The 113606-nt window shown below is 74.9% G+C and carries 106 protein-coding genes, 1 tRNA gene, 2 pseudogenes and 1 riboswitch (1 of these 110 running past the window's edge); of the genes and pseudogenes, 54 read left to right on the forward strand and 55 right to left on the reverse strand.

What is annotated here, in order from left to right; genetic code table 11:
* Nucleotides 1-601: 601 nt before the first annotated feature.
* Complete coding sequence (locus tag MY520_RS05560; RefSeq protein WP_436690912.1) at nucleotides 602-1408, forward strand: endonuclease/exonuclease/phosphatase family protein; 807 nt, start codon at nucleotides 602-604, stop codon at nucleotides 1406-1408.
* Nucleotides 1409-1444: 36 nt separating this feature from the next.
* Here the strand turns inward: MY520_RS05560 and MY520_RS05565 are convergent, their stop codons facing one another.
* A complete protein-coding gene (locus MY520_RS05565; protein WP_436690914.1) occupies nucleotides 1445-1909 on the reverse strand; it encodes an NUDIX domain-containing protein in 465 nt (154 codons plus the stop codon).
* A gap of 54 nt (nucleotides 1910-1963) precedes the next feature.
* Here MY520_RS05565 and MY520_RS05570 point away from each other — a divergent pair, with 54 nt between their 5' ends.
* Genes MY520_RS05570 through MY520_RS05580 form a run of 3 tightly spaced genes read left to right on the forward strand, consistent with a single transcriptional unit; the run spans nucleotide 1964 to nucleotide 4688 of the window.
* On the forward strand, nucleotides 1964-2533 hold the full coding sequence (locus MY520_RS05570; protein ID WP_436690916.1) for a TIGR00730 family Rossman fold protein: 570 nt from the start codon (nucleotides 1964-1966) through the stop codon (nucleotides 2531-2533).
* Between the two features lie 48 nt (nucleotides 2534-2581).
* On the forward strand, nucleotides 2582-3556 hold the full coding sequence (locus MY520_RS05575; protein ID WP_436690918.1) for an alpha/beta fold hydrolase: 975 nt from the start codon (nucleotides 2582-2584) through the stop codon (nucleotides 3554-3556).
* A 10-nt stretch (nucleotides 3557-3566) separates the two neighbouring features.
* On the forward strand, nucleotides 3567-4688 hold the full coding sequence (locus MY520_RS05580; RefSeq protein WP_436690920.1) for an NAD(P)/FAD-dependent oxidoreductase: 1122 nt from the start codon (nucleotides 3567-3569) through the stop codon (nucleotides 4686-4688).
* 4 nt (nucleotides 4689-4692) lie between these two features.
* Here the strand turns inward: MY520_RS05580 and MY520_RS05585 are convergent, their stop codons facing one another.
* The 3 genes from MY520_RS05585 to MY520_RS05595 form a co-directional block, all read right to left on the reverse strand.
* Nucleotides 4693-5307: a GerMN domain-containing protein gene (locus MY520_RS05585; RefSeq protein WP_436690922.1), complete on the reverse strand. Its 615-nt coding sequence runs from the start codon at nucleotides 5305-5307 to the stop codon at nucleotides 4693-4695.
* Nucleotides 5304-6677 carry a sensor histidine kinase gene (locus MY520_RS05590; protein WP_436690924.1) on the reverse strand — a complete coding sequence of 458 codons (1374 nt, stop codon included), beginning with the start codon at nucleotides 6675-6677 and terminating at the stop codon, nucleotides 5304-5306. Before MY520_RS05590 ends, MY520_RS05585 begins: the two co-directional genes overlap by 4 nt.
* A gap of 79 nt (nucleotides 6678-6756) precedes the next feature.
* A complete protein-coding gene (locus MY520_RS05595; protein WP_436690926.1) occupies nucleotides 6757-7488 on the reverse strand; it encodes a response regulator in 732 nt (243 codons plus the stop codon).
* 141 nt (nucleotides 7489-7629) lie between these two features.
* Here MY520_RS05595 and MY520_RS05600 point away from each other — a divergent pair, with 141 nt between their 5' ends.
* The 5 genes and pseudogenes from MY520_RS05600 to MY520_RS05620 form a co-directional block, all read left to right on the forward strand.
* Nucleotides 7630-7974 (forward strand): STAS domain-containing protein, encoded by a 345-nt coding sequence (locus MY520_RS05600; RefSeq protein WP_436690928.1) that lies wholly within the window; start codon nucleotides 7630-7632, stop codon nucleotides 7972-7974.
* Complete coding sequence (locus MY520_RS05605) at nucleotides 7971-8216, forward strand: STAS domain-containing protein (protein WP_436690930.1); 246 nt, start codon at nucleotides 7971-7973, stop codon at nucleotides 8214-8216. Before MY520_RS05600 ends, MY520_RS05605 begins: the two co-directional genes overlap by 4 nt.
* 143 nt (nucleotides 8217-8359) lie before the next feature.
* Entirely contained in the window at nucleotides 8360-8854 is a 495-nt protein-coding gene (locus MY520_RS05610) for a DUF2975 domain-containing protein (protein ID WP_436690932.1), read from the forward strand.
* Nucleotides 8854-9090, forward strand: a complete 237-nt coding sequence (locus tag MY520_RS05615) for a helix-turn-helix domain-containing protein (protein WP_436690934.1) — start codon at nucleotides 8854-8856, stop codon at nucleotides 9088-9090. The genes MY520_RS05610 and MY520_RS05615 overlap by 1 nt, the downstream gene beginning before the upstream one ends.
* Nucleotides 9087-9239, forward strand: a pseudogene (locus tag MY520_RS05620) (ATP-binding cassette domain-containing protein); the annotation flags it as partial. The gene MY520_RS05615 and the pseudogene MY520_RS05620, both read left to right, overlap by 4 nt.
* A gap of 317 nt (nucleotides 9240-9556) precedes the next feature.
* Here MY520_RS05620 and MY520_RS05625 read toward each other — a convergent pair.
* The gene (locus MY520_RS05625) at nucleotides 9557-10273 is read right to left on the reverse strand and encodes a Crp/Fnr family transcriptional regulator (RefSeq protein ID WP_436690936.1); all 717 of its coding nucleotides are present in this window, start codon (nucleotides 10271-10273) and stop codon (nucleotides 9557-9559) included.
* 296 nt (nucleotides 10274-10569) lie between these two features.
* Here MY520_RS05625 and MY520_RS05630 point away from each other — a divergent pair, with 296 nt between their 5' ends.
* The 3 genes from MY520_RS05630 to MY520_RS05640 are packed head-to-tail and all read left to right on the forward strand — an operon-like array spanning nucleotide 10570 to nucleotide 12489.
* Entirely contained in the window at nucleotides 10570-11355 is a 786-nt protein-coding gene (locus MY520_RS05630) for an ANTAR domain-containing protein (RefSeq protein WP_436690938.1), read from the forward strand.
* Entirely contained in the window at nucleotides 11352-12125 is a 774-nt protein-coding gene (locus tag MY520_RS05635; RefSeq protein ID WP_436690939.1) for a GAF domain-containing protein, read from the forward strand. Before MY520_RS05630 ends, MY520_RS05635 begins: the two co-directional genes overlap by 4 nt.
* Before the next feature lie 40 nt (nucleotides 12126-12165).
* Complete coding sequence (locus MY520_RS05640; RefSeq protein ID WP_436690941.1) at nucleotides 12166-12489, forward strand: hypothetical protein; 324 nt, start codon at nucleotides 12166-12168, stop codon at nucleotides 12487-12489.
* A gap of 508 nt (nucleotides 12490-12997) precedes the next feature.
* Here MY520_RS05640 and MY520_RS05645 read toward each other — a convergent pair.
* From MY520_RS05645 to MY520_RS05660, 4 genes and pseudogenes are all read right to left on the reverse strand, one after another.
* Entirely contained in the window at nucleotides 12998-14071 is a 1074-nt protein-coding gene (locus MY520_RS05645) for a nitrilase-related carbon-nitrogen hydrolase (protein ID WP_436690943.1), read from the reverse strand.
* Between the two features lie 64 nt (nucleotides 14072-14135).
* The gene (locus tag MY520_RS05650) at nucleotides 14136-15341 is read right to left on the reverse strand and encodes an MFS transporter (RefSeq protein ID WP_436690945.1); all 1206 of its coding nucleotides are present in this window, start codon (nucleotides 15339-15341) and stop codon (nucleotides 14136-14138) included.
* Nucleotides 15342-15440: 99 nt separating this feature from the next.
* Nucleotides 15441-15959 (reverse strand): annotated as a pseudogene (locus MY520_RS05655) (UGSC family (seleno)protein).
* Nucleotides 15956-17353 carry a thioredoxin family protein gene (locus MY520_RS05660; RefSeq protein WP_436690947.1) on the reverse strand — a complete coding sequence of 466 codons (1398 nt, stop codon included), beginning with the start codon at nucleotides 17351-17353 and terminating at the stop codon, nucleotides 15956-15958. The pseudogene MY520_RS05655 and the gene MY520_RS05660 overlap by 4 nt, the downstream one beginning before the upstream one ends.
* Before the next feature lie 241 nt (nucleotides 17354-17594).
* On the opposite strand from MY520_RS05660, the gene MY520_RS05665 reads away from it, so the two are divergent.
* From MY520_RS05665 to MY520_RS05675, 3 genes are read left to right on the forward strand one after another with little or no spacing between them, the layout of a single operon-like run.
* Nucleotides 17595-17972: an amidase family protein gene (locus tag MY520_RS05665; RefSeq protein ID WP_436690949.1), complete on the forward strand. Its 378-nt coding sequence runs from the start codon at nucleotides 17595-17597 to the stop codon at nucleotides 17970-17972.
* Nucleotides 17969-18613: an amidase family protein gene (locus MY520_RS05670; protein WP_436690951.1), complete on the forward strand. Its 645-nt coding sequence runs from the start codon at nucleotides 17969-17971 to the stop codon at nucleotides 18611-18613. The genes MY520_RS05665 and MY520_RS05670 overlap by 4 nt, the downstream gene beginning before the upstream one ends.
* An 8-nt stretch (nucleotides 18614-18621) precedes the next feature.
* Complete coding sequence (locus tag MY520_RS05675; protein ID WP_436690953.1) at nucleotides 18622-18915, forward strand: antibiotic biosynthesis monooxygenase family protein; 294 nt, start codon at nucleotides 18622-18624, stop codon at nucleotides 18913-18915.
* 103 nt (nucleotides 18916-19018) lie between these two features.
* Here the strand turns inward: MY520_RS05675 and MY520_RS05680 are convergent, their stop codons facing one another.
* The 11 genes from MY520_RS05680 to MY520_RS05730 form a co-directional block, all read right to left on the reverse strand.
* A complete protein-coding gene (locus MY520_RS05680) occupies nucleotides 19019-19849 on the reverse strand; it encodes an FAD binding domain-containing protein (protein ID WP_436690955.1) in 831 nt (276 codons plus the stop codon).
* Nucleotides 19846-20367, reverse strand: coding sequence for a (2Fe-2S)-binding protein (locus MY520_RS05685; protein ID WP_436690957.1), 522 nt, complete (start codon nucleotides 20365-20367; stop codon nucleotides 19846-19848). Before MY520_RS05685 ends, MY520_RS05680 begins: the two co-directional genes overlap by 4 nt.
* Nucleotides 20364-22799 (reverse strand): xanthine dehydrogenase family protein molybdopterin-binding subunit, encoded by a 2436-nt coding sequence (locus tag MY520_RS05690; RefSeq protein ID WP_436690959.1) that lies wholly within the window; start codon nucleotides 22797-22799, stop codon nucleotides 20364-20366. Before MY520_RS05690 ends, MY520_RS05685 begins: the two co-directional genes overlap by 4 nt.
* Before the next feature lie 410 nt (nucleotides 22800-23209).
* Nucleotides 23210-23296, reverse strand: a tRNA-Ser gene (locus tag MY520_RS05695).
* A gap of 41 nt (nucleotides 23297-23337) precedes the next feature.
* A complete protein-coding gene (locus MY520_RS05700) occupies nucleotides 23338-24210 on the reverse strand; it encodes a hypothetical protein (protein ID WP_436690961.1) in 873 nt (290 codons plus the stop codon).
* A 390-nt stretch (nucleotides 24211-24600) separates the two neighbouring features.
* Nucleotides 24601-25308, reverse strand: coding sequence for a class I SAM-dependent methyltransferase (locus MY520_RS05705; protein WP_436690963.1), 708 nt, complete (start codon nucleotides 25306-25308; stop codon nucleotides 24601-24603).
* Between the two features lie 39 nt (nucleotides 25309-25347).
* Nucleotides 25348-26385: an ABC transporter ATP-binding protein gene (locus tag MY520_RS05710; protein WP_436690965.1), complete on the reverse strand. Its 1038-nt coding sequence runs from the start codon at nucleotides 26383-26385 to the stop codon at nucleotides 25348-25350.
* Nucleotides 26382-27425, reverse strand: coding sequence for an ABC transporter ATP-binding protein (locus tag MY520_RS05715; protein ID WP_436690967.1), 1044 nt, complete (start codon nucleotides 27423-27425; stop codon nucleotides 26382-26384). The genes MY520_RS05710 and MY520_RS05715 overlap by 4 nt, the downstream gene beginning before the upstream one ends.
* Nucleotides 27422-28327, reverse strand: coding sequence for an ABC transporter permease (locus MY520_RS05720; protein ID WP_436690969.1), 906 nt, complete (start codon nucleotides 28325-28327; stop codon nucleotides 27422-27424). The genes MY520_RS05715 and MY520_RS05720 overlap by 4 nt, the downstream gene beginning before the upstream one ends.
* Nucleotides 28324-29265: an ABC transporter permease gene (locus tag MY520_RS05725; protein WP_436691197.1), complete on the reverse strand. Its 942-nt coding sequence runs from the start codon at nucleotides 29263-29265 to the stop codon at nucleotides 28324-28326. The genes MY520_RS05720 and MY520_RS05725 overlap by 4 nt, the downstream gene beginning before the upstream one ends.
* On the reverse strand, nucleotides 29262-30794 hold the full coding sequence (locus MY520_RS05730) for an ABC transporter substrate-binding protein (RefSeq protein ID WP_436690971.1): 1533 nt from the start codon (nucleotides 30792-30794) through the stop codon (nucleotides 29262-29264). The genes MY520_RS05725 and MY520_RS05730 overlap by 4 nt, the downstream gene beginning before the upstream one ends.
* Before the next feature lie 230 nt (nucleotides 30795-31024).
* Here MY520_RS05730 and MY520_RS05735 point away from each other — a divergent pair, with 230 nt between their 5' ends.
* Entirely contained in the window at nucleotides 31025-31978 is a 954-nt protein-coding gene (locus MY520_RS05735) for a UDP-glucuronic acid decarboxylase family protein (protein WP_436690973.1), read from the forward strand.
* Between the two features lie 48 nt (nucleotides 31979-32026).
* Here the strand turns inward: MY520_RS05735 and MY520_RS05740 are convergent, their stop codons facing one another.
* Together MY520_RS05740 and MY520_RS05745 are read right to left on the reverse strand one after the other, a co-directional pair.
* Nucleotides 32027-32950, reverse strand: a complete 924-nt coding sequence (locus MY520_RS05740) for a hypothetical protein (RefSeq protein WP_436690975.1) — start codon at nucleotides 32948-32950, stop codon at nucleotides 32027-32029.
* Nucleotides 32951-32996: 46 nt separating this feature from the next.
* A complete protein-coding gene (locus MY520_RS05745; RefSeq protein WP_436690977.1) occupies nucleotides 32997-33875 on the reverse strand; it encodes a sulfotransferase domain-containing protein in 879 nt (292 codons plus the stop codon).
* 121 nt (nucleotides 33876-33996) lie between these two features.
* Here MY520_RS05745 and MY520_RS05750 point away from each other — a divergent pair, with 121 nt between their 5' ends.
* Genes MY520_RS05750 through MY520_RS05765 form a run of 4 tightly spaced genes read left to right on the forward strand, consistent with a single transcriptional unit; the run spans nucleotide 33997 to nucleotide 38841 of the window.
* Nucleotides 33997-35403, forward strand: a complete 1407-nt coding sequence (locus MY520_RS05750) for a hypothetical protein (RefSeq protein WP_436690979.1) — start codon at nucleotides 33997-33999, stop codon at nucleotides 35401-35403.
* 5 nt (nucleotides 35404-35408) lie between these two features.
* On the forward strand, nucleotides 35409-36734 hold the full coding sequence (locus tag MY520_RS05755) for a lipopolysaccharide biosynthesis protein (protein WP_436690981.1): 1326 nt from the start codon (nucleotides 35409-35411) through the stop codon (nucleotides 36732-36734).
* Nucleotides 36731-37654 (forward strand): sulfotransferase family protein, encoded by a 924-nt coding sequence (locus tag MY520_RS05760; RefSeq protein WP_436690983.1) that lies wholly within the window; start codon nucleotides 36731-36733, stop codon nucleotides 37652-37654. Before MY520_RS05755 ends, MY520_RS05760 begins: the two co-directional genes overlap by 4 nt.
* Nucleotides 37651-38841 carry a glycosyltransferase family 4 protein gene (locus MY520_RS05765; protein ID WP_436690985.1) on the forward strand — a complete coding sequence of 397 codons (1191 nt, stop codon included), beginning with the start codon at nucleotides 37651-37653 and terminating at the stop codon, nucleotides 38839-38841. The genes MY520_RS05760 and MY520_RS05765 overlap by 4 nt, the downstream gene beginning before the upstream one ends.
* Here MY520_RS05765 and MY520_RS05770 read toward each other — a convergent pair.
* Both MY520_RS05770 and MY520_RS05775 read right to left on the reverse strand, forming a co-directional pair.
* On the reverse strand, nucleotides 38804-40000 hold the full coding sequence (locus MY520_RS05770) for a glycosyltransferase (RefSeq protein WP_436690987.1): 1197 nt from the start codon (nucleotides 39998-40000) through the stop codon (nucleotides 38804-38806). The two genes, MY520_RS05765 and MY520_RS05770, sit on opposite strands and share 38 nt — an antisense overlap.
* Nucleotides 39997-40917, reverse strand: a complete 921-nt coding sequence (locus tag MY520_RS05775) for a sulfotransferase family protein (RefSeq protein WP_436690989.1) — start codon at nucleotides 40915-40917, stop codon at nucleotides 39997-39999. The genes MY520_RS05770 and MY520_RS05775 overlap by 4 nt, the downstream gene beginning before the upstream one ends.
* A 142-nt stretch (nucleotides 40918-41059) precedes the next feature.
* Between MY520_RS05775 and MY520_RS05780 the strand changes: the two genes are divergently transcribed.
* The 4 genes from MY520_RS05780 (at nucleotide 41060) to MY520_RS05795 (ending at nucleotide 47615) form a co-directional block, all read left to right on the forward strand.
* On the forward strand, nucleotides 41060-42559 hold the full coding sequence (locus MY520_RS05780; protein WP_436690991.1) for an exopolysaccharide biosynthesis polyprenyl glycosylphosphotransferase: 1500 nt from the start codon (nucleotides 41060-41062) through the stop codon (nucleotides 42557-42559).
* A gap of 91 nt (nucleotides 42560-42650) precedes the next feature.
* Nucleotides 42651-44246, forward strand: a complete 1596-nt coding sequence (locus tag MY520_RS05785) for a glycosyl hydrolase family 28-related protein (protein ID WP_436690993.1) — start codon at nucleotides 42651-42653, stop codon at nucleotides 44244-44246.
* A 27-nt stretch (nucleotides 44247-44273) separates the two neighbouring features.
* On the forward strand, nucleotides 44274-45905 hold the full coding sequence (locus tag MY520_RS05790; protein WP_436690995.1) for a glycosyl hydrolase family 28-related protein: 1632 nt from the start codon (nucleotides 44274-44276) through the stop codon (nucleotides 45903-45905).
* 171 nt (nucleotides 45906-46076) lie between these two features.
* Nucleotides 46077-47615 (forward strand): glycosyl hydrolase family 28-related protein, encoded by a 1539-nt coding sequence (locus MY520_RS05795; RefSeq protein WP_436690997.1) that lies wholly within the window; start codon nucleotides 46077-46079, stop codon nucleotides 47613-47615.
* A gap of 5 nt (nucleotides 47616-47620) precedes the next feature.
* Here MY520_RS05795 and MY520_RS05800 read toward each other — a convergent pair whose 3' ends face one another.
* Nucleotides 47621-49156: an amidase gene (locus MY520_RS05800; protein WP_436690999.1), complete on the reverse strand. Its 1536-nt coding sequence runs from the start codon at nucleotides 49154-49156 to the stop codon at nucleotides 47621-47623.
* A gap of 113 nt (nucleotides 49157-49269) precedes the next feature.
* On the opposite strand from MY520_RS05800, the gene MY520_RS05805 reads away from it, so the two are divergent.
* Entirely contained in the window at nucleotides 49270-50019 is a 750-nt protein-coding gene (locus tag MY520_RS05805; RefSeq protein WP_436691001.1) for a trimeric intracellular cation channel family protein, read from the forward strand.
* Nucleotides 50020-50021: 2 nt separating this feature from the next.
* Here the strand turns inward: MY520_RS05805 and MY520_RS05810 are convergent, their stop codons facing one another.
* Complete coding sequence (locus MY520_RS05810) at nucleotides 50022-52856, reverse strand: SpoIIE family protein phosphatase (RefSeq protein ID WP_436691003.1); 2835 nt, start codon at nucleotides 52854-52856, stop codon at nucleotides 50022-50024.
* A 192-nt stretch (nucleotides 52857-53048) separates the two neighbouring features.
* On the opposite strand from MY520_RS05810, the gene MY520_RS05815 reads away from it, so the two are divergent.
* Nucleotides 53049-54143, forward strand: a complete 1095-nt coding sequence (locus MY520_RS05815) for an EAL domain-containing protein (protein ID WP_436691005.1) — start codon at nucleotides 53049-53051, stop codon at nucleotides 54141-54143.
* A gap of 73 nt (nucleotides 54144-54216) precedes the next feature.
* Nucleotides 54217-54390, forward strand: coding sequence for a DUF1059 domain-containing protein (locus MY520_RS05820; RefSeq protein ID WP_436691007.1), 174 nt, complete (start codon nucleotides 54217-54219; stop codon nucleotides 54388-54390).
* Between the two features lie 52 nt (nucleotides 54391-54442).
* Here MY520_RS05820 and MY520_RS05825 read toward each other — a convergent pair whose 3' ends face one another.
* Nucleotides 54443-55366: an aldo/keto reductase gene (locus tag MY520_RS05825; RefSeq protein ID WP_436691009.1), complete on the reverse strand. Its 924-nt coding sequence runs from the start codon at nucleotides 55364-55366 to the stop codon at nucleotides 54443-54445.
* 156 nt (nucleotides 55367-55522) lie between these two features.
* Between MY520_RS05825 and MY520_RS05830 the strand changes: the two genes are divergently transcribed.
* The 6 genes from MY520_RS05830 (at nucleotide 55523) to MY520_RS05855 (ending at nucleotide 60857) form a co-directional block, all read left to right on the forward strand.
* Nucleotides 55523-55885 (forward strand): HU family DNA-binding protein, encoded by a 363-nt coding sequence (locus MY520_RS05830; protein WP_436691011.1) that lies wholly within the window; start codon nucleotides 55523-55525, stop codon nucleotides 55883-55885.
* A gap of 145 nt (nucleotides 55886-56030) precedes the next feature.
* Entirely contained in the window at nucleotides 56031-57287 is a 1257-nt protein-coding gene (locus tag MY520_RS05835) for a serine hydrolase domain-containing protein (protein ID WP_436691013.1), read from the forward strand.
* 109 nt (nucleotides 57288-57396) lie between these two features.
* Nucleotides 57397-58257, forward strand: a complete 861-nt coding sequence (gene folP / locus MY520_RS05840) for a dihydropteroate synthase (protein ID WP_436691015.1) — start codon at nucleotides 57397-57399, stop codon at nucleotides 58255-58257.
* Nucleotides 58258-58322: 65 nt separating this feature from the next.
* Nucleotides 58323-58703 carry a VOC family protein gene (locus MY520_RS05845; protein WP_436691017.1) on the forward strand — a complete coding sequence of 127 codons (381 nt, stop codon included), beginning with the start codon at nucleotides 58323-58325 and terminating at the stop codon, nucleotides 58701-58703.
* Between the two features lie 43 nt (nucleotides 58704-58746).
* Nucleotides 58747-59172 carry a PaaI family thioesterase gene (locus tag MY520_RS05850; protein ID WP_436691019.1) on the forward strand — a complete coding sequence of 142 codons (426 nt, stop codon included), beginning with the start codon at nucleotides 58747-58749 and terminating at the stop codon, nucleotides 59170-59172.
* An 86-nt stretch (nucleotides 59173-59258) separates the two neighbouring features.
* Nucleotides 59259-60857 carry an AMP-binding protein gene (locus tag MY520_RS05855; protein WP_436691021.1) on the forward strand — a complete coding sequence of 533 codons (1599 nt, stop codon included), beginning with the start codon at nucleotides 59259-59261 and terminating at the stop codon, nucleotides 60855-60857.
* Nucleotides 60858-60933: 76 nt separating this feature from the next.
* Here the strand turns inward: MY520_RS05855 and MY520_RS05860 are convergent, their stop codons facing one another.
* On the reverse strand, nucleotides 60934-61569 hold the full coding sequence (locus tag MY520_RS05860; protein ID WP_436691023.1) for a hypothetical protein: 636 nt from the start codon (nucleotides 61567-61569) through the stop codon (nucleotides 60934-60936).
* Nucleotides 61570-61669: 100 nt separating this feature from the next.
* On the opposite strand from MY520_RS05860, the gene MY520_RS05865 reads away from it, so the two are divergent.
* Complete coding sequence (locus MY520_RS05865; RefSeq protein WP_436691025.1) at nucleotides 61670-62662, forward strand: NAD(P)H-quinone oxidoreductase; 993 nt, start codon at nucleotides 61670-61672, stop codon at nucleotides 62660-62662.
* A gap of 57 nt (nucleotides 62663-62719) precedes the next feature.
* Nucleotides 62720-62784: riboswitch (guanidine-III (ykkC-III) riboswitch) on the forward strand.
* A 10-nt stretch (nucleotides 62785-62794) separates the two neighbouring features.
* Nucleotides 62795-63109 carry a DMT family transporter gene (locus MY520_RS05870; RefSeq protein ID WP_436691027.1) on the forward strand — a complete coding sequence of 105 codons (315 nt, stop codon included), beginning with the start codon at nucleotides 62795-62797 and terminating at the stop codon, nucleotides 63107-63109.
* Here MY520_RS05870 and MY520_RS05875 read toward each other — a convergent pair.
* The 5 genes from MY520_RS05875 to MY520_RS05895 form a co-directional block, all read right to left on the reverse strand.
* Nucleotides 63106-63741 (reverse strand): anti-sigma factor family protein, encoded by a 636-nt coding sequence (locus tag MY520_RS05875; RefSeq protein ID WP_436691029.1) that lies wholly within the window; start codon nucleotides 63739-63741, stop codon nucleotides 63106-63108. The genes MY520_RS05870 and MY520_RS05875 overlap by 4 nt on opposite strands.
* Nucleotides 63738-64262, reverse strand: coding sequence for a sigma-70 family RNA polymerase sigma factor (locus tag MY520_RS05880; protein WP_436691031.1), 525 nt, complete (start codon nucleotides 64260-64262; stop codon nucleotides 63738-63740). The genes MY520_RS05875 and MY520_RS05880 overlap by 4 nt, the downstream gene beginning before the upstream one ends.
* Nucleotides 64262-64705: a hypothetical protein gene (locus MY520_RS05885; RefSeq protein ID WP_436691033.1), complete on the reverse strand. Its 444-nt coding sequence runs from the start codon at nucleotides 64703-64705 to the stop codon at nucleotides 64262-64264. Before MY520_RS05885 ends, MY520_RS05880 begins: the two co-directional genes overlap by 1 nt.
* A gap of 26 nt (nucleotides 64706-64731) precedes the next feature.
* The gene (locus tag MY520_RS05890) at nucleotides 64732-64899 is read right to left on the reverse strand and encodes a hypothetical protein (protein ID WP_436691035.1); all 168 of its coding nucleotides are present in this window, start codon (nucleotides 64897-64899) and stop codon (nucleotides 64732-64734) included.
* A 100-nt stretch (nucleotides 64900-64999) separates the two neighbouring features.
* The gene (locus tag MY520_RS05895; protein WP_436691037.1) at nucleotides 65000-66223 is read right to left on the reverse strand and encodes a cysteine desulfurase-like protein; all 1224 of its coding nucleotides are present in this window, start codon (nucleotides 66221-66223) and stop codon (nucleotides 65000-65002) included.
* Between the two features lie 88 nt (nucleotides 66224-66311).
* On the opposite strand from MY520_RS05895, the gene MY520_RS05900 reads away from it, so the two are divergent.
* Together MY520_RS05900 and MY520_RS05905 are read left to right on the forward strand one after the other, a co-directional pair.
* Nucleotides 66312-66869 carry a bacterial proteasome activator family protein gene (locus MY520_RS05900; RefSeq protein ID WP_436691039.1) on the forward strand — a complete coding sequence of 186 codons (558 nt, stop codon included), beginning with the start codon at nucleotides 66312-66314 and terminating at the stop codon, nucleotides 66867-66869.
* Between the two features lie 122 nt (nucleotides 66870-66991).
* The gene (locus MY520_RS05905) at nucleotides 66992-67285 is read left to right on the forward strand and encodes a hypothetical protein (RefSeq protein ID WP_436691041.1); all 294 of its coding nucleotides are present in this window, start codon (nucleotides 66992-66994) and stop codon (nucleotides 67283-67285) included.
* A gap of 90 nt (nucleotides 67286-67375) precedes the next feature.
* Here the strand turns inward: MY520_RS05905 and MY520_RS05910 are convergent, their stop codons facing one another.
* Genes MY520_RS05910 through serS form a run of 3 tightly spaced genes read right to left on the reverse strand, consistent with a single transcriptional unit; the run spans nucleotide 67376 to nucleotide 70405 of the window.
* The gene (locus tag MY520_RS05910) at nucleotides 67376-68179 is read right to left on the reverse strand and encodes an HAD family hydrolase (RefSeq protein ID WP_436691043.1); all 804 of its coding nucleotides are present in this window, start codon (nucleotides 68177-68179) and stop codon (nucleotides 67376-67378) included.
* A complete protein-coding gene (locus MY520_RS05915; RefSeq protein ID WP_436691045.1) occupies nucleotides 68172-69113 on the reverse strand; it encodes an HAD family hydrolase in 942 nt (313 codons plus the stop codon). The genes MY520_RS05910 and MY520_RS05915 overlap by 8 nt, the downstream gene beginning before the upstream one ends.
* Nucleotides 69110-70405 (reverse strand): serine--tRNA ligase, encoded by a 1296-nt coding sequence (serS, locus tag MY520_RS05920; protein ID WP_436691047.1) that lies wholly within the window; start codon nucleotides 70403-70405, stop codon nucleotides 69110-69112. The genes MY520_RS05915 and serS overlap by 4 nt, the downstream gene beginning before the upstream one ends.
* 114 nt (nucleotides 70406-70519) lie before the next feature.
* Here serS and MY520_RS05925 point away from each other — a divergent pair, with 114 nt between their 5' ends.
* From MY520_RS05925 to MY520_RS05935, 3 genes are all read left to right on the forward strand, one after another.
* Nucleotides 70520-71950 (forward strand): GuaB1 family IMP dehydrogenase-related protein, encoded by a 1431-nt coding sequence (locus MY520_RS05925; RefSeq protein ID WP_436691049.1) that lies wholly within the window; start codon nucleotides 70520-70522, stop codon nucleotides 71948-71950.
* The gene (locus MY520_RS05930) at nucleotides 71947-72294 is read left to right on the forward strand and encodes a metallopeptidase family protein (protein ID WP_436691051.1); all 348 of its coding nucleotides are present in this window, start codon (nucleotides 71947-71949) and stop codon (nucleotides 72292-72294) included. The genes MY520_RS05925 and MY520_RS05930 overlap by 4 nt, the downstream gene beginning before the upstream one ends.
* 89 nt (nucleotides 72295-72383) lie before the next feature.
* The gene (locus MY520_RS05935; protein WP_436691053.1) at nucleotides 72384-72713 is read left to right on the forward strand and encodes a GroES family chaperonin; all 330 of its coding nucleotides are present in this window, start codon (nucleotides 72384-72386) and stop codon (nucleotides 72711-72713) included.
* Nucleotides 72714-72719: 6 nt separating this feature from the next.
* Here the strand turns inward: MY520_RS05935 and MY520_RS05940 are convergent, their stop codons facing one another.
* The gene (locus MY520_RS05940) at nucleotides 72720-73187 is read right to left on the reverse strand and encodes a MarR family winged helix-turn-helix transcriptional regulator (RefSeq protein WP_436691055.1); all 468 of its coding nucleotides are present in this window, start codon (nucleotides 73185-73187) and stop codon (nucleotides 72720-72722) included.
* Nucleotides 73188-73268: 81 nt separating this feature from the next.
* Here MY520_RS05940 and MY520_RS05945 point away from each other — a divergent pair, with 81 nt between their 5' ends.
* Both MY520_RS05945 and MY520_RS05950 read left to right on the forward strand, forming a co-directional pair.
* On the forward strand, nucleotides 73269-75413 hold the full coding sequence (locus MY520_RS05945) for an MMPL family transporter (RefSeq protein ID WP_436691057.1): 2145 nt from the start codon (nucleotides 73269-73271) through the stop codon (nucleotides 75411-75413).
* A 15-nt stretch (nucleotides 75414-75428) separates the two neighbouring features.
* Entirely contained in the window at nucleotides 75429-76319 is an 891-nt protein-coding gene (locus MY520_RS05950) for a ketopantoate reductase family protein (protein ID WP_436691059.1), read from the forward strand.
* Between the two features lie 96 nt (nucleotides 76320-76415).
* On the opposite strand, the gene pheA is transcribed toward MY520_RS05950, so the two are convergent.
* Nucleotides 76416-77351, reverse strand: coding sequence for a prephenate dehydratase (gene pheA / locus MY520_RS05955; protein ID WP_436691061.1), 936 nt, complete (start codon nucleotides 77349-77351; stop codon nucleotides 76416-76418).
* Between the two features lie 99 nt (nucleotides 77352-77450).
* Between pheA and MY520_RS05960 the strand changes: the two genes are divergently transcribed.
* From MY520_RS05960 to larC, 3 genes are all read left to right on the forward strand, one after another.
* Nucleotides 77451-79118 (forward strand): diguanylate cyclase, encoded by a 1668-nt coding sequence (locus tag MY520_RS05960; RefSeq protein ID WP_436691063.1) that lies wholly within the window; start codon nucleotides 77451-77453, stop codon nucleotides 79116-79118.
* A 113-nt stretch (nucleotides 79119-79231) separates the two neighbouring features.
* Nucleotides 79232-81988, forward strand: coding sequence for a diguanylate cyclase domain-containing protein (locus tag MY520_RS05965; RefSeq protein WP_436691065.1), 2757 nt, complete (start codon nucleotides 79232-79234; stop codon nucleotides 81986-81988).
* Between the two features lie 104 nt (nucleotides 81989-82092).
* A complete protein-coding gene (gene larC / locus MY520_RS05970; protein ID WP_436691067.1) occupies nucleotides 82093-83271 on the forward strand; it encodes a nickel pincer cofactor biosynthesis protein LarC in 1179 nt (392 codons plus the stop codon).
* Here larC and MY520_RS05975 read toward each other — a convergent pair.
* Nucleotides 83256-84347 carry an MFS transporter gene (locus MY520_RS05975; RefSeq protein ID WP_436691069.1) on the reverse strand — a complete coding sequence of 364 codons (1092 nt, stop codon included), beginning with the start codon at nucleotides 84345-84347 and terminating at the stop codon, nucleotides 83256-83258. The genes larC and MY520_RS05975 overlap by 16 nt on opposite strands.
* A 206-nt stretch (nucleotides 84348-84553) precedes the next feature.
* Here MY520_RS05975 and MY520_RS05980 point away from each other — a divergent pair, with 206 nt between their 5' ends.
* Together MY520_RS05980 and MY520_RS05985 are read left to right on the forward strand one after the other, a co-directional pair.
* On the forward strand, nucleotides 84554-85156 hold the full coding sequence (locus MY520_RS05980; protein ID WP_436691071.1) for a TMEM165/GDT1 family protein: 603 nt from the start codon (nucleotides 84554-84556) through the stop codon (nucleotides 85154-85156).
* A gap of 106 nt (nucleotides 85157-85262) precedes the next feature.
* Entirely contained in the window at nucleotides 85263-86744 is a 1482-nt protein-coding gene (locus tag MY520_RS05985) for a diguanylate cyclase domain-containing protein (protein ID WP_436691073.1), read from the forward strand.
* Here the strand turns inward: MY520_RS05985 and MY520_RS05990 are convergent.
* Complete coding sequence (locus tag MY520_RS05990; RefSeq protein ID WP_436691075.1) at nucleotides 86674-87270, reverse strand: TetR/AcrR family transcriptional regulator; 597 nt, start codon at nucleotides 87268-87270, stop codon at nucleotides 86674-86676. The genes MY520_RS05985 and MY520_RS05990 overlap by 71 nt on opposite strands.
* Before the next feature lie 73 nt (nucleotides 87271-87343).
* Between MY520_RS05990 and MY520_RS05995 the strand changes: the two genes are divergently transcribed.
* Nucleotides 87344-87724 (forward strand): hypothetical protein, encoded by a 381-nt coding sequence (locus tag MY520_RS05995; protein ID WP_436691077.1) that lies wholly within the window; start codon nucleotides 87344-87346, stop codon nucleotides 87722-87724.
* Between the two features lie 6 nt (nucleotides 87725-87730).
* On the opposite strand, the gene MY520_RS06000 is transcribed toward MY520_RS05995, so the two are convergent.
* Together MY520_RS06000 and MY520_RS06005 are read right to left on the reverse strand one after the other, a co-directional pair.
* The gene (locus MY520_RS06000; protein ID WP_436691079.1) at nucleotides 87731-88633 is read right to left on the reverse strand and encodes a haloalkane dehalogenase; all 903 of its coding nucleotides are present in this window, start codon (nucleotides 88631-88633) and stop codon (nucleotides 87731-87733) included.
* Between the two features lie 11 nt (nucleotides 88634-88644).
* Nucleotides 88645-89241 (reverse strand): DinB family protein, encoded by a 597-nt coding sequence (locus MY520_RS06005; RefSeq protein ID WP_436691081.1) that lies wholly within the window; start codon nucleotides 89239-89241, stop codon nucleotides 88645-88647.
* Nucleotides 89242-89333: 92 nt separating this feature from the next.
* On the opposite strand from MY520_RS06005, the gene MY520_RS06010 reads away from it, so the two are divergent.
* Complete coding sequence (locus MY520_RS06010) at nucleotides 89334-90089, forward strand: MerR family transcriptional regulator (protein ID WP_436691083.1); 756 nt, start codon at nucleotides 89334-89336, stop codon at nucleotides 90087-90089.
* Between the two features lie 47 nt (nucleotides 90090-90136).
* Here the strand turns inward: MY520_RS06010 and MY520_RS06015 are convergent, their stop codons facing one another.
* Together MY520_RS06015 and MY520_RS06020 are read right to left on the reverse strand one after the other, a co-directional pair.
* Nucleotides 90137-90934, reverse strand: a complete 798-nt coding sequence (locus tag MY520_RS06015; protein WP_436691085.1) for a methyltransferase domain-containing protein — start codon at nucleotides 90932-90934, stop codon at nucleotides 90137-90139.
* A gap of 62 nt (nucleotides 90935-90996) precedes the next feature.
* Nucleotides 90997-92535, reverse strand: a complete 1539-nt coding sequence (locus tag MY520_RS06020) for a glycerol-3-phosphate dehydrogenase/oxidase (protein WP_436691087.1) — start codon at nucleotides 92533-92535, stop codon at nucleotides 90997-90999.
* Between the two features lie 16 nt (nucleotides 92536-92551).
* Here MY520_RS06020 and MY520_RS06025 point away from each other — a divergent pair, with 16 nt between their 5' ends.
* Nucleotides 92552-94258 carry an FAD-binding oxidoreductase gene (locus MY520_RS06025; RefSeq protein ID WP_436691089.1) on the forward strand — a complete coding sequence of 569 codons (1707 nt, stop codon included), beginning with the start codon at nucleotides 92552-92554 and terminating at the stop codon, nucleotides 94256-94258.
* 97 nt (nucleotides 94259-94355) lie between these two features.
* On the opposite strand, the gene MY520_RS06030 is transcribed toward MY520_RS06025, so the two are convergent.
* Complete coding sequence (locus MY520_RS06030; protein ID WP_436691091.1) at nucleotides 94356-94526, reverse strand: hypothetical protein; 171 nt, start codon at nucleotides 94524-94526, stop codon at nucleotides 94356-94358.
* Nucleotides 94519-95973 carry an FAD-binding oxidoreductase gene (locus tag MY520_RS06035; RefSeq protein WP_436691093.1) on the reverse strand — a complete coding sequence of 485 codons (1455 nt, stop codon included), beginning with the start codon at nucleotides 95971-95973 and terminating at the stop codon, nucleotides 94519-94521. Before MY520_RS06035 ends, MY520_RS06030 begins: the two co-directional genes overlap by 8 nt.
* 178 nt (nucleotides 95974-96151) lie before the next feature.
* Here MY520_RS06035 and MY520_RS06040 point away from each other — a divergent pair, with 178 nt between their 5' ends.
* From MY520_RS06040 to MY520_RS06050, 3 genes are all read left to right on the forward strand, one after another.
* Nucleotides 96152-99562 (forward strand): BTAD domain-containing putative transcriptional regulator, encoded by a 3411-nt coding sequence (locus MY520_RS06040; RefSeq protein WP_436691095.1) that lies wholly within the window; start codon nucleotides 96152-96154, stop codon nucleotides 99560-99562.
* A gap of 122 nt (nucleotides 99563-99684) precedes the next feature.
* Complete coding sequence (locus MY520_RS06045; RefSeq protein WP_436691096.1) at nucleotides 99685-100155, forward strand: DUF7144 family membrane protein; 471 nt, start codon at nucleotides 99685-99687, stop codon at nucleotides 100153-100155.
* 37 nt (nucleotides 100156-100192) lie between these two features.
* The gene (locus MY520_RS06050) at nucleotides 100193-101419 is read left to right on the forward strand and encodes an arginine deiminase (protein ID WP_436691098.1); all 1227 of its coding nucleotides are present in this window, start codon (nucleotides 100193-100195) and stop codon (nucleotides 101417-101419) included.
* A 63-nt stretch (nucleotides 101420-101482) separates the two neighbouring features.
* Here the strand turns inward: MY520_RS06050 and araA are convergent, their stop codons facing one another.
* From araA to MY520_RS06090, 8 genes are all read right to left on the reverse strand, one after another.
* On the reverse strand, nucleotides 101483-102994 hold the full coding sequence (gene araA / locus MY520_RS06055) for an L-arabinose isomerase (RefSeq protein ID WP_436691100.1): 1512 nt from the start codon (nucleotides 102992-102994) through the stop codon (nucleotides 101483-101485).
* Between the two features lie 10 nt (nucleotides 102995-103004).
* Nucleotides 103005-103685, reverse strand: a complete 681-nt coding sequence (locus MY520_RS06060) for an L-ribulose-5-phosphate 4-epimerase (protein WP_436691102.1) — start codon at nucleotides 103683-103685, stop codon at nucleotides 103005-103007.
* Between the two features lie 99 nt (nucleotides 103686-103784).
* Nucleotides 103785-105380 (reverse strand): xylulokinase, encoded by a 1596-nt coding sequence (locus tag MY520_RS06065; protein ID WP_436691104.1) that lies wholly within the window; start codon nucleotides 105378-105380, stop codon nucleotides 103785-103787.
* A 139-nt stretch (nucleotides 105381-105519) separates the two neighbouring features.
* Nucleotides 105520-106554 carry a LacI family DNA-binding transcriptional regulator gene (locus tag MY520_RS06070; protein ID WP_436691106.1) on the reverse strand — a complete coding sequence of 345 codons (1035 nt, stop codon included), beginning with the start codon at nucleotides 106552-106554 and terminating at the stop codon, nucleotides 105520-105522.
* 83 nt (nucleotides 106555-106637) lie between these two features.
* Complete coding sequence (gene mmsB, locus MY520_RS06075; protein WP_436691108.1) at nucleotides 106638-107903, reverse strand: multiple monosaccharide ABC transporter permease; 1266 nt, start codon at nucleotides 107901-107903, stop codon at nucleotides 106638-106640.
* Nucleotides 107900-109438 carry a multiple monosaccharide ABC transporter ATP-binding protein gene (mmsA, locus tag MY520_RS06080; protein WP_436691110.1) on the reverse strand — a complete coding sequence of 513 codons (1539 nt, stop codon included), beginning with the start codon at nucleotides 109436-109438 and terminating at the stop codon, nucleotides 107900-107902. Before mmsA ends, mmsB begins: the two co-directional genes overlap by 4 nt.
* 158 nt (nucleotides 109439-109596) lie before the next feature.
* Nucleotides 109597-110745, reverse strand: a complete 1149-nt coding sequence (gene chvE / locus MY520_RS06085) for a multiple monosaccharide ABC transporter substrate-binding protein (RefSeq protein WP_436691112.1) — start codon at nucleotides 110743-110745, stop codon at nucleotides 109597-109599.
* Nucleotides 110746-111067: 322 nt separating this feature from the next.
* Complete coding sequence (locus MY520_RS06090) at nucleotides 111068-112003, reverse strand: DUF5926 family protein (RefSeq protein WP_436691114.1); 936 nt, start codon at nucleotides 112001-112003, stop codon at nucleotides 111068-111070.
* A gap of 214 nt (nucleotides 112004-112217) precedes the next feature.
* Here MY520_RS06090 and MY520_RS06095 point away from each other — a divergent pair, with 214 nt between their 5' ends.
* Entirely contained in the window at nucleotides 112218-113426 is a 1209-nt protein-coding gene (locus MY520_RS06095; RefSeq protein ID WP_436691115.1) for a cytochrome P450, read from the forward strand.
* On the opposite strand, the gene MY520_RS06100 is transcribed toward MY520_RS06095, so the two are convergent.
* Nucleotides 113416-113606 carry the 3' end of a PIN-like domain-containing protein gene (locus MY520_RS06100; RefSeq protein WP_436691117.1) on the reverse strand. Its footprint extends 1102 nt past the window's final position, so 191 of the gene's 1293 nt are visible here — the last part of the coding sequence; the start codon falls outside the window, past its right edge; the stop codon is at nucleotides 113416-113418. The genes MY520_RS06095 and MY520_RS06100 overlap by 11 nt on opposite strands.

Genomic DNA, 113606 nt, shown 5'->3' on the forward strand with positions numbered 1-113606 from the left:
CCCGGTGCCGACCCGGCCCCGGGTGCGCCCGCCGCCGAGCCGGGCGGGAGTGCGCCCGTGGCGGAGCCGGGCGCGGGTGCGCCCGCAGGGGAGCCGCCCGGAACGGACCCGTCCGCCGGCAGCCCTGCACCCGGTGCAGCCGGGGGCGGCGCCCCTGCCTCGGCACCGCGGTCAGCGGTCCCCGGCACCGGAACGCCCGCCGGCCCCTCAGCCCGAGGCGGAGGGGCCGGCGACCACCGGACCGCGCCGCCGATGCCCCCGGCGTCCTCCCCGGACCGCGCCGACCCGCCGATGCCGGTGGCGTCCTGCTGGGCGACCGGGCCGGGAGGTCCCGCCCCGCGCACCGCGAGGACGACGACAGCGGCGCCGGCACCGAGCAGGACGGCGAGGAGCAGCAGCGCGAGCGGCCACCGTCGGCGGGCTGCCGACGGCAGGCGACGGGGGCGGACCGAGCCGGGCCGGGCCGGGCCGGCGGCGAGATGGCGAGCTCGGGGCGACAGGGCCGGACCTCCGACGAAGCGACGCGGTGTGCTCACCGTAGGTGCTCGGATACGCACGGGCACCTCGAGGCGGAGGCGCAGCCGCCGGTAGCGTCCGCGGCGTGGCCGAGCCGCGCGCCGTGCGGATCGGCACCCTCAACATCGCCTCGGGCCGCAGCCCGGCCGGTCGCGTCCTGGCGCCGGCCGAGCTCGCCGCGGCGGTCGCGGGCCTCGACGTCGACGTGCTCGCCGTCCAGGAGGTCGACGCCGGGCAACCGCGTTCGCGGGGCGCCGACCAGGCCGCCGTCCTCGCCGCGGGGCTCGCCGCCGGCGACTGGCGCGGCGCGGCCACCGTCGCCGGCACCCCCGACCCCTTCCGCAGCTGGACGCCGGCCGCACCGGCGCTGCGGGGGCCGGGCGAGGCGCCGGGCGGACCGCTCTACGGCATCGCGCTGATCAGCCGGCTGCCCGTGCTCGAGTGGTCGGTGCTGGGGCTGGGTGCCGGGCGGGCGCGGTTGCCGGTGAAGGGTCCCGACCCGCGCACCGGCGGGCTGCGGTGGTGGTGGGTGCCCGACGAGCCGCGGATCGCCGTCGCCGCGCGGCTGGCCCACGTGACCGTCGTCGGCACGCACCTGTCCTTCGCGCCGCACACCTCGGTGGGCCAGCTGCGGCGGCTGCGCCGGTGGCTGGCCGGGATGGAGGGGCCGGTCGTCGTCGCCGGCGACCTCAACCTGCCCGGCCGACTGCCGGCCCGGCTGCTGGGCGCCACCCCGCTGGTGCGGGAGCGCAGCTTCCCCGCTCCCGAGCCGAGGGTGCAGCTGGACCACGTGCTCGCCGTCGGCGGCGGCCTGCGCGCGAGCGACCCCGCGGCGACGGTGCTGCCCGTCGGCGACCACCGGGCGCTCGCTGTCACGGTCGTCCCCGGCTGAGGTGCCCGTCGATCTCCGCGGGAACCGACGGAGGGGTCAGGTGAGCAGGGGGTGCAGGCGGTCCAGGGAGGCCGCGAAGCCGGGGTGCAGCGGCACCGAGGCCAGGTCTGCCAGCGGGATCCAGGCCACGCCCTCGCTCTCACCGTCCAGCCGCAGGTCACCCGGCTCGATGCCGCGGATCGGCCGGGCCAGCACGGTCGTGTACGACCAGCCGCCGTGGTCGTCGACCGAGCGGGGACCGAGGACGACGGCGTCCGGCAGCAGCCCCAGCTCCTCCCGCACCTCCCGCAGCGCACCGTGCTCCGGGGACTCCCCCGCGTGCAGCGCACCGCCCGGCGTGCCCCAGGTGCCGCCGTGGTGGGACCACGTCGCCCGGTGCTGGAGCAGCAGCTCGACGCCGTCGGCCCCGTCGCGGTGCACGAGCAGCCCGGCCGCACCGAGCAGTCCCCAGTGCCGGTGGCCGAACGAGCACGTCACCCAGCCGTCGGTGGAGGAGAACACACCCCCAGTCAACCCCGTGCCGGCGCGATCCCGCCGCGTGCCAGGCTCGGGGGCGTGCGCGTCGCCGTCTTCACCGGGTCCCAGAGCGGGCCGCCGTCCCACCAGGAGGCCGCCGCCGGCCTCGCCGCCGACCTGGCCCGGGCCGGGGTGGGCATCGTCTACGGCGGCGGGCACGTCGGGCTGATGGGGATCGTGGCCGACGCCGCGCTGGCCGCCGGCGGCGAGGTGGTCGGCGTCATCCCCCAGCACCTGGTGGACGACGAGCTGGCCCACCCCCGGCTGCCGCAGCTGGAGGTGGTCGGCTCGATGCACGAGCGCAAGGCGCGGATGGCCGAGCTCGCCGACGCCTTCGTGGCCCTCCCCGGCGCGGCGGGGACCCTGGAGGAGCTGTTCGAGGCGTGGACGTGGGGGATGCTCGGCCTGCACGCCAAGCCCACGGTGCTGGTCGACGTCGACGGTTTCTGGCAGCCGCTGCTCGCCCAGCTGCGCCGCATGGTGGACGACGGGTACCTCGACGCCCGCCGGTTCGACGCGCTGGGCGTGGTCACCGGCGCCGCCGACCTGCTGGCGTTCGTCGACCGGTACGAGCACCCCGAGCGGAAGTGGACGCCGACGCCACCGTGACACCCGCGCCGTAACCCGGAGGCAACGGCGCGGTGCTGCACTGGGGCGATGGCCTGCACGCCCGTCCGCCAGTCCCGCGTCGTCCACGGCTACCTGCGGGCCTTCCTGCGGGCGGGGTCGGGGCCGCCGCTGCTGCTCGTGCACGGCATCGGCAACAGCTCGCAGACGTGGGCCGGCGTCCTGCAGCGGCTGGCGCGGCAGCACACGGTCATCGCCCCCGACCTGCTCGGTCACGGCGACTCGGACAAGCCGCGGGGCGACTACTCGATCGCCGCCTACGCCAACGGCATGCGCGACCTGCTCAGCGTGCTCGACGTGGAGCGGGTCACCGTGGTCGGCCACTCCCTCGGCGGCGGCATCGCGCTGCAGTTCGCCTACCAGTTCCCCGAGCGCTGCGAGCGGCTGGTGCTGGTGGGCAGCGGCGGGCTGGGGCCGGAGCTGTCCGCGGGGCTGCGCCTGGCCACGCTGCCCGGCGCCGAGGTGGCCCTCACCGCGCTGACCGGGGCGTCCCCACCACTGCGGATCGGGTTGTGGGGGCTCGGGCTCGCCGGCCGGATCGCCGGCTGGCAGCGGGTGCGCGACCTCGCCGAGGCCGGCGACGCGCTGCTCGCGCTCAGGGACGTCGAGGCGCGCCGGGCCTTCCTGCGCACGCTGCGCGGCGTCGTCGACACCCGCGGCCAGGCGGTGACCGCCGTCGACCGCCTGTACCTGGCCAACGCCATCCCGATGCTCGTCGTCTGGGGCAGCCGCGACCCGATCGTGCCGGCCGCGCACGCCGAGACGGTGCGCCGGCTGGTGCCGACCGCGCGCGTCGAGGTCTTCCCGGGTGCGGGGCACTGGCCGCACCTGGACGAGCCCGAGCGCTTCTGTGCCGTCCTCGGCGACTTCCTCGACACCACCGAGCCCGCCGTCCACGACCGGGACGGCTGGCGGGCGCTGCTCGCGCAGGGCCGCGACGGCGTCCCGGCACCCCGCGCGCTGCGGCCCCCGGACCGGCCTGCCGACCCGACGGCGACCGCCTAGCGTCGGCACGGTGGAGCGCTGGGACGTCGTCGTGGTCGGAGGCGGCCCGGCCGGGTCGGCCGCGGCGCTGGCCGCCCTGCGCACCGGCGCCACCGTGCTGGTCGTCGACCGTGCGGAGTTCCCCCGCGACAAGGTCTGCGGCGACGGCGTCGCCCCCGAGGCGCTCGACGTGCTCGCCGCCCTCGCCGTCGACCCCGCGGAGCTCACCGCGGGATACCCGGCCGTGCCCCGGCTCTCGCTGCGCTCACCCGGGGGCGCCACCGTGCAGCGGGCGACCGCCCGGCCCTCCCACGTCGTCCCGCGCGAGGTCCTCGACGGCCGGCTGCTGGCCGCGGCGCTGGCCCGCGGGGCCCGGTTCCGCCGGCACGCCGTCCGCGAGCTGCGCCCGGACGCCGACGGCGTGACCGTCGACGGCGCGCTGCGGGCGGGCGTCGTGGTGGGCGCGGACGGCGCCGAGTCCGTCGTCCGCCGGGCGCTGGGGCTGCCCACCAACCGGACCGACCGGCTGGCCGTGGCGATCCGCGGCTACGCCCCCGAGCTGCCCGGGCAGGCCGGCACGCAGGTGCTGGTCACCACCGAGCAGCGCTGGCCGGCCTACGCCTGGTCGTTCCCGCTGGGCGACGGCCGGGCCAACGTCGGCTACGGCGAGCTCGTGTCGGGCGGGGCGACCCGCGCCGCCCTGGTCGAGGGGCTGCACCGGCTGCTGCCCGGCGTCGCACCGGGCCGGCTGCGCGCCCACCGGCTGCCGCTGTCCACCGGCCGGCCGCGGCAGCCCGACGGCCGGGTGCTGCTGGCGGGGGACGCCGCGTCGCTGGTCAACCCGCTGACCGGCGAGGGCATCTTCTACGCGGTGGTCTCCGGTGCGCTGGCCGGTGCGGCCGCGGCGGCGGGTCCCGACGCCGGGGTCCGCTACCGGGCGGCGCTGCACCGGCGGCTGGACGCGCACCTGCGCTCGTCGTCGGCCGCCGCCCGGCTGAGCCGCTGGCCCGCGCTCATGGACGCCGCCTTCCGCGCCGCCGCGGCCGACCAGCGGGTGTTCGACGACGTGGTCGCGCTGGGGCTGGCCGACGGCCGGCTGACCCCGCGCGCCCTGACCGGCGCGGTCCGCGAGCTGGCCGTCGGGCGGGCCTGACCGCTCAGGACGGCGGGGCGGGCGCCGCCGTCGGTGCCGGCGTCAGGAACACCGTGTAGTCCTCGGCCGACAGCGGCTCCGCGGTCAGCTCGCCGGAGGGCAGCGGCGCGTCGATCCGCTGGCCGTCGAGGGTCAGGACGACGGCCGCCACGCCCGGCACGCTGGTCGCCGAGAGCACCAGCTGGGCCGCCGCGCGCCGGCTGGCCTGGCCGGTCGGGACCTCGGCCGGGCCGCTCAGGTCCACCGTCACCGTCCCGTCGGAGACGTCGGCGACCGCGAGCTCGACGTCCGGCGGCAGCGCGGTGGACAGCTGCTCGTCGCGCTCGGCCGCGGTCGGCCCGGCCGCCAGCTCGTCGAGCAGCGCGCCGACCCGGTCGGCCAGCGACGCCCCGGTCACCTCGCGCGGCCGCGGGACCAGCCGGTCGTCCTGCGCCACCAGGTAGACCTGCCCCGAGGCCGCCGACGGCTCCGGCGTCGGCGGAGCGGTGGGCTGCGGACTGGGCGAGGTCAGGCCGAACGGCACCTCGGACGGCGGGATCTCCTCCGCCGGGCCGCCCGTGGGCACCGCGCAGCCGGCCAGCAGGCAGCAGAGGACGACGGTCAGCCGGCGGCGGCTCACGAGCCGGCCCCCGGCACCGAGAGGACGAACCGGGCCCCGCCGCCGGGCGCCGCGGAACACCACGCCGCCCCGCCGTGCCGGGCGGCGGTCTCCGCCACGATCGCCAGCCCCAGGCCGGCCCCGGGCAGCGAGCGCCGGGCCGCGCGCGGGCCGCGGGCGAACCGCTCGAAGACCCGCTCGCGGTCCTGCACCGGGACCCCCGGGCCCTCGTCGTCCACGCACACCAGGACGGCGCCGTCCCGCCGCCGCACGTGCACCGCGCACGGTCCGCCGGCGTGCCGGTCGGCGTTGTCGAGCAGGTTGCGCACCGCCCGCTCCAGCCCGGTCTTGTCGCCGGTCACCACCGTCTCCTCGTCCGGGTCGCCGTGCAGCAGCGCGGGGTCCTTCCCGCCGGCGGCGAGCACCTCGCGGGCGAGGGCGGTCATCGACACCGGGGCGGCGCGGTCCGACGGCGGGGCGCCGTCCAGGCGGGCCAGCTCGAGCAGGTCGTCGAGCATCCGGCGGAACCGGTCGAGCTCCCGCTCGACCAGCGCGAGGGCCTGGTCGGCCCGGGGGGAGAGCTCCGACCGGCGCGCGGCCAGCACCTCCACGCTGGTGACCACGCCGGTCAGCGGGCTGCGCAGCTCGTGGCTGACGTCGCCGACGAAGCGGGCGTCGCGGTCGATGCGGGCGGCCAGGGCGTCGACCATGCTGTTGAAGCCGGCGACGATGGCCAGCAGGTCGGGGTCGTCGGTGGGGGGCAGCCGGGTGGTCAGCTCGCCGCCGGCGATCCGGGTGGCCGCCGCAGCCACCTGCTCCAGCGGCTGGACGGCGCGCCGGCTGGCCCACGCACCGAAAGCCGCGCCCGCCGCGGTCGCGGCCAGCGCGCCCGCCCCGAGGACCACGGCCAGCGTGCGCAGCACGATCTGCAGCTCGGTCAGCGGCGACAGCTCGTAGAACTCGATCCCCGCGGCCGCCACCGGCACCCCGACCAGCAGCGCGGGACCGCCGGAGGTGTCGACCCGCACGCTGCCGGCCGAGCCGCCGGCGACCAGCTGCCGCAGGTCGCCGGGGACGTCGCGGGCGTCGACGTCCAGGCTGGAGGAGAACCAGGAGTCCCCGCTGCGGACGACGACGTCGGCGCCGCCCGAGGGCACCAGCTCCCCCACGACGTCGCCCACCTCGGTGCCCGCGGTCGCCAGCCGGCTGCTCAGCACGTTGGCGTCGGCGAAGGCCTGCCGGGTCAGCGACCGCTCCCGCTGGTCGAGCAGGTAGTTGCTGGCCAGCAGCCAGGTGGTGCCGACCAGCACGGCCGAGACGAGGAGCGCCCCGACGGCGAAGCCCAGCACGATCCGCGCCCGGAGCCCCCGCGACGCGAGGGCCCACCTCACCGTGCCCTCTGGTTCGCTCCGCGGGGCGCACCGCTCCTCGCTCGCCGGCGCTCGCTGCGACGCTTCCGCCCCTGCCGGCTCACTGCGGATCCAGCCGGTAGCCCAGCCCCCGGACGGTGACCACGATCCGCGGCGCTCCCGGGTCCAGCTCGACCTTGGTCCGCAGCCGCCGGATGTGGACGTCGACGATGCGCTCGTCGCCGAAGAAGCCGTGCTCCCAGACCCGCTCCAGCAGGGCCTGCCGGCTGAAGACCCGGCCGGGCGCCGAGGCCAGCTCGCACAGCAGCCGGAACTCGGTCAGCGTGAGCGGCAGCTGCTGCTCGCCGCGGTGGACCGTGCCGCGCATCTCCCGCAGCACCAGCGGCGCGGCCGGGTGCCGGTCGAGGACCACCTCGGCCGGGGCGCCGGCGTCCGCCGTCCCCGTCGCGCCGGCTCCGGCGCCGGCCCGGCGGCGCAGCGCGCGCAGCCGTGCGGTGATCTCCTTGACCTGGAACGGCTTGGTCACGTAGTCGTCGGCGCCGGCCTCCAGCGCGGCGACGATGTCGTGGGTGTCGGCGCGGGCGCTCACCACGATGATCGGCAGGTCGTGCTCCCGGCGGACCTCCCGGATCACGGCGAACCCGTCCATCGACCCGAGCATCAGGTCGACGACCATGAGGTCCGGCGTCGCCGTCGCGACCAGCGCGACCGCCTCCTCGCCGCTCGCCGCCTCGGCGACGTCGTAGCCCTCGTCCTCCAGCGCCCACCGCAGGGCGGTGCGGATCGGGTCGTCGTCCTCGACGACCAGCAGACGCGGAGCCACTCCCGCCATGCTGCCATCGGCCACCGGGCGTTCGGCCGGTCGTCACAGGATCGCAAAGCAACTCCCGGCCGGTTCTCAATCTCCTCGCGGGAGCCTGTCAGTGGCCGCCTGCAGAGTGGCGGCCATGCGACGGTCCCGAGGAGGACAGCGATGACGTTGGCTCCCGCACGGCCCCGGTTCGACACTCCGACCCGGGTCGACGTGGTGACCATCCACCTCGACGACGACCTGCTCGCCGGCGGCCTGGCGGACGTGCGCTGGCTGCTGCACGACGCGCTGCTGGCCGGCGCCCGCCGGCTGGTGGTCGACATCTCCGGCGTGCAGCACCTGTCCAGCTCCGCCGTCGCGAGCTTCCTGTCGGCGCACCGCACCTGCCGGGCGCGGGGCGGGGCGGTGGTGCTGCGCGGGGCGAACCGGCGGACCGAGGACCTGCTGCACCGGACCGGTCTGTGGCGCGTGATCGAAGTCGAGCCGCCGACCGGGGCGGCGGCGTGACCGCCGACCTCACCGAGGTGGTCGACCGGCGTGCAGGGCTGATCCGGGCCAGCGGCCGCCTGACCTCGCTCGGGGCCGACCTGCTGCGCGGCACCGCGGACGGGCTGCGCGGCAGCGGGCACGCCCGCGTGGTGCTGGACCTGCGCGGGGTCAGGGCCGCCGACGCCGCGGGGCTCGACATCCTCCGCGAGCTGCGCCGGGAGTTCGCCGCCGACGGCGGGGAGCTGCTGATCCGCGCCTGAGACCGGCCGGCCGTCGACGGTGCTGCTGCCTGCGGCCGGCCTGCTCTTCCTGGCACTGTGCGGCAACGCCGGCCAACCTCGGGGGCCGACCCTGTCGAGTGTTGCCTATTGACTTTCGATAGATAGAAACTGACGCTCGATGCATGCACACGGTGCGTCGGGCAGTGGGCCCCCTCAGGATCCTGCTCGTGGTGGTGTTCGCGGCCCTGGTGGCTGCGCAGATCTGGGCGCTGCCCGCGCTGGTGCCGGACCTGGCCGAGCCCTCGCTGGAGCAGTCGTTCATGACGTGGACGATGCTCACGGTCCTCGTGCTGGGGCTGCTGTGCGTCCAGGTCGTGATCGTGTGCACCTGGAAGCTGCTGACCCTGGTCACCCACGACCGCATCTTCAGCGCGGGTGCCCTGCCCTGGGTGAACGCGATCGTGTGGGCGATCGCCGTCGGCTGGGGGATGTTGCTGGGCGCCTTCGTCTGCGCCTACTACTTCATCGTCGACGAGGTCAGCGACGACCCGGTGCTGCCCGCGCTGCTGCTGGTCCTGCTGCTCGTCGGCGCCGTGGTGGGGCTGCTCATGGTGGTCATGCGCGCGTTGCTGCGGCAGGCGACGACGCTGCGGACGGACATGGAAGCGGTCATCTGATGCCCATCGTCGTGCGCATCGACGTCGAGCTGGCCAAGCGCAAGATGAGCGTGGGCGAGTTCGCCGAGCGGGTCGGTCTCACGCCGGCGAACGTCGCCGTGCTGAAGAACGGCCGCGCCAAGGCGGTCCGCTTCAGCACCCTGGAAGCCATGTGCCGGGTCCTCGAGTGCCAGCCCGGCGACCTGCTCGAGTGGGTCCCGGAGGACCACCACGCCCCGCACGAGGCCCACCGGTGATCGAGGTCCGCGGCCTGACCAAGCGGTACGGCGACGTCCTGGCCGTCGACGACCTGAGCTTCGACGTCGAGCCGGGCAGGGTCACCGCGTTCCTCGGCCCGAACGGGGCGGAGAAGTCCACGACGATGCGGATGGTCCTCGGTCCGGACCGGCCCACCTCGGGAGAGGCGCTCGTGAGCGGACGGCCGTCGCGACGCTCGCCGAGCCGCTGCGCGAGGTCGGTGCGCTGCTCGACCCGGGCTCGGTCCACCCCGGCTGCAGCCACCTCCGTGGCTGTCGGCCATCGCCGAGGTCCTGCCGGGATCCGGGGCGGCGTCCCTGCTGCTCGGGGAGGTGCCGGGGATGACGCGGGCGTCGTCGGTGGCGGCGCTGCTGGGCTGGGCCGGCGGCGCGCTCCTGCTCGGGTGGCTGCGACTCGCCCGGGACGACGCGAACCGGTGACCACGGGCCGTCCGCGGCCGCGGGCTCACCGGGCCGTGAGCACCGCGTCCGTCGCCCGGCGGATCACGTCGTAGCAGCCGCACGCGTGCGCCTGGAGGCGCGGCCGGTCGGTGATGGTGATGGCGCCGCGGGTGTAGGTGATGCAGCCGTCCTCGGCGAGTGACTGGGCGACCTCGCTGACCGAGGTCCGTCGCACGGCGAGCATCTGCGCGAGGAAGTGCTGGGTGAGCTCGAAGCTGGGGCTGTCCATGCGGTCGGCGGTCATGAGCAGCCACCGGGAGGCGCGCTGGCGCACCGTGTGGACCCGGTTGCAGGCGGCGTTGCGCGACACCTGCGTGAACAGCGCCTGGGCGGAGCGGCGGAGCATGTCGGTCAGCGGACCGTCGACCTCGGTGATGTGCTCGCGCAGGTCCTCGGCGGCCAGCGTCAGCGCGTGGCCGGGGACCTGCACCAGCGAGCGCTCGGTCGGGGTTCCCGCGCCGAGGAACAGCGCCATCCCGACCATGCCCTCCCTCCCGACGGTGGCGGTCTCCACCACCTGGTCGACACCGAGGTCGACGACGACGGAGACCACGCCGACCAGCGGGAAGTGCACCGCCTGGATCGGCTGCCCGGGCTCGTGCAGGACCTGCCCCAAGGGCAGCGGCATCGGCTGCAGATCGGGGAGCAGCGCGGCCAGGGCGTCCTCGCCCAGGCCGGCGAGGACGGTGTTGCGCCGTGCTGTGCGCGGGTCGACCGCCACGATGGACTCCTCCGGTGCCGGGCTGCCGGCGTACCGCGACGCTCTCGGCGGGATCGTGATCCCTCGTCCGCGGTCGGTGTGGTCGGGCGGAGGCTGCCCTTGGTGACAGGGCACACCCATCCTGCCGGACGACGTCAAGCGAGCGGTCCCACGCCCGCCTCCGGCGGCTCAATGTCGGGTAGCGTGCACAGCACGTCGTTCCTCGGCAGAGCGGAGGGCCGGGCGGAGCGAGCCGGTCCGCCTGATCGCCCTCCCGCGGACTCCCGGGCGGCGTGCGATCGAGAGGACCACCTGCGATGACCGGTCCTGCGGACAACGAGAACCCGGCGCACGCACCGGCGGCCTACGACGGACTCAGCCACCTGCTGCTGGCGGAGGAGGACCCCCAGTCGGTGCTCCAGCGGGTGGTCGACCAGGTCAAGCGGGCGATGCCGGACGGCGCCGAGGCGTCGATCACGGTGCTGCGCGACGACCGGCCCACGACGGCGGCCTTCACCGGGGACCTGGCCCTGGACCTCGACGAGACGCAGTACGGGCGTGGCCACGGCCCGTGCCTGGACGCCGCCTTCGGGAGCCACATCGTGGAGATCGTCGACGGCCGCGCCGAGAGCCGGTGGCCGGACTACATCCCGACCTTCCTCGATCGGGGCGCGGTGAGCTCGATCGCCGTCCCGGTCCCTGCGGCCGGCCTGGTCGCGGGGTTGAACGTCTACGCGCCCTCCGCGCAGACCTTCAGCGAACAGGACCGGCAGACCGTCGTGGAGCTCGCCAGCTACGCCGCGGTCGTGCTGACCAACATGGACACCCTGCAGGACGCGCGCGAGCTGGCCGAGAACCTGCAGAAGGCGCTGGAGTTCCGTTCGGTCATCGAGCAGGCCAAGGGCATCCTGATCGAGCGGTTCAAGCTGACGCCCGACGAGGCGTTCCGGCTGCTGGCCGAGGCCTCCATGCACAACAACCGGAAGGTGCGCGACATCGCCGAGACCCTCGTGCTCACCGGCAGTCTGGAGGTCCGGTTCCCGCTTCCCGACGGTGCGACGAGCACCACTCCCCACGACTCGCAGGAGGGAGGACGCCGATGAGCGACCCCACCCGTCCCGTCGACGACCTGCCGCCGGACGAGCCGGGTCTCGCGGCGCCGGACGCCCTGGCATCGGCGCTGACCCAGATGGCCGGGCTGGTGCTGTCCCGGGAGAGCGTCGACACCGCACTGGAGCTGGTCACCACGCTGGCCGTCACCGTGACCTCCGGCACGCTCGGCGCCGCCGTGACCGTCGTCGACGAGCGCGGCAAGCGTTCCCGAGCGGCCTCCGGCCAGGCGGTCGAGCAGGCCGACGCCCTGCAGTACGAGCTCGACGAGGGGCCGTGCCTGACCGCCTGGCGCACCCAGCAGGTCGTGCGCATCGACGACACGACCACCGACGGGCGCTGGCCGCGGTGGAACGAGGCGGCCGGCCGGCTGGGCGTGCGCTCGGTGCTCAGCGCGCCCCTGCTCGCGGCAGGCGAGTCGATCGGCGCGATGAAGGTCTACGGCACCCGCCCCCTGGCCTACGGTCCGCACGACGAGCAGGTCATGCGTCTGTTCGCCGCCCAGGCGGCGATCCTGCTGGCCAACGCCCGGAGCCTGGGAGAGGCCCGCCGGCTGAGCCGGCAACTGGCCGAGGCGCTCATCAGCCGGGACGCCATCGCCCAGGCCACCGGCGTGCTGCTGGCACGGGGGGCCGCCACCCAGCAGGACGCCTTCGCGTCGCTCGCCGCAGCCGCTCGGCACAGCCACGGCCGGGTCGAGGACGTGGCACGGAGCCTCGTGTCCTCCGTGATCGCGGACAACGCCCGCCCCGGCGCCCCCTGATCCGCCCTCGACCATGACCAACGAGGAGCGCCACCGTCGCATGGACGCCGCCCGCGTCCGCGCCGAGCTGACGGTGCAGGACCTGTGGCTGCAGTACGTGGCGCTCGGCGGCAGCAGTGACGCCTTCGACCTCGACGCCTACCTGCAGGGCCTGGCGCCGCTGGAGACCTTCCAGCAGGACATCCTGGCCCAGGCCCTCAACGAGCGTCTCGAGGACCTGTACCAGGCCGCCCGGATCCCGCTGTCGGAACCGACGCCGGGGACGGGGGACGCGATCCCGCTCCAGGACGCCGTGGACCACCTCCTCCGCAGGCGGTCGCCGGCGGCCGAGGCCCCCGAGGCCTCCGGCGGCGAGCCCGCCTGAGAGCGCCTCCGGTGCTGCCCGGGTCTCAGGTCGACCCGGAGGCCACAGTCCAGCGCGCGACCGCTGACAGGGACCTGCCGTTCGCGCGCGCTCCTCGCAGCGACGTCTCATCGGTCAACTGGCAGCCCCGAGGGCAGTCGAACTCGACGGGGATCCCGTTGAGCCATCCGACGGCCGCGGAGTGCCCGCAGCCGGGACAGGTCTCCCAGGTGACTCGCTCGCTCGCGCTCATGCGCCTGTCCCCCAGGTCGCCGACGTCTTCCCGGCAACCGGTGACGAGGAGGGGTGGGCCCACTCTATGAGCCCGCCCACTCCGTGGATTGCGTTTCTCGTACCCCTGCCGCACGCCGGGCAACCACACGGCAGTCGTCGGAGCCGTCACCGTCGGACAGCGGAGGGGCAGGTCGACACCACGCCGCGGCTGCCTCGTGGTCAACGCCGGATGGCAGCCAGCGCCCCCGGCAGTCCCATGAGGCCCAGAGATCCCCGTGAGGGCCAGGGCCTCCCCCTAGACCCGCCGATCCGGGGGCACCCACACGCCACGCTCCACCATCAGCTGGATCTGCTTCTCGATCACCTGCTCGCGGAACTCCGCGTGGGTGAACGGCGCCCGGTCGGCGTAGAGGTTCGGCGGATAGACCGAGTCGCGGTAGACCAGCTGGTAGAGCTCGGTGCGGAGGTCCTTGGCCCAGTTGTCCCACTGCGCGTGGGTGCGGAAGTGCCGGAGAGCGTCGATGTCGATGGTCCCGGCGACATAGGAGGACCCGGCCCCGTACAGGTGCTGACCGACGACCCGGCCCTTGTAGTCGATCACCATCGACCGCCCGCCGAAGGTGTCGATCGGGTCCTGCGCCTCGGGATACAGGTAGTAGGTGGCCAGGTTGGGGGCCACGACGTAGAAGTTGTTGTCCAGGGCGCGCGCCCGGCTCTGGATCTCGAAGAACTCGTTGCCCGTGTGCGGGTGGGGGTAGGACGCCCGGTAGACGACCTCGGCACCGTTCATCGCCAGCCCGCGTGCGTTCTCGGGGTAGGAGCCCTCGTTCGCCATGAGGACGCCGAGCCGGCCGATCTCGGTGTCGGCCACCGGGAAGAAGGCATCGAGGGTCAGTCCGTGGAGCTCCACCCAGCGGTCCCACACGTCGTGCGGGGTCATCGAGTGCTCGACCGGGTACAGGGTCGTCAGCTTGTAGTGCTTGAGGACGAGTTCGCCCCGCCGGTCGAGGGCGAACCCGACGTTGAAGAACCGGTCGGGGAAGGACTCGTGGCGGGCCTTGGCCTGTGCCATCACGAAGGTGTCGTAGGTGCGGGCCAGCTCGCCGAGGAACTCTGTCTCCGGACCCGGGATGTCGATGGCACAGTCCCGGGCGAACGTCGCGTGGTCGAGGTCGAGCACCTCGTCGTTGAACGCTTGCAGACCGCCCTCGGGGATCGCGACGAGCCGCACCGGCAGGTCGAGGCTGGACAGCCAGGACGCGGCCTTGAACAGCTGCGCGATGTGCTCGAGGTTGCGGCCGATGTCGGCGCGGGTGCGGATGCCGCGCACCGCAGGGACGAGGCCCACGGCGGTGTAGGGCTCGGGCATGCGGGGAGTGTTCCACCGAATCGCCGCCGCGGAACGGGGACGACCTCCCGTCTCGAGCCACCGGTCAGGGACGTCCGTCCCGACCGGACGGCGAGGGCGGTCCCGCGCCCGGGGCGAGGTCGGCGCCCGGGATGCGCCGCCCGGCGCCTCGCCGGGGCAGTGTCGCGGACCCGCAGGCGGCAGCGAGTGCGGCTCCGGCGGCGACCAGGAACGCCGTCGAGAAGCTGCCCGACCGGTCGGCGATCCACCCGCCGAGCTGGGGACCCACCAACTGTGCGGACCCGAAGACGAGGGTGACCGCGCCGAAGGCGGCGGCGAACCGCCGGGGGTCGAGCCAGTCAGCGAGGTGAGCGGCGAGCACGGCCGGGGCTCCGGACAGCGCCAGGCCGAACACGAGTGCGGAGAGGGCAGCCCAGGGCTCGTCGCCGACCGGGACCAGCAGGATCGCGGCGGTCATCCCCACGTAGGCCCACGTCATGGCCGCTCGCCGTCCCACCCTGTCCGACCAGCGGCCGAGCAACACCCCGCCGAACATGATGCACACCCCCGCGAGCGCGAAGACGGCAGAGGCGTGGCCGGCGCCGAAGCCGGCGTCGTCCTGATACGCGGCGACCAGGAAGGTCATGTAGATGGAGATCGCCAGGCCGTATCCGCCGTAGGAGAGGGTCGAGCCGATCCACCCGGGGACCGCGCGCAGCGCCCAGATGCGGACCGGACCGGTGACCGGGGCGACCGGGGGACGCAGCCACCGCAGCGCCGCGGCCGCGACGAGCGCCGACAGCACCGCCTCGATGCCCCACACGGGGCGCCACACACCAGGGTCGCCGACGGCGTGCACCACGGCGGTGAGACCGCTGCTCGCCACCACCCCGAGACCGACCCCGCTGCCGGTCAGCCCGATGGCCAGGCCCCGGCGGGACACCCGGACAGCGGATCCGGCGATGCCCGGAGCCGGCACCCAGATCATCGCTCCGCCGAACCCCGCCAGGACCATGCCCGTCACCAGGACCGGCACCGACGGCGCGAGCGAGAGGACCGACAGCCCGGCCGTGGTGAGCAGCAGGCCCGTGCGCACCGAGGTCGCCGGTGCCATGCGGTCGGCAGTGAGGCTGACCAGGAGCGTCCCCGCGAGGTACGCGGTGAGGTTCAGCGTGCCGAGCAGTCCGGCGACGACGTAGGAGTGCACGAGATCGGCGTTGACGGCGGGCAGCAGGAGCGCGTACCCGAAGCGCCCGAAGCCCTGGGCCACGGCGGCGGCCAGCACCAGCACCGGGAGGAGGACCCGTGGCCCGGGAGCGGAGCCGCTGTGTCCCGCAGCGCGAGCACGGAGAGGTCGCACCGGAGCCGCCAGCAGTCGGTCGGGACGGGGCTACGCCGTCGTGGTCACCGAGGCCAGCACGGCCGGATAGGCCGCCTCGGCGACTCGGCGCAGCTCGGCGTCCGTGCGGTCCTGGACCGGATGCGGAACCAGCACGTACGGCGCCGGGAAGCCGAGCGCCGCGCCCTGCAGCCGCGCTGCCTCATCGAACGCCCGACTGGCGAGGAAGACCCCGACCACGCCCCGGCGCTCGAGGTCGGCGATGTCGTGCACACTGCACGACGTGCACGAGCCCTAGTCGGCCAGCGCCTCGATCACCACCTCGCACTGCTCGGTGATCTCGTGCCGCAGGTCGACCGGGGCGATCCGCGCGAACGTCGGCTTGCGGTAGCGGCGCACCGTCGCGCCGTCCTCGCGGAGCAGCTCCTCGAGCCGGTCCAGGACGACGTCCCCACGGGCCTTGCTGATGTCGAGCAGCCCCACGGTGCGGCCCTGCAGCGAGGACGGGCGCGGGAGCGGCGCCCGGACCGGTGCCTGCCGCTCACTGGTGGGATCGAGAACCGTCTTCACGCCCGTACCTCCTGTGTCACCGGGACGCTTCCCGTCCGACCGGCCACCCAACCACCGACGATCGCACTGAACAGGCCGGCGTCGCCGCCGGCGGAGACGATCAGCAGCCCGCCCGGCCGGAACTTCGGCAGCTCGTCGGCGGCGGCCCCGGACGGCAGGCCCTCGGCCATGCCGCCGGCCCCCCGCACCAACTCACCGGCGGGCAGTCTCAGCAAGCCGTCCAGCTCGGCCAGCAGCCGGGTCCGGTCCCACCCGGCTTCGCGGAAGACCCGCCCGTGTTCCGGGGAGACGACGAGCATCGCGTCGAAGGCCATCGGCAGCTTGGGGTGGGCGTTGACGCGCAGGCACGCCGCGAACGTGCGGGCCAGCGACTCCGGATCACGGCTCAGCTGGTCGACCACCGGCTGCACGCCTGATCCGGCGAAGACGGTCACGGCGTCGCCGGGTACTCCTCGCTCGGCCGCCAGCGGAGGGAACGGGCTGTCCTGCTCGCGCTCGGCGAAGCAGAAGGTGAACTTGCCCGGGTTGCCCAGGGTCGCCCGGTCGACCTCACCGGGACGGCCGCCCCCGACGTTGCGCACCACCAGCTGGAGTGCCCGACCGATCGTGGCGTTGGCACGGTTGCCCTGTCCGAGGGCGTTGACCCCGCTGTTCATCCCGATCCGGGCGGCGACCGGCCCGTTGACGATGACGACCGGTCCCGCGAAGTAGGTGGTGGCGAGCAGGCCGTGCAACGCGAACTCCTCGGCGGACGCCGCCTCGAGCGCCGCGAGGACGACCGGCAGGTACTCGGGCAGGCAGCCGGCCATCACCGCGTTGACCGCGACCTTCTCGACGGTGCACTCCACGAGGTCCGGCGGGACGACGGCCACCACCTCACCGGGATCGCGGGCCGTCCCGCGCAGCATCCGCAGCACCCGCTCGGGAGTCGGCGGCACGACCGGCAGTCCGTCGGTCCAGCCGCGGTCGAACAACGCCTCGTGCTCGTCCTCGAGGTCGGCCAGCTCCACCCGGCGGCTGGTCAACCCGGTGCTCCCGTACCTCGCCTCCAGGGCGTCGACCCGGGTCGGGTCCACCGACAGGGACCCGCAGCCCGGCCGGTGCTCGGGCAGGCCCGCACCCAGCCCGGCGACGCCGGTCAGCGTCTCCCACTGCTCGCGGCTCCAACCCACCACCCGGGCGGTCTCCACACCGTTGTCGACCCGCAGCAGGGTGGGGACGGTCTCGACGTCCAGCCGGTAGGACAGCTCGAGGGCGGTGTCGTCGTGGTCGAACCAGTCCGGGTCGTCCTGGCACCACACCGCGGCGCCCAGTTGCCGCAGCACCGGCTCGACCAGCACGCAGGTCGGGCAGTCCCGCTTCACGACCGCGACCAGCCCGTCCGGCACGTGCACGGAGTCGACCCTAGCCGCGCCCGCGGTCCGATCCCAGGGCGCGACCCCAGCCGGAGCGGGGCCCGGTCCCGCCGGCCTTGTCGCAGCCACCCGGCCTCGGCAGACTCCGGTCGTCAGCGTGCCCGGAGGACGAAGGGCGGACGACGATGTCCGACGACGACCTGGCCTACGCCACCGCGACCGAGCTGGCCGGCCGCATCCGATACGTCGTGACCTCTCCCCCGTCGAGGTCATCGACGCCGTGGTCGCCCGCATCGAGGCGCGGAACCCCACCCTCGACGCACTGGTCTTCACCGCGTTCGACGAGGGCCGGGACCGAGCGCGCCAGGCCGAACGGGCCCTCACGTCGGGCGCGCCGCTCGGCACGCTGCACGGCGTCCCGACCGCGATCAAGGACCTGTTCGACTTCACGCCCGGATGGCCGGCCACGTTCGGCGGAATCCGCGCACTCCAGGACTCCAGCGTCCCTGCCCACTGCACGTACGCGGAGAGGATGGAGGCCGCCGGAGCCGTTCTCGTCGGCAAGACCAACAGCCCCGTGATGGGCTTTCGCGGAACCTGCACCGGGCGACCGGACGCCTTCGGCTCGCTCAACCGGATCCTGTTCGAGGGGCGTTGACCCGTACCGTGGACAACGCCGCCCTCGCCCTCGACGTCCTCGCCGGATACGACGACCGAGACCCCTTCGCCCTCGACGATCCCGCCACCTTCGCCGGGGCCACGCGCCGGTCGATCCGTGGCCGGCGGATCGCCCGCAGCCCCGACTTCGGCGTCTACCCGGTCGACCGCCGGGTCGCCGGCGTCGTCCAGCGGGCGGTGCCCGCCTTCGAGGACGCGGGCGCCGCCGTCGATCAGGTCGACCTCGCGTTCGACCACGACCAGCGCGAGCTGAGCGACCTGTGGTGCCGCCTGATCATGCCGCTCAACATCGAGGGCCTCGAGGGACCGAAGGCGCAGGGCCTCGACCTGCTCGGCGACCACCGCGACGACTCCCCGCAGGAGTACCTGCGCTGGATCGTCAACTTCACCGGCCATCCGGCCGCCTCGATACCCGCCGGGGACGTCGACGGGCTGCCGGTCGGCATGCAGATGATCGGCCGTCGCTACTGCGACGCCGACGTCCTCGCCGCGAGCGCGGCATACGGGCGCCTCCGGCCCTGGCAGGACGCCTACGCCCGATGCGCCGCCCGTTCCCTCGCGTCATCTGCTGGGCGCGACCTCGACCTCGACCGATCCTCCGGCCCCGGGAGCCAGCGATGATGACAGTGGTGACCACGACCAGGGTCCGGCCCGGTGGCGAGGCGGAGTGGGACGCCGCGGTGCGGGCCCGGTTCGACTCCGCCCGTGAGCGGCCGGGCTGGATCTCCGGACAGCTCCTCACCTCGGACGACGAGAGCTCCATCCGCGTGATCGTCGGGACCTGGGAGAGCCGCGAGGCCTGGGAGGCCTGGCACGCAGACCCGGCCTTCCTCGATCAACGAGCCACGTTGCAACGCCTGGAGGAGGAGGGCAGCCGGGTGGCGTGGTTCCGGGTGGTCGCCGACGCCCGTGCCCGCGACTGAGGAGCGAGCCGCGCGTGACCCGACCGTGAACGTGTGATCGGCCGGTTTCGTCGACCGCGAGCACCATCGGCCTCCGGGGGACGCAGCGGGAGGCACGTTCTCGTCATCCGCGGGCACCTGCTTGGTTCAGCGCCTCGGCGGTGAGTACCTGCGCCAGGTGAGAGCGGTAGGCCGCGTCGGCGCGCAGGTCCGACGGCGGGCCGGCCCCGTCGGCCGCGCGGACGGCCGCGACTGCGACTCCGGCACCGCCGGCCAGGGCCTCCTCCACGGCGCGCGCCCGCAGCGGCACCGGGCCCATGTTGACCAGCCCGACGGCGTGCCCGCCGGCGGTCTCCTGGACGGCGACGCCGACGATGGCCCAGTCCTGACTCCGCTGCCGGAACTTCCGGAAGCCCCACCCGCGTCCGGGCAGCACCGGCACGCGGATCTCGAGGAGGATGTCGTCCGGCTCGGCCGCGGTCTCCCAGAAGTCCAGGAAGAAGCCGTCCGCGGAGACCTCGCGTTGACCGCTCCGGCCGCGCAGGACGAGCGTCGCATCGAGCGCGAGGAGCACCGCCGGTACGTCGGCCGCGGGGTCGCCGTGCATGACGGCGCCGCCGATCGTCCCGCGGGCACGCACCTGCCGGTCCCCCACGGTGGCCGCCGCCGCGGCCAACAGCGGTACCTGCTCGCGGACCAGGGACGAGAGTTCGAGGTCGCGGTAGCGCAGGCCGGCACCGAGGCGCAGCACCCCGTCGGACTCTTCCAGTGTCCGCAGTTCCGGCAGCCTGCTGATGTCGATCAGCACCTCGGGCGCCGCCAGGCGGAACTTCATCAGGGGGATGAGCGAGTGTCCGCCGGCGAGCCACTTGGCGTCGTCCCCGTGCTCGGCCATGAGCGAGGCGGCGTGCTCGAGGGACGACGCCTGCAGGTAGTCGAAGCCGGCGGGGATCACCGCTGGCCTGCCTGCTCGGCGCGGTCGGCGTGCGCACGGGCCGCCGGGCCAGGGCCGCCGTGTTCGGCGGCCCAGGTCACCGACTCCACGATCATCTGATAGCCGGTGCAGCGACACAGGTTGCCCTCCAGGCCCTCGCGGATCTCCGCCCGGGTCGGCTGAGGGCTGTCCAGCAGCAGACCGGTGGCCGAGACGACCATGCCGGGCGTGCAGTAGCCGCACTGCAGGCCGTGGCACTGCCGGAAGCCCTCCTGCACCGGGGACATCTCCCCGTCGGATGCCAGCCCCTCCACGGTGAGCACCTCGCTGCCGTCGACGGCGGCGGTGAAGACCGTGCAGGACTTCACCGCCACGCCGTCGAGCAGGACCGTGCAGGCACCGCAGTTGCTCGAGTCGCAGCCCACGTGCGTCCCCGTCAGGCCGAGGGTGTCGCGCAGGTAGTGCACGAGCAGCTGGCGGGACTCGACCGGGTGCCGCGTCGTCAGCCCGTTGACGTGCAGCTCGACGTCGTGCCTCATGGGGTCACCTTCCAGTCCTCGTCGCGGCCACCCTCCGGCGGTTCGGGCATCCCCTCGGGCGGTGACGCTCCGGCGTCGGCTTGCGGCGCCGCCACGCCGGGGCTCACCCCGTCGGCGGCCCGGCCGTCGTTCATCGCGGTCCAGACCTTGAACGGGGTCAAGGGCATGTCGATCGTCCGGACCCCGAGGTGGGACAGCGCGTCCACGACGGCGTTGACCACCGCCTGCGGCGCCGCGGTGGCGCCGGACTCACCGAGGCCCTTGGCGCCGAGCGGGTTGAAGCTGGTCTTCACCTCGACGTGGTGGGTCTCCATGTCCGGCAGGTCGGGCGCGCCCGGCACCGCGTAGTCGATCAGCGACGAGGTGACCGGCTGGCCCTCCGGGTCGTACCCGACCTCCTCCAGCAGCGCCTGGGCGATGCCCTGGGCCACGCCGCCCTCCACCTGGCCGCGCGCGGTGAGCGGGTTGATCACCGTGCCGCAGTCGTCCACCGCGACGTAGCGCAGGATGTCGACCTTGCCGGTCGCGCGGTCGACCTCGACCACGCAGGCGTGCGCGCCGCTGGGATAGCTGAGGTTGGTCGGCTCGTAGCAGTCCATCGCCTGCAGCCCGATCTCCATGCCGTCGGGGCACTTGTGCGGCTTGTAGGCGGTCAGGGCGACGTCGGCGAGGGTGACCTCGGTGCCTGGGGTGCCGCGGACGGCGAAGGACTCGCCGTCCTGGACGATGTCGTCCTCGTTCGCCTCGAGCATGTGCGCGGCGATCTGCAGGAGCTTGCGGCGCACCTTGTCGCTGGAGCGCATCACCGCCGGCCCGCACACCGGGATGGCCCGGCTGCCCATCGTGCCGATGCCCTCCTGCACGGTGTGGGTGTCGCCGTGCCGGACGGTGATCCGCTCCATCGGGATGCCGCCGAGGGCGTCGGCGGCGATCTGCGCGAAGGCCGTCTCGTGGCCCTGGCCGTGCGGGCTGGTGCCGACCGAGACGACCACGGTGCCGTCGGAGTTCATGCGCACCGTGGAGGACTCCCAGCCGCCGAGATAGCCGAACTGCTCGAACAGCGGCGTCGGCCCGAACCCGCCCATCTCCACGAACGTCGAGAAGCCGATGCCCAGCAGCGGCCGGCTCAGGTCGGCCCGGCGCTCCTCGGCCTCGCGGCGCAGCACCTCGTAGTCGAGGTTCTCCAGCAGCGTGTCCAGCAGCCGCGGGAAGTCGCTCTCGTCGTAGACGATGCCCGGCCACTGGGTGGCGAAGGGCATCTCGTCGGGCTGGATGAAGTTGGCCCGCCGCACCTCCAGCGGGTCCCTGCCCAGCTCGTCGGCGACCACGTCCATCACCCGTTCGATGAGGAAGGCTGCCTCGGGCCGGCCCGCGCCACGGTAGGCGCCGATCGGTGTGGTGTTGGTGGCCACGCTCTTGAAGGACGCTGCGATCTTGGCGATCTTGTAGCAGCCGCCAGACATGAAGACCGTGAGCGTGGGCAGTCCCGCTCCTGTCGCGTCCGGCCAGGCGCCGCAGTCCTGGACGATCGCCAGGCGCATGGCCAGCACGCGGCCGTCGTCGTCGAAGCCGACCTCGACGTCCTGCAGCTGCGCCCGGCCGTGGGTCATCGAGACGAGGTTCTCGCTGCGGGTTTCCACGTACTTGACCGGCCGGCACAGCCGCCGCGACAGCTCGGCGGTGAGGATGAACTCCGGGTAGAAGCTGGCCTTGGCGCCGAAGCCCCCGCCGACGTCCGGCGCGACGACGCGGGTCTCGTGCTGAGGCAGCCCGAACATCGTGGCCAGCTCGTTGCGGATCGGGTGCGGCGCCTGCACGGTCGCGTACAGGGTGAGCCCGGTGGTGTCCCAGTTGGCCAGGCAGCCGTTCGGCTCGATCGGTACCGCGGCCAGCCGCTGGTTGCGGATCCGCAGGCTCGTGCGGTGCGGCGCCGCGGCAAGCTCGGCCTCGGCGTCGTCCTCGGTCATGGGCTGGTCCATGACGACGTTGCTGCGCTGCCCCGGCACGATCGGCGCCGCGCCGTCGGCCATGGCCTGCTCGATGGTGGCCAGCACGGGGAGGGCGTCGTGGTCGACGACCACGGCCGCGGCCGCGTCGGCCGCGACGTACCGATCGACGGCGACGACGACGGCGAGCGGCTCACCGACGAAGCGGACGGTGTCCGAGGCCAGGCAGGGCCGCTCCATGCCCGGGATGGACCGGGTGTGCGGCAATCCCGGCAGGTCGGCCGCCGTCCAGACGCCCAGGACGCCGGGCATGTCCCGGGCCGCGGAGGTGTCGATGCCGGTGATCCGCGCGTGCGCCTGGACGCTGCGCACGTACGCCATGTGCACGGTGCCCGGCAGCTGGATGTCGTCGACGAAGCGGCCCCGACCGGTGAGCAGCGCCGGGTCCTCCTTGCGGACCACAGCGGCCCCGACCATGGAGGCCATCAGCGGGTCACCTGCCCGGGGCCCCCGTCCCGCACCCGGGCGGTCTCCTTGTCGAATCGGTCGAATCGGTCGAATCGGTCGATGAGCTCGTGAACTCGGCACTGGCTCCGGACGCCGGCTTCCGTGGGCATCACGCCCCCCTTGGTGTGCAGTGCAGCCCGTGAGGAGGCCGTTCACGATAGGGAGAACACGTCGGGATCAACTGCCCACCGGACATGACGAGAACAGAGTCGGCGCGGCATCACTGCGACGGGACCTGCGATGGCAGTCCGCATGCGCCCCGCCGTCGTCACCACAGGCTTCGACCAGGTGACCACGAGCCGAGATGCCCAACGAGACCTCGAAGAGCAGTAGCCCGGACCCACGAATCGTGGGTCCGGGCCATGCCGATGTCGTACGACGTCACACGGCGGAGGGCGTGGGATTCGAACCCACGATGGGTTTGACCCCATAGCGGTTTTCAAGACCGCCGCCATCGGCCACTAGGCGAGCCCTCCTGACCGGTCGAGGCTAACCCGCGCGCCCGGCACAGGTCCCCTCAGTCGGTCGAGACGTCCGTGGCGGCGGTGACGCGGAGGCCGCCGCTCCAGCCGATCGACTCGACCTGGAAGCCCAGCTGGGTCAGGACGGTGGCGATCGCGGTGGTCATCGTCTGCTGCACGGCCGCCACCACGTCCGCGCCGCGGACCTGCTGCAGGCTCATGCGGTCGTGCTGGTGCCAGCTGACCAGGATGCCGAGGGAGTCCAGGTCGGGGGACAGGCACACCCCGCCGGCCGGACCGCCGTCGTCCGCGGCGGATCCCGCGCAGTCGTGCAGCGGCAGGCCCGCCTCCGTCAGCGCGGCGCCCACCTCCACGACCAGCGTCGTCCGGGGGTCGGTGTCCGACGGCAGCAGGTCCCAGTCCTCGGACAGCCGCGCGAGGTGGCTCCCGAGCTCGGCCAGCCACGCCCGCTCCTGCGGCGTCTGCCGGAGCACCACCGCGCCGTCGGCCCGCTGCACGCCGTGGACCGGGCGGGTCGAGGGGGACAGCCCCGAGGCCAGCGCGGCCCATTCCGCATCGATCCGGTCGGTGAACGGGCCGGCCACGAGGTGCGTGCCCGGCTCGTCGTCCGACTCGTCGACCAGCCACCACGCCGGCGCCGACTCCGCGGCACGCCGGCCCGCCGGGTGGGCGGCGACGCCGACCGCCGTCCGCTGCGCGACCTGCGGAGCGGCCGCCTCGCCACGGGAGGAGCGGGCTGCGGTCGCCCCCTGTCCGCCCCGGCCGGCGGCCGGGCCGGGAACGGCCGCGGCGGGAACGGCGGCCGGCTGGGCGGCCACCGAGTTGCGCTCGTACTCGTAGCGGGCCGTCGACCCCCTGCCCAGCGCGACGACCAGGCCGGCCAGCACGACGAAGCCCAGCACGGCCACAGCCGGCCACACCAGCATCACAGCGCCGCCCCGTCGTGCGGGTCGGCCGCCGGGCCGACGGCGGAACGGAGGGCCGTCGGGCCCGACTCGGGTACAGCAAGCACCTTCACGCAGGGCTCCTCGAGGACGTCCATCGCGGCGGGGGAAGTGCCGCGGACAGCCGGAAAGCTAGCTCCCGCGGCGCTCCGTCCGGCCCCCTCCGCCACCACCGGACCGGCGCCCGTCACCGGATCGTTGCCGCGGGCCGGCAGGGCCGTCGGTGACCCGTCCTCGGCTGCACAGCCTTGTCGACAAGCCCCCCGAGCCTGAGCGTGGCGGCGCCGCGGGAGGCCTCCGGTCATCCCGGCCGGACCCCGACACGCCGGTGTGTCGGGCCGGCGGACGACGGGGTCAGACGGCCCGTGCGGTGACGAACGTGCAGATCCCCTGGCCGTAGTGGGCCTTCTGGCGCACCCCGATGACCTTGAGGAGGGCGATCTCGACCCGGTACGCCAGCCGCACGATCCCCCGGTAGAACGTGTCCCCGCCGTTGGTGACCTCGATCTGGTCGAACCCGGCCAGCCGGATGTGCTCGGTGAGCATCCAGTCCGGGAGGATCGTGATGTGGCCGGGCTGGTGGTAGTGCCGGGGCCCGAAGATGTACGGCGCGCCCCGCAGGAACATCTTCAGCCGTGAGTGCGGGTGGGTGATGTTCGGCGTGCTCACCAGCAGCTGGTCGCCCGCCCGGAGCAGGGACCGGATCTGGCGCAGCACCTGCCGGGGGTTCTCGACGTGCTCCAGCGTCTCGACGCAGACGACCATGTCGAAGGGGCCGCGGGCCTCGTCGGTCCACTCCGGGTGGTCGAGATCCAGGCGGGCGATCCACTCGTGCGGCGGGTCGAGATCGGTCGGCACGACGTCGAAGCCGGCGTCGCGGAGCCGCAGCGCCAGCGCGCCGCACCCCGAGCCGACCTCGAGGATCCGCCCACCGTCCGGGAGCGCCCCCCGCACCAGCTCCACCGCGTACTCGTGCACCCCTGGGGCGGCGTGGATGCCGTGGCCCTTGTAGGACTGGACGGCCTCCGTCCGCCGGCCACTCCTGCGCTCAGCCACTGCCACCGGCCCAGACTCCCACAGCGGCCCGCCGCTCACCTGCGGTCAGGTGCCACCTCCGACGTCGGCGGTCTGCGCCTCGCCCTCCACCGGCGTCCCGGCGACGCCGTGCAGGTGGCAGGCGGCCAGCTGCCCGGGCGCACCCACCGGCTGCAGCGCGGGGTCGACGTCCGGGCAGGGCTCGAACACCGACGGGCACCGCGTGCGGAACCGGCAGCCGCTGGGCACGTTCGCCGGCGACGGGACGTCGCCGCGCAGCACGATCCGCTGCCGCGCGCGCTCCAGCGCCGGGTGCGGCACCGGGACGGCGGACAGCAGCGCCTGCGTGTAGGGCATCTGCGGGTGGGCGGCGACCGCCGACGCCGGACCGATCTCGACGATCCGGCCCAGGTACATGACCGCGATCCGGTCGGAGATGTGCCGGACGGCGGACAGGTCGTGGGAGATGAACAGCAGGGTCAGCCCGAGCTGCCGCTGCAGCCGGCGCAGCAGGTTGAGAACCTGGGCCTGCACGCTGACGTCGAGGGAGGCGAGGGCCTCGTCGCAGACCAGGAAGTCCGGTTCCCCGGCGAGCGCCCGGGCGATGCCGACCCGCTGCCGCTGCCCGCCGGAGAACTCGTGCGGGTAGCGCGCGGCCACGGCGGGGTCGAGGCCGACCAGCTCGAGCAGCTCGCCGACGCGGGCGGCCCGCTCGCGCCGGCCGGGCCGCAGTCCGTGCACCTCCAGCGGCTCGGCGACCGTCTGCGCCACGGTGCACCGCGGGTCGAGGGAGGCGAACGGGTCCTGGAAGACCATGCCCGCCCGGCGGCGCAGCTGCCGCAGCCCGCGACGGTCCAGCGCGGTGACGTCGACGTCGCCGAAGCGCACCGTCCCGCCGGTCGGGGACACCAGCCGCAGCAGCGCGTTGCCCAGCGTGGACTTCCCGCAGCCGGACTCCCCCACCAGGCCCAGCGTCTCGCCGCGGACGATGTCGAGGTCCACCCCGTCGACGGCGCGCAGCACCCCGGCCGCCCGGCGGAGGACCCCGCCGCGGATCGGGAAGTGCACCTCCAGCCCGCGCGCGGAGACCAGGACGTCGCTCACGACCGCCCCTCCTCCGGACTCCCCGTCTCGGTGCACCACGTCGCGGCCCGGTGCGGCAGCCCCGAGGGGCCGACGTGGCCACTTCGGCCCTGCCCGACGACGGCGAGCGGCGGCTGCTCGGTCTCGCACCGCGGGTCGGCGCGCACCGGGCAGCGCGGCCAGAAGACGCAGCCGGGCGGCAGGTCGGTCGGCGCGGGCGGCGTGCCGGGGACGGTGGCCAGGTCGGGCGGCGCGCCGTCCACCGCCGGCTGGGTGAGGTCCGGCAGCGCGCCGAGCAGTCCCCGCGTGTAGGGGTGGGCCGGCCGCTCCAAGACGTCGTCCACCGTGCCGTCCTCCACGCACCGCCCGCCGTACACGACCAGCACCCGGTCGGCGATGCCGGCGACGACGCCGAGGTCGTGGGTGATCCAGACGACGCCGGTGCCGTGGTCGGCCTGCAACCGCTCCACCAGGTCGATGATCTGCGCCTGCACGGTGACGTCGAGCGCGGTCGTCGCCTCGTCGGCGATGAGCAGGGACGGCGAGTTGCCCAGCGCGATCGCGATGACCACCCGCTGCCGCATGCCGCCGGAGAGCTCGTGCGGGTACCGGTCCAGCGCCCCCTGCGGGTCGGGCAGCCCCACCTCGCCGAGCAGCTCGGCGGCCCGGCGCCGCGCGTCGGCCTTCGACACCTCCCCGTGCGCGCGGATGCCCTCGACCAGCTGCCGCCCGATCGTCAGCACCGGGTTCAGCGAGGTCATCGGGTCCTGGAACACCATGCCGACGCCGCGGCCGCGCACCCGGCGCAGCCGCTCCGGCGGCATGGTGAGCAGGTCCTCGCCCCGCAGCAGCGCCCGCCCGGTGACCGTGGCCACCCCTTCCGGCAGCAGGCCGAGCAGGGCCAGGACGGAGACGCTCTTGCCGCTGCCGGACTCGCCGACGACGGCCACCGTCTCGCCCTCCCCGACCGAGTAGCTCAGCCCGTTGACCACCGCCGCCGTCCCGCGCGGCGTGCGCAGCCGCACCTGCAGGTCCTCGACCTCGAGCAGCGGCTGGCTCACCGCCCGCCTCCCGACATCAGCGTGCGCTGGCGCGGGTCGAGGACGTCGCGGAGCCCGTCGCCGAGCAGGTTGAAGCAGAGCACGGTCAGGAAGATCGCCATCCCGGGGAAGAAGGCCAGCCACCAGGCCAGGTCGATGAAGCCGCGCCCCTCGGCCAGCATCAGCCCCCACGACGGGTTGGGCGGCTGCGTGCCCAGGCCGAGGAAGGACAGCGCCGCCTCGGCCAGGACGGCGAAGGCCAGGCTGATCGAGGTCTGCACGATGATCGGCGGTGCGGCGTTGGGCAGCACGTGCCGGGTGAGCAGCCGGAAGTCCGAGGCTCCGACCGACCGCGACGCCCGCACGTACACCTCCTCGCGCACGCCGAGCACGCTGGCCCGGGTGACGCGGGCGAAGACCGGGACGTAGACGACGCCGATGGCCAGGGCGGTGTTGCCGGGCCCGGGGCCGCGGACGGCGAGCACCGCGATCGCCAGCAGCACGGCCGGGAAGGCGAACAGGACGTCCATCATCCGCATGAGGACGTCGTCCGCCCAGCGGCCGTAGTACCCGGCCAGCAACCCGACGAGGCCGCCGACGGCCAGCGCGAACGCCACCGCGAGGAACCCGACCCGCAACGAGACGGCGGCGCCGAGGATGACCCGGCTGAGGATGTCGCGGCCGAGGTCGTCGGTGCCGAACGGGTGCTCGCGGCTGGGCGACTGCAGCCGGTCCTCGATCGAGATCTCGTTGGGGCCGCTGGGCGCGAGCGCCTCGTCGAACAGCGCGACCAGCACGATGCCGGCGAGCACCAGCGCCGCGGTCGCCGCCGTCGGGTTGCGGGCGAGCAGCCGCAGCGTCTCCCACCGGCGCCCGTGGAGCGGGGCCTCCTGCGCGGGTTCCGGCACCCGCTGGACACTCATCGGCGGATCCGCGGGTCGATGGCGGTGTAGAGCATGTCCACCACGAGGTTGATGAGCACGAAGATCACCGCGAACAGCAGGATCGCCCCCTGGAGCACGGGGTAGTCGCGGGCCTGCACCGCCTGCAGCGCGAGCTGGCCGAGGCCGGGCCAGGAGAACACGATCTCCACGACCACGACCCCGGACAGCAGGTAGGCCAGCTGCACGCCGGTCACCGTGACCAGCGGCAGCAGCGCGTTGCGCAGCACGTGCCAGGTGAAGACGTGCCGCCCCCGCAGCCCCTTGGCCTGCGCCGTCCGGACGTGGTCGGCGCCCAGGGCCTCCAGCACGCTGGACCGGACGAAGCGGGTGATCACCGAGCCGGACACCACGCCGGTGACGACCGCCGGCATGACCAGCCGCTCCAGCCAGCCGAGCGGGTCCTCGGCCAGCGGCACGTACCCGCCCGACGGCAGCCAGCCCAGCGTGCCGGCGAAGACCAGGATGAGCACGATCGCCATCCAGAACTCCGGCACCGAGATGCCGATCTGGCTGAGCACCGTGGCCACCCGGTCGACCAGCGACCGCGGGTGCAGGGCCGACAGGGTGCCCAGGGGGACGGCGATGGCCAGCGCCACGACGATGGAGGCGAACGCCAGGGTCAGCGTCGCCGGCAGCCGCTCGGCGATCAGCGAGGTCACCGTCTCACCGCTGCGGAAGCTCACCCCGAGGTCACCGCTGAGCGCCCGCCCCGCCCAGCCGAGGAACTGCTCGACCAGTGGCTCGTCGAGCCCCGAGCGCGCCTGCAGCGCGTCGTAGGTCTCCTGGTCGAACCGGGTGCCCAGGGCCAGCCGGATCGGGTCGCCCGGAACGAGGTGGACCAGAGCGAAGACGAGCACGCTCACCCCCGCCAGTACCACCGCCGACTGGCCGGCGCGGCGGAGGAGGAAGGCGGTCAGGGCAGCTCCACCGACTCGAAGTTGATCGCCTTGTCCGGCCGGATCTGGTAGCCGGTCAGCCCGGGCGCCCACGCCTGCACCACCGGGGGGTTGTACAGGTACAGGTAGGAGACGTCGTCGACGATCAGCTGCGCCGCCTGGTCGTAGATCTGCTTGCGGGCGGCCTCGTCGGGCTCCACCGCGCCGGCCTGCAGCAGCTGGTCGACCTGCGGGTTGCTGTAGCCCTGGTAGTTGTTCGCGCCGCCGGTGAGGTGCTGGTCCTGGTAGAAGGCCGCCGGGTCGAGGTTGCCGAGCCACCCGAGGTAGAACGCGTCGTAGTCGCCCTGCCCCTGACGGTCCAGCCAGGTGGCGAAGTCCAGCGTCTCGATGGTGACCTCGACGCCGATCGGCTCCAGCTGGCTGGCGATCACCTGGGCGGCGGTGACCGTCTCCGGGAACTCGTCGGTGACCATCAGCCCCATCGTCAGGGGCGTCTCGACGCCGGCCTGCGCGAGCAGCTGCCGGGCCTGCTCGGGATCGGGCTGGAACGGCGCGTAGTCGAAGTAGAAGGAGCTGTCCTCGGGGATCGCCGTCTGGTTGGGCCGGGCGGCGCCGAACCACGCGGCCTCGGCCACCGCCGCGCGGTCGATGGCGAAGGAGATCGCCCGCCGCACGTCGCGGTTGTCGAACGGCGGACGGTCGTAGTTCATGGACATGTACCAGTAGTCGACGCTGGGGACCGTCTGCAGCTCGATCGAGTCGTCGCCCTGCAGGGTCTCGATCTGCTGCGGGGGGACGTTGTCGGTCCACTGGACCTCGCCGTTCTGCAGCGCGGTCAGCGCGGCGGCCGGCTCGGTGATGTAGCGGAACTCGACGGTTCCGACGCCCGGCGCGCCGCCCCAGAAGTCCTCGTAGGCGGTGAGCACCGTGCTGCTGGCGTCGGAGCTCTCCAGCCGGAACGGCCCGGTGCCGACCGCCTCCGTGGTGAGGTCGAGGGAGTCCGCGGCGCCCTCGGGGATGATCGCCATGCCCTTGAAGGCGCCGATCCGCTCCAGCAGGTTCGGGGTCGGCTGGTTCAGCGTGAGGACGACGGTCTGCGGACCGTCGGCCTCGACCGACGCCACGTTGGCGAAGCGGTCGGCGTTGCTCAGGTCCTCGTCGATGATCCGGTTGAAGGAGTACACGACGTCGGCGGAGTCGAACTCGCTGCCGTCGTGGAAGGTGACGCCCTCCCGGAGCGTGAACGTCCAGGTGAGCTGGTCCGCGCTGGTCTCCCACTCCGTGGCCAGGCTCGATTCCATCGTGAGGTCCTCGGCGTTCGGGACGACGAGGGTGTCGTACACGTTCTCCAGGACCTGGAAGCTCGGGTAGGCGGTGGTCACGTGCGGGTCGAACTGGTCGGGCTGGGCCGACACCGCGGCGACGAGCGTGTCTCCCCCGCCGCCGTCGCCTCCGCCGCCACCGGTGTCGACGCTCTCGCCCCCGCTCCCGCAGGCGGCGAGCGCCAGGGTGGTGACCGCGGCCAGGGTCAGGGAACGGCTGCTGCGCACGAGGGACCTCCGGGCGGCTCGGCGGGTGCGTCCTGCACCCGACCCTGGCCCCGTCCGGTCGACCGCGCAGGTCGGAGCGGCCATCGTTGCCCCTTCGAGACCTCGCGGTACCGCAGACGGCGCTCTCCCCCGATGAGGGGAGGCCGGTCGCGCACCGGCGCGCTACCGTCGGCGGTCCGACCCGCCGGGGGGACGACCGTCCTGCCCGCCCGCGACGAGAGGACCTCTCCATGACCCGTGCTGTGGTGACCGGCGGGGCGGGCTTCCTGGGGTCACACCTGTGCGAGGCGCTGCTCGACCGGGACATCGAGGTGCTCTGCCTGGACAACTTCCTGACCGGGACGCCGGCCAACGTCGCGCACCTGATGGAACGCCTCGGCTTCCGGCTGGTGCGCGCCGACGTGACCGACTACGTCCACGTCCCGGGGCCGGTGGACCACGTCCTGCACTTCGCCTCGCCCGCCTCCCCGATCGACTACGCCGAGCTGCCGATCCAGACGATGAAGGTCGGCTCCATCGGCACCCTGCACTCGCTGGGGCTGGCCAAGGAGAAGCAGGCGCGGTTCCTGCTCGCCTCCACGTCCGAGGCCTACGGCGACCCGCTGGTGCACCCGCAGCCGGAGTCGTACTGGGGCAACGTGAACCCGGTCGGCCCGCGCGGCGTCTACGACGAGGCCAAGCGCTTCGCCGAGGCGCTCACCTCCGCCTACCGGCGCACGAACGGGGTGGACACCGCGATCGTGCGCATCTTCAACACCTACGGCCCGCGCATGCGGCCCTTCGACGGCCGGGCGATCCCGACGTTCATCCGCCAGGCGCTGGCCGGGGAGCCGCTGACCGTCGCCGGTGACGGCAGCCAGACCCGGTCGGTCTGCTACGTCAGCGACCTGGTCGAGGGCCTGATCCGGTTCCTGCTGTCCGACGAACCGGGGCCGATGAACATCGGCAACCCGCACGAGATCCCCGTCCTGGAGCTCGCCGAGCGGGTCAAGGCACTGACCGGGTCGGACTCGCCGATCGAGTTCATCCCCCGCCCCGAGGACGACCCGACGGTCCGCCAGCCCGACATCACGCTGGCGCGCCGGGCGCTGGGCTGGGAACCCCAGGTCTCCCTGGACGACGGCCTCAAGCGGACGATCGACTGGTTCGCCCGGCACCCCGAGGTGGTCAGCGCCCGCTCCTGAGGGCGCCGCTCCTGACGGCGCCGCTCCCGACGGCGGACGCCCGCGCCGTCAGCGGCGGCGCGGCCAGAGCGCCTGGGCGGCGGCCACCGCCGCCGCGGCGAGCACCAGCCCGCCGAGGACGCCGACGGCGACGCTCTGGGTCAGCGACCCGTTGGCCCGCTCCTCGGCCGGCTCGGCCGCGCTGCTGACCCGCGCGACGGCCTGGGGGTCCTCGAGCACGCGCAGGTCGATGTCGAGCCCGGTGATCTGGCTGTTGAGCTGGCGGATCTGGGCCTCGAGCGGGTCGAGCTCGCCGGCGAGGCTGCGCTGGACGGCCAGCCGCTGGTTGAGCAGCCGGGACAGCTCGATCGGGTCGGTCTCGTTGGCCACCGCCTCGTCGAGCGCGGCGACCGGACCGAGGATCTCGCCGCGCCGGTTGTTCAGCGCGTCCCGGTCGCCGACCAGCAGGTCGCGCAGCCGCTGGGTCTGGGCGCGGTCGTCCTCGTGCCGGGCCGTCACGTAGGTCTCGGCCCAGGTCTGCGCCGCCTCCCGCGCCGCCTCCCGGTCGTTGGCCTCGGCGGCGAAGACCAGCGCGCTGGACTCCGGCGTCGCCCGCACCTCCACCTCGACGTCCTCCCCGGCGGCCTCCCGGGCCCGGTCCTGGAACGTGTCGCTCTGGGCGTAGAGGAGCTCGGCGCCGGGCGTCCGGACGACGGCGGCGCCGGCGGTGCGCGGGAACAGCTGCCGGCTGTCCTCGGTGCGCAGGAGGACCGTGGCCTCCGAGCGGTAGACCGGGTCGATCACCGACAGCGAGCCGATGGCCGCGCCGAGGACCAGCAGGAAGACCAGCAGAGCCAGCCACCACCACCGGCCCACGGCCGACAGGTACTCCCGGAGGCCGGGGTCGGCGTCGGCCGGCCGCTGCGCCCGGTGGGTGACGGCGCCCCGCTCGGGCATCGGGCGCGCGGTGTCGTCAGGGGTGGTGTCCAGCACGGCGTCAAGGTACCGGCGGCCACGCGGAAAGTTGTGTCCTGACGGGTCACGATTCCCATGCGGCGAGTGACCGGCCGAGCAACTCGGCGAGCTCGGCGTTGGGCCCACGGAACCGCTCGCGCAGCCGGGCGGCGGTCGCCGGGTCCATCGGCGCCGACGGCGCCGGCCCCTCGTTCAGCCGGTTCACCAGGTAGCGGGCGCGGTAGAGGGTGCGGCTCGGCACCCGCGCGGCCAGCCGGCGCAGCGGGCTCCCGGGCTGCTGGGCGGCGAGGAAGACGCGGGCGAAGCGGGCCGACCGCGGTGCCCGGGCCTCGTTGTGCCCGCGCGCCACGTCGGGCTCGTACGGCGGGAGGCCGGCCAGCTCGAACAGCTCGGCGCACACGCGGGCCGCACCGGTCCGCAGGTCGTCGGACAGGTAGACCCGCCGGCGCTCGGCGGGCACGGCCGCGAACAGTTCCCGGACGTGCGGCGCGTACACACCGTCGCCCGTGTAGTGCATGTCGCGGGCCGCCGGCGGGGTGCCGGCGGGGCGGCCGGCCTCGCGCGCCAGGCCCTCCTCGAAGGTGGCGGCGTCCTCCCAGCCGCGCAGCCGCGCGTACTGGTAGTGCGAGTACGCCCGCGACACCGGGTTCCGCAGGACGGCGACCACCACCGCGTCCGTCGTCTCCGCGATCCGCCGCAGCGCGACCGGGTCGTACAGGGCCATCGTGTGCTTGCCGACCAGCGGCGCGTCGCCGACGCCGGGGTCGTAGTACTTCTCGACCGCCCGGGGCCAGCCGCCGGCGAACTCCTCGTCCCGGCCGAAGAAGGGCATCTCGCGGTGCACGTGCGCGCGGACGTCGGGGTGCCCGGCGAGGTACTGGAACAGTGCGGTCGACCCGCTCTTGGGGGCGCCGACGATCATCAACCTGGGGCCTGGACGCACCGTCGGGATGTTAGGGCAGGTGCGCCGGGAAACCCGGGTGGCTGCGCTACCCTCGCGCCGCCGTACCACGCGGCGTCCGCCGGTGGCCGCGGCGGGGACCCACGCCGCTGGAGGTGCGCTCGTGATCGTGCCCCTGCTCGCGGTCCTCACCTCGATCGTGGTCTGGATCTGGGTCTACCACCGCCTGGTGCACCACCCGCTGGACCTGATGGCCCTCACCCTCTACTACCTGGCGCTGCAGCTGCTGTGGCGCCCGCTGGTGCTGGCCACGGGGCTCGACACGCCGTTCCCGACCGAGCTGTTCTCCGCCCGGGAGACCGAGAAGCTGATCGTCCTGGGCCAGGCGGTCGTCGTCCTGTTCCTGCTCGGGATCTGGGCGGGCGCCCGCTGGCTGTCCCCGCTGGTCGGCCCGGCCCGGCTGCTCTACCCGATGAGCCGCGGCTCCCTGCCGCCGCGGACGCTGCTGCTGCTCGCCGCCGCGCTGACCACGGTGGCGTTCGCCGCCACGGTGCTGCTGTGGATCCGGTACGGCGGGCCGGCCGGCCTGATCCAGGCGGCCAAGGTCGACCGCGACATCGCCGAGAGCCGCGCGCTGCGCTCGATCCCGATGCTCGCCGCGCTGTTCGGCGTCGCCGCCTTCTTCTCGGTGCGGAAGGCACCGCTGCTGCGGCTGGTCGCCCTTGGCCTGGTCGCGCTCAACGGCTACCTGAGCTGGACGTGGGGCGCCCGGGACGTGCCGGTCATCTCGGTGATCGCGCTGGTGGCCGGCTCGCTGATCTTCGGCTCGATCGGACGCCGGGCCGCCCTGCGCACCGGCTGGGACTGGCTGCGCGACCCGCGCTGGCGGCGGCGGTTCCTGCTCGTGCCGGTGCTCGCGCTGCTGCTGGCCTTCTCGCTGCGGACGGCGCGCGACACCGTGCTGTGGGGCGACCTCGCGCCCACCATCCAGGGCCAGAGCACGGTGCGGATGATGGCCGTGGCCACCAACAACACCTTCTACGACTCGCTGCTGCTGCTGCTCGACGACTGGCCCGAGGAGTTCGACTTCCGGAACGGCCAGGACTTCGTGGACGGCACCGTGGCCGCGGTGCCCTCGGCGATCGCCGGCCGGCAGGACCCGTTCGTCTCCCCGGCCGTCCAGCTGGCGCAGACCTACATCGACCGCAACAACGGCTTCCCGGCCACCGCCGCGGGCGACTGGTACGTGAACTTCGGGGTGCTCGGCGTCCTCCTGGGCGGCCTGGTCAGCGGGCTGCTCGCCCGCGCCGGCCAGCTCGCTCTGCGCCGCTTCCTGCGCGACCCGCTGGTCTGGGGCTTCAGCCTGGTCTTCGCGGTGCGCATCTTCCCCGGCGGCTTCTGGGTGACCTCGCTGCCCAAGTGGGTCGGGATCGGCCTGCCGATCATCGCCGTGGCCCTCCTGGTCAACCTGTTCGCCCGCCGCGACAGCGACGTGGGGACCAGCCCGGAGTCCGCCTCCGCGCCGGCGCTGCCGGAGGGCGCACCCGGGCCGGCGGCGTCCGCCTCTTGACCGCTGTGGCACACCGTCCCGGTGGCGTCGGGCAGCACGGCGCCCTGCGGCGCGACGCGGCCCTCGTCGCCGCGGGCCAGCTCGCCGCGATCGCCAGCGCGTTCCTGTTGACCGTGGTCGGGGCGCGACTGCTGCCGCCGGAGGAGTTCGGCGCGCTGTCGTGGGGGCTGAGCTGGCTGACCTTCCTCTCGGTGCTCGCCCAGTACGGGCTGACCCAGGTCGCGACGATCGCCCTGGCCCGCGGGGACACCCGCACGCACGCGAGCCTGCTGCGCCGGCTGCTCGCCGCGCAGGCCGTCGGCGTGGTCGTGGTCGGGGCGCTCTGGTGGGGCGGCGTCGGCCCCCTCGCCGCCGCGTCGGGCACCCCTCCGGAGGCCTACCGCCCCCTGGTCCTCCTCGTCGCCGCCTGGCTGCCGGTCGCCGCCGTCGGGCCGGTTCTGGTCAACGCCTTCCGCGCCCGCGGCCGCTTCGGCCTGTCGCTGGTGTTCGGCGAGCACGTCCGCCGGGTCCTGCTGATCGGCCTGGTCGTGCTGCTGGCCACCACGGCGAGCGTCCTCCCGTCCCTGGAGACGGCGCTGTGGTGGGCCGTCGGGCTGGAGACGGCGTGCTACCTCGTCGGCGTGCTGTGGCTGTTCCAGGAGGTGCGCAGCCGGCAGGCCACGGAGGCCGACTCCTCGCCGTGGCAGCTGCTGCGCTCGGGCGGGCCGTTCACGCTGGCGACCCTGGCGTCGGTCACCGTGCCCCAGGCCGGCACGTGGCTGCTCGCCGCGCTCGCGCCGGTCGCCGAGGTCGCCGTGTTCGCCGTCGCGGTGCGCATCGCGGTGCTGTTCGCGGTCCCGGTGGCGATCGGCATGCGGACGCTGGCCCCGCGGATCGCCGCCGCCTCCGCCGACGGCCGGCTCGCCGACCTCGCCGAGCCGGTCCGGCGGTCCGCCGTCTGGTCGACCGCCGTCACCGCGGCGGCCGTCCTGGCCCTCGCCGTCGCCGGCCCCGTCCTCGTGCCCGCCGTGTTCGGGGACGAGTACGCCGACGCCGTGGTCCCCGCCCTCGTCATGGCCGTCGGTGTCCTGGTCAACGCCTGGACCGGGCCCTGCTCGGTGGTGCTCTCGCACGCCGGGCAGCAGCGCCTGGTCGCCGTCAGCGCGCTGGCGTCGTCGGTGGCGTTCGTCGCGCTGTCGACCTGGTGGGGGTCGACGTGGGGCGCGACCGGTGTGGCCGCCGCCGCGGCGGTGGCGATGAGTGCCCGCAACCTGCACCTCGCGTGGGCGGCGGCCCGCACGCTGGGCATCCGTACGATCGCGCTACCGGCGCGGAAGGGACCCCGATCGTGACCCCCCAGTTCCTGATCATCGGTGCCGCGCGGTCGGGGACGACGGCGCTCTACCAGTACCTGGTCGAGCACCCCCGGCTGTTCCTCACCGAGCCCAAGGAGCCGCACTACTACGCCCTTGCCGGGACGACGCCGTCGTTCACCGGTCCGGGCGACCGGCAGACGATCAACCGGCTGGCGGTGACCGATCCGGAGGCCTACCGGGCGCTCTACCGCGGGGCGCGGCCGGACCAGGTGCGCGGCGAGGCGTCGGTCTCGACCATGTACTACCCGGAGGCGATCGAGCGGATCCGGGCCGACGTCCCGGACGCGCGGCTGGTCTGCATGCTCCGCGACCCGGTGGACCGCGCGTTCTCCGCGTACGGCTTCATGCGCACCCGCGGGTTCGAGCCGTGCGACACCTTCGAGGAGGCGCTGGCCGACGAGGCCCGCCGGATCGAGGCCGGCTGGCACCACATCTGGCACTACACCGCCATGGGCCGGTACGGGGAGCAGTTGGCGCACGTGCTCGAGGTGTTCCCCCGCGAGCAGCTGCTGGTGCTGCGGCACGAGGACATGTCCGCCGACCCCGACGCCGTCCTGGCCCGGGTGCACGAGTTCCTCGGCGTGCCGGTGCTGCCGCACACCGTGGACCCCGATCCGCACCGGTCCGGTGAGCCGCGCAGCACGCTGCTCAGCCGGCTGGTCAGCACCCCGCACCCGGCCAAGCGGTTCGTCGCGCCCCTGGTGCCGAAGGCGCTGCGCCGCCGGCTGCGCCGGGAGATCGTGCGGCGCAACGTCGTCCGGACCAGCTACCGGCCCGAGACCCGGCGGCAGCTGGTGGAGACCTTCCGCCCCGACCTCGACCTGCTCGAGCGGGGAACCGGGCTGGACGTCTCCGCCTGGCGGTCCCCGGAGCGCGCGGCGACGGGCCGGTCGTGACCCGCGCCGGGGGGCGGCTGGTCATGACCGTCCGGCTCCCCGACCGCACCGGCGCGGCCAAGATGGCGCTGGGCTTCGCGCAGGCGCTGCGCGGGGCGGGCCACGAGCTCACGCTCGTGCACGGCGCCGTCCCGCCGGGGGTGCCGAGCATCCTCCCCGACTTCGCCGCCATCGGTGCCCGGACCGTCCTCGAGCCGCGGCTGGAGCGGCCCTGGGACCCCCGGCTCGTCCCGGCGCTGGCCGCCCTGGTGCGCCGCGACGGCGGCCGCTGCGTGATCGGCGTCAACCAGCGCGACCGGGCACCGGCCCTGCTCGCCGCCGCCCGCGCCGGCGTCCCCGGCGTGCTGATGGTGCAGAACCAGCACCACTTCTGGGGCCCGCGGCCGCTGGCCGCGCTCAAGCGCCGCGGGTACCGGACGGTGGTGGCCCGGGCGACCACGCTGGCCGTCTGCACCTCCACCGTCGTGCAGGACGAGATGACCGCCTTCGGCGTCCCGGCCGAGCGCACCGTCGTCCTGCCCAACGGCATCGCCGTGCGCCCGCCGGTCGAGCTGGCCGCCGCAGAGCGGGCGCGGCTGCGCGCCGAGCTGGGCGCCGCCGAGGGCGACGTGCTGCTGCTCAACGTCGGCCGGCTGGACCCGCAGAAGGGCCAGGACCTGCTGCTGGAGGCCCTGGCCGGCCTCGACGCGCCGGTGCACGTCGCGCTGGTCGGCTCGGCCGGGGACTCGGTCGGCGCGCGCCGGACGGCGGAGTACGAGGCGTCGCTGCACCGCCGGGTGCGCGAGCTGGACCTGGCGTGCACCGTCACCTTCCTCGGCTGGCGCGACGACGTCCCCCGGCTGCTGGCCGCGGTGGACGGCTACGTGCACACCGCCCGCTGGGAGGGCCCGGCGCTGCCGCTGGCCGTCATGGAGGCCATGGCCGCCGGCTGCCCGACGGTCTTCACCGACTGCTCCGGCCGCCCGCCGGTGTTCGAGGAGCCGCGGCACGGCCTGCTGGCCCGCAGCGGGGACCCGGCGTCGATCCGGCAGCGCATCGCCGACCTGGTCGCCCTGCCGCCGGCCGAGCGCGCGGCCATGGGCGCCGGGGGCGCGGCGCTGATCCGCGCGCACTACCGGGTGGAGGACCTCGGCCGCACCTTCGCCGGGCTCATCGACGACGTGCTGCAGCGCGCCGGCCGCGGGTGACCAGCTGCTCGTAGAGCTCGACGTGCGCCCGCACCATCGCCTCGGGGGTGAACCGCTCGAGCAGGCGGCGCCGGCCGGCCGCTCCGAGACGCGCCGCCAGCCCCGGGTCGGTGAGCACGCGGACCAGGTCCCGGGCGAGCTCGTCCTCCGCGCCGGGGGGCGACAGCAGCCCCGTCTCCCCGTGGACGACGACCTCCGGGACCCCGCCGACGGCGAAGCCGACCACCGGCTTGGCCGCCGCCATCGCCTCCAGGTTGACGATGCCGAACGCCTCCCAGCGCGACGGCAGGGCCAGGACGTCGATCGCCCGGACGACGTCGGCCAGGTCGTGCCGCCACCCGGTGACGTGCACCCGCCCGGCGAGGCCCAGCTCGGCGGCCAGCCGCTCCACCCGGGCCCGGTGGGTGCCGTCGCCGACCACCACGACGGAGGCCCGCGGCACCGCGGCGGTCACCGCCACCGCGGCGCGGACCAGGGTGTCCGCGCCCTTCTGCTCCTCGACCCGCCCGATCAGCGCGACGAGCAGGGCGTCCGGCGGCAGCCCGAGCTCCGAGCGCAGCCGGGCACGGTCGGCGTCCGTGCCGTCGCGGACCGGCATGCGGCTGGCGTTGGGGATGACGGTGACCCGCCCCGGCCGCAGCACCCGCGAGCGGAGACCGACGTCGCGCATGAACACCGAGCCCACGACGGTGTGCGTGGTGATCCGGTCCAGCGCCCGCTCGGCCAGCCGGAAGAGGGTGCGCCGCGGCTGCGGAACGGCGTCGTGGCCGGCGAAGGCGTGCACCATGTGCACCCGCACCGGCGTCCGGCAGCTCCAGGCCGCGACCCGGCCCATCGCGCCGGCCACCGACGTGTGCGTGTGGACGACGTCGTACCGGTTGCGGCGGATGTCGGCGCGCAGCCGCCCGAACTGGCGGAGCAGCTCCAGCGGGCTGTCCGGGGAGGCCTGCTTGAAGTGGCCCACCCCGTGGGAGGGCGCGTAGTCGACGACCCGCAGGCCGGTGGCCCGGATCTCGTCGTCCAGCGGCCCGCCGCCGGAGAGGGCGACGGTGACGTCGAACCGGTCGGGCGGGAGCAGGGCCGACAGCTGGAGCACGTGCTCGGCCGCTCCCCCGACGGTGATGCCGATGACCTGCAGCACGCGCAGCCGGTCGCTCACCGGCCCCCTCCCCCGGCGCTGACGCTGGGCCAGCAGGACAGGTCGCGGCCGACGATCCGCCGGAGGTCGCGCAGGTCGTCGGCGAAGGACTCCGCCAGCCGCTGCCGGGTCGCGGGGGCGACGGTCGCCTGCCGCAGGTTGGCCGACCGGATGCGCTCCCGGGACCGCTCGGGCACCAGCTGCTTGACCAGCCGGCGGGCGGTGGGCGAGCGCCGCAGCAGGTCCATGGCGCCGGCGACCGACCGGCTGCGCGGGACGCCCCCCTCGTTCACCGGGCGGGCCGCGTCGATCGGCACGTCCGGGTCGACGTCCAGGAACCCCAGGACCCGCCGCAGCTGACCGGCGGGGTCGGCGGCGAACTCCTCCTGGACGACCACCAGCAGCCGGTCCCCGAACGTCTCGGCGAACGGCGCGAGCTGCTCGCCGTAGCGGCTGAGCCGGGCGAACTGCCACATGTGGCTCCAGCCCGCCCGGGTGCGCTCCTCCTCCGCGGCCAGGCACTCCTCGAACGACCCCGCGTCGTGCCCCCGCGAGCGCAGGTACTGCCAGCTGGAGAAGGCCCGGTCCACCGGGTCCCGGAGCAGGACGACCAGCCGGCAGCCGGGGGCGCACAGCTGCTGGATCGCCGGGACGGACGCCTCCGGGTAGCACAGCGTGCTCACCGACCCCTCGCCGCGGCGGCGCTCCGGCCGGCCGGCGAACAGCCCCCGCCAGCTCTCCTCGTCGCGCACCGCGGTGCGGTTGATGAGGTCCGCCCCGGGCCCGGCGAAGCGCGGGCCGCCGCCGGGGAACGCGAGGAAGTGCGGCTCCTTGGGGTCGGACACGAAGACGTCCGGGTGCTCCCCCAGGAAAGACGCCAGCGCGGTCGTCCCGCTCCTGGCCGCCCCGATGACCAGGAAGTCCGGGGCGTCGTCCACCGGCCGGATGCTACCGGCGTCGGCTCCCGGCCCCGGCGCAACGACGCCCCCGGATTGGGGGGAGGACGGACCCACGCGCGGGAGTGTGGCGATCACCGCCCGCCGACGAACCTCTCCCTACGACGACAGGCAGGGGTTCGACATGATCGACGTCGGGGGACGGCAGATCCGGGAGACACTCGATCCCGAGGCCGTGCGACACGTGCTCGACGGGTCGGTGCGCACCGCGCCGCGCCCGGACTCCGCCGCGCTGCACCTGCCCGACGCGGAGTCCCGGGAGCACCGCGGCCTGTTCCGGGCCCTGCTGCTCGTGCTGGACGCCGTCGCCCTGGCGCTGCCCACCCTGTGGCTGGGCACGCCCGTGTCCCAGGTGGCGGTCCTCCTCGTGGGCACCCTCGCCGTGCTCGCCTCCTTCGGCTCGCACCGGCCGCGGATCTCCCTGTCGGCCCTCGACGAGGCGCCGCGTCACCTCACCCGACTCGGCCTCGGTCTGCTGCTGGTCGCCCCCGTCGCGCACGCCACGGGTGCCGACCTGGCCCTGGCCGTGCACCTGCTCTGGGCCGTCCCCTGTTTCGTGGCCGGCCGCAGCCTGGGCTACGCCCTGGTCCGCGGCGCGCGCCGGCGTCGCCTCGTCGGCTCCCCCACCCTCGTCCTCGGCGGCGGCCGGCTCGGGATGGACCTGCTGACCACCCTGGACGAGCACCCCGAGTACGGCCTGCGCGGGGTCGGGTTCCTCAGCAGCGGGTCCCCGCTCGACGAGCGCGAGCCGCTGGGCCTCATGGAGGACCTCGACCTGGTCCTCGACACCTACGGCGTCCGCAAGGTCGTCGTCGCCTACGGGCCGACCCGCGAGGCCGAGCTGGTCGGCCTGGTGCGCAGTGCCGCCGAGCGCGACATCGAGGTCTACATCGTCCCCCGCTTCTTCGACGTCGGACTGTCCCCCAACGGCCCCGACGTCGAGGACCTCTGGGGCATCCCGCTGCACCGGGTGCGCCGGGCCGCCCTGCGCCGCGGCGTGTGGCGGGTCAAGCGGGTCATCGACGTCACCGTCTCCGGGGTCTCGCTGACCCTGCTCGCGCCGCTCATGGCGCTGCTCGCCCTGGCCGTGCGGATCAGCAGCCCCGGCCCGATCCTCTTCCGGCAGCCGCGCACCGGGCACGACGGCGCGGAGATCTCGATCCTCAAGTTCCGGACGCTGCGCCCGGCCGCCCCGGTGTCCGCCGCCGCGACGACGGGCTCGCCGCGCAGCACCATGCACGCCCGCCAGATCGACGTCGAGCAGCGCCAGACCCGGATCGGCAACGTCCTGCGCCGGACCAGCCTGGACGAGCTGCCGCAGCTGTGGAACATCCTGCGCGGCGACATGTCCCTGGTCGGGCCGCGGCCGGAGGAGCGCACGTACGCCGCGCAGTTCGCCGACTCGGTCTACGGCTACCGCGACCGGCACCGGCTGGCCGTCGGCCTCACCGGCTGGGCCCAGATCCACGGCCTGCGCGGCGACACCTCCATCGAGGAGCGCGCCCGCTTCGACAACTCCTACATCGAGCACTGGTCGCTCTGGCGCGACCTCGTGATCCTCGTCCGCACCGTGGCCGCGGTGAACCGGCAGGCCTTCACGGCCGTGCGGTCCGCCGCCCGCTGAGCTCCCGGCTCCACCCGCTGCACCGCTCCCCGTCCCCCGCACGAGCCCGCTCCGGCCCGGCCGGCGCCTCCCCCGAAACGAGAGCCCCCCGATGTCCGACCGCACCCGCAGAGCCCGCCGCACGCCCAGCGGCCCCGAGCTGAGCCGCCGCGGCCTGCTGTTCCTGGGCGCGTCCGGCCTGGCCGCCGTGCCGTTCCTCGGCGGCCCGACGCCGGCGGCCCCGGGAGGCGGGCTGCGCACGGTGGGCGACGAGGAGAACGTCCTGGACCTCAAGGACTTCGGCGCGAGGGGGGACGGCGTCCGGGACGACACCCGCGCGGTCCAGCGGCTGATCGAGAGCTCGGCGCGCCGCAAGCAGATCGGGATGATCCCCAAGGGCACCTACCGGATCACCGCCAGCCTCCTCGTGCCGTCCGGGACGCAGCTGTACCTCGCCCGCGGCGCCCGGCTGCTCAAGGACTGGGTCGCGCCGGTCGGCCTGCAGGACGCCCTGCTGCGCAACGCCGACCTGTCGCAGCCGCTCACCGGCGTGCAGATCACCGGGCCCGGGACGATGGGCGCCCGCGACCACACCAAGACCGGTGTGGTGATCGGCCTCTACGGGCACGACGTGCTGCTGCGCGACCTCACCATCGACACCTACTCCGGCGGCCAGGCGATCATGTACGCCGGCGACCGGGGCCGGATCGACAAGGTCACCATCCGCAACAGCGCGGAGGAGACCGGCACCGGCGGCATCCGGGTGTTCGGGGGCAGCGACTTCCTGGGCACGAACTGTCACGTCGAGTCCGGCGACGACTGCTACCAGTTCGTGCCGATCGGCAATCCGCTGGCCGAGCCCGCCCTCTACAACCAGAGCATCGCGCGGGGCCGGTTCGTCGACTGCACCGGGCTCAGCACCGTGAGCCGGTTCATGGTCGCGCTGCTCGAGTTCACCGGTGGCGAGCCCGGCACGACGGACATGAACGCCTCGGTGACCGACTGCGCCTTCGAGCGGTGCAGTGGCGCGGCGACCAACCGGGGCATCGTGGTCAAGAACAGCCACAGCACGGGCAGCATCGAGCGGATCGCCTTCACCGACTGCACGGTCGACATGGCCGGCGCCGCGGACGCGTCGACGCAGGAGATCCGCATCCAGACCGACGCCGGCACGGGCGGCGCCATCACGGGGGTCACCTTCACCCGGACCAGCATCACCAACCCGGTGAACAGCATCCTGCGGGTCGGCGGCCCCAACATCAGCGGCCTGACCTTCGACACCTGCGACTTCGCCGCGCCGTCCGGCGCCGCTCCGCTCGTCGCCGTGGTGGACGGCGCCTCCGGCGTCACGTTCCGGGGGTGCTCGTTCAGCGGCACCGCGAAGAACGCCACCGGCGTGGCGACGAGCAAGCGGCTGCTGGTGGCCGGTCCGACCGCCCCGGTGACCAACCTGGTCGTCGACGGCAGCCGCTTCACCGACATCGGGAACACGTTCTTCGGCGTCGACGTCATGTCCGCCACCGGCGCCACGATCACCGGGTCGACCTTCACCGCTCTCGCCGGGGCGGCGACCGCCCGCGCCGTCCGGGTGCTGCCGGAGGCCGCCAACGTGGTCGTGGAGAGGAACGACGTCTCCGGCATCAGCCACGCCGCGCCGGTCCTGGACCGCGGCGTCGGCACGGTGGTGGCGGCCAACACCGGCGCCTGACCGGTCCGGTCGTAGTCTGCCGGCCTGATGGACCACGGCGTCCCGGACCGGCCGCGTCCGGCGGGCACCCCCGAGCCGTCCTCCGCGGGCGGCCGGCTGGTGACCCGCCGGAACGCGCTGCTGCTCGGGGTGGCCGGGGTGGTCGCGGTGCCCGTGGTGTCCGCGCTCCGCACCCCGGCGCCGTCCCCGTCGGGCGCGCCCGCGGCGCCGTCCCCGTCGAGCACCCCGCCCGCGGCGTCGGCGTCGCCCGCCCCGGGCGGTGCGCTCGACCCGCGGGACTTCGGCGCCGTGGGCGACGGCCGCGCCGACGACACCCGGGCCCTGCAGGACCTGGTGGACGCCTCCACCGCGCAGGGGGCGGTCGCGGTCGTCCCGGCCGGCACCTACCGCTGCACCGCCGGCCTGCTCCTGACCACCGGCGCGCGGCTGCAACTGGCCCGCGGCGCGCACCTGCTCAAGGACTGGGCGGCCGAGACCGGGCTGGTCAACGCGTTCCTGCGCAACCGCGACCTCGCGGTGAAGGCGGACGGCGTGCAGATCACCGGGCCGGGCACGATCGGCGCCCGGGACCACAGCAGCACCGGCGTGGTCCTGGCGCTGTACGGCGACGACGTGCAGCTGCGCGAGTTCACCATCGACACCTACGCCGGCGGGCAGGCCGTGATGTTCGCCGGCGACCGGGGTCGCATGGACGGCGTCACCATCCGCAACAGCGCGGTGTCCACCGGCACCGGCGGGATCCGGGTGGTCGGCGGTGCGGACTTCCTCGCGACCGGCTGCCACGTGGAGTCCGGCGACGACTGCCTGCAGTTCGTGCCGATCGGCAACCCCGACGCCGTCCTCTACGACATGGACATCACCGGCGGCAGCTTCGTCGGGTGCACCGGCACCAGCACCACCAGCCGGTTCATGGTGGCGCTGCTGGAGTTCACCGGCGGGGAGCCCGGCACGACCGACATGTCCGCCTCGGTCGTCGACTGCTCCTTCCGCGACTGCCGCGGGGCGGGCACCAACCGCGGCATCGTCGTCAAGAACACGCACAGCCAGGGCCGCATCGCCGGCGTCTCGTTCACCGACTGCTCGGTGGACATGTCGGGCGCCGCCGACGCGGAGACTCAGGAGATCCGCATCCAGACCGACCCGGCCTCGCGCGGGTCGATCTCCGGGATCACCTTCACCCGGACCGACGTCACCCGCCCGGTCAACAGCACGGTGCGCATCGGCGGGCCGGGCATCAGCGCCGTCACCTTCGACGGCTGCGTCTTCACCGCGCCGTCGGGCGCGTCCCCGCTGACCCTCGTCGCCGACCAGGTCGACCAGCTCGTGGTGCGGGGCTGCACGTTCACCGGCGCAGCCGGCAAGCGCCAGCTCGTGGCCGGACCGGGGCAGGGCGTGACGGCGCTGTCGGTGGAGGACAGCCGGTTCACCGACGTCCCCGACGGCGTCTGGGCCGTCGACCTGCTCGGCGCCCCCGGCGCGCGCGTCGCCGGCTCGACCTTCCAGGCCGCCCCCGGCGCGACGGACGCCCGGGCGATCCGGGTGTCGCCGGCGTCCACCGGGGTCGTGATCGAGCACAACGACGTCACCGGGATCGGCCACCCGGCGCCGATCACCGACCGTGCCGACGGCACGACGATCCGGGGCAACCGCGGCGCCTGACCCCCTCGGGCGCTCACCGTCGGTAGTCCCCTCGGGCGCGGTCCGGCACGGATCACGGAGCGCCGTCCGCACCGCGCGACCCGACTGGCGGACGGGTCGGTTCCGCTGCATCCTTCCCGCACCATGCACCGGGGCGCCGGGAGACGCTCCTCGAGTGACGGGCCTTTCCCCATGGACGTCGACACCGCCAGCCCCCCGCCCCGCTCCCCGATCCTGGCCGCCTACCCGGTGCTCAGCCGGCGCGACGTCCTGGTCGTCGGGGGCCTCGCCGCCCTGCCGCTGCTCGTGCCGTGGGGGCACCCCCGGGCGTCGGGGGCGGTGGTCCTCAACCTCCGGGACTACGGCGCCGTGGGCGACGGCGTCGCCGACGACACCGCCGCCGTGCAGAAGCTCATGGACGCGACGGCGACGCAGGCGGCCGTCGGCGTGGTCCCGGCCGGCACCTACCGCTGCACGAGCAGCCTGCACCTGCGCACCGGGGTGCAACTGCAGCTGGAGAGCGGCTCCAAGCTGCTCAAGGACTGGGCCGTGGCCCCCGGCCTCGCCGGCGCGTTCCTCCGCAACGCCGACTTCGCGGCACGGGCGAACGCGGTCCGGATCACCGGGCCGGGCACGATCGGCGCCCGGGACCACAGCCGGACCGGCGTGATCCTGGCCGTGTACGGCGACGACGTGCTGCTGCGCGACTTCACCATCGACACGTACGCCGGCGGGCAGGCGGTCATGTTCGCCGGCGACCGGGGCCGCATGGAGCGGGTGCGCATCGTCAACAGCGCGCGGACCACCGGCACCGGGGGCATCCGGGTGATCGGTGGCACCGGCTTCCTCGCGACCGCGTGCCACGTGGAGTCCGGCGACGACGCCCTCCAGTTCGTGCCCATCGGCGACCCGAGTGCCCTGCTCTACGACCTGCCGATCAGCGGGGGCAGCTTCGTCGGGTGCACCGGCGCCAGCACCACCTGCCGGTTCATGGTCGCCCTGCTGGAGTGGACCGGCGGCGACACGGCCATGAGGAACGCCGCGATCACCGACTGCTCCTTCCGCGACTGCCGGGGGAAGGGCGCCAACCGCGGCATCGTGGTCAAGAACTCACACGGCACCAAGGCCATCGCGCGGCTGTCGTTCACCGACTGCGCGGTCGACATGGCCGGCGCCGCGGACGCCCAGGCGCAGGAGATCCGCATCCAGACCGAGCCGGGGCGGGGAGCGATCACCGACCTCACCTTCACCCGGACCAGCATCACCAACCCGGTGAACAGCGTGCTGCGGACCAGCGGCCCCGGCACCAGGGGCGTCACCTTCGACCAGTGCACCTTCGCGGCCCCGTCGGGCGGCACGGACGTCGTCGCGGTGGTCGACGGGGGCGCGAACGTGCGGATGCGGCGGTCCTCGTTCGCCGGCACCCGGGGGAAGCGGGTGCTCGTCGCCGGGCCCATCGCGCCGGTGGGCAGCCTGACGGTCGAGGAGTGCCGGTTCACCGACATCGGCAACGACCGGTGGGGGGTCGACCTGGTCGCCGCTCCCGGGGCGCGCGTGGCGACCTCGACCTTCACGCGGGCCGCAGGGACCACGACCGCCCGTGCGGTCCGGGTCTCGGCGGCGTGCAGCGGAGTGGTCATCGAGGGCAACGACCTCACCGGGCTCACCAGCACGACCAAGATCACCGACAACGGGACCGGCACGATCCTCCGCAACAACCGCGGCGCCTGACCTCCTCAGCGGGACGGCGGGCGCGGAAAGCCGCCGACCAGCTGCTCGAAGGCGTGCGCCACCTTCAGGCAGGTGGTGTCCTCGAACCGGCGGCCGACCAGCATCATGCCGACCGGGAGCCCCTGCGAGAGCCCGGCCGGGACGCTGGTGGCCGGGTGCCCGCTCACGTCGAACGGCGCGCAGTTGACGATCATCTCCAGCGCCCGGGCGACCCGGACCTCGATCGGGTCGTCCGCCGCCGGGATCTCGGGGGCGACCATCGGCACGGTGGGCATGACCAGCAGGTCGACGTCGGCCAGCGCGGCGTCGTACTGCCGGCGCACCTCGACGGCCAGGTTCTGCGCCATCGCGTAGTGCCGGGTCTGCTCCCGCTCCATCGACCAGCGGCCGGCCAGCGCCACCGCGGTCACCGTCGGCGACCACCGGTCGACCACCTCGCGGCGCTGGCGGCCGTAGTGGGCGACCAGCTCCGGGTCGTAGCGGCCCTCGTAGTTCCACCCGTAGCCGTTGCCCTCGATCATCTGCACCGTGCCGCCGTCGGTGGCGATGACGTTCCAGACGTGCAGGGCGTGCCGGTGCCAGGGCAGGTCGACGTCGACCACCTCGATGCCCAGCTCGCGCAGCCGGCCCGCGGCCGCGCGCACCGTGTCGTCCACGCCCGGCTCGGAGAGCTCCTCCCAGCCGAAGCCCTGGGCGACGACGCCGACCCGCAGGCCGGACACGTCCCCGCCGAGGGCATCCGCGTACTGCTCGGGGGCCAGGTCGGCGGGCTGGCGCGGGTCGTTCCCGTCGCGGCCGGCCAGGACGTCCAGCACGGCCGCGGCATCGGCGACCGTGCGGGTCATCGGGCCGAGGTGGTCGAGCGTCAGCTCGATGGGGAACGCCCCGGTGTAGGGCACCAGGCCGTGCGTGGGCTTGTGGCCGACGATGCCCGAGAACGCGGCGGGCATGCGGATCGACCCGCCCTGGTCCCCGCCGAGGGCGAGGTCGACCTCGCCGGCGGCGACCAGGGCGGCGCTGCCGCTGGAGCTGCCGCCGGTCGTGCGGGACGGGTCCCAGGGGTTGCGCACGGGGCCGGTGACCGACGTGTGGCTGCCGCCGGAGAAGCAGAGGTCCTCGCAGACGGCCTTGCCCGCGACCGTCGCACCCGCCTCGAGCAGGCGGGTCACCACCGTCGCGTCCTCGGCCGGCACGTAGCCCTCGACGGTGTGCGAGCCGTTCATCATCGGGACGCCGGCGACGGCGATGTTGTCCTTGACCGCCACGGTCCGCCCGGCCAGGGGACCGTCGGCGGCACCGTGGATGTCGGTGGTCACGTACCAGGCACCGAGCGGGTTGTCGGTCTCGGCGGGGCGGGTGCTCGGCCGGTCGCCCGGCGCCTGCGGGGCGATGCCGGCGTAGAGCTCCTCGACCGCGTCGTAGGACGTGAGGAAGGCGGCGACGATCGGCGTGTAGGCGGCCACCTCCTCCGGGGTGGGCTTCATGCCGTAGCTGGCCGCCAGCGCGGCGACCTCGTTCTCGTCCGGCGGGCGTACGGGCACGGCTGCCTCCTCGGGTGCGGCGGGGTGCACTGGTGCTGCGCAAGCTTGCGACGCCGCGGCCGTCCTGTCACCAGCAGCGGGAGCCGTCCGGCGGCCAGGGAGAATGCCCGGCCGTGGAGATCCTCGCGGCCGCGACCGAGACCCTGCGGGTGCCGGCCCTGGTCGACCTCGCGGCGATCGTCGTGGGCGCGCTCACCGGCGGCCTGCTGGCGGCGCGCGAGGGGTTCGCGGTGTCCGGCGTCCTGCTGCTGGCGGTCAGCGGCGGGCTCGGGGGCGGGCTGATCCGCGACGTCCTGCTCGCGGAGGGCCCGCCGGTGGCGCTGACCAACCGGGCCTACCTGCCCACGGTCGCGGTCACGGCGATGGTCACGTTCTACTTCTCCGGCTGGCTGTCCCGGCTGACCGGCCTGCTCGTGGTGCTGGACGCCGTCACACTCGGGTTCTTCACCGTCATCGGCGCGCAGAAGGCCCAGCTGGCCGGCCTGCCCAGTGCCTCGGTGGTCTTCATCGGGACGCTGACGGCGGTCGGCGGCGCGCTCATCCGCGACGTCCTGCTCGCCCAGCGGGCCGACATCGTGCAACCGGGCCCCTACAACGCCGTCGCCGCCCTGCTCGGCGCGACCGCGCTGACACTGCTCGCCGGGCCCGCCGGCCTGGACCCCATCCCGGTCGCGGCGCTGGTCATCGTCCTGGTCGCGACGCTGCGCGTGCTGTCGGTGTGGCGCGGGTGGACCGCACCGGTCGCCGTGGACCTGCCCGGGCAGGCGCGCCGCCGGCTCCGGCGGAGCCGCACCGGGGACGGCACCCGCCGGCGCCGCCGCGCCGAGCGCGGCACCCGCTGGCGCCGCCGCGACCGGACCTGACGTCAGGTCGCGGTGCCGGCCCGCGGTTGGACGTCGGGCGCCGGCTCGATCCCCGGCGGGACCTGCTGCGGGCCCGCCTCGGCCGGGCGCGGCTCGGTCTGGCTGAACAGGCGGACGGCGAGGAGCGCGACGTCGTCCTCCGCATCGGGGAGGAAGAGCCGCTCCAGCACCTCGTCGCACAGCTCGTCGAGGGTCAGCCCGGCGGACTCGCGGAGCACCGTGACCAGCTGCTCGGTCCCGGTGTCGAGGTCACGGTCGCGGCGCTCGACCAGCCCGTCGGTGTACAGGAACACCGTGCTGCCGGCCGGGAGTACGGCGACCCGATCGCTGCGCGACGTCCCGGGCAGCACGCCGAGCAGCAGGTCGGCCGGCAGCGGGTCCAGCACGGTCACCTCGCCGTCGGGGGACACCACCACCGGCGGCGGGTGCCCGGCGCTCGACCAGCGCAGCCGGGTCCGGTCCCGCCGCAGGTCGGCGTCGTCCTGCTCGAGACGGGCCACCAGCGCGGTGGCCATCGTGTCGAGCGCCAACCCGCGGATCGCGGCGTCCAGCCGGCTGAGCACCTGGGCGGGCGGCGCGCCGCTGGAGTAGCTGATGCCGCGCAGCAGCCCGCGGACCTGCCCCATCGCCGCCGCGGCGCGGCTGTCGTGGCCGACGACGTCGCCGATGGCCAGCACGGTCGCGCCACCGGCCTCGAGGAACGCGTCGTACCAGTCGCCGCCGATCTCGGCGCCGGCCGCGGCCGGCACGTAGCGGACCACGATCTCGCAGTGGTCGGGCTCCGGCGGCGCGGTGAGCATGCTGTGCTGCAGCGCGTCGGCCAGCACCCGCTGCTGGCCGTAGAGCCGCGCGTGGTGCAGGGCCAGCCCGGCCCGGCGGCCCACCTCGACCGCGGTGTCGATCTCGGCCTGGGTGTGCGGTCCGCGATCGGTGCCGTTGAACAGCCCCAGGGCACCCAGCGTCTGGCCGCGGGCGACCAGCGGCACGACGGTGCCCGAGCGCAGGCCGAGCCGGGACAGCAGCTCCCGGGTCGCGGCCTCCGGGATGGCCCGCGCGATCCGGTCGCCGTCGATGTCGGGGAGCACCAGCGGCCGGCCGGTGCGGGTGACCACCGTGGCCGCGGCGTGGTCGGTCATCACCGCGACCATCGAGTGGACGTACAGCTCCAGCTCGGCGCGCAGCGTGGGGTCGTGGTGCGCCGAGGCCAGCTCGTGCAGCCGGCCCTGTTCGTCGGTGACCACCAGCCAGCACCAGTCGCCGAGGGTGGGGACGACGAGGTCGACGAGCTGGCCGATCTGCTGGCCGATGTCCAGGCTCCCGGAGAGCACCCGGCCGGTGTCGGCCAGCAGCTGCAGCCGCCCGTTGGCCTCCGCCATCGCGGCGACCGCGTCGGCGCGCACGGCGTCGGCCTGCAGCCGCGACGCGGTCAGCGCGATCTGGGCGGTCAAGCCCTCCAGCAGTTCGACGTCGCTCTCGCTGTAGGCGTGCTCGGTGGTCCAGACCACGATGAAGCTGCCGAGCAGCCGTCCCTCGACGCGCAGCGGCAGCGCGGCCAGCGCCCGGGTGCCCAGCACGGCGTTGATGGCCACCATCCGCGGGAACCGTGCCTCGGCCTCCGCCGCGTCGGCGAAGAGCAGCCGTTCCCCGTGCCGGGCCACGTACTGGGTGGGCAGCTCGTCGTCCAGCGGGGTCTCCACCCCGTCCGCCGGCAGCTGGACGTCGGCCTCGCTGGCGACGACGTCGACGATCCGGCGGGTCACGTGCAGGTACAGCTTCTCGTCGCGCGGGTCGAAGACCGCCAGCCCGATGGACTCCGCACCGAGCACCGCGGCGCCGCGCAGCGCGATCTCGGCCAGCTGGGAGACCCGGGTGGCGTTGGCCAGCTCCGCCGCGACCTCCGCGATGGCCGCGGCGCGCTGCACCGCGGCGATGCGCCGCTCCGCCTGGTCGCGGGCGGCGGTGACGTCGACGGCGGTCCCCAGCACCCGGACCGGCCGCCCCGACGGGTCGCAGACCACCCGCCCGCGGGAGACCGTCCAGCGCACGCCGCCGTCGACGCGGACGACGCGGGCCTCCACCAGGTACTCCCCGCTCGTGGCGAGGGCCTCCCGCATGGCCTCGGTCACCGCCGCGCGGTCGTCGGGGTGGATGCGCTCGGTCATGATGTCCTCGACCGAGTCGATCTCCACGGCGCCGTCGAGCCCGAAGATCGCCGCGCAGCGCTCGTCCCAGCGCACCGCGCCGGTGCGCAGGTCGCGCTCCCAGATGCCGATCGCGCTGGCCTCCAGGGCGACGTCCAGCCGGGCCAGCGAGGCGCCGATCGCCGACCGCGCGGCCGACAGCTCCAGCTCGGCGCTGACCGAGGCGGCCATCTGCTCCAGGAGGGCGGCGTCGTCGTCGGACCACGCCCGCGGCACCGGGTCGTAGACGGCGAGGACGCCGACGACGTGGCCGGAGTCGGCCACCAGCGGGGCACCGAGGTAGGCCGCGACCTGGCCCGAGGTGACCGCCGGGAGGTCGACCACCCCCGGGTGCACGGTGGCGTCGGGGACGACGAGGGACTTGCCGCGGCGGACGGTGATCGCGGAGATGGCGCCGGTCAGCAGCGCCGGCCCCCCGACGACGCCCGGCGGCAGGCCGTACCCGCCGACGACGGTGTCCTGGTCGGTGAAGAGCGTGACCTTCGCGTGCCGGATGCCCAGCAGCCGGGCGGCCAGGCCGGAGAGCCGGTCGAAGGCGGCCGGACCGGGCACCTCGACGAGCAGCCGGCGGGCGGCGGCGACGCGGTGCGGGTCGCCGAGGACGTCGGCTCCGGGTGGAGGGCATGCGGACAGCACCAGGCCGAGCCCCCCTCTTCCGCTGCTGCAGCGGACTCCCTGCGCCTGCCGCGACGACGCACCATGCTGACACGTCGGTGGCGGACGACACCGGATCGTCCTCCGAGCGCGATCCGGCGTCGCTCCCCCGCAGGGGTGAGTCCGGGGCCGGAGCCGGTCAAGCGGCCGGGCGCCCGGGACGATGCCGACTGCATGCCGGGGACCCGAGTGCGCACCCTGCCGGACTGCCGGCCGCTGCTCGCCGACCCCGACGACCTGACGCTGGCCTTCCAGCCGATCGTCGACCTCGCCGCCGCGCGCATCGCCGGCTACGAGGCCCTCTCCCGCTTTCCCGGCACCGCCGGGCCGGACGTCTGGTTCTCCGCGGCGGCCGAGTGGGGGGTGGCCGCCGAGCTGGAGGCACTGGCGATCACCAAGGCGCTCGACGCCGTGCCGCTGCTGCCCGAGAACACCTTCCTCACCGTCAACGTCAGCCCGAACCTGCTCGGCAGCGCGCCGGTGCAGGACGCCCTGGCCGGGCGGCCCGACCTGGCCCGCGTGGTCGTCGAGCTCACCGAGCACTCCCCTGTCGACGACCCCGCGGAGCTGCGCCGGCAGACCGACCTGCTGCGTGCCCGTGGCGCGCTGATCGCGCTGGACGACGCCGGCGCCGGCTACTCCGGGCTGCACCAGATGGCCACCCTGCGCCCCCAGCTGGTCAAGCTCGACCGCGCGCTGGTCACCGGCGCCGACAACGACCCCGTCCGCGTCGCGCTGGCCGAGCTGGTCGGCGAGTTCGCCGGCCGCATCGACGCCTGGCTCCTGGCCGAGGGCATCGAGACCCCCGGTGAGCTGGCCGTCTTCCTCCGCCTCGGGGTGCCGCTCGGGCAGGGCTGGGTGCTCGGCCGCCCGGCGCCGTACTTCGCGCCCCTCGCCCCGGAGGTCGTGGACCTGCTGCACGCCCAGGTGGCCCGCGCCCGGCTCACCGAGAGCGTGGCCAGCCTGCTCCGCCCGGTCCGCCAGTGCGACGTCCGCGACGCGCTGCCCGGGATCCCGCCGGCGGTGCTGGTCGGCCCCCTGGGCGAGCCGGTCGGGCTGCTGCTGGCCGACGCCCGGACCGGTGCCGCGTTCACCGCGCCGGTGTCGCTGCGCGTGCACCCGTCCACCGACATCACCGACGCGCTGCGGCGGGCCCTCACCCGCCCCGCGGCCTCCCGCTTCGACCCGGTCGTGTGCACCGACCCGACCGGCGAGGTCCTCGGCCTGCTGCGGGTCGAGGACCTCGCCGCCGCGGCTGCGCGCCGCTGAACCCCAGACCCCGGACGCCCGCCCGGGCGGCCCGGCCCGCACCACCTCCACGACGACGACAAGGACCCCGACGATGAAGACCTTCGCCTGCGGCGACGTCATCCCCGGCTGCAGCGCCCGCTTCTCGGCCGCGGACGAGGGCGGCATCCTCGCCCTGGTCGCCGGTCACGCGGCCGCCGACCACGGCGTCACCGACGTCACGCCCGACCTCGTGGCCGCCGTGCGCCAGCACATCCACACGATCTGAGCCCGCACGGAGTTGATCCGTGGGCATGACGCCCACGGATCAACTCCATCGCTCAGGCCGAGGCGTCGGTGAGCGCCTGCCGCTCGTCGTCGGTGAGCACGAGGTCCTGCATCGGCAGCAGGTCGGCCAGCTGCTCGACCGACCGGCCGCTGGCGATCGGCGCGACGACGGTCGGCTGGTCGGCCAGCCAGCGCAGCGCGACCGCCGCGCCGGTGACCCCGTGGGCGTCCGCGACCTCCGCGAGCGCGGACAGCACCCGGTCGCCCTTCTCCCCCACGTACCTCGCCGCCCCCTTCGCCCGCGGCGAGTCGACCGCCTCGCCCGGCCGGTACTTGCCGGTCAGGAAGCCCCGCGCCAGGGCGAAGTACGGCAGCACCCCCATGCCGCGGGCGGCGACGACGTCGCGCAGCTCGTCCTCGTAGGCCGGCCGCTCCATCAGGTTGTAGTGCGGCTGCAGCGCGACGTAGCGGGTCACCCCCAGCCGCTCCGAGGTCTCCAGCGCCTCGGTCAGCCGCTCCCCCGAGTAGTTCGACGCCGCCGCGTAGCGCACCTTCCCCGCCTGCACCAGCTCGTCGAACGCACGCAGGGTCTCCTCCAGCGGCGTCGTCTCGTCGTCGTAGTGCGCGTAGTACAGGTCGATGCGGTCGGTCTGCAGCCGTCGCAGCGACCCCTCCGCCGCGGTGCGGATCTCCGCCGCCGACAGCGGGTGCTCCTTCTCCAGCGGCGAGGCCTTCGTCGCCACCACCACCCGGTCGCGCATCCCGCGATCGGCCATCCAGGCGCCGAGGATCTCCTCCGAGCGGCCCTTGCCGTAGGACTCGGCGGTGTCGACGAACGGCGCCCGGGTGCTCGGCGTCGCGTCGCCGAAGCGGTCCAGCAGCGCGAAGGACGTCGCCTCGTCCGCCGTCCAGCCGAACACGTTGCCACCCAGGCAGAGGTCGCTGACGGTGAGGTCGGTCCCGGGGATCTGCGGCATGGGCCCCACGCTAGAGGAAGGGCCCTCCTGCCCCCCGACGCTCGCAGGCTCGCGACGGGACCCTGCAGGAGAGCCGCGACCGTCGCCCGACCGGGTGGGACCGGTGGGACGTGAGGGACCCGTTCACCCCCCTCGGTGGCGGGCTGTCGTACCGGCATGGCACGGTGCCCCCGGTCCGGCCTCGGCACATCCGCCGAGGTCGGGACAGTTTCCGTCACCGTCGAGAGGACACCCGTGAACAAGGCAGAACTCGTATCCGCCATCGCCAAGCGCGCCGACGTGCCCGCCGCCACCGTCGACTCGGTGCTCGCCGGCCTCCAGGAGGAGCTGGTCGAGGCCATCACCCGTGGCGAGAAGGTCGCCGTCTCCGGGCTGCTCACCGTCGAGCGCACCCAGCGGTCGGCGCGGACCGGTCGCAACCCGCAGACCGGGGAGTCCATCGACATCCCGGCCGCGAACACCGTGAAGGTCACCGCCGGCTCCAACCTGAAGAAGGCCGCCAGCAACGTCCCCGTGTGACCGCCGGCAGCCCGGCGACGTCCCGGGGTGATCGGCGGCGTCGCCCGTCGGGCGGCCCCCCCGTGTGACCTGGTCCACAGCGCCGTGAGTCAGGATGCGGGGCAGGCGCCGCCCGACGGCGGGCGGCCCGCGGATCGGAGGACACGTGACGACGGCGCTCCAGGTGGACACCGACCCCGCCGAGGTGGGCTTCGACCCGGCCCGGCTGACCCGCATCGACCGGCGGCTGGCCCGCTGGGTGGACGAGGGGCGGCTGCCCGGGTTCCTCGTGACCGTGGCCCGCCACGGCCGGCTGGTGCACGTGGGCCGGTACGGCTACCGGAACGTGGAGGAGGGGCTGCCGGTCGAGACCGACACCCGGTGGCGCATCTACTCCATGACCAAGCCGATCACCTCGGTCGCGGCGATGATGCTCTACGAGGAGGGCGCCTTCGAGCTCACCGACCCGATCGCCCGCTGGCTGCCGGAGTTCGCCGAGACCCGCGTCTACGTCGCCGGCTCGGCGCTGAAGCCGGTCACCGTTCCGCAGACCGAGCCGATCCGGGTGTGGCACCTGCTCACCCACACCTCGGGGCTGACCTACGGCTTCCACCACACCCACCCGGTCGATGCGATGTACCGGGCCGCCGGGCACGAGTGGGGCACCCCGGCCGGCGCCGACGCCGCCGAGGTGTGCCGCCAGTGGGCTTCGATGCCCCTGGTGTTCCAGCCCGGGACCGAGTGGAACTACGGCGTCTCCACCGACGTCCTCGGCCGGCTGGTCGAGGTGGTCTCCGGCCAGTCGCTGGACGAGTTCTTCGAGCAGCGGATCTTCCGCCCGCTGGGCATGGCCGACACCTCCTTCGGGCTCCGCGAGGACGACGACCCCGAGTCCCTGGCCCGGCTCTACACCGCCGTCCCGGCGCAGCCCGGCGGTCCGGCGACCACCTACGCGCCGCTGGACACGATGGGCGCCGGCGCCCACCGGAAGCCGGCGTTCCTCTCCGGCGGCGGCGGGCTGGTCTCGACCGCCGGTGACTACCTGCGGTTCACCGAGCTGCTGCGCCGCGGCGGCTCCTACGACGGCGGCCGGCTGCTGGGCCCGCGCACCATCGCGCACATGACCCGCAACCACCTGCCGGGCAACGCCGACCTGGAGACCTTCGGCCGGCCGCTGTTCGCCGAGACGCCGCTGCGCGGGGTGGGCTTCGGCCTGGGCTTCTCGATGGTCATCGACCCCGCCCGCTACGGCGTGATGGCCAGCCCCGGCGACTACAGCTGGGGCGGGGCGGCGTCCACCGCGTTCTACGTCGACCCGGTCGAGGACCTCACGGTGGGCTTCTTCACCCAGCTGCTGCCCTCCAGCGTGCTGCCGATCCGGAGCCACCTGCGCACGCTGGTCAACCAGGCCTTGCTCGACTGAGGAGACCGCAGGCATAGGAAGCAATACCTACGTCCTGGCCGCCGGTACGTGGGTATAGCTTCCTATGCCTGCGCACGGGCGGCGTCCGGTGGTCTGGTTGGGTGACGGCGTGCTGCGCCTGGGTGCTCTCGACGTGCCGCCCGGGCGGCTCGTGGTCATGGCCATCGTCAACCGCACCCCCGACTCCTTCTACGACCGCGGCGCCACCTACGAGCTCGCCGCGGCCGTCGAGCGGGTGGACCGGGTGGTCGCCGAGGGCGCGGACATGGTGGACGTCGGCGGGGTGAAGGCGGCTCCGGGCGAGGACGTCGACGCGGCCGAGGAGATCCGCCGCACCGTCGACCTGGTCGCCGCCATCCACGCCGCCCACCCCACGCTGCCGATCTCCATCGACACCTGGCGGGCGGAGGTGGCGCGGGAGGCGCTGGCCGCCGGCGCCGACGTCGTCAACGACGCGTGGGGTGGGGTCGACCCGGAGCTGGCCGCCGTCGCGGCGGAGGCCGGCGCCGGGATCGTGTGCACGCACGCGGGCGGGCTGCCGCCGCGGACCCGCCCGCACCGCATGACCTACGACGACGTCGTGGCCGACGTGGTGGCCCGGACGACGGCGCTGGCCGAGGCCGCGGTCGCGGCGGGCGTGCACCGGGAGCGGGTCCTCGTCGACCCCGGGCACGACTTCGGCAAGAACACCCGGCACTCGCTGGAGGCCACCCGACGGCTGGACGAGCTGGTCGCGACCGGGTGGCCGGTCCTCGTGGCGCTGTCGAACAAGGACTTCGTCGGGGAGACCCTCGACGTCCCGCTGGAGGAGCGGCTGACCGGCACCCTCGCGGCCACCGCGGTGAGCGCCTGGCTGGGCGCGACGGTGTTCCGCGCGCACGACGTCGCGGCGACCCGGCAGACGCTGGACATGGTCGCCGCCATCCGGGGCGACCGGGCGCCGCTGCGCACCACCCGTGGCCTGGCCTGAAGCCCCTGGTCGGCGGCGCTGCGCAGGTCTAGCGTGCCCCGCACCAACGCCGAGGAGGTAGCGGGATGAGCGGCAGGGTCGTGCACTTCGAGATCCCCTTCGACGACGGGGACCGCGCGCGCAGCTTCTACAAGGAGGCCTTCGGCTGGCAGGTCCAGGAGATGCCGGAGATGAGCTACACCCTGGTCATGTCGGGCCCCAGCGGTGAGCAGGGACCGACCGAGCCGGGGTTCATCAACGGTGGGATGATGGCGCGCGAGGGCGGTCCCTCGGGCACGCCGGTCATCGTCGTGGACGTGGAGAGCATCGACGTCGCCCTCGAGCGGATCGAGGAGCTCGGCGGCGCCACGGTGACGCCCAAGATGCCGGTGGGCGACATGGGCTTCGCCGCCTACGTCCGGGACCCGGAGGGGAACGTCCTCGGCCTCTGGGAGACCGCCGGCTGACCCGCACCCGGACCCGGCGGCGGCCTCGATAGGGTCCCGCGCCATGGCCGCCACCGGGTTCCACACCGCCGACGAGCTCAACGCGCTGCTGCCGGGCACGCTGCCGGGCCTGCTGGGCCTCGCGATCACCGCGCACGAGCCCGGCCGGCTGGAGGCCGCGCTCGACGTGCGGCCGGAGCTGCTCGCGCCCAACGGGTACCTGCACGCCGCGACCGTCGTCGGCCTCGCCGACACCTCCTGCGGGCTGGCCACCCGGGCCCTGCTCCCCGAGGGCTCGACCGGGTTCACCACGATCGAGCTGAAGACCAACTTCCTCGGGACGGTGCGCGAGGGCCGGGTCACCACCGTGGCCACCAACGCCCACGCCGGCCGGACGACGCAGGTCTGGGACGCCGTGGTCACGTCCGCGGACTCCGGGAAGACGCTCGCGCTGTTCCGCTGCACCCAGTCGGTGCTGTGGCCCCGGTGATCCGTACCGGCGGGTAACCCCCCTGTGTCCCAGGCCACGTCAGGTGTGAGACTGGCGCCACACCTGACGAGATGAGGAGCTCCTCCGTGGCGCTGGCCAGCCTGTACCCCGACGTCGAGATCCCCGACCTGTCGGTCCCCGCCTACGTGCTGTCCGCGGGCGCGGCGCGGCCCGGGGCCGCGGCGCTGGTCGACGGGCTCACCGGCGACACGATCACCCACGGCCAGCTGACCGCCTACGTCGACCGCGTCGCGGCGGCGCTGCACGCGCGGGGCCTGCGCAAGGGCGACGTCGTCGCCGTCTTCTGCCCCAACACGCCCTGGTACCCGGTGGTCTTCCACGGGATCGCCGCGGCCGGCTGCGTGATGTCGCCGATCAACTCGCTCTACACGCCCGACGAGATCGCCTTCCAGCTGCGGGACTCCGGCGCGAAGGTGCTGATCACCGTCTCGCCGTTCCTCGAGCGGGCGATGGCCGCCGTCGACACGGCGCCGGTCGACGAGATCGTCGTCATGGACGGCGCCGAGGGCCACGCGTCGCTGCTCGACCTGCTCAGCAGCGACGTGCCCTCGGTGCAGGTCGACATCGACCCGGCCACCGACCTGGTCACCCTGCCCTACTCGAGCGGCACGACCGGCCTGCCCAAGGGGGTCATGCTCACCCACCGCAACCTGGTGGCCAACGTGCTCCAGATGCGGCCGATCATGAACGCGTCCGAGGGCGACGAGCGGATCATCGCCGTCCTGCCGTTCTTCCACATCTACGGGCTCACCGTGCTGATGAACCAGGGTCTGGTCGCCGGCACCGTGGTGACGCTGCCGCGCTTCGACCTCGACGACTTCCTCCGTGTCATCCAGGAGCAGAGGATCACCCGGGCCTTCGTCGCGCCGCCGATCGTGCTGGCGCTGGCCAAGCACCCGCTGGTCGACCAGTACGACCTCTCCTCGCTGCGCACCATCACCTCGGGCGCGGCCCCGCTGGACGAGGGGCTGGCGCTCGCCGCGGAGCGCCGGCTGCGCAAGGGCGCCGACACCGGCGTCACCATCGCGCAGGGCTACGGGATGACCGAGTTGTCCCCCGTCTCGCACAGCACCCCCGACGCGGGCATGGAGCCGCCCGGCTTCACCGGCCCGGTGCCGAAGGGCTCGGTCGGCGTGGCCGTGCCGAGCACCGAGTGCCGGCTGGTCGACCCGGCCACCGGTCAGGACGTCGGCTCCGGGGAGCGGGGCGAGCTCTGGGTGCGCGGGCCGCAGGTGATGAAGGGTTACCTGAACAACCCCCAGGCCACGGCCGACACCCTGGACGACGACGGCTGGCTGCACACCGGGGACGTCGCCGTCGTCGACGACCGGGGGGTCTACACCGTCGTCGACCGGGTCAAGGAGCTGATCAAGTACAAGGGCTACCAGGTGGCCCCGGCCGAACTGGAGGCCGTGCTGCTCGGCCACCCCGAGATCGCCGACGCCGCGGTCATCGGCGTCCCGGACGCCGAGAGCGGCGAGGAGCTGCCCAAGGCGTTCGTCGTCCGGGCCGCCGGCTCGACGCTGACCGCCGAGTCCGTCATGGAGTACATGGCCGGCAAGGTGGCGCCGCACAAGAAGATCCGGCTGGTCGAGTTCATCGAGCAGGTGCCCAAGTCCTCCGCCGGGAAGATCCTGCGCAAGAACCTCAAAGCGGCTCCCTGACCTGACCGCTCCGGGCGCACCGGCAGGGACACGGCCGGTGCGCCCGGAGCGGAGTCGGTGCGCCCCCCGGGGCGGGTCAGTGCGACGCGCTCCGCACGCCGGCGCGGCGGGCGAGCCAGCGGTCCTCGCCGAGCCGCAGGGCCAGCCGGACCGCGCGCGGCGCGGCCGCCACGACCTGCACCCGCTCGCGGGGCGAGCAGGCGTCCAGGAACCACGGGACGGCGAACCGCGCCGACCCCACGGCCGCCCGGAACCGGTGCTCGCAGCCGAGCAGCTCGCCGGGCCCGTGCCGGTGCTCGGCCCCGGGCTCCTCCAGCAGGTCGGCCAGCTCCGACCACGCCCGCGCCAGGCCGGGGGCGCCGGCGCTCACGCACGCCGCGAACAGCGGAGCGGCCGCCGCCACCGCGTCGCAGGCGGTCCGCAGCGCGGGGTCGTCGGCGCGCCCGGCCACCGCCCGCACGGTCCGGAGCACCCGGTCGGAGAAGCCGACCAGCTCCGCCTGCCGGCGCGGGCAGCAGGGGGCGTCGAAGGCGATCCCGGTGAGCGCGTCGGCCACGTCGCGGGCGCCGGTGCGCAGGGCCCGCCGCTCGACCGGGCAGGCGGTCCCGGCGCGCACCGGCGGTGCCGGGCGGGCGGCGACCTCGACGGGGGCCGGGACGGCGAGCGGGGCGGGTGCCGGAGCCGGGAGCGGGACGGACAACGTCGTCGTCATGCCCGGGACGGTGCCGGGCGCTGCTTCGGGCGCGCTTGCACCGCGCTTGAGCAGCCCACTTGGAGCGCACCGGGACGCCTGTCCTTCTAGGGTCGGGGGCATGCGTGCGGTGACTCTCGACGGAGCGGGTGGACCCGAGGTCATGGGCTGGGGCGAGGTGCCCGACCCGGTCCTCAAGCCCGGTGAGGTGCTCGTCGACGTCGTGGCCACCGCGGTCAACCGCGCCGACCTGCTGCAGCGGGCCGGCCACTACCCGCCACCGCCCGGGTCCAGCGACGTCCTGGGCCTGGAGTGCAGCGGCGTGGTCAGCGAGGTCGGCGAGGGCGTCTCCGGCTGGAGGGTCGGCGACGAGGTGTGCGCGCTGCTCTCCGGCGGGGGCTACGCCGAGCGGGTCGCCGTCCCCGCCGGTCAGCTGCTGCCCCGCCCGGCCGGCGTCGAGCTGGCCACCGCCGCGGCCCTGCCCGAGGTGGTCTGCACCGTCTGGTCCAACGTGTTCATGCTCGCCGGGCTCAAGCGCGGCGACGCCTTCCTCGTGCACGGGGGCTCCAGCGGCATCGGCACCATGGCCATCCAGCTGGCCGCCCGCGTCGGCGCCCGGGTGTTCACCACCGCCGGCAGTGCCGCGAAGCTCGACGTCTGCCGCGAGCTGGGCGCCGAGGTCGGCATCAACTACCGCGACGAGGACTTCGTCGAGTGCGTGCTGGACGAGACCGAGGGGGTCGGCGTCGACGTCGTCCTCGACAACATGGGAGCCAAGTACCTGTCCCGCAACCTCGCCGCCCTGGCCACTGGCGGGCGGCTGGTCTGCATCGGCATGCAGGGCGGCACGAAGGCCGAGATCGACCTGGGCGCGCTCATGCGCAAGCGGGCCTCGGTGCACGCCACGACGCTGCGGGCGCGCCCGGCGACCGGTCCCGGCGGCAAGGCCGAGATCGTCGCCGCCGTCCGGCACGACGTCTGGCCGGACGTCGAGCGCGGCGTCGTCCGGCCGATCGTCGACCGCCGGCTGCCCATGGCCCGCGCCGCCGAGGCGCACCGGGTGGTCGACGCCAGCGAGCACATCGGCAAGGTGCTGCTGGTCAACGACGGCTGACCCGGGCCTGGTGGCCGGTCTCACCGCCCGGCTCCGCACCGTTCGTGCGACCCTGGGGATGGGTCCGCGACCGGACTCCCGGACGAGCACGCCGTACCCGGACAGCGACAAGACGGCGTCCAGGAGATCCCCGTGTACTGGCTCGTCCTCGTCCTGTCCGGCGTCCTCGAGGCCGTCTGGGCCACCGCGCTCGACCGCTCGCAGTGGTTCAGCCGCCCGCTGCCCACCGTCGTCTTCGCCGTGTCGCTGGCCGGCAGCATGGCCGGTCTCGCCTACGCGATGCGCGGTCTCCCCCTCGGCACGGCGTACGCCGTCTGGGTGGGCGTCGGCGTCGCCCTGACCGCGGGCTACGCCATGTGGTCCGGTCAGGAGCCGGTGTCGGCGGTCCGGGTCCTGCTGCTGGCGGGCCTGCTCGGCTGCGTCGTCGGGCTCAAGCTCACCCACTAGCCACCACTCACCAGCGGCGCCCGCACCAGCTCGGCCCCCCGGCCGTCGAGCAGGACCACGGCGGTGACCGTCTCGGCGTCGATGTCGGCCCAGCCGCGCCAGGTGCCGCCGCCATCGTCGTCGACACCCCACCGGCCGGCCGGGTGCACCTGGCCGGCCTCGTCGACCACCACGAGCCGGCACTCCCCCGCGGGTGCGAGGCCGTCGACGGCGATGTCGAGGACCGTGCCGCCACCGCCCTCCGTGGCGGTCACGGCGAACTCCACGCCACCGTTGGCGGCGGTGACCGTGGTGGCGTCCGTGCGCGGCCACGCCGCGATGGCCACCAGGACACCGCCCACCAGGAGCACCAGCAGCGCGGCGATGACCAGCAGCCGGCGGCGGGTCCAGCGCGGCCGGCGGGCGGCGGCGGAGACGCGGTCGAAGAGGTCCGGCGACGGCGCGACCGGAGGGGTGAGCAGGTCCTCCGGCTGCACCAGGGCCAGCAGGCCGGGCAGCTGCGCCAGCTCGGCCAGCTCGGCGTGGCAGTCGTCGCAGTGGCGCAGGTGTTCCTGGACCGCCCGCCGCTCCTCGGGCTCGAGCGCGCCGAGCAGGTAGGCCGCCAGGTCGGGCACCGCGGCACGGCACGTCACGTCGTCACCCCCCGTTCGGCGAGGGCCAGCTTGAGCGCCCGCAGCGCGTAGTAGCAGCGGGACTTGACCGTGCCGGGCGGGATGCCGAGGACGGCGGCCGCCTCGCTCACGGTGCGCCCGCGGTAGTAGGTCTCCACGATCACCGCCCGGTGCTCCGGCGACAGCGCGCCGAGCGCGTCGGTGACGACGATCCGGTCGAGGGCGCCGGCCAGGTCGTCGAGGGCCGGGACGGTGGCCAGCCCGGCGTCGGAGACCTCCGTCGGCCGGGCCCGGCGGGCGCGGTGGGCGTCGATGGCCAGGTGGTGGGCCACGGTGAACAGCCAGGGCCGCACCGGCGACGCCTCGGGGTCCAGCTCCTCGAGGTGCTTCCACGCCCGCACGAGGGTCTCCTGCACGACGTCCTCGGCCCGGTCGCGGTCGCCGCCGCACAGCCGCAGCGCGTACGCCAGCAGGGCCGGGGCGTGCGCGTCGTAGAGGGCCCGCAGCGTGCGCTCGCGGGTCTGCCCGCCCCGGGGCCGCATCAGCCGCTGCGGACCGGCCGGCGGCCGGTCCGCGGGTCGGCCCGCTGCCGCGGGCGGACGGCGGCGACGCAGACGAGCACCGCCGCGCCGACGGCCTCGACCCACACGCTCTGCCAGAACAGCGACGCCTCGGACGACTCGGAGAAGCCGAACAGCCCGACCCACACCGACAGCACGAGGCCACCGAGGGTGCCGAGCAGCAGGGCCGCCCCGAGCACGGCGACGAGGGGCAGCCAGTGCGCCGGCGCGACGAGGACGCCGATGCCGAGGAACGTCGCGGCGATCGACTGGAGCAGGAACAACGGCCCGATCCAGGGGATCGTGTCGTAGTCGGCGTCCCAGAGGTACAGGTGGATGCCGGCGCTGGCGCCGAGCAGCACGGCGCCGACGACCCGCCCGGCCGCCAGCAGCGGACCCGGGACCTCCGGACGCGGTCGACTCATGGCGCACTCCTCGGGGAGCGGGGCGTTCAGTGTGCGGGCAACGCGGCGGGTGCGGTCGTCGAGGTGATCGTGGTGCCGTCGGGGGACGACGGCTGGCCGGAGGCGGCCCCGCCCCCGTCGTCGTCGGAGCCGCGCCCGGCCAGCGCCGGCACGCCGACCGCGAGGACGGTGGAGAGGACCGGTGTCCTCCGCATGGGGAGCTCCCTCTGCCGGGCGGCCTCCTCGCGACGGGGCCGACACCAGGGAGCACGGATCCGCGGGGGGATCGGTTCAACCGGCCCGGCGGAGACGAGCTCAGCGGGGGCGGAGCCCGGCCACCGAGTCGACCAGGTAGCCGACCTCCTCGGCGGTGTTGTAGTGCATGAGGCCGAGCTGCACCGCCCCGCCCTCCTCGTTGACGCCGAGGGCGTCGAAGAGCTCGCGGGCGTAGAAGTCCCCGTCCCAGGCGCAGATCCCGCGGCGGGAGAGCTCCACGGCGACCTGGCGCGGCCGCATGCCGGCGACGGTGAACGACAACGTGGGCGTGGTCCGCGCGGGCGAGCCGAGCACCTGCACGTGGCGCATGGCGCGCAGGGCCTGGTCCAGCCACTCGAACAGGTCGCTCTCGTAGGCGGTCACCGCCGCCATCGACGTGCGCAGCCGGTCCCGCCGGGAGCCGGTGGCCTCCTCGCTCAGCCCGGCGAGGTGGTCGACGGCGGCGGCGACGCCGGCCAGCAGCTCGAAGGCCACCGTCCCGCTCTCGAACCGGTCGGGCACGCGGTCGGGCACCGGCAGCAGCTTCTCGGGGTGCAGGTCGGCCAGCAGGTCGGGGTCGGCGACCAGCGCGGCCACGTGCGGCCCGCACCACCGGTCCGCGGCGACGGCGAGGAAGTCGGCGCCGAGCGCGGTGACGTCGAGCAGGCCGTGCGGGGCGGCGTGCACACCGTCGACGAAGACCAGCGCGCCCACCTCGTGCGCCCGGCGGGCGATCGCCGGCACGTCCGGCCGGGTGCCCAGGGCGCTGCTGGCGGCGGTGACGGCCACGAGCCGGGTGCGCGGGGTGAGCAGCTCGTCGTACTGCCAGTCCGGCAGCTCGCCGGTCTCGATGTCCACCTCGGCCCACCGCACCAGCGCCCCCGACCGCTCGGCGAGCTGCACCCACGGGCGGATGTTGGCGTCGTGGTCGAGCCGGCTGACCACGACCTCGTCGCCCGGCCGCCAGGCCCGGGCCAGGGCGCGGGCCATCGTGTAGGTGAGCGAGGTGGTGTTCGCGCCGAGGACGACGCCGGTGGACACCCCACCCACGAGGTCGGCGACGGCGGCGCGGGCGCTGGCGACCAGGCCCTCCCCCCGGGCGGACGCCGGGAACACCCCGCCCCGGTCGGCCACCGGCACCCGCATCGCCTGGGCGACGGCCAGCACGACGCTCTCCGGCAGCAGCGCACCGGCCGGCCCGTCGGCGTGCACGAAGCCGTCGGAGAGACCGGGGAACAGGCCGCGGACGCGGGCGACGTCCAACCGCCCCTCCCCCGGTCCCATGGCCCTCGACCCTAGACGCTGGCCCTCGGCGCCCAGCGGGCCTCCGGGTGCCCGGCGGGCCCGCCCCGGAGCGGGGGAGGATGGAGGCATGACCGCATCGGGAAACGGCAGTGAACAGGCGCAGCAGGTGGTCGTCGTCGGCCCCGACGGCCGGCCGGTCGGCACGATGCCCCTGCCGCAGGCGCCCGGCGGCGACGGGGCGGACGGCGAGGGCACCATCGGCGACATGGTCGAGCAGCCGGCGAAGGTCATGCGGATCGGCACGATGATCAAGCAGCTGCTCGAGGAGGTCCGGGCCGCGCCGCTGGACGACGCCAGCCGCAACCGGTTGCGCGACATCCACGCCAAGTCGATCCGGGAGCTCGAGGAGGGCCTGGCACCGGAGCTCCGGGACGAGCTGGAGCGGATCACGCTCCCGTTCAGCGAGGGCGAGACGCCCTCGGACGCCGAGCTCCGGATCGCCCAGGCGCAGCTGGTGGGCTGGCTGGAGGGCGTCTTCCACGGCATCCAGACCGCGCTGTTCGCCCAGCAGATGGCCGCCCGGGCCCAGCTGGAGGAGATGCGCCGGCGCGCGCTGCCCGGCGGGCCGTCCAGCGCCGGGCCCCAGCAGCCCGACATCCGCCCAGGGGGAGGCCAGTACCTCTGACCGGGTGACGTCGTCCACCCGATCGGGTGACGGGGACGGTGCGGCCGGTTGGCCGGCCGTGTCCCCGATCACGGTCCGCGTCCGCGGCCGGACACGCCGGCCTGGACGAGACCGGAGCAACGGTGACCACAGAGCAGCACGCGGCGGGGGCGGCGACCCGGCAGGGCGGCACGACGAACGGCATGGGCGTCGGCGGGTTCGTGACGGGCCTGGTGGGGCTCGGGCTCTCCTGGGTGATCCCCCTCGCCGGGATCGTCCTGGGCGTGCTGGGCGTCGTCCTCGGCGGTGTCGGCGTCTCCCAGGGGCGCCGGCGGGGCGCGCCGACCGGTCTGGCGACCGCAGGCGTGGTGCTCGGGGCGCTGGCCATCGTGGCGGCGGTCGTCGTCGTCTGGGCGGTCACCGCGTCGCTCACCTGAGCCCGCCTCGACGAGGAATCGGATCCTCTGCCCGCGTCGGGGCAGCCGACACGCGGGCAGAGGATCCGATTCCTCAGGGGTGACGGGCCGTCACAGAGCCGACAGGAAGGCGGCGACCCCGTCGTCGTCGTTCGTGCCGGTCACGTCGGTCGCCGCGGCCAGCAGGTCGGGGTGGGCGTGCGCCATGGCCACCGCACGCCCGCCGGCCTCCCGCACCCAGTCGAAGGCGGCGATGTCGTTGGGCATGTCGCCGAACACGACGACGTCCTCGGGGCCGACACCGTGCTCGGCCGCCACCTTCGCCAGGCCGGTGGCCTTGGTGACGCCCAGCGCGGAGATCTCGGCCAGGGCGTCGCTGGAGGAGTTGGTGACCGTCGCGCGGCCGGCCACCACCGACTCCACCAGCGCGACGAACTCGTCCCGCGGCATCGACTCGTGGCGCGCCAGGAGCTTGGCCACCGGCACGGAGACCAGCTCGTCCAGCGGCGCGACGGCCACGCCGGGGGCGTCGACGTCCCACCGGGGCTGGTACACCGGCTCGTGACGGAACTCCAGCCCGTACTCGACGGCGAACCAGGTGTCGGGCTGCTGCCGCCGCAGCTCGGCGGTGACCTCGCGCAGCACCTCGGGCTCCAGCGGGTCCTCGTCGACGATCTCGAACTCGGCGAGGTCCAGCAGCACCGCACCGTTGCAGCACACCGCGGTGCCGTGCCGCAGCACCTCCCGGATGCGCACCATCCAGCGCGGCGGCCGGCCGGTGGCCAGCACGACCGGCACGCCGTCGGCGCGCCAGCGCTCCAGCTCCGCGACCGTCGCCTCGCTCACCGTGTCGTCCCAGCGCAGCAGCGTGCCGTCCATGTCGCTGGCGATGAGCTTCGGCCGCCAGTCAGACACCGGGCTGCCTCCCGTCGACCGGCCGCCCCTCGAACAGCAGGGCCTCCAGGTAGCGGGCGACGCCGTCGGCGTCGTGGCCGCTGGTGACCAGCGGCGTCGCCGCCCGGACGTCGGGGTGGGCGTTGGCCACCGCGACCGCCCGCCCGCCGGCTGACCGCACCGCCGCCAGCATCGGCAGGTCGTTGGGCATGTCGCCGAACACCAGGACGTCGCCGAAGCCCACGCCGTACCGCTCGAGGGCGATCGCCAGCCCGGTGGCCTTGGTGATGCCCGGCGGCAGCACCTCGATGAAGCCGAGCCCGGCGTGCGTCACCTCGGCGTCGGCGGGGTCGACCACCTGGCGGGCGCGGGCGAGCAGCTCGTCCTGCCCGAGGGTGGACGAGCGCAGGAACACCTTGAGCACCGCCCCGGCGGGCAGCACCTGGTGCCGCGGCAGCAGGTGCGCGGGCTCCGGGTAGGGCCAGTCGAAGCCGTGCTGCACCCGCAGCGGGGAGTGCGCCTCGGCCTGCTCGGCGGCGTCCTCCACCGCGACGATCAGCTCGCCGGCGACCGCCTCGATCCGCTCGATCACCGCCGTGGCCTGCGCGCGGGGGAGGCCGACGGTGCGCAGCACCTCGTCGCGCTCGAGGTCGACGACGAAGCCGCCCTGGGCGAGGACGGCGATGCCGCGGCCGTCGAGGGCACCGCGCACGCTGTCCAGCAGGCGCGGGCCGCGGCCGGTCACCCCGACGACCGGGATCCCGGCGTCCCAGCAGGCGGTCAGCGCCGCCCGGGTGCGCGGGCTGACCTCGCCGTCGGAGGTCAGCAGCGTGCCGTCGAGGTCGCTGGCCACCAGCTTGGGCCGCCAGGTGCCGACGTCCCCCAGGTCGACGACGTCGTCCGAGCCGGGGTGGCCCCCGAACGCCGGCAGCACGGCCGGCGGGTCCGCGCTCATGCGACGGGCACCGGCGCCGCCAGCGTCATGCCGGGGGTGAGGGTCTCGTGGCCGCCGAGCCAGGGGCGCAGCGCGGCCGGCACGTGCACCGAGCCGTCGGAGCGCTGGTGCACCTCGAGCAGGCAGGCGATGGTGCGGGCGATCGCGCACAGGGTGCCGTTGAGCGTGGCCGCGGTCTGGTTCTTCCCGTCCGCGTCGCGGTACCGGATGTTCAGCCGCCGGGCCTGGAAGGTGGTGCAGTCCGAGGTGCTGGTGAGCTCGCGGTAGGTGCCCTGGCTGGGGAACCACGCCTCGATGTCGTACTTGCGGGCCGCGCTCGTGCCCAGGTCGCCGGCGGCGATGTCGACCACCCGGTAGGGCAGCTCGAGGGCCTGCAGGAACTCCTCCTCCCAGGCCAGCAGCCGCCGGTGCTCCTCGGCCGCCTCCTCGGGCCGGCAGAAGCTGAACATCTCGACCTTGTCGAACCAGTGCACGCGGATGATCCCGCGGGTGTCCTTGCCGTAGGAGCCGGCCTCGCGGCGGAAGCAGGACGACCAGCCGGCGTAGCGCCGCGGCCCACCGGCCAGGTCGAGCACCTCGTTGGCGTGCATCCCGGCCAGCGCGACCTCCGAGGTGCCGACCAGGTAGAGGTCGTCGCGCTCGACGCGGTAGACCTCCTCGTCGTGCTCGCCGAGGAAGCCGGTGCCCTCCATCGCCTCGGGCCGCACCAGCGCGGGGGCGATGACCGGGGTGAACCCGGCGGCGACGGCGCGGCTGATCGCCAGCTGGGCGAGCGCGAACTCCAGCAGCGCGCCGGGGCCGGTCAGGAAGTAGAAGCGGGCGCCGGAGACCTTGGCCCCGCGCTCCATGTCGATCGCGCCGAGCGCCTCGCCGATCTCCAGGTGGTCGCGCACCGCGAAGTCGTAGGCGGGTACCTCGCCGACGGTGCGCATCGTCACCGCGTCGTCCTCACCGCCGGGCGGGACCTCGGGGTGCACGACGTTGGGGATCCGCAGGTGCGCCGCGCGCAGCCCGGCGTCGGCGGCGCGCAGCGCCTCCTCGGCCTCCCTGACCTGCGCGGCGAGGGCCTTGGCCCGCTCGAGGACGGCGGGCCGCTCCTCGGGCGTGGCCTTCTTCACCGCCTGCGAGGCGGCCTTCTGCTCCCCGCGGAGGTCGTCGGCCCGCTTGACCGCCTCCCGGCGGGCGACGTCGGCGGCGAGGAGGTCGTCGACCCGGGACTCGTCGGCCCCGCGGGCGCGCTGGCTGGCCGTGACGAGGTCGGGGTGCTCGCGCAGGAGTCGCAGGTCGATCACCCCCCGATGGTAGGTGGCGGCGCCGACCCGCCCCGCCGCGCGCGCAGGTGACTCCCCCCTCGTGGCGAGATCGCGCGACCTGGCCGCGGTGGGCCGGTGCGGGACAATGGGGTCATGCGTTTCCTGGGCGGCACCCGGCCGGCGACCGAGCTCACCTACGCCGACGTCTTCATGGTGCCCAACCACTCCACCGTCGGATCACGGCTCGAGGTCGACCTGACCACGCCGGACGGGGTGGGCACGACCATCCCCGTCGTCGTGGCCAACATGACGGCGATCTCCGGCCGGCGGATGGCCGAGACCGTCGCCCGCCGTGGCGGCCTGGCGGTGCTGCCGCAGGACATCCCGGTGGACGTCGTCGGCGAGGTCGTCGCGTGGCTGAAGCAGCGGCACCCCGTCTACGACACCCCGATCACGCTGACGCCGACGTCCACCGTGGCCGAGGCGCTCTCGCTCATGTACAAGCGGGCGCACGGGGTGGTGGTGGTCGTGGAGGCCGGCCGCCCGGTCGGCATCGTCACCGACGGCGCCTGCCAGGGGGTGGACCGGTTCAGCCAGCTGGCGCAGGTGATGACCGAGCCGCTCACCGTCCCCGCCGGCACCGACCTGCCCAAGATCTTCGACGTCCTGTCCGACGAGCGGGTCAACGCCGCCCCCGTGGTCGAGGGCGACCAGCTGGTCGGCGTCGTCACCCGCAAGGGCGCGCTGCGCTCGGCGCTCTACCAGCCGGCGCTGGACCCGAGCGGCCGGCTGCTCACCTCCGCGGCGGTCGGCATCAACGGCGACGTGGCCGGCAAGGCGGCGGCGCTGCTGGCCTCCGGCGTCGACGTGCTCGTGGTGGACACCGCCCACGGGCACCAGGACAAGGCCGTCGAGGCGGTGCGGGCGACGCGGTCGGTGGCCGGCTCGGCGACGGTGGTCGCCGGCAACGTGGTCACCGCCGAGGGCACCCGGGACCTGATCGAGGCCGGCGCGGACGTCGTCAAGGTCGGCGTCGGGCCGGGCGCGATGTGCACCACGCGGATGATGACCGGCGTCGGCCGGCCGCAGTTCTCCGCCGTCGAGGAGTGCGCCGCCGCCGCCCGCGAGCTGGGCCGGCACGTCTGGGCCGACGGCGGCGTCCGGCACCCGCGCGACGTCGCGCTGGCGCTGGCCGCGGGCGCGGCCACCGTGATGGTCGGCTCCTGGTTCGCCGGCACCTACGAGAGCGCCGGCGACGTCCACGACGACGGCTCCGGCCGGCAGTACAAGGAGTCCTTCGGCATGGCGTCGGCCCGGGCGGTCAAGGCCCGGACGGCGACGCAGAGCGGCTTCGAGCGGGCCCGCGCCGGGCTGTTCGAGGAGGGCATCTCGTCGTCGCGGATGTACCTCGACCCGGCCCGCCCCGGCGTCGAGGACCTGATCGACCAGATCGTCGCCGGGGTGCGCTCGTCGTGCACCTACGCCGGCGCCCGCACCGTCGACGAGCTGCACGAGCGGGCCGTCCTGGGGGTGCAGAGCGCGGCCGGCTACGAGGAGGGCCGGCCGCTGCCGACCAGCTGGTGAGGCCCCTCCCGCAGGAGGTCTTCGAGGCGCTGGTCTCCGATGCGCTCGACGCGGTGCCGGCCGAGCTCATGGCGCTGCTCGACAACGTCGTCGTCCTCGTCGAGGACCGCAACGAGGAGGACCCGGAGCTGCTGGGTCTCTACGAGGGCTACGCGCTGACCGAGCGCGGCTGGGAGTACGGCGGGGCGCTGCCCGACCGGATCATGATCTACCGCGAGGCGATCTGCGAGATGTGCTCGACCGCCGAGGAGGTCACCGAGGAGGTCACGATCACCGTCGTCCACGAGATCGCGCACCACTTCGGCATCGGCGAGGACCGCCTGCACGAGCTCGGCTGGGGCTGAACCCGGCGGTTTCCGCGGAAACCGCCGGGTTCGTGCCGGACTCTCCGCGCCGCAAGTCCGGGTCGGGGCGCCGCGTAACGTGAGCGGGCGTGGCGGAGGTGAAGGGCAGCGGGCTGCCGATCAAGATGCTCCACGACCGCATCCTGGTCGCGCTGCGCAGGGAGGACGGCGAGCGGCGGTCCATCGGCGGCATCCTGATCCCGGCGACCGCCCAGGTGGCCAAGCGGCTGGTGTGGGGCGAGGCGCGGGGCGTCGGCGCGAGCGTCCGCCAGGTGAAGGTCGGCGACCAGGTCCTGTTCTCCCCCGAGGACCAGCACGAGGTCGAGGTGCACGGCGAGGAGCTGATCATCCTGCGCGAGCGGGACGTGCACGCCGTCGCGGCCGAGCGGATCGAGGAGTCCACCGGCCTGTACCTCTGACACCGGTCAGTCCCCGGCGCGGGCGTGGCGGGTGATCACCTCGGTCATGTCCTCGAGGAACCGGCGGACGACGGCCAGCTCGTCGGCCGAGTAGGCGTCCATCGCGGCGACCAGGTCGCGGTTGAGCCCGCCGAAGAACTCCGCGCCCGCGGCCATCGCCGTGTCCGACATCTCCAGCACCACCCGGCGGCGGTCGTCGGAGCTGCGCACCCGCCGCACGTGGCCGACCCGCTCCAGCCGGTCGAGCAGCGCGGTCACCGACGCCGAGCTGAGCTCCACCGCCTGGCCGAGGGCGCCCGCGGTCAGGGCCTGCCCCCGGCGGGCCGCGTCCATGATCGTGACCAGGGCCCGGACGTCGGTCCGGCCGAGCCCGTGGATCCCGGCGAAGCGCTGGCCGACGGCGTCGAGCTCCACGGTCAGCCGGCGCAGCAGGAGGGCGATCGACTGACGCGCCGAGCCGGTGTCGTCGCCCATGCCGCCTCCCCGTTTGTCCGACCCGCACCACTCGCCTAATCTCTCGATCGTCGAGATTATCGCCGATCGAGAGACGATGTCATGTCCCGGCTGCGCTGGCTCCTCCCCGCCCTCGTCCTGCTCGTCTGGCTCGGCGGCGCGGGTCCGCTGTCCGTCCTCGGCGGGCAGCTGACCTCGCTGCAGGAGAACGACACCGCCGCCTTCCTGCCCGACAGCGCGGAGTCCACCCGCGTGGCGGAGCTCCAGCGGGAGTTCGCGCCGACCCAGGCGATCCCGGCCATCCTGCTGTGGGAGAGCGCCGGCGGCCCGCTGGACCCGGCCGCGCTGGCGACGGTCGCCGAACGGGTCGAGGCGGCGACCGGCGTGGCCGAGGACGCCGACGCCCTGGCCGGGCAGCCCTCACCACCCATCCCGTCGGAGGACGGGGAGGCGGTGCAGGTCGTCCTGCCGCTCACCCCGGACCTCGGCGACGAGCTCGTGACCGTCGTCGGCGACCTGCGCGAGGTCATCGCCGTCGACGGCACCGACTCCTTCGTCACCGGCCCGGGCGGCATCTTCGCCGACTTCGCCAACGGGTTCGCCGGGATCGACGGGCTGCTGCTGGCGGCCGCGTTCGGCGTCGTCCTGCTCATCCTGCTCGTCGTCTACCGCAGCCCCCTGCTGCCGTTCCTCGTCATCGGGACGGCGGGGCTGGCGCTGACCGCGGCCAACGCGGTCGCCTACCTGCTGGCCGACGCCGGCGCCATCACCGTCAACGGCCAGAGCCAGGGCATCGCGGCGATCCTGGTGGTCGGCGCGGCCACCGACTACGGCCTGCTGCTGGTCGCCCGCTTCCGCGAGGAGCTGCGGCACGAGCGGTCGAAGTACACCGCCATGCGCACCGCGCTGCGCCGATCGTGGGAGCCGATCGTGGCTTCCGGGGCCACCGTCGTCCTCGGGGTGCTGTGCCTGCTCTTCTCCGACCTCGCGTCCAACCGCGGCCTCGGGCCGATCTCGGCGGTGAGCGTCACCCTGGCGGTCGTCGCCGCGCTGACCTTCCTGCCCGCGGCGCTGGTGCTGCTCGGCCGGGCCGCCTTCTGGCCGTTCCGCCCGCAGTTCGGCGTGGACGCGCCGGAGGGCCGCGGCTGGCAGCGGGTGGCAGCCCTGGTCGGCCGGCGGCCGCGCCGGGTGCTCGCGATCAGCACGCTGGCGCTGGTCGCGGCGGCGGTGTTCGCCCCGACCTACGACGCCTCGGGCATCACCTTCTCCGACGCCATCCGGGGCGAGTCGAACGGCGTCGACGGCCAGGAGGCGCTGGCCCGCCACTTCGACGCCGGCTCCGGCAGCCCCACCGTGATCGTCACGCCCGAGGTGAGCTGGCCGCAGGTCGCCGAGGCGGCCGCGGCCACCGACGGCGTGGCCGCCGTCGTGCCGTTCACCGGGGCCGGCGGGCCGCCCCAGACGGGCGCGCCGCCCGTGGTCGTGGACGGGCTGGTCCGGCTCGACGCCACCCTCGCCGTCGCGGCCGACAGCGTCGAGGCGATCGACGTCGTCCAGGAGCTGCGCACGACCCTCGACGCGGCCGACACCGCGGCGCTGGTCGGCGGCGACACGGCCAGCAACCTCGACGCCCGGGAGACCGCGGCCCGGGACCTGCGGGTCATCGTGCCGAGCGTGCTCGCCGTCATCACCGTCGTCCTGGCGCTGCTGCTGCGGGCGCTGGTCGCCCCGCTGCTGCTCATGGCGACGGTGGTCCTCAGCGTGGCGGCGACCGTGGGCGTGGCCGCGCTGCTGTTCGACAGCGTGTTCGGCTTCCCCGGCAGCGACCCCGGCATCCTGCTCATCGGGTTCGTGTTCCTCGTCGCCCTGGGGATCGACTACAACATCTTCCTCATGACCCGGGCCCGGGAGGAGTCGCTCCGGCACGGCACCCGGGACGGCGTGCTGCGGGCCCTCGCGGTCACCGGCGGGGTCATCACCAGCGCCGGGATGGTGCTCGCCGCGACGTTCGGCGCGCTGTCGGTGCTGCCGCTGCTGTTCCTGACCCAGCTGGCGTTCCTGGTCGGCTTCGGCGTCCTGCTCGACACCTTCGTCGTCCGGTCGCTGGTGGTCCCCTCCGCGGTGCACGTGCTGGGCGACCGCACCTGGTGGCCGAGCCGGCTCGCGAGGGCCCCCAGCCGAGTTGATCATCGTGAGGTGGCGGCCGGACACGCCGGCGAGGGCAGCCACCCGACGATGGTCACCTAGCGGCAGGCTGGACGAGTGGAGTCGCTGCGCATCGCGGTCCTGGGTCCCGGCGGGGTCGGCGGCCTGCTCGGCACGCTGCTGGTCCGGCAGGGGCACGCGGTCACCTGCGTGGCCCGGCCGGAGACCGCCGCCACCATCGAGCGGCACGGACTTCGGCTGGTCAGCGACCGGTACGGCGAGCTGACCGCGCCGGCGCACGGGGCCGAGCGGCTGACCGAGCCGGTCGACGTCTGCCTGGTCACGCCCAAGGCGACCCAGCTGGCGGCCGCGCTGGACCGCCTGCCCCCGGACGTGGTGGGGACGGCGCTGCTCGTGCCCCTGCTCAACGGGCTGGAGCACATGGCCCTGCTGCGCGAGCGCTACCCCGCCGGCCGCGTCGTCGCCGGCGCGATCCGCGTGGTGGCCAGCCGGACGGCGCCGGGCGTGGTGCGGCACGAGGGGTCGCTCGCCGCCGTCCAGCTCACCCCGGGCGCGGAGGTGCTGGCCGACGCGCTCACCGGGGCCGGGCTCGACGTCACCGTCCGCCCCGACGAGGCCGGCCTGCTGTGGGACAAGCTGTCCTTCCTCGCCCCGGTCGCGCTGCTCACCACCGCCCTCGGCGCGCCGCTGGGCGCCGTCCGGGAGCAGCGCGGCGACGACCTCCGGGCCCTGGTCGAGGAGGTCGCGTCGGTGGCACGGGCCGACGGCGCCGAGGCGGACGCCGCCGCCACCCTGGCGTTCATGGCGACGGTGCCCGCCGGCATGACCTCGTCGATGCAGCGCGACGCGGCCGCGGGCACCGAGACCGAGCTGGAGGCGATCGGCGGCGCGGTGCTGCGGGCCGCCGAACGGCACGGCCTCGACGTCCCGGTGACCCGGCGGATCGTGACGGAGCTGCGCTCCCGGCTGTCGCCACCTCCCCGTTGATCATGGGCTCGTTGCCGGGAACTCGCGCGGACCCGCCGCGCGCAGCCGCCACGTCCCCATGATCAACGGCGGCGGGGGCACCTGACCGCCTGACACTCAGGCGCGGCCCTCGCGCACCCGTCGCAGCCAGTCGCCGGCCTCGGCGAACGCGGGGTCGGTCGCCGTCGCGGGCACCGGCTTGCTCTCCCGGCCGTCGGCCCGCGGATAGGAGCCGAGGAAGCGGACGTCGTCGCAGACCCGGTGCAGCGCGGCCAGCGCCTCGCCCACCCGGGCGTCGGCGGCGTGGCCCTCGCAGTCCAGGGCGAAGGAGTAGACGCCGAGCCGCTCGCGGGTCGGCCGGGACTCGATGCGGGTCAGGCTGATCCCGCGGACGGCGAACTCCTGCAGCAGTTCCAGGAGCGCGCCGGTCCGGTCGCTGACCACCGCGACCAGCGAGGTCTTGTCGTCACCGGTCGGCTCGGGCAGCGGCCCGGGCGGGCTGACCAGGACGAACCGGGTCTCCGCGCCCGGGTGGTCGGCGATGTCCTCGACGAGCGCCGCCAGTCCGTACCGTTCGGCGGCGATCGGGGCGCAGACCGCGGCGTCGAGACCGCCCTCGGCCACCTGCCGGGCGGCCTCCGCGGTGGACGTCGCCGGGAGCGGGGGGACGCCGGGCAGCAGCCCGGCCAGCCGGCGGGCGGTCTGGGCGAGGGCGTGCGGGTGGCTCCCGACCGACCGGACGTCGGGCAGCGCGGTGCCCGGCCGGACGGCGAGCACGAACGCCACCGGCATGAAGACCTCGCGACGGATGAGCAGCGGGTCACCGTCGGCCAGCCCGTCCATGGTCGCGGGCACGGAGCCCTCGACCGAGTTCTCCAGGGGCACGAGGGCGGCGTCGGCGTCCCCGGAGCGGACGGCGGCCAGCGCGGCGGCGACGCTCGGCGCCGGCTGCCGGGAGTCCCCCGAGGGGGCGACGAGCCGGTTCAGGGCCGCTTCGGCGAAGGTACCCTCGGGCCCGAGATAGGCGAACCGCGTCGGGGGCTTCGCAGGCATTCGACGAGGGTATGCGGTCGGGTCGGAGCGGGACGCTCCCCCCGGGGAGCTGCCCATCCCGGGCCGGACGGGCCGGGACCACCGCCGTTGGAGGGATGCGTGACCCCGGGCCCGGACCGCACCCGCGACGACGACCTCGACGAGGCGCTCTGGCGGCTCCTGGCGGCCAGCGACCGGGACGACCCGACGGCCTTCACCACCGAGCACGACCGGGCCGAGGCCGCACTCGCCGCCTCTCCCGATCCGCACTGGACCGCCTGGCGGCACGCGCTGGCCGCCCGCCGCGGGCTGGTCGACGGCGACCGGGAGGCCACCGCGGAGGCGGTGGCCGGCGCGCGGGAGGCCCTCGGCCGCTGCCGGCCCGGCCCGCGGACCGCGCTGACCCTGGCCTACCTCGCCCACGTCGAGGTCACCGCCGACCACTTCGACGCCGCGATGCTGCTGGCCATCGACGCCAGCCTGCTCACCGAGCTGCCCACCGCGGACGGGCCGTCGCGGGAGCTGCACCAGGCCCACCTCTGGCTGTCGCTGACCCTCGCCGCGCTCGACCTCGAGGAACTGGCGGTCGCGCAGGCGCTGCAGGGGAACCGGGTCGCGGCCCGGCTGCCCGGCCTGGCGGAGCAGTGGCGGCTGCTCCAGCTGTGCGCCCAGCAGCACGCCGAGCTGGCCCAGACGCTGGCCCGACGCGGATCGGCCGAGCGCGCCCACGAGCTGGCCGCGGCCGCGATCGAGTCCGCCGAGGCCGCCCGGGAGCTGGGCTGGGAGCCCGAGCCGAGCGAGCAGGACCTGCTCGACGTCGTCCAGGCCTGGGCGATGTCCTGCCACGGCGACCTGGACGACGCCCTCGGGCCGATGCGCCGGGCGCACCGGCGGATCCACCGCGACGGCGGCATGTGGCTGCGCGGGTACGCCGACCTGGTGCTGGCCCGGCTGCTCACCCGGCTGGCGCAGGTGGAGGCCGGCGGCGGGCACGACCAGGAGGCCACCGACCTCATGGTGGACGCCGCGGGGGCCTTCGCCGCCACCGGCGACCGGCGGCGCTACCGGCAGTGCCTGCTGGAGCTCGGCCAGAGCACCGCGGCGATGGGGCGCCCCGCCGAGGCCCTGCACTGGCTGGAGGCCTACCGCACCGACACCGGGCGGGCGCACGCCCGCGGCCGGGAGCTGTGGGCGGAGATGTTCATCCGGCGCAGCCGGCTGCGGGAGGCGGAGCGGCAGGCCGCCGTCCTCCGCCGGCACGCGATGGAGGACTCCCTCACCGGCCTGGGCAACCGGCGCAGCGCCGAGCGGCGGCTGGGCAGCATGCGGCTGGGCGAGGAGCCGGTGTCGCTGGCCGTCGTCGACATCGACCGGTTCAAGGAGGTCAACGACGACACGTCGCACTCGCACGGCGACGAGGTGCTGCGCCGGGTCGCCGGCCTGCTGATCGAGCACAGCCGGACCGGCGACGAGGTGTACCGGTGGGCCGGGGACGAGTTCCTCGTCGTCCTCCCGACGGCCACCGAGCAGCAGGCGCTGGCCGCCATGGAGCGGCTGCGCGCCGCCGTGGCCGACGCCGACTGGGGCGACCTGCACCTGCCCGAGTCGGTCACCGTGAGCATCGGGGTGGCCACCGCACCGGCGACCGCCGAGCCGGACGGCTGGCGCTCGCTGTTCGACACCGCCGACCTGTACCTGTTCTCCGCCAAGCGGGGCGGCCGCAACCGGGTCCGCGCGCCCGGCGGCGAGGGCGCGAGCGAGTCGTCCGCGAACGGAGCGGCGCCGTGATGCGGCCGGCCGGATGGGACGGCTGTGACGAAACGGACGACCCCGATCACACCCTGCGGCGCGCCTCCGGTCCGGTGCTCGACACCGACCAGGACGCCGTGCACAGTGCGCTCGTGCCACCCGGAGCCCTGCACCAACGGGTGACCTCTGCTCTGGCCAACTGGCAGCTCGACGACGCCGAGGAACTGCTCGCCGACGTCGAGAACGACCCCTCGCCCTACGCTCGGCCCGCCGGCACCGGCGAGGACGCTCCCGCGGGCCTCGGCCGGGCCTGGGCCGACACGCTGCGCGCCGAGCTGCTGGTGCGCCGGCTGCGCAAGGCCGGCTTCACCCTGGTCGGCGACCCGGTGGAACCCCCGCACGGCACCGGCTCCCCGCCGGCCCTCGACCTGCACGCCGGGGTCGCCGGGCTCCTCGACGGCTCGGTACCCGGAGCCGAGGACGGCGACCCGCGCTCGGAGTCTGCCTCGCGAGCGGCGCTGGCGATCGCGCTGGTGCGCTCGGCCAAGGCCGCCTTCGACGCCACCGACGACGACCTGCAGCGCGCCGCGGGCCTGGCCCGCCACGCCCGCATCGAGCTGCTCTCCCGCCGCATCGACGCCGCGATGGACGAGGCGGTCGAGGCGGCCAGCCTGCTCGACCCGGGGCTGCCGCCGTCGACGCTGCTGGTCGACACCCTCGGCACGCTCGCCGGCGTGCTCGCCGACCTCGAGCTCATGCCGCTGGCGCTGGACTACCAGCGCCGCGCCCACGAGACCGCCGTGGCCGCCGCCGCGACCCCCGGTGCCCTGACCGACGAGGACGAGGCCCCCGACCTGATCGTCGCCGGCACGGCGACCCACCTCGGTGAGCTGTGCGCCGAGCTGGGTGAGGGGCTGCTCGACGACGGCGTCCCGGAGTCGGCGCTGCCGCACTTCGCCGAGGCCCGCCAGCTGGCCGAGCACGCGCTGGCCCTGCTCTCCCCGGAGGCCCCCACGGCCGTCGTGGCCGCCCAGGTGGTGCACGGGTGGGCGCTCGTGGGGCTGGGCCAGCACACCGCGGCCGCCGGGCCGCTGCGCGCCGCCGTCCGGGTCACCTCGGAGTCCGGCGACGGGATGCTGCTCGCCGCCGCGCTGCTGGCCCTCGGCCGCGCGCTGCGCCGCCAGGGCGACGGCCGTGGCGCCGACGAGCAGCTGGCCACCGCCCTGGCGGTCGCCACCGAGCACGGCCTGCCCCGGTTGCGCCGCGCCGCGCTGCGCGAGCTGTGCACCCTGCACTCGGAGCTGGACGACGCCGGCCGGGCGCTCCCCTACCTGCAGGCCTACCTCGCCGACGAGCTCGACCGCGTCGACGAGCGGCGCACCCGCTGGGTGGAGCTGTTCGGCCGGCGCAAGAGCCTGCTGGAGACCGAGCGCGCCGCCGGCCAGCTGCGCCGGCAGGCCTACGAGGACCCGCTCACCCACCTGCCCAACCGGCGCTACGCGGAGGCGCGGCTGGACGGGCTGCTCTCCTCCGGCGCGGCGCCCGCGCTGGCGGTGGTCGACGTCGACCGCTTCAAGGAGGTCAACGACACCGCCGGCCACCCCACCGGGGACGCCGTCCTGCGCACGGTCGCCGAGCTGCTCATCGCCGGGGTCCGCGACACCGACGAGGTGTGCCGCTGGGCCGGCGACGAGTTCGTCATCCTGCTGCCCGACACCACCGCCGAGCAGGCCGAGCGGGCGCTGGAGCGCACCCGGCGCGCGGTCGCCGAGCACGACTGGGCCGGGCTCGGGGTCGACCTGCCCGTGACGATCAGCGTGGGCATCGCCTCGGCCACCCGGGGCGACGACCGGCGCACCCTGTTCGCCGCCGCGGACGGGGTGCTCTACGACGCCAAGCGCAGCGGCCGCAACCGCGTCGTCCGGCTGTCGGCGGTCACCCAGACCCGCGCCGGGAGCAGCCCGCTGGACGCGCTGTTCGGCCCGCCGAAGCGGCCTGCGACGGCTGTGACGGACGGGTCCGGTGGGGACGACACGGGTGCCGTCGCGTCCCGGGACGGCGCCGTCGTCGCCCCTAGGGTCGTTGCCGTGCAGCCTTCCCCGCTGGACGACCCGGCCGGCGACCCCGGCGGTTTCGCTCCCCTCCTCGTCGAGCCCGCCGACCCGCCGCTCGGGCTGGGCAGCCCGGCCGAGCCCGCCCTCGGTCCGGTGCCGGCCGCCGCCGTCGCGGCCTCGGTCCCGGCCTCGGTCCCGGCCGAGCCGGCCGCGCCCGCCGCGGTGCGCCCGCCGGCCCCGGCCGAGCCCGACGTCATCTGGGCCACCGGCCGCAGCACCGAGCAGGTGCTGACGCTGGTCCGCGCGGCGCGCCGGGAGTTCCCCGACCGGCCCGCCGTGGTGGTGCGCGCCACCGCCGAGACCCTCGTCGCACTGGCCAGCGAGCACGACGCCTACACGACCGTGGACGCCGCGGCGATGTCGGCGGCCGTCGGCCCGCTGCCCGATCCGGCCGGCCGGATCGGCGTGCTCTGCGGCGCCGGCGGCGACCTGCCGGTGGCCGCCGAGGCCGCGTTCGCCGCGCGGGTCACCGGCACCGAGGTGGTACGGGTCGACGACGTCGGTGGCAGCCGGATCCGCCCGCTGCTGACCGACCGCTCTCTGCTGGACGACGTCGACTGCCTGGTCGTCGTCGCCGGGCTGGACGCCTCGCTGGCCGGGCTGGTCGGCGCGATGACCGACGTCCCGATCGTCGCCGTCCCCACCTCGACCGGGCAGCCCGGCTCGTTCGGCGGCTTCAGCGCGCTGCTGACGATGCTCAACTCGGCGTCGCCGGGGGTCGTGGTCAGCAACATCGACAACGGCCACGCCGCCGGGGTGTTCGCCGCCCGCATCGCCCGGAGAACCCGCCGCTGAGCCCCGTCCCCGGTTGATCGTCGCCGCGTGCGTGGGCGCTACGGCGGGTCGGGCAGCCAGCGGCCGATGATCAACCCGGGCGGGACGCGGGGCATGATCCCCGGGTGACCACGATCGGCTGGCTGGACCTGGCGGCGGGGGCCAGCGGGGACCTGCTGCTCGGCGCGCTGGTGGACGCCGGGGTGCCGCTGGAGGTGCCCGCGGCCGCCGTGGCCGCCCTGCCGGTCGAGCCCGTCGAGCTGACGACCGAGCAGGTCAGCCGGCACGGCCTGGGCGCCACCCGCGTGCACGTGCACGCGCCCCCGTCGACCGAGCACCGCACCTGGGCCGACGTGCGCACCCTGCTCGCCGGTGCGGACCTGGCGCCGGCGGTGCGGGACGGCGCGCTCGCCGTCTTCGAGCGGCTGGCCCGCGCCGAGGGCCGGGTGCACCGCGTTCCGCCGGAGGAGGTGCACTTCCACGAGGTCGGTGCGCTGGACGCGCTCGCCGACGTGGTCGGGGTGGTGGCCGCGTTCGAGCACCTCGGCCTGGACCGGCTCGCCGCCTCCCCGGTCGCGCTGGGCAGCGGCTCGGCGCGCAGCGCGCACGGCGTGGTGCCCGTCCCCGCGCCCGCGGTGCTCGAACTGCTCGCCGGGGTGCCGGTGCACGCCGGCCCGGTGCCGGCGGAGGCGTGCACGCCCACCGGCGCAGCGCTGCTGGCCGCCCGCGTCGACGAGTGGACGACGCTCCCGCCGATGCGGGTGAGCCGGGTCGGCGTCGGCGCCGGCGCGCGGGACCCGGAGCAGCTGCCCAACGTCGTCCGCCTGGTGCTGGGCGAGCCGGCCCAGCCCGCGCCCGCGTCGCAGGTCGTGCTGGAGGCCAACGTCGACGACCTCGACCCGCGGCTGTGGCCCGGCGTCATCGAGGCGCTGCTGGCCGCCGGCGCCGCGGACGCCTGGCTGACCCCGATCCTCATGAAGAAGGGCCGCCCCGCGCACACGGTGTCGGCGCTGTGCCCGCCGGGCACCGCGGCCGCGGTGCAGGCGGCGGTGTTCGCGACGACGTCGACGATCGGGCTGCGCGTGACGCCGGTGGGCAAGGTGGCGCTGGAGCGGACCAGCGCGGTGGTGGCGGTGCTCGACGGCACGGTCGGGGTGAAGCTCGCGGTCGCCGACGGGCGGCTGGTCAACGTGAGCGTGGAGTACGAGGACGTGGCCGCCCTCGCCCGCGACCGGGGGCTGCCGGTCAAGGAGGTGCTGCGGGCGGCCACCGCCGCCGCGGAGGCGGCCTACCCGTCGGTCTGAGCCGGCAGGCGGCTGCGCAGGCCCGCCGCCACCACCGGGACGACGGCCAGGACGACGACCGCGATCCCGCTCAGCCCGCCGACCGCCCACGCGGCGAACACCGGCAGCGACGCCAGCTCCACGCCCAGCCCCGCGACCGAGGTCACCGTCGCCCGGTGCGGTCCGGTGATCCGGTGCTGCAGCCGGGCCTCGCCGACCACGAGCACCGCGATGTAGAGGCCGTAGGCGACGCTCAGCGCGAGCAGCGCCGCCGGCCGGGCCCAGACCGCCGCCACGAACAGGAGCAGCCCGGCGACCACCAGCAGCGCGGGGAGCGCGCGATCGGGCAGCCGCTCGGCCCGGCCGGCCAGCGCCCCGCCGAGCGCCCCGGCCAGCGCGGTGGCCAGCACCGCGAACGGGACGGCGGCCGTGGGGACGCCCCAGTCGGCGGCGAGCACCGGGAAGTACTCCTCGACCGCGTCCAGACCGCCGAGCAGCGCGACGGCGAGCACGGTCAGCCGCAGGCCCGGACGGCGCAGCGCCTCGGTGACCCCCTGCCGCAGCGGGACGTCGTCCTCGCCGTCGTCCGCCGCGACGTGCCGGGCCTCCGGGAACCGCAGGGCGAGCGCGGCGGCGGCCAGGCACACGCCCACGCTGGCCCAGCCGACCGCCGCGTACCCGCCGACGGCGAACAGCGCGCTGGCCGCGATCGCGGTCGGCAGCTGGACCAGCAGCTCGGCGGCGGTCATCCAGCCGTTGACGCGGGCGTAGGTCGCCTCCGCGCCCACCGCGGCCAGGCCGTCGTACACCAGCGCCTCGGCCGCGCCCGAGACGAGGGAGGAGGCCACGCCCCAGACGACGAAGCCGACGGCGAAGCTCCACACCGCGGGGGCCGCCGTCCACACGACGAAGCCCGCCGCCTGCAGCGCGCCACCGAGCACCACGACGCCGCGCCGGGACCAGCGGTCGGCCAGGATGCCGGCGGGCACCTCGGTGAGCAGGCCGGTCACCGACCACACCGCGAACAGCAGCGAGATCTGGGCGCCGGACAGGCCGGTGTCGAGGAAGAGCAGCGCGTAGAGCGGGTAGTAGGGCACCAGCTCCGACAGCGCGGCCCAGCCGACCGCCAGCCGGGTCAGGGACCGGGCCGCGGGCGGCGAGCTGTTCGGGGACGGGCGTCAACGGAACGGCATGGCCGGACGGTAGCGAGCGCGCCCTCCCGGCGCACCCGGATTCCGCCCGGCTACCGTGGGAGCCGAGAACTGCGCACCCGCCCGGCGGTGCCGAGCGGAAGAGAGTGCCCGTGCTGTCCCTGACGGTCGTCGCGACCGCGTTCGCCCTCGTGCTGCCGGTCGAGCTGCCCGACAAGACCCTCTTCGCCAGCCTGGTCCTCGCCACCCGGTTCGCCCCGCTGCCGGTCTTCGTCGGCGTCGGGACGGCGTTCGGCCTGCAGGTGGCGATCGCGGTCACCGCCGGCAGCCTGCTCTCGCTGCTGCCGGAGGCGCTGGTCAGCGGCGTCGTGGCCGTGCTCTTCCTCGTGGGTGCGGTGCTGCTGTGGCGCAGCGCGTCCAGCGGCCCCGAGGACGCCGGGGAGGCCGCCGCGGCCCGCGAGCAGACCTCGTTCCTGCGGGCGGCCGCGATCAGCTTCGGCGTCCTCTTCGCCGCCGAGTGGGGGGACCTCTCGCAGCTGGCCACCGCCGGCCTGGCCGCCCGGCTCGACGACCCGTTCTCGGTCTTCGCCGGCGCCTGGGCGGCCCTGCTGACCGTGTCGGCGCTCGCGGTCTTCCTCGGCGCGACGCTGGCCGACCGGCTGCCGGTGGCGCTGATCAGGCGGCTGGCCGCGCTCCTGTTCCTCGTGTTCGCCGTCGTGGCGGTCGTCGAGACCGTGCGTACGCTGAGCGGCTGACCCCTCCGGGGGACACCGGGGACCGCTGCCTCAACCGGTGACCCGGGGACGTCGTTGCGGTGCCGGACGGCCAGTTCGGCCGGCGAGTCAGGAGGACGCGGGAACCGTGGCACGCGGGGAGCTCGACGAGCGCCGGACCGCGCTGTTGCACGAGTTCGACGTCCTCGGCGTGCGCAGCGACCCCGAGATCGACGGCGTCGTCCGGGTCGCCGCCGCGCTCACCGGGATGCCGTACGCCGCCGTCGACCTGCTGGGCGACGAGGTCCACCCGCTGTCCCCGCACGGGGTCGTCGACCCCCTGTCGCCCCCCGAGGCCCCGCTCAGCGCGATCGTCGCCGCGTGGGACCCGGGCGTGCACGCCATCGCCGACCTGTCCCGCGATCCGCGCTTCGCCGCCAACCCGTGGGTCGACGGCCGCCTGGGCCGGCTGCGCGCCTACGCCGGCGCCCACCTGGTGGTCGACGGCACCACGGTCGGGACGCTGTCGGTGCTCGACGACCGGCCGCACGAGCTGGACCAGGACACCTGCGACCGGCTGGCCGACCTGGCCGGGGTCGTCGTCGGCGTCTTCGAGCGGCGGCGGGCGCACCTCCAGCTGGCCGACACGGCCGCCGCCGAGGTCGTGGCCCGGCGCGAGGCCGAGGCGGCGCACGCCGAACTGGCCCGCTCCGAGGCCTTCACCCGCGCCCTGCTCGAGGCCCTGCCGGTCGGGGTGGTCGCCGCCGACGCACACGGCCGGGTCAGCCTGTTCAACGGGGTGAGCCGGGACTGGCACGGGGTGGACGCCCGGCCGGAGGTCGAGCCGGGCGACCTGGCGTCGGTCTTCTCCCTGACCGACCCGGACGGCCGGACGCTCGAGCCGCACGAGGTGCCGCTCACCCGCGCCTACCGCGAGGGCCGGATCACCGACGTCGAGATCCGGATCTCCCCGGCGGGTGGTCCCAGCCGGCTGGTCCGCAGCTCCGGGTGCCAGGTGCGCGGTGCGGACGGCGAGCTGCTCGGCGCGGTCGTCGCCCTGGCCGACGTCACCGCCCAGCGCGAGCTCGAGGAACGGCTGCGCGCCGCCGCTCTGCACGACCCCCTCACCGGGCTGCCCAACCGCAGCCTGCTGATCGACCGGCTCGAGCAGTTCCTGCGGGCCGGCCGGCGCACCCGGGACTCCCTCGCCGTCCTGTTCTGCGACCTCGACGGCTTCAAGCCGGTCAACGACGCCGCCGGGCACGCCGTCGGCGACGAGGTGCTCGTGCAGGCCGTCCGGCGGCTGCAGGCCGCGGTGCGCCCCGGGGACACCGTCGCGCGGATCGGCGGCGACGAGTTCGTGGTGCTCTGCCCGGGGGTCGCGGCCGAGCCGGACGCCCAGGCCGTCGCCGACCGGGTGACCGAGGCGTTCGGCTCACCGCTCGTCGACGGGAGCGGCACCCCGCACCGGGTCGGCGTCAGCGTCGGCGTCGCGCTCTGCTCTCCCGACGACACCCCGGACACCGTCCTGGCCGCGGCCGACGCCGCGATGTACCGGGTCAAGGGCCGCCGGCGGCTGGCCCGGCGCGCTCACCTGGCGGCGGCGGGTCCAGCAGCGCCAGCCGGCTGACCAGCACGCGCACCTGGCCGTCGAGGTCGGGCGACGCCGCCCCCGTGGCCCGCAGCGTCACCACCCCGTGCAGCGCCGTCCAGACGAGGACGGCGTCCCCGTGGGCGTCCCGGCCGGCCGAGCGCCCGGCCTCCTGGCAGGCGGCGACGGCGGCGACGAGGACGTCGAAGGCCCCCTGCCCGCCGGGGACCTGCCGCCGCTGGAACATCGCGCGGTACCGCGCGGGGGCGGCCAGGCCGGCCCGCACGTAGGCGCGGCACCCGGCCACCAGCCGCTCGACCGGGTCGTCGACGCCGGCGACCGCCTCGGCGATCGCACCCCGCAGGGCCAGGAAGCCCTCCTCGAGGACGGCGTCGAGCAGCGCCGCCAGGTCGGCGAAGTGGCCGTACACGGCGGGGGCGGTGACCCCCGCCTCGCGCGCGACCGCCCGGAGCGTGACCGACTCGACCGAGCCGGTCCGCTCCAGCAGATCGGCGGCGGCGGCGACCAGGTCGGTGTGGAGACGTCCGGCGGTCCGAGGGGGCACGACCACACTTTACATGCGTTTAGGTCTCGGTCTATCGTGGCTTTACAGTCGTTTAGTCCCCTCGGAGGTCACCGTGCCCGTCATCCCCGACCTGCCCTGGACCGCTCCCCGGACCGGTCCCGGCCCGGGCGTCGTCGTCGTCACTCGCCTGCAGCTGCGCCGGCTGCGGGACGTGCCCGCCTTCCTCCGCGCCTCGCTGGCCATCCGCCGGCAGGTCGGGGACTCGCCCGGCGCGCGGTCGCTGGTGCTGCGCGCGCAGCCGCTGGCCCGCACCTTCACGACGGTCTCGTGGTGGGACGACGCGGCCGCCGTCGCCGCCTTCGCCCGCGCCGAGCCGCACCGCGGCGCGATGCGGCGCTGGCACCCGCAGCTCGAGGACTTCGCCAACACGACGCACGCGGGCACCGAGGGCGTCGTCCCGACGGTGGACCGGCCGACCGGCCAGGCGGTGTGACCGGCCTCAGCGCAGCGTCGGGATCCAGTCGGCCAGCGCCCGGCCCATCTCGTGCGGCGAGTCCTCGGGCACGAAGTGCGCCCCGGGCACGGTCACCTCGGTGAGCGCCGCCCACTTGCGCACGAACGCCCGCTGCCGGCCGACGAGGAGGAACCCCGGGTCGGCGTTCAGGAACAGCTTCGGGACGTCGCTGGTGCGCAGCCACTGCCCGTAGCGGGACACCACGTCCCGGACCCGTGGCGGCACGTTCTCCAGGGGGATCTGCCGCGGCCACTCCAGGGTCGGCCAGCGGTCCTCGGGAGCGGCGAACGGCTGCCGGTACCGGTCGAGCGCCTCCGGGCTCAGCCCGCGGGCGACCGAGGCGGGGAGCAGTCGCTCGACGAAGACGTTCTTCTCCAGCACCGCCGCCCCGCCGTCCGGGCCGCGCATCGTGCGGAAGATCGTGCGCGACTGCGCCGGCCAGTCCGCCCAGGTGAGCGGCGTGACCAGCGCCTCGGTGAAGGCCAGGCCGCGGACGGCGCCGGGGTGCCGGTGCGCCCAGGCGAAGCCGAGCGCCGACCCCCAGTCGTGCAGCACGAAGGTGACCCGGTCGGTCGCGCCGACCTGCTCGAGGAAGCGCTCGATGAACGAGGCGTGCGCGGAGAAGGAGTAGGTGCCCGGGCCGGGCGCCGGCAGCTTGTCCGACTCGCCCATGCCGATGAGGTCGGGCGCGAGGCAGCGACCCAGGTGCCGCACGTGCGGGATGACGTTGCGCCACAGGTAGGACGACGTGGGGTTGCCGTGCAGGAAGACGATCGGGTCGCCCTCGCCGGTCTCGACGTAGGCCATCTCGACGTTCCCGTCGGCCCGCCGGTCCACCCGGACGCGCTTGCGGGGGAAGGGGTCCTCGGGTGAGACGTCGTCGGCCATGGCTGCGATCCTCACCCATCGCCCGGGGCGGCACCCCTCCAGGACCGGGCGGCCGCCTCGATCCGCTCCCGGCGGGCCGCCCACTCCTCCGGGCTGCGCTCCGGGAGGTTCGGGGTGGCCGCGGTCATGCCCGCCGAGCCGTCGATCAGCTCCCGCACCACGTCGGCGTGGCCGGCGTGGCGGGCGACCTCGACCGCCAGGTGCACCAGGACCCGGTGCAGCGTCGGGTACCGCCGCTCCTCCGGCCACCACGCCACCTCGCCGCGGGCGTCGAGCGGCAGCGCCTCGATCGTGGCGTCGGCGTGCTCGGCGGAGAACCGGTACAGCTCGACGATCGCCTCCCGCGTCTCGCCGGCGGCGGCCCACAGGTCGTCGTCCTCCGCGGCGCCCTCGGCGTCCCACGGGTAGGGGCGCCCGGCCGGCCGGCCGAAGACGTCGCCGAGGTAGCCCAGCTGCACGTACGCCACGTGCTTGACCAGGCCGAGCAGGTTGGTGCCGGTGGGGGTCATCGGCCGGCGGACGTCGGAGTCGGAGAGCCCGTCGAGCTTGCCGAGCAGGTCCTCCCGGCGCTGGCGCAGGTACCGGTGCAGCGTCTCCTTCTCGTCCACGGCCTCCACCTTCGCGCACGGCGGTGAGATCGCGCTTGACCCTGACGCGACGTCAGGCTGTGCACTCGTCCCCGTCAGAGAGGAGGAGACGCGTGAACGTGGGAGAGGTGGCCGCCCTGGCCGGGGTCACGGTGCGCACGCTGCACCACTACGACCGGATCGGGCTGCTGTCGCCGTCCGGGCGGACCGGGTCGGGCTACCGGCAGTACTCGCCGGCCGACCTGGACCGGCTGCACCAGGTGCTGCTCTACCGCGAGCTCGGCTTCCCCCTCGAGGAGGTCGCGACCCTGCTGGACGACCCGTCCGCCGACCCCGCCGAGCACCTGCGCCGCCAGCACCGGCTGCTGCGGGACCGGCTGGAGCGCACGCAGGCGATGGTCGCGGCCGTGGAGAAGGAGATGGAGGCGAGAGCGATGGGGATCTCACTGACCCCCGAGGAGCGGTTCGAGGTGTTCGGCGAGCACGACCCGGCGCAGTACGAGGCCGAGACCGAGGAGCGCTGGGGCGGGACCGAGGCCTACGCGGAGTCGAAGCGGAGGACCGCGGCGTACGCCAAGGACGACTGGGTGCGGATCAAGGCCGAGATGGAGGACATCGGCACCCGCTTCGTCCGGGCGATGCAGTCCGGCGTCCCGGCCGACTCGGCCGAGGCCATGGACATCGCCGAGGCGCACCGTCAGCAGATCAGCCGGGACTTCTACGAGTGCACGCCCGAGATCCAGGCGGGCCTCGGCCGGATGTACGTCGAGGACGAGCGGTTCGCCGCGACGTACGAGCGGATGGCTCCCGGGCTGGCGCAGTACGTCAGCACCGCGACCCAGGCCAACGCCGCCCGCCAGGGCGCCTGACGCCCGTGGGGGCAGAAATGGCCGTTTCTGCCCCCACGGGTCCTTCCTCAGGGGACGCGGATGAGCAGCTCGCCGTGCAGCATGCCCAGCCAGCCGTCGTCGGCGGCCGCCCAGCGCCGCCACGCCGCGGCGAGCTCCTCGAGACCGCCCGGCGTGGCCAGCCCGTAGGACACCGCCTGCTCGGCGAACGACGACGCGGTGGCCCGGCCGGCCCACGAGGCGCCCCACCACTCGCGCTCGGCCGGGGTGGCGAAGCACCAGGAGCTGGTGGTGGCGGTGACGTCGCGCAGCCCGGCGGCGTGCGCCCAGGACAGCAGCCGCCGCCCGGCGTCCGGCTCGCTGCCGTTGCGCCGGTGCACCTGCCGGTACAGCTCCAGCCAGCGGTCCAGGCCGTCGTCCGCGGGGAACCAGGACACCACTCCGTAGTCGACGTCCCGGACGGCGACCAGCCCACCCGGCCGGCACACCCGGGCCATCTCCCGCAGCGCGGCGACCGGCTCGGTCAGGTGCTGGAGCACCTGGTGGGCGTGGACGACGTCGTAGGAGTCGTCGGCCGCCTCGAGCGCGTAGACGTCGCCGACCGCGAACTCCACCGGGACGCCGGCCCGCTCGGCGGCCGCCCGCGCCTCGTCGAGCGGGGCGGGCGCGACGTCCAGCCCGAGCACCCGCCCGGGCGCCACGCGGGCGGCGAGGTCGACGGTGATCGTGCCCGGGCCGCAGCCCACGTCGAGCAGGTCGAGCCCCGGGCGCAGGTGCGGCAGCAGGTAGCCGGCCGAGTTCTCGGCCGTCCGCCAGCGGTGGGACTGCAGGACCGGCTCGGCGTGCCCGTGCGTGTAGGTGTCCACGCCGACAGCCTCCACCCCTGCGCCCACACAGTGGAACCGCCTTCCCACTGCATGAGACGGGGTCAGAGCTCCTCGGCGAGGATGCGCTCGGCCGGCGGGACGGCCCGCTCTCGGTCGGCCGGCACCAGACCCACCCGCACCCGCCGGTCGAGCAGGTCGGCGACGGTCCGCGCGCCCTCGGCCCGGACGGCGAACCGCAGCTCCCCCACCGTCTCCGGCCGGCCCTCCACCAGCGGCTCGGCGCCCAGCGCGGCCACCACCGGCGCCTCGGTGCCGTACCGCTCCACCAGCCGGCGCGGAGCCTCGACCCGCTCCAGGGCGACCCGCGGTGCGGCACCCACCAGGGGCAGCCGCGGGGTGCTGGTCCGCCGAGCGCCCGAGCCCAGCCGGCCCACGACCGCGTCAACGGCCTCCTCCGCCATCGCACGGTAGGTGGTCAGCTTGCCCCCGACGACGGTGAGCACCGAGCCGTCCCACCGCAGCAGGTGCCTGCGGGACAGGTCGGCGGTGGCGTCGCCCGGGCCGGCGCCGGCCGAGGCGGGCAGCACCAGCGGCCGCAGCCCCGCGTAGCAGCCGACGACGTCGGTGCGGGTCAGCGGCGCGGTGAGCACCTGGTTGACGGTGTCGAGCAGCTGCTGCACCTCGGCGTCGCTGGGCACCGGGTCCTCGTCGGGGACCGGACCGGGCACCGGCTCGTCGGTCAGCCCCAGGTACACCAGCCCGCCGGGCTGCGGCAGCGCGAAGACGTAGCGGGAGCGCGAGCCGCGCAGCGGCACGGTCAGCGCCGCGGCCGGCGACCCCAGCCGCTCGGCCGGGACGACCAGGTGCGACCCGCGGGAGGGCACCAACCGGATCCCGGGGGCCAGGTGCTGCGCCCAGACCCCCGTCGCGTTCACGACGACGCCCGCGCGCAGGGTCAGCGCCTCGCCGTCGTCCATCTCGACGTGCACGTCGGCGCCGTCGACGGCGCGCACCGCCGCCCCGGTCAGCACCCGCGCACCCGACGCCGCCGCGGTGCGGGCCAGCGCCACGACCAGCCGGGCGTCGTCGATCAGCTGGCCGTCCCAGAAGACGACGCCGCCGCGCCGGCCGCGCACGCCCGGGGTCAGCCGGGCCACCTCGGCCGCGCCGACGCGCCGCGTGCCCGGCAGCGACCGCCGGCCACCGCCCACCGAGGCGCGGACGGCGTCCCCCAGCCGCCCGCCCACCCCGGCCAGCGCGCTGGCCGTGCGGCCGGCGACGTCCGGGACGAGGAACGGCAGCGGCCGGACCAGGTGCGGCGCCGTCGCCCCCATGAGGACGGCGCGCTCGCGGGCGCTCTCCCGCGCCAGCCCGAGCTCGCCGTGCGCCAGGTAGCGCAGGCCCCCGTGCACCAGCTTCGACGACCAGCGGCTGGTGCCCGAGGCGAGGTCGGCCCGTTCGAGGAGGACGACCGAGAGGCCGCGCGAGGCGGCGTCCAGGGCCACGCCGGCGCCGGTCACCCCGCCGCCGACCACCACCACGTCGACCCGGCCCCCGGCGACGACGTCGAGGTCAGCGACCCGGCGGGCCGGGGACAGCGCGCCGGCACCGGCACCGTCGGAGGGACCCGCAGCCGGCACCCGGCAGACTGTAGCCGTGCCCGAACAGCCCCGACTGACCATCCAGGGCTGGGGTCGACCCACCAGCCCGCGCGACGCGACGGTGACCGGCGGGCGGGAGGGGGACGACGGCACCCTGGAGCTCGCGCCGTTCCCCGATCTCGCCGAGGTGCTGCCCAAGGCGGCCCGCCGGCACCTGACCAAGGAGCTCGGCTGGACGCAGCGGCCCACCCCGCCGGTGCCGGTGTCGGAGATCCGGCTGGCGCCCTCCCGGCTGGCAGAGGACTGCCGGCAGCGCCTGGGCGAGCTGCTCGGCGAGGAGCACGTCCGGACCGACCGGGCCAGCCGGCTGGAGCACGCCGGCGGCAAGAGCTACCTGGACCTGCTGCGCCGGCGGGAGGGTGACGCCTCCGACGCCCCCGACGCGGTGGTCACCCCCGGCAGCACCGAGGAGACCGCCGCGCTGCTGGCGCTGTGCAGCGAGCTGGGCGTGGTCGTGGTGCCGTTCGGCGGCGGCACCAGCGTCGTCGGCGGCCTGTCGGGGGTCGACGCCGACGACCGGCCGTCGGTCTCGGTCGACCTGGGCCGGATGGCGTCGGTGCGGTCGGTCGACGTTCCGTCGTCCCTGGTGACCGTCGGTCCCGGGATGCGCGGCCCGGCGCTCGAGCAGCGCCTGGAACGGGACGGGCTCACCCTCGGCCACCTGCCGCAGAGCTGGGAGTTCGCCACGCTCGGCGGCTACGCGGCCACCCGCTCGGCCGGGCAGGCCTCCACGGGGGTCGGCCGCTTCGACGACCTGGTCGCCGGCCTCACGCTGGCCACGCCGTCCGGGGTGCTCGAGCTGGGCCACCCGCCGGCCTCGGCTGTCGGCCCTGACCTGCTCAGCCTGGCGCTCGGCTCCGAGGGGGCGCTCGGCATCATCACCGAACTGCGGCTGCGGGTACGGCCCCGGCCGCGGACCCGGGACTACGAGGGCTGGTCGTTCCGGTCGTGGGCGGCCGGGCTGGCCGGGCTGCAACGGCTGGCGCGGCACGACCTGCTGCCCGACGTCGTCCGCCTCTCCGACCCCGACGAGACCCGCGCCAACCTGCTCATGGCCTCCGGGCCGGGGGCGCGGGCGCTGCGCGGCGCGCTGCGGGCGCGGCGGCGCAGCGGCGGATGCCTGCTCGTCGTCGGCTGGGAGGGGCTGCCGCCGCTCGTCCGGGCCCGGCGGCGGGCGGCCGCGTCGGTGCTGCGGGAGTCACGGGCGGCGCGGGTCGGCTCACGGGTCGGCGAGTCGTGGCGCAAGCACCGGTTCGGCGCCCCCTACCTGCGGGACTCGCTCATGGACGCCGGCCTGCTGGTCGAGACCCTGGAGACGGCGGCCACCTGGACGGCGCTGCCCGCGGTCTACGACGCCGTCCGCGGAGCGCTGCAGGAGTCGCTCGGCCGCCGCGGGCGGACGCCGCTGGTCATGAGCCACGTGTCGCACGGCTACCCGACCGGCGCCTCGCTGTACGTCACCGTCCTCGCCGACCGCGACGACGACCTACCCATCCAGCAGTGGCTGCTGGCCAAGCGGGCCGCGACCGACGCCCTGGTCGCCGCCGGCGGCACGCTCACCCACCACCACGCGGTCGGTGCGGACCACCGCCCCTGGCTGGAGCGCGAGATCGGCCCGCTCGGCGTCGACGTGCTGCGGGCGGTCAAGCAGCGGCTGGACCCGCGGGGCATCTGCAACCCCGGCGTCCTGCTCCCCGACTGACAGCGGACCACCCCTTCCCCCCCCACGCCTCGCACGCTCGGCGCGGGACCCTGGAGGGTGGCCGTTCCAGTACGTCACCAGCCTCGGGGCGGTGGCCTCACCGCGGCTCGTCCTCCCGGCCGCGGCCCGTCCCGTCGTCGGCACCGCGCCCCTCGCCCTCCCCGAGGGACGGCAGCCCGGGCCGGATCCGGCGGAGGTGCCGGGGGAGGCGGCGGGGCCAGGCGTCCTGCCCCCGCTGCCGCTCCTCCCCCGCCTTCGCGTCAGCCACGGGGGTCGAGGGCGTACCCGAAGGAGAAGACCCCGCGGGGGTCCACCGCCCGCTTGAGCTCGAGCAGCCGCTCGGCCACCGCCGGCGGGTAGGCCGCGGCCACCTCGGCCGGCCCGGCCACGTCGCCCAGGAAGTTGACCATGCAGCCGGGCGCCGCCCAGGGGGCGAGCGCGGACAGCACTCCCCGGCCGACGTGCGGCAGGACGTCGGCCAGCTCGGGGACGGCCGGGCCGAGCACGAGCACCGACCAGGCGGCGTCCCGGCCGGCGACCGCGTTGGGCGCCCCGGGCTGGCGGGCCAGCGCGCCGCCCATCATCCGGATCTCGGCCATGACCAGCGGCACCTCGACCTGCGGACCGGCCGCGGCGAGGAACGCGTCCACCGTCTCCTCGGTGAGCTCGGCGAGCAGCATGCCCTTCTCCCAGCCGGGCATGGGGTCCTTCGGGTCCATGTGCACGGCGTCCATCTCGGTGGTCCGCAGCGGGCCGATGAAGCCGAGCACGATCCGGCCGGCCGCCTTCATCGGCTCGACCAGCCGCTCGCCCTCGGCGAGGTCGTCGCCGCAGTAGGAGTAGCGCAGGTGGACGACGGTCTGCCCGCGCAGCGGCTCGGGCAGCTCCTCCATGGGCGGCAGCCGCAGGACGGCGATGGAGGTGCCGACCTCCTCGGGCATCGTGGGCGCCCAGGTGCGGAAGGCGTGCAGGACGGCGGCGGCGTCCTCGGCGGCGAAGAAGATGCCGCCGCCGACGATCGACCGCACGGGCACCAGCTCGATCTCCAGCGAGGTCACGATGCCGAAGTTGCCCTTGCCGCCGCGGACGGCCCAGAGCAGCTCGGGCTCGCTCTCGGCGCAGACGGTCCGCAGGGCGCCGTCGGCGGTGACGATGTCGAAGGAGACGACGGCGTCGGCGGCGAACCCGAACCGGCGGCCCAGCGAGCCCATCCCGCCGCCCAGGGTGTAGCCGACCACCCCGACGTCGGACGACGAGCCGCACAGGCCGGTCAGCCCGTGCTCGGCGGCGGCCGCGAGCAGCTTCTCCCACTTGACGCCGGCCTCCACCCGGGCGGTGCGGCGGCCCGGGTCGACCGTGACGCCCTGCATGCGCCGGGTCGAGACGAGCACCGAGCCCGCGGCGTTGCGGACCGGGCCGTGCCCGGTGGCCTGGACGGCGACCGGCAGGCCGTGCGCGACCGCCCAGGAGACGGCGGCGGCGACGTCGGCCGCGCAGGTGGCGCCCACCGCGACCGCGGGGGTGTGCCTGACGGCGACGTTCCACGCGAAGACCTCGGCGGCCAGCCCCTCGTCGCCGGCGGCGTAGACCGGGCCGTGGACGCGGCTGCGGAGGTCGGCGACGGCAGCGGGCGGGATCCCCGGTCCGGCGTCGTCGGCGGCGGTGCGCGGGGCGGGGATCGTCGGGGACGCGGGGCGGACCTCGGTGGGGCTCATGACGGCGGGTTCCTCGGTGACGGTCGCGGCTCTCGCGCCGCGGGGCTTCTCTCGGACGGGACGACCCTCGCGGCGCGGACTTGCCGGGCACTTGCAGCCGGCTTGCGGCGGCTCTTGCACCCGATGGCGCGCGGGGAGCCCTCCCCTTCCGGCGCCGGACCTGGGAAGATCCCGCGTCGTGCACTACCGCGTCCTCGGGCCCCTCGAGGTCACGGGTCCCGACGGACAGCCGGTCGACGTGGGTGGCGCCAAGCCGCGTGCCCTGCTCACCCTGCTGCTGGCCGAGCCCGGCCGCGCGGTGGCCATCGACCGCATCGTGTCCACGCTCTGGGGCGACGAGCCCCCGCCGACGGTCACCGGCACGCTGCAGGCCTACGTCTCCCACCTGCGGCGGGTCCTGGAGCCCGACCGCGGCCCGCGGGAGGCACCGAAGGTCCTGCTCACCCGGCCCCCCGGCTACCTGCTGCAGGTGGGCCCGGCGGACCTCGACAGCCTGCGGTTCGCCCAGCTGGTCGACGAGGGCGACCGCGCCGTGGAGGCCGGCGACCCGGCCCGCGGCGTCGCGCTGCTCGACCGCGCGCTGCAGCTCTGGCGCGGGGCGCCGCTGGCCGAACTGGGTGACACCCCGACGGCGGCCACCGACCGGCTGCGGCTGACCGAGCTGCACGTGCGCGCCCGCGAGCGACGTTGCGACGCGCTGCTGGCGACGGGCCGGGCCGACACCGCCGTCACCGACCTGCAGCACCTGGTGGCCGAGCACCCGCTGCGCGAGCGGCTGTGGGCGCGGCTGGTCACCGCCCTCTACGCCGCCGACCGGCAGGCCGACGCCCTGGACGCGCTGCGCCGGTGCACCGAGCTGCTGCGCGACGAGCTGGGCATCGACCCCGGCCCGGAGCTCCGCGACCTCGAGCGGGCGGTGCTCCGGCAGGACCCCCGGCTCACCGACCGCGTGCCGCGCCCGGTGCTCTCCGTCGTCCCCCCGCCCGCGCCCATGCCGGCGATCACCCCCGGCGCCGAGACCCTGGTCGGCCGGCAGGCCGAGCTGGCCCACCTGCGCGCGGTCGCCGAGCAGGCGGCCGGCGGGAAGCCCGGGATCGTGGTCCTCGGCGGGGAGGCCGGCATCGGGAAGACCCGGCTGGCCGAGGCGGCCGCCGACGCCGGCCGCGCCGCCGGCTGGACGGTGGCCTGGAGCCGCTGCGCCGACGACGCCGGCGCCCCCGCGCTGTGGCCGTGGACCCAGGTGCTCGAGCAGCTGGCCCAGGAGCCGCTGGACCCGGCGACCGACGCCCCCTCCGCCGACGCCGACGCCGCCCGGTTCGCGCTGTTCCAGGGGCTGCGCGCCCGGCTCACCGCGGCGGCCACCCGCCCGGTCCTGGTCGTGCTCGACGATCTCCAGGGCGCCGACACGACCTCGGTGCAGCTGCTGGGGCTGCTGGCCCGGCACCTGCCCCGCGCGCCGCTGATGATCGTCGTCACCGTACGGACCATCGGCGAGGACCTGCCCGAGCCGGTCGTCGACTGCCTGGCGCGGCTGAACCGGGAGCCGGCCGCGAGCCGGATCCGGCTCGCCGGGCTGAGCACCGAGGACGTCGCCGTGCTGATGGCCGGGCAGCTCGGCGCCGTCGGCGGGCACGCGCTCGCCGAGACCGTCCACGACCGCACCGCCGGCAACCCCTTCTTCGTCGTCGAGCTGGCCCGCTGGATGGTCGGGGCGCACGACCTGCACCTGGACCGGGTGCCGGTGCCGCCGTCGGTCGGCGAGGTGCTGCGGACCCGCCTGGACCGGCTGCCCGCCGGCACGCGGGAGGTGCTCGAACTGGCCGCGCTCGCCGGCCGCGAGGTCCCGCTCGACCTGCTGGAGACCGCCGGCACGGCCGCGGAGGAGGCGCTCGCCGCGCTGGACCAGGCGATGGCGTTCGGACTGGTCGTCGAGGGTCGGCAGCCGTGGAGCTGGCGGTTCACCCACGCGCTGGTGCAGGAGGTGCTGCACGACGACCTGCCGCGGCTGCGCCGGGCCCGGCTGCACGCCCGGCTGGCCGCAGCCCTGGAGCGGCGGGCCACCGGCGGGCGGGCCGACGACCCCCTGGTCGAGCGGCTGGCCCACCACTTCGTCGAGGCGGTGCCGGTCACCGGGCCGGCGCCGGCGCTGCGCTACTCGACCGCCGCCGCGCAGGCCGCCCGGGAGCGGCTGGCCCACGGCGAGGCGGCGGCCCACGTGCGGCGGGCGCTGTCCCTGCTCGACCCGGGCGAGCCCGGTGCCGCCCGCACCCGCCACGACCTGCTGACCGCGCTCGGCAACGACCTGCTCAGCAGCGGCCAGCGGACCGAGGCCCGGGAGGTCGTCGCGGAGGCGATCGCGGTCGCCCGCGAGCTGGGCGACCGCCGGTGCCTCCTGGAGGCGGCGGCGGTGTGGGGCTCGCCGACGCTGTGGAACTGGCGGCCGCACGGCGTCGTCGACCACGAGATGGTGGCCCTGCTCGAGGACCTGCTGGAGAACAGCGACGAGAGGGGTGGGTGGGGCGACGACACGGCGTCGCCCGAGGAGCGGGACCGGCTGACCGCCCGGCTGCTGGGCACCCTCGGGGTGGAGCTGGCCTTCAGCGAGGACCTGCAGCGGGGTCCGCGGTACGCCGAGCGCGCCGTCACGCTGGCCCGCGAGGTCGGCGACCCCGAGCTGCTGGGCCGGACGCTGAACAACTACTCCCTGGCCGTCTGGGGGCGGCCGGGTGCGGCCGAGCTCCGGCTGGCCGCCACCGACGAGGCGCTCACGCTGGCCGGTCGCGGGCTGCCCCGGCGCACCGAGTTCTACGCCCGGCTGCACCGGGCGGCGATCCGGCTGCACCTGTGCGACCTGCGCGGCTTCGAGGCCGACATGGACGCCGGGCGACGGCTGGCGATCTCGCTGTCGGGGCCCGAGGTGCGCCCGCACGTGCTGTGGCAGCAGGCCGGCGCCGCCTGGCTGCGCGGGGACGCCGCCCGGGCCGAGGAGCTGACCACCGAGGCCTACGAGCTGTACCGGAAGGTCACGCCGCACGCCGCGCACGCCTTCGCCGCGCACCAGTTCACCCTGCGCCGGGGCGACGCCCGGCTGCCGGAGGCGATCGAGCTGCTGGTCCGGACCGGCGACGAGGGCAACCCGCTGCTCCAGCTCATGGCGGTGCTGGCCGCGGCGGAGTCCGGCGACCTGACCGAGGCGCGGCGGCTGCGCAAGCGGTGGGGCCGCACGCAGGTCCGCGACTGGGCCAGCGACGTGGCCACCCTCCTGCAGGCGGAGGTGGCCCTGCAGATCGGCGACGAGCCGGAGATCGAGATGGCCACCGTGCAACTGCACCCGTTCCGCGGCCGGCAGGCGGTGCTCGGGACGCCGTCGTTCAGCCTCGGCGCCTACGACGAGCTGCTCGGCCGGATCGCCGAGCGCACCGGCGACACCGTCGCGGCCCGTGAGTGGTGGCTGGCCGCCCGGCGGCAGGGCCGGCTGGTGGGCTCGCCGCACCAGGTCGCGCTGGCGGAGTCACACCTGGCGCGGGTGCCCGAGGAGACCGCGACCCGCCCCCGACGCAAGCGGCCGACCGCCCCGAAGTCGGCCTGAGCCGAGGCGCGCCCGTCGCGGATCGTCCGCACCGAATGAGTCGCCCGGCTCCCTCCGGGACGACGCTGACCGTGGACCACGGCTCCGCTGACCGTGGACCCCGGCCCCGGAGGAGGAACGCGATGAACGAGACCTCGCAGCCCCACCAGGAAGCCAACTGGCAGGCGCAGGCCCGGATCGGCGTCTACGGTGGCCCCTCCGACCGCCCGACGGGCTGGGCGGCGTGGATCGTCTTCGCGGCGGTGCTGCTGACCGTGAGCGGCCTGTTCGCCGTGATGCAGGGCCTGACCGCGCTGCTGAACGACGACTTCTACCAGGTGGGCGCCAGCGACCTGATCGTCGACTCGGACTACGCGGTCTGGGGTTGGGTGCACCTCGTCCTGGGCGTCGTCGCGATGGTCACCGCCTGGGGCCTGCAGCGCGGCAACACGGTCGCCCGCGTGGCCGGCATCGCCATCGCCGTCCTCAGCATCCTGGTCAACCTGGCGTTCCTCCGGGCGTACCCGTGGTGGTCGACCATCGTGATCGCCTTCGACGTCGTGGTCATCTACGCGATCAGCGTGCACGGCGACGAGGTGCGCGGGTCGGCATGAGCGACCGGCGGGAGGCGCGCTGTGCCAGCCTTCCGGCATGGACCCCGCCCCCCTCGGAGCCACCAGCGAGGTCGGCCGGCTGCGCACCGTGCTGCTGCACCGTCCCGGCGCCGAGCTGCGCCGGCTGACGCCGCGCAACAACGACCAGCTGCTCTTCGACGGCGTCCCGTGGGTGCGGCGCGCGCAGGACGAGCACGACGCCTTCGCCGCCGAGCTGACCGCCCGCGGCGTCGAGGTGCTCCACCTGGACCGGCTGCTCGCCGAGGTGCTCGCCGTCCCTGCGGCCCGGACCGAGCTGATCGCCGCGGCCGTGGACGACCCGCGGCTGGGCGCCACGCTGAAGCGGGCGGCCGCCGCGCACCTGGCCGGCCTCGCCCCCGAGGACCTGGCCGGCGCGCTCATCGCCGGGCTCGCCCACGACGAGCTGCCCGGCGGCCGCGGCCTGTCCTTCGAGCTGATGGACCGCGGCGACTTCGTCGTCCGGCCGCTGCCGAACCTGCTGTTCACCCGGGACTCGTCGGTGTGGGTGGGCGACCAGGTCGCGGTCACCTCGCTGGCCATGCCGGCCCGGCACCGGGAGAGCACCATCACCGCCGCCGTCTACACCCACCACCCGCGCTTCGCGGCCGCCGGGCAGCTCTACGACGCCTCGCTGGAGCACCTCGAGGGCGGGGACGTGCTGCTGCTCGCGCCCGGCGTCGTGGCCGTCGGGGTGGGCGAGCGGACGACGCCCGGCGGGGCGGAGCGGCTGGCACGGCGGGTGTTCGCCCGCGGCCTGGCGCACACGGTGCTCGTCGTCCCCATCGCCCAGCGGCGGGCCACGATGCACCTGGACACGATCGCCACGATGGTCGACGCCGACGCCCTGGTCATGTACCCGGCGGTCGCGGACTCGCTGGTCGCCTGGACGGTCACCGCCGGGGTGGGTGGGGCGAGCGAACGGCACGACGACACCACCGACCTGACCGTGCGCGGACCCGCCCCGTTCCTCGAGGCCGCGGCCGCCGCGATGGGCATCGACCGGCTGCGGGTGATCGACACCGGCCTGGACCCGGTCACCGCCGAGCGCGAGCAGTGGGACGACGGCAACAACACCCTGGCCCTCGCGCCGCGGCTGACGGTGGCCTACGAGCGGAACACCGTCACCAACGCCGCGCTGGAGGCGGCCGGGATCGAGGTCGTGCGGATCGCCGGGTCCGAGCTGGGCAGCGGCCGGGGCGGCCCGAGGTGCATGTCCTGCCCCGTCCGCCGCGACCCCCTCTGACGGTTTCCGCGGAAACCGACGCGGGGTGGGCGTCGATTTCCGCGGAAACCGCCGGTCAGGGGGCTACAGGCCCTGGGCGAGGCGGTGGTAAGCGGCGCTCCAGCGCAGCTCCTTGGCCAGCGACCGGCGGGTGGTGTCGGCGTCGATGAGGACCAGTTCGGTCGAGAACACCTCGGCGAGGTCGGTGAGCTCCTCGGCGCCGATCGCCGTCGACAGCACCGTGTGGTGCGGGCCACCCGCGGTGAGCCAGCCCTCGGCCGACGTCTCGAAGTCCGGCCGCGGCTGCCACACCGCGCGGGCCACCGGCAGGTTCGGCAGCGGCTCGGCGGGCTCGACGACGTCGATCTCGTTGGCCACCCAGCGGAACCGGTCGCCGAGGTCGCACCAGCCCACCACGACGCCCTCGCCCGGAGCAGCGGTGAACACCAGCCGCGCCGGGTCCTCGCGGCCGCCGATCGACAGCGGGTGCACCTCCACCTGCGGCTTGTCGCCGGCGATGGTCGGGCAGACCTCGAGCATGTGCGCGCCGAGGATGGCCGGGGTGTCCGCGGCCAGGTCGTAGGTGTAGTCCTCCATGAAGGAGGTGCCCCCGGGCAGCCCGGCGGCGGCGACCTTGAGCGTGTGCAGCAGCACCGCGGTCTTCCAGTCGCCCTCACCGCCGAAGCCGTAGCCGTCGGCCATGAGCCGCTGGACGGCGAGGCCCGGGAGCTGGCGCAGCCCGCCGAGGTCCTCGAAGTTGGTGGTGAAGGCGCCGAAGCCGCCGTCCTCCAGGAAGGTGCGCAGCGCGGCCTCGATGCGGGCCTGGTACCGCACCGCCTCGTGCTTCGGCCCGCCGGGGCCGGCGTCGGAGGCGAACTCGTAGAGGTCGCCGTACTCGGCGACCAGCGCGTCGACGGCGGAGTCCTCGACGGCGTCGACCACGGCGACCAGGTCGTTGACGCCCCAGGTGTTCACCGAGACGCCGAACCGGATCTCGGCCTCCACCTTGTCGCCCTCGGTCACCGCGACGTTGCGCATGTTGTCGCCGAACCGGGCCAGCCTGAGCGACCGGACGGCGGCGGCCGCGGCGGCGGCCCGCGCCCAGGAGCCGACCCGCGCCCGCACCCGCGGGCTGTCCACGTGCCCGGCGACCGTCGTCCGCGGCATGCGCAGCCGGGTCAGGATGAACCCGTACTCCCGGTCGCCGTGGGCGGCCTGGTTGAGGTTCATGAAGTCCATGTCGATCGTCGCCCACGGCAGGGCGGCGTCGGCCTGGGTGTGCAGGTGCAGCAGCGGCTTGCGCAGCGCGTCCAGGCCGCTGATCCACATCTTCGCCGGGGAGAAGGTGTGCATCCAGGTGATGACGCCGACGCACGCCGGGTCCTCGTTGGCCTCGCCCATCGCCCGGCGGATCGCGCCGGCGTCGGTGAGCACCGGCTTCCAGACCACCCGGATCGGGACCTCACCGGCCTGGTCGAGCGCCGCGGCCACCTGCTGGGACTGCGAGGCGACCTGCTGGAGCGTCTCCTCGCCGTACAGCCCCTGGCTGCCGGTCAGGAACCACAGCTCGTGCCCGGTGAACGGGTCCGTGCGCATCAAGCCTTCCTCACTGTCCGTAGACGTTCTGGTAGCGCGCGTACAAGGAGTCGATGTCGGTCCGGTCGATGGGCAGCGGCTGGCCGAGCTGGCGGGAGAAGTGCACCGTCCGGGCGACGTCCTCGGTCATGACCGCCGCCTTGACGGCGGCCTTCCCCGACGGCCCGATCGTGAAGACGCCGTGGTTCTGCATGAGGACCGCCGGCGACCGGGAGCCGCGGAGCGTGGCCACGATGCCCTGGCCGATGGAGTCGTCGCCGATGAGGGCGAACGGGCCGATCGGGATGGGGCCGCCGAACTCGTCGGCCATCGCGGTGAGCACGCAGGGGATCTCCTCGGCGCGCGCCGCCCAGGCCGTGGCGTACGGGCTGTGCGTGTGCACCTGCCCGTTCACCTCGGGCATGTGCCGGTAGACGTAGGCGTGCGCGTCGGTGTCGCTGGAGGGCTTCTTCACGCCGTCGACGGCGTTGCCGTCGAGGTCGCAGACCGTGATCCCCTCCCAGGTCAGCTCGTCGTACTCGACCCCGCTGCCCTTGATGACGAACAGGTCCTCGCCCGGCACCCGCTCGGAGACGTTGCCCGACGTCCAGGTCACCAGCGCGTAGCGGGTCAGGTAGGCGTGCAGCGCGGCCACGTGCTCGCGCTGCGCCCGGTGCGTGCCCCGCTCGGTGCGGGATCGGGTGGTGGTCATACCGGCTGCTCCTCGGGACGTGCTGCGGACGTGGTCTCGGCGTCGGCGTACGGGGTGCGCGCGCTCGTACCCGCGGCCGCAGTGCTCACTGACAGGGACTCACACGCATGTCACGGCGGCTCGCTCGACCGGGAGCCCGGCGACGTACCGCTGCATGAACGCGTCGAAGCCGGCGACGTCGGCCGGCTCCGGCCGAGCGGTATGCAGGCTGGTGCCGGTGAAGACCGTCGTGTCCAGGTAGTCGGCCAGGGTCTGTCCCGGCGTGCGGGCGGTGGCGAAAGCGGCCAGGACGGCGATCCCCCAGGCGCCACCCTCGGCAGCGACGTCCCCGACGGACACCGGGGTGTCGATCGCGGCGGCGAGGAAGCGTTGCGCCACGCCCTTGGTCCGGAACAGGCCGCCGTGCGCGAACATCCGGTCGAGCCGCACGCCCTCGGTCTTCTGCAGGACGTCCATGCCGATCCGCAGCGTGGCGAGGGACGCGAACAGGTGCGTCCGCATGAAGGTGCCGAGGTCGAACCGGCTGTCGGGGGACCGCACGAACAGCGGCCGCCCCTCCTCGAAGTCGGTGATCGGCTCCCCGGAGAGATAGTTGTAGGCCAGCATCCCGCCGCCGTCGGCGGCACCGTCGAGCGCGGCGGAGAACAGGACCTCGAAGATCGCCGACGAGTCCGCCTCGGCACCCAGCGCCCGGGCGAACTCGGTGAACAGACCGACCCAGGCGTTCAGCTCACTGGCCCCGTTGTTGCAGTGCACCATGGCCACCGGGTCGCCGGCCGGCGTGGTCACGAGATCGAGTTCGCGGTGCATCCGGGTGAGTTCGCGCTCGAGCACGACCATGGCGAAGATGCTCGTTCCCGCGGAGACGTTGCCGGTGCGCGGCGCGACCGAGTTGGTGGCGACCATCCCCGTGCCCGCGTCACCCTCGGGTGGGCAGAGCGGGACGCGGGGACGCAGCCGCCCGGTCGGGTCGAGCAGCTTCGCGCCCGCCTCGGTGAGCTCGCCGGCCGGCTGGCCGGCGGACGCGATCCTGGGCAGCAGGCCGACGAGGCTCAGCTCGACCCCGGCCTCCGCAGCCAGCTGGTCGAACCGGGCCAACATCGTGCCGTGGTAACCGCCGGTGCCGGCATCGACGGGGAACATGCCGCTGGCATCGCCGATGCCGAGCACCTTCTCGCCGGTCAGCTGCCAGTGCACGTAGCCGGCCAGGGTCGTCAGGTGATCGAGCGAAGCGACGTGGTCCTCGCGGTCCAGGATCGCCTGGTAGAGGTGCGCGACGCTCCACCGGTGCGGGATGTTGACACCGAACTCCGCGCTGAGCCGCTCTGCCGAGGGGCCCGTGTTCGTGTTCCGCCAGGTGCGGAACGGCGTGAGCAGCTCACCGTCGGCGTCGAACGCCAGGTAGCCGTGCATCATCGCCGACACGCCGAGCGCGCCGACTCCTGCCAGCTCGACCCCGTGGCGTCGCCGTACGTCGTCCGTCAGAGCCGCGACACTCTGCTGCACCCCTGCCCAGACGGCCTCCAGCGAGTACGTCCACCGCCGCTCGACGAACTGGTTCTCCCAGTCGTGGCTGCCGACCGCGAGCGGAGCGTGGTCCGGACCGACGAGCACTGCCTTGATCCGCGTCGATCCCAGCTCGATCCCCAGGGCCGTGCGGCCTCCGGTGATCGCCCCGCCGACATCCATCGTCATCTCTCGCGACCCCTTCGCCACAGAGTGGTGAGCTCGGTTCCCTGGTTCCCGGTGGTGAGCGAAGCACCGCCGGTCCCCGTACCTCGCCGTCGCGGGCGACGTCCGGCAACGGGCATGTTAGCGCTAACACGGACGGACGTCACACCGCGCGGCCCGGTACCGACCCGGTGCTCGACCGGATCAGCAGCTCGGCCGGCACCGGGTCGGGGTGCAGCTCCTCACCCCGCAGCCGGGCCAGGACCAGCTCGACACCACGCCGGCCCAGCTCGGCGAAGTCCTGCCGTACGGTGGTCAGCGGCGGGGTGAAGTACGGCGACTCGGGCAGGTCGTCGAAGCCGACCACGCTGATGTCGCGGGGCGCGTCGAGCCCCTCCTCGTGGAACGCCGCGAGCAGACCGAGCGCCATCTGGTCGTTGGCCAGGAAGACCGCGCTGATCGCCTCGCCGTCCCGCACCCGGCCGGCCAGCCGCTTGCCGGCCACGTACCCCGACGACGGCGTCCAGTCGCCGCCCAGGTGGTCCGGCACCGGGGCCCCGGCCATGGTCAGCTCGGTGCGCCAGCCCTCGATGCGGTCCCGCGCCTCCTGCGAGTCGGCCGGCCCGGTGACGTGGTGGACGGTGCGGTGACCGAGCTCGAGCAGGTGCCGGGTGGCCTGCCGCGCGCCGGCCACCTGGTCCACGCCGACGGCCGGCCACTCCTTGGACCCCCCGCTCTGCACCGCGACCAGCGGCACGGGGGCGTCCAGCCCGTGCAGCGCCTCGGCGGCGTCGTCGTAGGTGCCCAGCGCGACCACGGCGTCCACCGACTGGGCGACGAAGCGGTCGAGGGCCTCGCGCATGGCCCCCGCCGTCGCCTCGTCGAGCACGGTGACGCTCAACGAGTAGCCGGCCGTGCGGGCGGCCTGCTCCAGACCGACCAGCGTCTGCGCCGGGCCGTACTGGTTGATGTTGACCGTGACGAAGCCGATCGTGCGGGTCGATCCGGTGACCAGCGCCCGCGCCGCGGTGTTGGGCCGGTACCCCAACTCGCGGATGGCCCGCTCCACGCGCTCGCGGGTCTGCGGAGCGACGTTGCGGTGGCCGTTGATGACCCGCGAGACGGTCTGGTGCGAGACACCGGCGCGGGCGGCGACGTCGGACATGACCAGCGCGCGGGACGCCCCGTCGGGCTCCACCGTTCCCACTCCCCTCGTCGGGTGCCACCGGTCCGGTGGTGTCGGGGGCGGCCCCGCGGCATGCCGCGGGGCCGCCCGACGGCTCAGCGGGAGCTGCCGGCCCGCCGCTTGTTGTAGACGTCGAAGGCGACCGCGAGCAGCAGCACGAGGCCCTTGACCACCGACTGGATGGACTGGTCGATGCCCATGAGCTGCATGCCGTTGCTCATGACGGCCATGATCAGACCGCCGACCATGGCGCCGACGACGGTGCCCACACCGCCGGTGACGGCCGCGCCACCGATGAAGCAGGCGGCGATGGCGTCGAGCTCGAACATGTTGCCCGCGCCCGGCTGGGCGCCGTTGGACCGCGACGAGAAGACGACGCCGGCGACCGCGGCCAGGAAGCCCATGTTGACGAAGATCCAGAAGTTGACCGCCCGGACCTTCACGCCCGACAGGGTCGCGGCGGCGAGGTTGCCGCCGATCGCGTACACCTGGCGGCCGAACACGGTCCGGTTGGTGATGACGCCGTAGGCGATGATCAGCACGGCGAGGATGATCAGCACGATCGGCAGGCCACGGGCGTGCGCCAGCTGCCAGGCGAACCACATGACCACCGCGCCGACCAGGACGATCTTCGCCACGAACAGCGGGAAGGACTCGACCGGCTGCTGGTACTTGATCCGGGCCAGCCGGGTGCGGAACTGGCTGTAGGCGTAGCCGGCGACGGCGACGCCCCCGATGAGCAGGGTGAACGCGTCGTAGCCGTTGCCGCCGAGGAGCCCGTTGAGGAAGCCGCTGGCGATCCGGCTGTACTCCGACGTGAACGGCGAGAGCGAGATGTTGTCGAGCACCTGCAGCGTGAGCCCGCGGAACAGCAGCATGCCGGCGAGGGTCACGATGAACGCGGGGATGCCGACGTAGGCCACCCAGAAGCCCTGCCACGCGCCGATCGCGAGGCCGACGGCGATCGCCGCGAGCGCCCCGGCCCACCACGGCATGCCCTGGCGGATGACCAGGACGGCGGACGTCGCGCCGGTGAGCGCGACCACCGAGCCGACCGACAGATCGATGTGGCCGGCGATGATCACGATGACCATGCCGATGGCCAGGATCAGGATGTAGGAGTACTGGAGGACGATGTTCGTGACGTTGCCGGGGGACAGCGACGTGCCCCCGGTCAGGATCGCGAACAGCGCCACGATCACCACGAAGGCGACGTAGATGCCGCTCTGCCGCAGGTTGCTCGTCAGCAGGGCGCGGACGTCGCTGGTGCCGGCGTGCAGGGCGACAGCGGGCGCGACGTCCTTGGGCCCCGTCGAGGTCTGGGCCTCCGGCTCCGACGAGGGGGGCACGGTCCTGGTCATGCCGCCAGCTCCTTCTCCTTGGTCATGAGCTCCATCAGGTTCTCCTGGGTCGCCTGACCGACGGGCAGTTCACCGGTGATCCGGCCCGCGGACAGGGTGTAGATGCGGTCGCAGACCCCCAGCAGCTCGGGCAGCTCGGAGGAGATGACCAGCACCGCCTTACCGGATGCGACCAGGCGGTTGATGATCGTGTAGATCTCGTACTTCGCACCCACGTCGATGCCGCGGGTGGGCTCGTCGAGGATGAGCACCTCGGGGTCGGTGTACAGCCACTTGGACAGCACGACCTTCTGCTGGTTGCCGCCCGAGAGCTTGCCGACGACCGAGGCGACGCTCGGGGCCCGGACGTTCATGCTCTTGCGGTAGCCCTCGGCGACCTTGATCTCCTCGTTGCCGTTGACGAAGCCCCTGGTGGCGAGCTTGTTCAGGGCGGCGGCGGAGACGTTGCGCCGGATGTCCTCGATGAGGTTGAGGCCGTAGTGCTTGCGGTCCTCGGTGGCGTAGGCGATCCCGGCGTCGATCGCCTCGGCGACGTTCTTGGGCCGGACCTCCTTGCCGTGCACGAACATCCGGCCGGTGATGTTGCGGCCGTAGGCCCGCCCGAAGATGCTCATCGCCAGCTCGGTGCGCCCGGCGCCCATGAGGCCGGCGATGCCGACGACCTCCCCGGCCCGGACGGTGAAGCTCGCCCCGTCGACGATCTTCCGCTCCTGGGTCGGGTGCCAGACCGACCAGTCCTCGACCCGCAGCACCTCCTCGCCGGGGTGCGACTCCCGCTCCGGGTAGTAGCTCTCCAGGTCGCGGCCGACCATCCCGCGGATGATCCGCTCCTGGGTCACCTCGCCGGCATGCAGGCTCAGCGTCTCGACCGTCTTGCCGTCGCGGATGACCGTCACGTTGTCGGAGACGGCCGTGATCTCGCCGAGCTTGTGCGAGATCATGATGCAGGTGATGCCGCGCTCCCGGAGCTTGCGCAGCAGATCGAGCAGGTGCGCCGAGTCGTTGTCGTTGAGCGCGGCGGTCGGCTCGTCGAGGATCAGCAGCCGCACGTCCTTGGAGAGCGCCTTGGCGATCTCCACCAGCTGCTGCTTGCCGACGCCGAGCTGGCCGACCGGGATGACCGGGTTCTCGTCCAGCCCCACCGAGTGCAGCAGCCGGGCGGCCTCGGCATTGGCCTTGTTCCAGTCGATGAGGCCACCGCGCCCCTTGCGCTCGTTGCCGAGGAAGATGTTCTCGGCGATCGAGAGATAGGGCACCAGGGCGAGCTCCTGGTGGATGATCACGATCCCGACGTGCTCGCTGTCGCGGATGCCGTTGAAGCGGACCGGCTGACCGTCGAGGACGATCTCGCCGTCGTAGCTGCCGGAGGGGTACACCCCCGAGAGGACCTTCATCAGGGTCGACTTGCCGGCGCCGTTCTCGCCGCAGATGGCGTGGATCTCGCCACGCTCCACGGCCAGGGTGACGTTCTCCAGCGCCTTGACGCCGGGGAAGGTCTTGGTGATGGAGCGCATCTCCAGGATGTGATCGGCCATGGACCTCGTCGTCCTCGTCTCGAGCGCTGCGGTGTGGAGCTGTGCTGTCAGGATCGTCGTCCTCCGGCGTTGCGGCGCGCCGAACGGGGAACGACCCCGGTGGTACCGGCCGGGCCCGGCAGCGTCGCTGCCGAGCCCGGCCGGGCTCAGGGGAGAGGTCAGTCGGCCTGGCCGCTGGCGACCTCTTCCTCGGTCCAGTACTCCGTGTCGATCAGCACGGACTGGATGTCGTCCGCGAACACCGTCTCGACGGGAAGCAGGTAGGACGGGACGACCTTGACGCCGTTGTCGTACGTCTCGGTGTCGTTGGCCTCGGGCTCGTTGCCCTCGGCGAACGCCGTGGCGGCGACGACGGCCTGCTCGGCCAGCAGACGGGTGTCCTTGAAGATCGTGGAGCTCTGGACACCGTCGCGGATGAGCTTGACCGAGGCGATCTCGGCGTCCTGACCGGTGACGGGCGGCATCGGGTTGGCGGCGTCGAGCGTCGGGCCGTAGCCGGCGTTCTGCAGCGCGGTGATGATGCCGCGGGAGATGCCGTCATAGGGCGACAGGACACCGTCGACCCGGGAGCCGTCGTTGTACGTGGAGGTCAGCAGGTCCTCCATGCGCCGCTGGGCGGTCTCCTGCTCCCAGCGCAGGATCGCGGCCTGCTCGATGCTCGTCTGACCGGACTTGACGACCAGCGTGCCGCTGTCGATCAGCGGCTGCAGGACCGACATGGCGCCGTCGAAGAAGAAGAAGGCGTTGTTGTCGTCCAGCGACCCGGCGAACAGCTCGATGTTGAACGGGCCGGTGGCGGTGCCGGGCTGCCCTTCCGGGGTCTGCAGGCCCAGGCCGGTGAGCAGGGCGTTGGCCTGCGCGACGCCGACCTGGAAGTTGTCGAACGTGACGTAGAAGTCGACGTTCTCGCTGTCGCGGATGAGCCGGTCGTACGAGATGACCGGGATGTTGTTGGACGCCGCGTTCTCCAGCTGACCGGCCAGGGCCGTGCCGTCGATCGCCGCGATGACGAGGATGTCGGCACCCTCGGTGATCATCTGGTCGATCTGCTGCGACTGGGTGGGGATGTCGTTGTTCGCGTACTGGAGGTCGACGGCGTACCCCTCGCCCTCCAGCTGCTCCTTGACGTTCTCGCCGTCGGCGATCCAGCGCTCGGAGGTCTGGGTCGGCATGGACACGCCCACCGTCAGGTCCTCCGCGTCGCCGCCGCCGGCGCCCCCGCTACCGCCGGCGCCCTCGCCGCCGCACGCCGCCAAGGTCAGCGCCAGGGTGGCACTGAGGGCGGTGAAGCCGAGCCTCTTGCTCACGTGATCTCCTCCTCGAGACTTCTGCGCGCTCGACCCGGCGCAGGCCCGCCCGTGGCGAGCGGAGACAGTGTGAGCGTTAACAACGGGTGCCCGTCAACCCCTGGACGACAAGTCATCGTCACGGTCTCGTAACGCTGCAGCCGTTCGAGTGCACTACGTCGCGACGCGGCGGGCCGGCGGCTGCTGTCCGGTGACGACAGCGGACCGCGAGTGCCGCCGACTCCCACGACTTTCGGCGCGGAAAGTCCGGGCCACCCCACCGACTTTCGACGCGGAAAGTCCGACCGACCCCGGACTCCCCGTGCGGGAGTCCGGGGCGAGCTCAGCGGAGGGTGATCTGGCGGGACAGCAGCCCGGCGCGGGCGCGGCGCTCGTCGGGGGTCAGCGGTTCGGTGGCGGCCAGGGCCTGCTCCAGCCGGGACTGGAACTCCGACGCCGGCCCCGTCCAGTCGGCGGCCGGGGCGTCGGCCGGCAGGTCCCACACCGGGACGACGAGGCCGTGCGCGCGGAACGCACCGGCGTAGCGGGTGCCCTCGCCGAGGGTGATCTGCTCCGCCGCCCGCAGTCGGGCCAGCGCGTCGAGCAGCCGCTCCTCGGCCTCCGGCCGCACCCAGCGCAGGTGCGCCCGCTCCGCGCCCGGCCGCACCCAGTAGGCGGCACCGAGCCCGGGCAGCAGCTCGGTGGGCAGCACCGCCGCGTTGGCCTGCTCCAGCCCAGCCTGCGCGGCCGGTCCGGCGTCGGTGCCCTCGAGCCAGAACCCGAAGTCCGGGTGCACGGTGACCTCGAAGGGCGCGTCGAGGTCGAGCAGCTCCTGCAGCCGGGGCCCCGCCGATCCGGCGCCGCCGATCGGGCCCGGGTCGACGGGGGCGCCGGCCGGTGCCTCGAGCGCCGCGGCCAGCGCCGTCCCGAGGTCGCGGCTGACGTCGTCGGAGGAGGTCTGCAGCTGGACCCCGAGCATGATCTCCCCGCTCGCCCGGACCAGGGCGGGGGCGCCACCGGGCAGCACGCTGGCGAGGGTGACGTCGCGGCCGTCGGCCGTCCTCAGCGGCACCGTCGCGGCGGGCACCAGCTCGCGCAGCGCCACCCAGTGCGGCTCGCCGGGCAGGCCCTCGAACGGCCGGGTGACCGGCGGCGCGTAGCCCGAGCCGTGGCAGTGCTTGTACCGGCGGCCCGAGCCGCAGGGGCACGGCGCCTTGGGGTTGACGTCCCCGTCGGCGGCGGGGGCAGCGGAGCGCTTTCGTGTCGCGGAGCGGGCCATGGCACGAGCCTACGGAGCGGCCGTTCCGGCCCCCGTCCAGAGGCTCCGGCCCCGTCCAGAGGCTCCGGCCCCGTCCAGTGGCTCCGGCCCCGTCCAGAGGCTCGCCCCGAGCGTGCGAGGGGTGAGGAGGACGGGGCCCTCGACGAGGCGGGAGGGGACAGGGGCCCTCGACGAGGCGGGAGGGGACAGGGGCCCTCTCACTAGGCTCCGGGTGGTGACCAGCACCGCCCCCCTGCTCGATCTCACCGACCCCGCCGTCGTCGCCGACCCCTACCCGGCGTTCGCGCGGGCACGGGCGCACGCGCCGGTGCAGTGGCACGAGGGCCTGGGCCTGTGGCTCGCGTTCACCCACGCGGAGTGCAACGCCGTCCTCCGGGACCGGCGGCTGGGCCGGATCTGGCGGGACAAGGAGCCGGCGGAGCGGTTCGCGGACTTCAACCTCATCCACCGCAACGCCATCCTGGAGATGGAGCCGCCGTCGCACGCCCGCCTGCGCCGGCTGATCAGCACGGCGTTCGCCCGCGGGCACGTCGAGCGGCTGCGACCGTGGGTGGAGCAGCTGGCCGGCCGGCTGGTCGACGAACTGGTCGAGCGCTCCGGCGGGTCAGAGCCGGTCGACGTCCTCTCGGGCATGGCCGAGCAGCTGCCGGTCGACGTCATCGCCGAGCTCCTGGGCGTGCCGCAGGTCGACCGTCCGCTGCTGCGGCCGTGGTCCAACGCGATCGTGAAGATGTACGAGTACGGGCGGACGACGGCCGTCGAGGAGGCCGCCGAGCGCGCCGCGGGCGAGTTCGTCGCCTACCTGCGCGAGCTGGCCGCCGACCGTCGCCGCCACCTCGGCGACGACCTGGTCAGCCACCTGGTCACCGTCCGCGACACCGAGGGCGACCGGCTCACCGAGGACGAGCTGGTCACCACCTGCATCCTGCTGCTCAACGCCGGCCACGAGGCGACGGTCAACGTCACCGGCAACGGACTGCTGGCCCTGCTCCGGCACCCCGACCAGCTGGCCCGGCTGCGCGCCGACCGGGCGCTGCTGCCGACGGCGATCGAGGAGCTCATGCGCTTCGACTCCCCGCTGCAGCTGTTCGAGCGGACCGCCACCGAGGACGTCGGGATCGCCGGCGTGACCGTGCCGCGCGGCCAGAAGATCGCCGCCCTGCTGGGCGCGGCCAACCACGACCCCGCCGTCTTCGCCGACCCGGAGACGCTCGACGTCGGCCGCACGGACAACCCGCACATCTCCTTCGGCGCCGGCGTCCACTTCTGCATCGGGGCGCCGCTGGCCCGCGTGGAGCTGCAGGCCTCCTTCGGCGCGCTGCTGGACCGGACGGCGCGGCTGGAGCTCGGCGGCGAGCCGGTGCGGCGTCCGGAGTTCGTGATCCGGGGCCTGGCGGAGCTGCCCGTCGTGCTCAGGCGGTAAGTGGGGAGTGATCCGGCGGTCCAGGACGGTGCACGGAGGCCCGCGCGATCTCCGGCGGCACGGCGAATCGCTGCGCCTTGCCGGGGCCGTCGTACTCAGCACTGAGAGCCCAGGTCAACGACGGACGGATCACGGCTCGGTCTGCGAGCTCGCGCTGGACGTTGCGAATCGCCCGAGTGA

Origin of the sequence: Geodermatophilus sp. CPCC 205506 (assembly GCF_051383635.1) — a bacterium.
Taxonomy (GTDB): domain Bacteria; phylum Actinomycetota; class Actinomycetes; order Mycobacteriales; family Geodermatophilaceae; genus Geodermatophilus.

Coding starts and splice junctions, on each gene's coding strand:
- MY520_RS05575 (WP_436690918.1), top strand. CDS start 2,582: ATGGCCTGCACGCCCGTCCGCCAGTCCCGCGTCGTCCACGGCTACCTG.
- MY520_RS05595 (WP_436690926.1), bottom strand. CDS start 7,488: ATGGCGGGAGTGGCTCCGCGTCTGCTGGTCGTCGAGGACGACGACCCG.
- MY520_RS05600 (WP_436690928.1), top strand. CDS start 7,630: ATGACGTTGGCTCCCGCACGGCCCCGGTTCGACACTCCGACCCGGGTC.
- MY520_RS05610 (WP_436690932.1), top strand. CDS start 8,360: ATGCACACGGTGCGTCGGGCAGTGGGCCCCCTCAGGATCCTGCTCGTG.
- MY520_RS05615 (WP_436690934.1), top strand. CDS start 8,854: ATGCCCATCGTCGTGCGCATCGACGTCGAGCTGGCCAAGCGCAAGATG.
- MY520_RS05630 (WP_436690938.1), top strand. CDS start 10,570: ATGACCGGTCCTGCGGACAACGAGAACCCGGCGCACGCACCGGCGGCC.
- MY520_RS05635 (WP_436690939.1), top strand. CDS start 11,352: ATGAGCGACCCCACCCGTCCCGTCGACGACCTGCCGCCGGACGAGCCG.
- MY520_RS05640 (WP_436690941.1), top strand. CDS start 12,166: ATGGACGCCGCCCGCGTCCGCGCCGAGCTGACGGTGCAGGACCTGTGG.
- MY520_RS05645 (WP_436690943.1), bottom strand. CDS start 14,071: ATGCCCGAGCCCTACACCGCCGTGGGCCTCGTCCCTGCGGTGCGCGGC.
- MY520_RS05685 (WP_436690957.1), bottom strand. CDS start 20,367: ATGAGGCACGACGTCGAGCTGCACGTCAACGGGCTGACGACGCGGCAC.
- MY520_RS05690 (WP_436690959.1), bottom strand. CDS start 22,799: ATGGCCTCCATGGTCGGGGCCGCTGTGGTCCGCAAGGAGGACCCGGCG.
- MY520_RS05720 (WP_436690969.1), bottom strand. CDS start 28,327: ATGAGTGTCCAGCGGGTGCCGGAACCCGCGCAGGAGGCCCCGCTCCAC.
- MY520_RS05735 (WP_436690973.1), top strand. CDS start 31,025: ATGACCCGTGCTGTGGTGACCGGCGGGGCGGGCTTCCTGGGGTCACAC.
- MY520_RS05780 (WP_436690991.1), top strand. CDS start 41,060: ATGATCGACGTCGGGGGACGGCAGATCCGGGAGACACTCGATCCCGAG.
- MY520_RS05785 (WP_436690993.1), top strand. CDS start 42,651: ATGTCCGACCGCACCCGCAGAGCCCGCCGCACGCCCAGCGGCCCCGAG.
- MY520_RS05790 (WP_436690995.1), top strand. CDS start 44,274: ATGGACCACGGCGTCCCGGACCGGCCGCGTCCGGCGGGCACCCCCGAG.
- MY520_RS05795 (WP_436690997.1), top strand. CDS start 46,077: ATGGACGTCGACACCGCCAGCCCCCCGCCCCGCTCCCCGATCCTGGCC.
- MY520_RS05815 (WP_436691005.1), top strand. CDS start 53,049: ATGCCGGGGACCCGAGTGCGCACCCTGCCGGACTGCCGGCCGCTGCTC.
- MY520_RS05820 (WP_436691007.1), top strand. CDS start 54,217: ATGAAGACCTTCGCCTGCGGCGACGTCATCCCCGGCTGCAGCGCCCGC.
- MY520_RS05825 (WP_436691009.1), bottom strand. CDS start 55,366: ATGCCGCAGATCCCCGGGACCGACCTCACCGTCAGCGACCTCTGCCTG.
- MY520_RS05830 (WP_436691011.1), top strand. CDS start 55,523: ATGGCACGGTGCCCCCGGTCCGGCCTCGGCACATCCGCCGAGGTCGGG.
- MY520_RS05845 (WP_436691017.1), top strand. CDS start 58,323: ATGAGCGGCAGGGTCGTGCACTTCGAGATCCCCTTCGACGACGGGGAC.
- MY520_RS05850 (WP_436691019.1), top strand. CDS start 58,747: ATGGCCGCCACCGGGTTCCACACCGCCGACGAGCTCAACGCGCTGCTG.
- MY520_RS05860 (WP_436691023.1), bottom strand. CDS start 61,569: ATGACGACGACGTTGTCCGTCCCGCTCCCGGCTCCGGCACCCGCCCCG.
- MY520_RS05865 (WP_436691025.1), top strand. CDS start 61,670: ATGCGTGCGGTGACTCTCGACGGAGCGGGTGGACCCGAGGTCATGGGC.
- MY520_RS05880 (WP_436691031.1), bottom strand. CDS start 64,262: ATGCGGCCCCGGGGCGGGCAGACCCGCGAGCGCACGCTGCGGGCCCTC.
- MY520_RS05885 (WP_436691033.1), bottom strand. CDS start 64,705: ATGAGTCGACCGCGTCCGGAGGTCCCGGGTCCGCTGCTGGCGGCCGGG.
- MY520_RS05890 (WP_436691035.1), bottom strand. CDS start 64,899: ATGCGGAGGACACCGGTCCTCTCCACCGTCCTCGCGGTCGGCGTGCCG.
- MY520_RS05895 (WP_436691037.1), bottom strand. CDS start 66,223: ATGGGACCGGGGGAGGGGCGGTTGGACGTCGCCCGCGTCCGCGGCCTG.
- MY520_RS05900 (WP_436691039.1), top strand. CDS start 66,312: ATGACCGCATCGGGAAACGGCAGTGAACAGGCGCAGCAGGTGGTCGTC.
- MY520_RS05915 (WP_436691045.1), bottom strand. CDS start 69,113: ATGAGCGCGGACCCGCCGGCCGTGCTGCCGGCGTTCGGGGGCCACCCC.
- MY520_RS05925 (WP_436691049.1), top strand. CDS start 70,520: ATGCGTTTCCTGGGCGGCACCCGGCCGGCGACCGAGCTCACCTACGCC.
- MY520_RS05940 (WP_436691055.1), bottom strand. CDS start 73,187: ATGGGCGACGACACCGGCTCGGCGCGTCAGTCGATCGCCCTCCTGCTG.
- MY520_RS05945 (WP_436691057.1), top strand. CDS start 73,269: ATGTCCCGGCTGCGCTGGCTCCTCCCCGCCCTCGTCCTGCTCGTCTGG.
- pheA (WP_436691061.1), bottom strand. CDS start 77,351: ATGCCTGCGAAGCCCCCGACGCGGTTCGCCTATCTCGGGCCCGAGGGT.
- MY520_RS06000 (WP_436691079.1), bottom strand. CDS start 88,633: ATGGCCGACGACGTCTCACCCGAGGACCCCTTCCCCCGCAAGCGCGTC.
- MY520_RS06035 (WP_436691093.1), bottom strand. CDS start 95,973: ATGAGCCCCACCGAGGTCCGCCCCGCGTCCCCGACGATCCCCGCCCCG.
- MY520_RS06045 (WP_436691096.1), top strand. CDS start 99,685: ATGAACGAGACCTCGCAGCCCCACCAGGAAGCCAACTGGCAGGCGCAG.
- MY520_RS06050 (WP_436691098.1), top strand. CDS start 100,193: ATGGACCCCGCCCCCCTCGGAGCCACCAGCGAGGTCGGCCGGCTGCGC.
- araA (WP_436691100.1), bottom strand. CDS start 102,994: ATGCGCACGGACCCGTTCACCGGGCACGAGCTGTGGTTCCTGACCGGC.
- MY520_RS06060 (WP_436691102.1), bottom strand. CDS start 103,685: ATGACCACCACCCGATCCCGCACCGAGCGGGGCACGCACCGGGCGCAG.
- MY520_RS06065 (WP_436691104.1), bottom strand. CDS start 105,380: ATGACGATGGATGTCGGCGGGGCGATCACCGGAGGCCGCACGGCCCTG.
- mmsB (WP_436691108.1), bottom strand. CDS start 107,903: ATGACCAGGACCGTGCCCCCCTCGTCGGAGCCGGAGGCCCAGACCTCG.
- mmsA (WP_436691110.1), bottom strand. CDS start 109,438: ATGGCCGATCACATCCTGGAGATGCGCTCCATCACCAAGACCTTCCCC.
- MY520_RS06090 (WP_436691114.1), bottom strand. CDS start 112,003: ATGGCCCGCTCCGCGACACGAAAGCGCTCCGCTGCCCCCGCCGCCGAC.